The sequence below is a fragment of the Mesobacillus harenae genome, from assembly GCF_013343715.1.
Classification (GTDB): Bacteria; Bacillota; Bacilli; order Bacillales; family Cytobacillaceae; genus Mesobacillus_A; species Mesobacillus_A harenae.
Genome location: NZ_JABUNR010000008.1, coordinates 113,644 through 210,800, shown reverse-complemented (window position 1 = coordinate 210,800; position 97,157 = coordinate 113,644). Strand labels below are relative to the sequence as shown.

The window sequence follows — 97,157 nt, the reverse complement described above, 5'->3', positions numbered from 1 at the left end:
ATTATAACTGTCAACGGTATCAATGGGGATTAAAGAAAATGACCCCGGTACAATACCGGGATCATTTATTAGCAGCATAGGCACTTTTTATTAAAGTGTCCGAAATATGGGGCCTAGTTCACATTCCGAACCCCTTTTATCTGCAGACTGAAAGCCCTATCTAGGATTAGGGGCTTTTTTCGTTTTTTAATTAATACTTTTATGCAGGATTGATAGAATATTGCGCAGTTCACCGGCATCGATCTGGCCTGGTGCAGAGGCTTTAGCGGCGGCTGAGCCAAAGGTAACCGCAGAGCCGAAAGCTTCTCCTGCTAACCTGCTGATCACTCCTGTACCGGCCATTGACATGGTTATAATTGGCCTGTCTGCATACTGCTCCTTCATCGTTTGCGTTGCATCGAGCAGCGTGATAACATCTGAACTGTTTGATGGCATAACCGCAATTTTAGGCAAGTCCCCCTCCAAACTCTGTGCTTTTCTAAGTCTTTTGATGATTTCATCTTTAGATGGTGTTTGCTGAAAATCATGATTGGAGAGAATTACATATACATTAAAAGAGTGTGCATATTCGATCAATTCTTTTACAACGGACTCATCGCTTAATAGCTCAACATCTATGATATCCGCCATCCCACTACGGACTGCAGCTTTGTTTAAAGCAGAATAAAAGTCGGAACTTACTTCTGTCTGTCCACCTTCTCTGGCACTGCGAAAAGTAAAGATTAACGGCTTTTCTTTTAAAATGTCATGCAGTTGAGCTAAAGCAGAAATGACCTTTTCGATATTTCTAACCTCTTTAAAAAAATCAACACGCCACTCAACGAGGTCTGCATCGATAGTTTTTAACAGCTTCGCTTCTTCAAGCAATTGCTGAACTGTTTCCCCGACAATAGGTACACAAATTTTCGGAATTCCTTTACCTATTGCAACGCCTTTAACGAGTACTATTTTCATTTTACCAATCCCTCAATATCAAGTTTTCTTACTGATCAAACTGATCTAAGAAACAAGGTTTCCTTCTGTTAGTGCTTTGGATAAATTTGATTTAATCGTTATTCCTGAAAAATCGATACCCAGTTCTTATATACGTGTAGATTCGTAATTAGGCCAGGCACAAAAGAGTTGTTTCTATTGTATAAAAGAAAGGGTGATATTGCCAATCATAAATTGGCAGTCTTAAATGGAAAAACTCCGGTTTTCAAACCGGAGCTGAAGGTATTAACTATTAATAAGTTTTAGTCTCCTCGGCATAATGCTCTGAATCTTTTGTATGGCGGTGATAAATAGCATTCACTTCTCCGCCAAGCACAAGGATCAGTCCAGTCAAAAATAACCAAAGCATCAGGATAATAACCCCTCCTAAGCTGCCATAGGTAGCCGAATAATTACCGAAATTACTTACATAATAAGAAAATCCTAGTGAAACTAATTGCCATAATATCGTTGCAGTAATGGCCCCAGGAAAAACATGCTTAAACGGGAAGTCCTTGTTTGGTGCCATCTTGTATAAGACAGATAAAACTAACACCATCACTGTCACTGCAAGCAGCCACCTTAATATCTGGAAAATGATCTGCATATTATCTGGTACATGAAGAATACCCTTTATAAATTCAAGAATGACCCCACCAAATACGGGGAGAACTAAAGCAACAATTAATGAAACGATCAGTCCAAAAGTAAGCAGTATGGATACAAGGCGGGCTTTTATAAATGACCTTGATTCTTCCACCCCATAAGCTATATTCATTGCTCTCATAAAGGCATTAACCCCATTAGAAGCAGACCATATTGTCCCTAAAATACCAAAGGTTAATAATCCGCCATTCCGTTCACTAACAATATTGACAATTATATCAGAAAACATCTCTGCGGACTCTGAAGGCATATATTCTTCTACAAACCCTACTGCTCTGCTCGGATCAATCGAAAAATAAGGTATGATTGATAACACGAGGATTAGCAGCGGGAAAATTGCAAGCATGTAATAGTATGCCTGTTGGGCAGCAAGTCCAGTTGCCCTGTCTTCTTTCATTTCTTTCATTAGCCTTTTACCATAAAATACCAATTTGTTCATGTCCACAACTCCCAGCCTCTGTCTTAACGTTTTACCTATCTCTCCTTTTCCCAAGTTTCTAGCTCCTTAATCTTTTTCCAAGGCGGTTTTCTTAGACATTGGTTTAATTTAACCTGAGGGGGTGATTTCCTTCCAAGGAGCTCGCTTTTTCCTAGGGATGAGGTACTATCACAGGCATTAAGTTGGCTCCTAAAATATTCCCCAACGAAGAAAATAGGAATAGATTGTTGGGGGCTCGCAATTTGGACTCCTGTTTAATTTTTAACATCAGCAATCAATCCTAATTTTCTTTAAAATAAAAAACCCATAAACAGGGTTTTTAGCTAGGATCATTTTCATCAAAGTTCCTTTCCTACTTCTTGTTGGGTAGCTTTTTTTTTCAAGCTGCGAAGAGGTATCCGTTCCGGGTTCGATTGATGGGTTCGCTGCTTGCAGGTTTACTTTTCTTGTCATAGTTTCAGCCTTCTTCAAATCATGCCTTTCCCTTTCAAGCTAACTTCATTCTGGTTAACTTATGATAATTTCGTCCTCGCTGGTTGTATTAACAGCTTGAGGAATTCCCAAGCTCGTTCTAAGAAAGGTTTTCAGATTACCCTTTGTTATCGGATGATTTGCTGAAAGTGGTATTTGAATAGGTATAGACCGTTGCTCTCCAGGATGGATTGTTCCAATATTTCCAAGTTCAACATGGCGGCATTCTTCATCAATAAACGAAAAGTCACTGTCATCTCTCGTTTCCTCCAATGATGTATATAGACTTAACGTAATTTTATTTATGGTCTGCTCTGTGTTCCCTCCATGGATCTTTACCACGCCCTTAATTGTATCTCCAGGCTTGTAAACTTCCTTTGCAATCACCGTTTCCACTTTCGCACTGCCGAAACCAATACTTGATAAAAATTCTTTCCACATTTTCACCACTCCCGATACGTTCTTTTGGGGTTATTTTAGCATTTATAATAAAAAAAAGACAACGCCTTACTGCGGCATTGTCCTTCGAAGTATTAATCCTTTTTCTCTACATAAGGGTCATGCTCAAAGGCAGGGAGGTCGCCAAAGGAAGTCATAATGTCTTCCTCATCCAGCTCTTCCTCATATTTCTCATGTTGCCTATGCGGGTAAACGGTAACTTCTTTTCCTTCTATATCTGTGCCAATGTAATTTTCATAATCCTCAACGTAGCCGATGCTTTCCTCAGATTCATTATACATATCATTATAGTGATCAGGAGGATATGCAAAATCCGAAGGTGTCTCAGAAGTTCCATATGAAGCAACCTCCTGCCAACTATCTTCAGAATCAAGACCAACATTTTCATCCTGTTCATCTTTGTCGAACTTCCCAAACGGCGGCATTAATACGCCTTCCTCAATAGGCCTGTTAGTGGAAATGGTCCGGTCAGGTGTATGGTCAAGACAAAAGCTGGTTTGCGGGATGGCTTCCAAACGTTCAAAAGGTATTTCTTTTCCACATGTTTCACATATCCCATATGAGCCATTTTTAATTGCTTCTAGTGCATGATTTATGTTAGATAATTCATATTCTGCATGTTCATTTAAAGCCAAGTCTTTTTCCCGTTCATAAAGTGCAGTACCTTCATCTGCCGGATGGTTATCATAACTTGAAAGTTCTCCTAATGATTCATGGTAATGTCCCATTTCCATATCAAAGTTATCATTATGCTTAAAGTGCTCTTCCAGTTCTTGTTTAGCATGGGATAACTGTGAACGCAATTTGCCAAGCTGTTCGTTTGTTAACAAGTCAACCTGCTCCCTTCCTAAAGGTTTTATTGTATTATTCGCCAGATGCTGCCTTCTCATGAAAGGTAAAAAGTGTCTTTCAGATTGTTTGGGCTTGTAGCCGGGGACCAAAACGGCTAGCCCGTTCATAATATAATTTATTATCTTGTGAAGGAGGTGTAAGCATTGCCGTTATTCGTAAACAATAAACAAACACCTGGTGTCTATAAGTCTTCAGTTAATGAACGGGATCTTTCCAATCAACAAAAAGTCTTTCGGCTCAGCTATTTAAATGAAATTTTGAATGACCAGCAGGTCCTTAATAAAAAACTTTCAAACTCCGTTGAATCCTTCCAGGCTTCACTTAAGGATAACCATTACAATCAAAATCAACATTTTAGCCGTTTACTTTCTAAGTTAGGTACACAGGAGGATTATTCAACTAAGGTTTTGGACAATATGAAGGTACAAGAGCTAACATCAGTTACTTTAATAAATAAACTAACTGATCTGGAAAGTAATAATAAAACTCTTCTTACTAACTTTGAACAAGGGGAACTGGCCAATACAGCAATCCTAAACCAGCTGAATATTCAGGAGAACTTTATAAGGGATATATTTCGTAAGCTTCAGGATCATGAGCATGTTTCAGCTTCTCTGCTTGACCAGCTGAAAAAGCAAGAAGAAATGAACGAACAAATTTCCAGACAGCTAAGTCTTCAGGACGTTTACCATCAGACGATAATGGAAAGGTTCGATCAACATGATGCAGAAGGAGAAAAAATATCCAGGCAGCTTGACAGCTTGAGGTCCATTTTGTATGAGCGAGCCTCTTATATTACAGCAGTCATAGAAGAAAATTTTAAAAATATAACTAATTACGTTGTTCATTTGCTAAAAAAGCCTTTACCATCAAAAGAGAATGAGAAAAGCCCGACTGAAAAAGAGCAGGAAACAATAAATAAATAAAAAATCTTTTTTTAACAAGTTTTAAATATTCGTTTTATCTCTTTCTGAGACGGGAATTGTAAAGCATACCTTCAGAAAGGGGTGCTTATCAATGAATCTTTATAGTGTTGTACCAGACAAAGACATCACAGGCTGGTATGTCAAATTGGAGGATGTGGCTCCCACTGAATTACATTCAAGCCGATCCGTAGCAATTAATGAAGCGGTTGATTTGGCGAATAAAAATCGGCCAAGCAAAGTGGTTATTCTCGACAAAGATCATAACGTTGATGATGAGCGAACATTTGAATGACAACATTTAGGCACTTCCTACCGGGAGTGCTTTTTATTTTCCTTTACATAACGGGATAGCTTTGAAAGTAGAAATATCTTGAGAAAATAAAACAAGCTGCCTCTAAGGAGGCAGCTTGTCCAATGTTTTTATATTAATTTATAATTGTTACATTAACTTGTTTTCTTCCCCAATCAAGAGCTGAATCTTGGTTCGGAATAAAAACGTCTATTTTATTGCCACGAATTGCGCCGCCTGTGTCAGCAGCGGTTGCATATCCATAACCCTCGACATATAGTTTCGTGCCTAGTGGAATAACAGTAGGATCAACTGCAACAACTTTGGCATCTGGGTTAGCTCTTAGATCGACGCCAGTTGCTGTAGTCCCTGAGCATCCTTCACAGAATGCAGTGTAAGCTGTAGCTTGTACACTCAGTTTTTGTGCAGCTTCTTCCTGAACTGGTGCCTCTGCTGCGGGCGCAGGTGATGATACTGCTGGCTTGGCTTCGACAAGCGGTGCAGTTTCAACATCTAGTTTTTCAATCTTGTTTGCTACTAGAGAATCCTTATAGACAACCAGGTGCGTACCCGGAATAATAATATCTGAATTTAGGTTGTTCCATTCCTGCAGGTCACTTACTGTAACACCATAATTTTTAGAAATGCCCCAAAGTGTGTCCCCTTTAACTACTTTATAATGTTCAACCGGGGAAACCTCCAAGCGATCATTTGGATAAATGATATCACTTGTTAGACCATTCCATTTTTTTAATGCACCTACTGTAACATCATGTTGTTTTGAGATCCCCCAAAGAGTATCCCCTTTTTTTACTGTAACTTCTTCTGCCTGTGCACCGGCAACTGTAGTACCTGAAATTGCCGTTGCAGCAACCAATGATAACAATGACTTTTTCATATGTTTGCCTCCTATCGGCTAATTTTTTTATCACATTGATTATCGTAACATAATTTAAGTGTACAAAAAGAACAGGCACATATTAAATGGATTACGACTATAACGACAGTATAACAATAACATTTCAAATGAACTTACTATTCTGAAAATAGGCTTTATATTTTCCATTATTATAATCCATTTACATATTTAACCTCCATTTATGGAAATAAATTCATTTGCTGGTTTAACTTGGTTGTAATATTAGCTGTAATTAAATATTTGTTATTTATTAACGCTCTGTGAGGTATTGATAAACTCTAAATCACTAGTCAACCACCTAGTATCTGTTTTGACTTTTTATAGGGAAGAGTAATTCGGGTAATTATGTACTTCTAAGGTTATAATCAAATTACAACAACGCTGAACACCATAAAACTTTTGAAACTGTGAGGTTCGTAGTATCATATATAGTAGAGAAATAAACGGAGGATAAGAACAATAATGATAGATGTAGAAATAACAAAAAGTTTGAGCAGTTCTTTGAATGATGACATTACTATAGTGGCCGAAGGGATTCTTGATCTCCTTAAAGACACTTACCCGATTGATAATGAGATCAAGAATGAATCATTGCCTTACTTAATAGAGCTTGTCCAGATGGTAAGTGTGTGCCTTCATAATGTTGAAGTCGGTAAAACCGAAGCCCAAACTTGGGGGAAAAAAATGGGTAGATTATCAGTTGAAAGAGGAACAGCAACACTGGATTCAACCTTGGAAGGAATAACTCTTTACAAAAAAGTTATTTGGACTTATATCTCAAACATGTTAAGTTCACAGGGGCGGTCAAATGACCTTCTAGACGTTTTGTTGGACATTGATGCTATTTTCAACAATATGGTATCTGGTTTTAGTTCAGCATTTACAGAGCAATCTGTTAAAGAAATGAAACTAACCGAGGAAAAATACCTATCTATCTCAGCTCCTATCGTTCCTATTCTTCCCGGTGTCGGGGTACTCCCGCTGATTGGTGATATTGACGAGCGACGAGCGAGAGTGCTACTGGACAAAACACTCATAACTTCAAAGGAACTTAGAATAGAAAAGCTGGTTATTGATTTGTCAGGAACCTTCACAGTCGACGAAATCGTCATTGATAGTATTAATAAGCTAGTTAACAGCCTAAAAATAATTGGGATTGAACCAGTACTTACAGGGATTAGGTCAGAGATCAGCCAGCAGTTTATCCAAAACGGAAAAAGATTCCTCAACATTCCAGTTTACAGGAATATTATGCAGGTTATTCAGACGATTCAACGATAATTCAACTATTGAAACAGCCCGCCTAGTTTAAAAAGGCGGGCTGTTTTTTTCTATTCAAGGTGCTTAGCGCTCAGCAACTTAAGAGTACTTCACCCTAATTGTTTCTGCTCTAAATGTGACCTTTATCTCAGCAGGTTCGCTTCACATCATTTGGTCTACCGTCCCCCCCGCCGGTTTTATATGTACTGCACATGCTTTGAATTCTGCTGTTCCTGAAATGGGATCATATTCGTTTAACGTCAAAACATTCGTAGGCGCTTCAGACCAGTGGAAACTCATGAACACTAACCCAGGGACCACCTGTTCCGTTAATTTAACCTTGACAGTCAAAGTTCCTCTCCTTGAACTCACTTCAACTAAATCTCCTTCGTTTATTCCCAGGGATACTGCATCTTTTGGATGAAGATCAAGAGTTTCTTCAGTTTGCTTAATTTTTACACCTTCAGCATAAAAACGCGTCTGAGTATGCGTATTATAGGCCTCATATCTCCTGCCGGTTGTTAAGATAAAAGGGTAATTGCTATCGGCAATTTCTAATGGAGGTGTATACTTAACTGGTACAAACGGTGATTTGATCTCTCCTTCCGATCCATTATGGAACCTTTCGTGAAGAATCTTTGTTCCAGGATGGGTCACCTCTGGGCATGGATAATGGATTCCATATTCTGCTTCCAGTCTAGAATATGAAATTCCTCCAAACAGTTCCCAAGCCAATTCCCTTACCTCCTCCCAGATTTCTTCACTGTGCTTGTAGGACATTCTATAGCCAAGCCTTGCAGATAGCTCGCATAAAATTTCCCAGTCTTCTTTTGTACCAGGCTGTGCTTCAACCGCTTTCCTTACGCGCTGAACTCTTCTGTCCGTGTTTGTAAAAGTACCATCAACCTCGCCCCAGGACCTGGCAGGCAGTACAACATCAGCAAGTTCAGCAGTATCAGTTAGAAAAATATCCTGTACTATTAAAAAATCCAGTTTCTTAAGTATTGCTTTTGTATGATTCATATGAACATCTGCTAATAGTGGGTTTTCTCCTATAACATAAAGGACCTTCACTTCCCCCTGTTCTATACGTTCCAAGGTTCGTGTTTGTGTATCCCCAGCCTTTTCGCTGATTTTAGTGTTCCATGCTTTTTCATATCTTAATCTGTAGTTTTCATCAGCAATGCTTACAGCACCAGTAAGCTGGTTAGGCAAGCAGCCCATATCACCTGCTCCCTGAACATTGTTCTGACCTCTTAATGGCATAATACCGCTGCCTTTTTTCCCTATTTGTCCGGTTAAGAGGGCTAGATTAGCAATGTCTAAAACATTATTTACACCACAGTGATGTTCGGTAATTCCTAGTGTATAGGCAATCATAGCCCTCTCTGCTCCTGCATATTCCCGTGCAGTTGTCCTTATTTCTTCCGCTGAGATTCCAGTTATTTCTGATGCATATTCTGGAGTATAGATTTCCACACTCCTTTTCAGCTTCATAAACTCAGCAGTATGCTTTTCGATGAAATTTTCTTTATACAACCCTTCACCAATAATTACATTGATCATTGCATTAATTAAAGCAATATCTGACCCAATATTAAGCTGTAAATGGCGCTTGGCGGATTTAACTATATCGATCTTCCGTGGATCAACAACAGTTATTATCAAACCTGACTTAGCCGCTTTCTTTATCTTATTTCCTATTATGGGATGCGCTTCCGTTGTATTAGAACCCATTAACAACAGAAAGTTCGCTTCCTCGATATCATCCAATGTATTGGTTGGAAAGCCACTCCCAAATACAGTCGCCAGACCGGCGACGCTCGATGCGTGTCAAGTTCGGTTACACCCGTCAATGTTATTGCTTCCGATGGCTGTTCTCATAAATTTTTGGGTTATATAATTAGACTCATTCGTTGTACGAGCACAGGCAAACATGGAAATGGCATCTGAACCCCAATTAGTCTTAATCTTGTTAAGCCTAGTAGCGATTAGTTCATAAGCCTCCTCCCAGGTTGACTCCATTAATATTCCAGCCTTTCGTATTAGCGGAACTGATAACCTTTGGGGGGCTTGGACATATTTATAAGCAAAAGCTCCTTTTATGCATGTTTGGCCTTTATTAACAGGGGCATCTTTATCACCTCTAATTTTAATAATCTCATTATCCTTTACTTCAAGGATCAATCCGCAGCCGGTGCCGCAATAACCACAGACTGTTCTTACCTGAACCGCTTCTCCCAACTTCTACGCCTCCCGTAATAGCTATAATGGTACACATGATTTTCATGTCTTCATTATTTTAGTTGATCAAACGAGCGAATTGTTATTGTATTTTTAAAAATATTTGTCTATTTTTAAACATAAAAAATAAACACCATTGAAAGTCCTTCCAATGGTGTTTAAGCTTATGCAGTCTTTGCAGGCAATAGAATCTTAAAGGTTGTTCCCTTGTTTAACTCACTTTCAATATAAACCTTCCCATTATGACTTTCTATGATTTTGAAGCTAACCAGCAGGCCAAGCCCATTGCCATTCTTTTTAGTCGTATAGAAAGGTTCACCGATTTTCGTCAGTGTATCAGGTGGTATACCGACGCCTGTGTCCTGTATCGTGATTTCAACGTTGCCTTCATGAATGAACATTTTAACATCCAGATCTCCACCCTCCGGCATCGCTTCTATACCATTTTTAATAAAGTTCAGGAATACCTGTTTTAAGCGATTTTCGTCACATTCAACTTGAATAATATCGTCATCCGCATCGAAGCTCAGTCTGACATTTCGCTTTCTTGCCTCAAAGTCCAATAGAGAGACTACATTTCTGACGATCGGGATTATGTTTCTCTCCTCTAGCTCTACGGCCTTTGGCTTGGCAAGTACCATAAACTCTTCAACAATATTATTTACTCGGTCAATTTCATCAAGAATGATGTCAAGAAACTCTTTCCTCTGCTCATCTGTTTCATCTAGTTGAAGAAACTCTGCATATCCCTTCATTGACGTAAGCGGGTTACGTATTTCATGGGCTACACCTGCAGCAAGCTGACCGACAGCGGCAAGCTTATCCTGCCGGTGCAGGAGTTCCTCCGTCTGTTTTCGTTCTGTTATATCATTACGGATAGAGAGGTATTGGTACGGTTTACCTTTTTCATTAAGAAACGGAATAATTGTAGTGTCGACCCAATAATAAGATCCATCCTTCGCCTTATTACGAATCTCTCCTTTCCATACCTCACCAGATCCAATAGTCTTCCAAAGCCCCTTAAAGAAGCCCTTAGTGTGGAATCCAGAATTTAACATTCTATGATCTTGCCCAATTAATTCCTCACGGCTATACTTAGAGATTTCGCAAAACTTATCATTGACACTTTTAATGAGTCCCTTTTCATCTGTAAACGCAACAATCGAAGCCTGGTCAATCGCGAACTTATAATCACTGACTTCCTTCATTTTCTCTTTAAGGTCAGCTTTAGCTGTTTTCAGATTTGTGATATCAGAACGAATCGCTACATATTGATATGGTCTGCCTTTTTGATTTAAGAACGGTACGATGGTGGTATCAACCCAATAAAGATCGCCATTCTTTGCTTTATTTCGTACCTCGCCCTTCCAGACATTCCCGGAACCGATCGTTCGCCACATTTCCTTAAAGAATTCCTTTGGATGGAATCCCGAGTTTAAGATAGAATGATTTTGGCCGATCAGTTCATCTTTTGTATATCCGGATATTTGCACAAACTTTTCATTTACGAAAGAAATAATGCCTTTGGGATCCGTAATTGCCACAATCGATGACTCATCGAGAGCAGATGTAATGTCTTTAAGATTTGTGTCAGTTACCGCAAGCCGCTTGCTTATTAATGCACTCGATCCAATTAAACCGCCAAGAATCAGTACAGCGACTAATAAAACGAGCCATGTTATAAAATTTTCCTGAATTCGAATTTGATCAATCGTTCCTGTTTCAAGGGTAAAGATTGTAGCTGCCCTGTTTAATAGGAAGTGTCCTTCCACAATTGCACCCGTAATAATTAGAGCGCTAAGCGGCTTAGTCCACATATAATTTCTCTGCTGGAATCCTCTTGATATATATATGATCCAAAAAGAAAAAAAGAAAGAGCCATAAATAATCAACAGCGAGATTACCAATATAGCTGGCTGGTAACTAAACCCAAGGTTCATTGAATACATGCCGAATACCTGAACCGACAAGACCGCTAGAGTCATAAAAAAGCTGCTAATTAAAATTGCTGAATAATCAATTGCTTTCCCCGCTACCGAATAGAAAGCCATTCCCGTGAACATGATCCCAAGAATAACAGAAAGAATGCTGATAGGGATTTGATAAGTTACTGATGTGTTGATATTCGCAGAGGCCATTCCAAAAAAGTTCATTACCCAAATTCCGATGCCTAATGAAAAAGTTCCACCCAAGAAAAAGAGTCTTTTGTTTCGGTCAGAGCCTTTTATAAGTGTAAATAAATCAATTGCCGTATAAGCTGACATCATCGTTAATATGATCGCAACAATGATTAATACAGGGTTATCCGACATGCCATAGCTTCCCATTTTTCATATCAATCTCCCTATATAGTAGTTCCACTATCTTTTGATTTTAAATGAAAAGAATCCAGATTGAAAGAACATTTGGTGTATCTCTTGTAATAAGTTTGACACATTTCACTAACTTTTTTCAAGATGATTACTAAAAGTAGCTGAAAATTTATCAAATTATAAAAAAACAAAGAAAAATTAAAAAAATTTAAAAAAAGTCTACACAAAATACCTCTTTATGGTTTATACTGTACTACAACAGGTAAAACAAAATATAAACTGTATTATAAAAAGGAGGAATTACTAATGATCAAGAGTCCAGTTGAGTTTTTCAGAAATTTGCCAAAGAAGGTTTGTCCTGAGTGCGGTGAAGGGGTTCATGAACAGGCAGAGTCCTACCTAATGGAATGTGAGCGCTGCCTTGCAAAACGTGAGGAATAACAGTTCCCAGCGTACTAATATAAAAAACAGACCCAGCAGTTAAATCCGCTGGGTCTGTTTTATTTTTTGATTTGAATTCCCAATTAGCTTTAGATACCAGGGGGAATGGGGACCAATTGATTTTGGACGGCATAGATGACCACTTGAGAGCGGCTTTTGACAGAAAGTTTTCTAAAAATTTTACTTACATGGATTTTTACCGTTTTATCGCTAATAAAGAGCCTTTCTGCAATTTCCTTATTACTTAAACCATCAACCAAACAAACTAGAACCTCTTTTTCTCTCTCTGTCAAAACAGCTTCTCTCAGATCATTCGTTTTGTGCTGATGAAAGGAGAGAAGCTTTTTTGTCATGGCTGGGTGTACCACTGATTCTCCTTTTGAAATCATCCTGATTGCATCAATAACCTGTGAAGATGGAACATCCTTTAGAAGGTAACCATCAGCGCCCTCTCTGATGGCAGACATAAAGTACTCATCATGATTGTGCATCGTTAATATAAGAATTTTTATTTCAGGGTGTGTTTTTTTTACGATCCCCGTTACCTCTACACCGTTTTTATCAGGCATATTTATATCCATCAAAATGACATCAGGTTTACATGTTTTCAGTTTAACTAATGCGTCATCTCCTGAAACAGCCTCACCTACAACAACAATATCCTCCTCTGTTTCAAGTATATTTTTAAGTCCGTCTCTCAAGACGGCATGATCATCCACTAGCATGAGCCTGATCATATAATTCTCTCCCTTCCAGTCCCATCTTTGGCACTGTCAGTACTATTTCTGTACCTATTCCTGCTTTGCTGTCAATTTGTAAAGATGCATTGATCTTTTCTGCTGCATCATTCATTTGCAGAATCCCGAAATGAGGTTGGTTCCTCGCCTTGATCATGGCTTGATAAAGGGAAAATCCCTTACCGTAATCTTTTATTTTCAACAATATCTGTTCGGCCTGATAGCTTATGAGCACATCAATACGTGAACCTCCGGAATGCTTAATACTGTTTTGAACGCTTTCCTTAAAAGTATCAAACATTATTTTTTCCACCATCGAGCTCAATTCAATCTCATTTCCTCTAATTATAAAATCAATTTCCACATTATATTCTTTCATTAGTTCTTCTATCTTGGAATAGATGGCTGCAGTTAGACCCACCTTATCTGTCGGATATGGACGCAGAGCATAAATTGAGTCTCTGACCTCCCTAAGACTATATCTAAGTTTAATTTCACTATCTTTTAAGAGCTTTAAAGCTTCAGAAGGATTTTTCAAGAACTTCTTTTCCGCTGATTCTAGATTCATAATTGCACCAGCAAGGGTTTGGGCAACTCCGTCATGAATATCACGAGCAATTCTGTTTCGTTCTTCAAGAATTATGCGTCTCTCCCGTTCCGTAAAGAGCACTCTTGTTTTGAAAATCACTGCCAGTTGATTGGATAATGTCGAAATAGAGCGAATATCATCTTTCCGAAAGCTATTTGTCCGGGACCTTGCAACGATAAACATTCCGACTGTTTCATCTTCAATAACCAACGGGGAATAGACAAAAGATGTCAAGCTATAGTGAAATAGGGGGTGAGCAGGCCCATAATCATGTATGTCTTCAAATTTGACTGGCTTGACTATCTTTTCTAGTCTATGAAATGCCTCTTCAGAAAGAGTTACACTTTCATGGACAAGCCCTTCATAAAACCTAAGCTTCCAACTATCATTTTCCTTCATCCATAACACACTTGCATCACTGCTAAAGAAATCAGCAAATTTACTTTTTAATGTATCTACCCATTCGTTAGTTGGCTGGAGGTGATTCAATTTTCTAGTAATCGAAGATAGCGTCTTAAGCCTTTGTTTCTCAATGCGTAGTCTTGATATTGTTGAACTAATGATAGCTATGCCTACCAGAGGTGAGAAGAAGAAGAAAAATGAAAAAACATCAATCTCTCCGCGGTTCGTGTTCCCGATAATATAAAATAAAATTCCATATGCCAGCGATATACCAGCACTGCTTATCTCTGTATATAACTTTTGAATCCATTTACTGATTGTGTAAGGCCGAGGGTTTAGCAGATTTACTGCATCATCGATAATATTATTGACTAAGTAAAAAATCACGAGAGTTACACAATAATGGAATATACCATATAGGACTGAACTTTGATTATTTACTTCCGCTAACGTTACTGAGGCAAGTGTAAAAGCGATTCCAAAGCTTATTAAAATTTTTCCTGGCCGAAAAAAAAGAATTCGCAGCGGTCTTTGCCGTAGAGCATTTATGAATAAAAGAACAGACCCATATGCTGCTAGCGCATAAGGTAACCCATAAAGTAAACAAAGCACATAGACAATTGGAATAGTTATCGTGGTTTGCCCTTTCCATACAGGCATAGGAAAATATTCATTTATCCCTAGAAACAAAACAAGTAAACAAAGGATTGTAGGTTCCTTAGGAAATTCTAAACTCCCTGCAGAATGGATAAAAACAAGACCGCCGGACAGCGCAACAGCCCATTGCAATACCTCAGAAAGCGTCTCTCTATTTTGTATATTGACAGCTTTAAACACGAGATCCCCCTCATTTTAGAATATTCAGTTTTTTATATTGTACACATAAATATTGGTTAAAACAACCAAAAGCCTTGGCTAACTTTTAAGATAGCTGTTCCTAGGTATCTTATTTCCCCCTAGAGAACGATTGTATGGTACGATATTTAGAGTTTTTGAAACTGAGGAGGGAAAGTTTGAACCGTTTACCATTTATTGTGTTTTTAAATCTTTTGATTGTTTTTACTACTTTAAATTCGTTTTTTATAGAAGTTCAAGCACATAGCGGCAGTAGAGACGAATTAGGAGGACATTTCAGAAATAAGGACTGCGTCTATATACTGCATGAACCAACCTCTTTAGCCCTGTCTGCTAAAACTAAACAGGACTTGCTTTTGCTAATTAAAAAACATAACCAAAGCGCTTGTTCATATAATCTAATCGAAGAGAAGATCGATTTGGACGGCACAGAACTAAGCGGGTCTTCTTATTCCATACATTCTGCTGCTGGAAATGCTTCTGCAGCTGTCCCGCCAGCTGTAACTTCTAAACCTGCCGATCTCCAGCTAGAGAATACATATAAAGCTGATCTTCATGAATGTACTGACGGTGATACAGCTTCTTTTAACATTAATGGGCAATTGTATAAAACTAGATTTCTGTACATTGATACACCTGAAAGTACGTCTCAAATGGAACCTTATGGAAAAGAAGCAAGTCAATTCACTTGTTCTTTTTTAAAAACCGGACAAATTATGATTGAAACAGACGGTCCCAGTTTGTTTGATAAATATGATCGTTTGCTGGCGTGGGTTTGGGTGGATAATAGGCTACTTCAGGAGGAAATCACTAATGCCGGACTCGTTGAAGACTTCTATGATTATGGGGATTATAAATATGAAGGCAGAATCAATCAGGCCATGGCTGAAGCAAAGTCCAGTAATAAAGGCATTTATTCCAATACCACTGCTGGTAAACAGCCTTTACCTCCAAAAACAGGCCCCTCAGAGATTCCTGTTTTCATTGGTCTCGCATTGTTAATATTTATTGCATTGTTTTATTTAAGAAAACAATAACTGGCGCGAATATAATAGTGGGAGCTGCTAGATGGTGCTGTGTAAAGTACACCACCGCTTAGCCCGTGAACTAGAAGCAGATCGAATTGGAATTTTATTTCTAAACAATAATAAAGAAACTCTCTGGCCATTTCCAGAGAGTCTCTTTATTAACAACTTAGGGGACCCAACCATTACACCGGCAAAATCTTTTTGGCTTCTAAAAAGAAATCCTTTTAGGTGAGCAAGAGCTCTATTTCTGCCAATGGTGTTTGAACCGCTGTGCTATCCAGATACGATTGCATAAGAATTGCCCCAATTCGATCAGCGGACCCATAATATTCGGTTTCTAACCGAGGACACATATCCCTGCATTATTGATGGTTACACATTTCACCAAATCCCTTTTGGGGATTTGACTTGCTTCCACTATTAACAAGTAACAAGTATTTTAGTCACAGATATCCAACCTGGAATTAAATGATGACTCCTCCCTGTCCCATAAACCAAACTTTGTATTGTTTTAGAAACAGGTTTTTGGATAAGACCTTCTGCTTTACGTACAAATCGAAATTTAATAGATAAAGCTTTTTTTCTCATCCAGTTGAATCATTCTTTATCATCAGGCTGAAAAACGACTTCAGAAATGATACTTGAAAATTGGATGGCTCCCCCTACTGGAGTTTGTAACCGTTTACAATTATTGCTAAGGAATTCCAATGTCGTTCACTGCGGAACGAACACTATGGTTGAGTCTCCTAAATTGTTAATGTTAATGTTACTTTGGTTATCCTTTACACCTAAATATTACCACAATCTCGGTAAGTATATTGCTGCAATTATGACGAATATTTGAACTTTGAGACTCCCGCTAACAGAGCCAATTAGGCCCCTATTAAGGAGCCTGATTGTAAGTTGCAGACATTAAGTATATGCGTTCGCAACAGATAAAGGGTTTAAAGCTGTCGTCTTGTCCAAATAAACAAAGGCATCATATCTTTGCGCCATTCGTGATGGAACATAATTCCCAAGCAGTTCAACCTCTGGATTGTATACGACTCCTATAGCACGGTGCCCAAAGGTATGATTGAAGACAGTGTCCTTTTTAGGGTTAAACATCAGAATTTTGTTATATGCTCCCGCTCTGTTCATTAAATCTTCCCAGCTTCCTTTAGCTGCTTTAGGAACCTCCATAATTTTTAATGGATCCCCCCATCGGCTCGATGCAATTACACTTCCATGATGGGTGCCAAACCCTACCGCAAACACCGCTTGCTGTCCGTATTTTTCCCTTAACAACTGACCTACATTTACAAGACCTTCCGCTTTCATGTCAGTAGCACGTGCATCACCAATATGTGTGTTATGTTCCCAGACGATAACTTTTGAGCTATTCCCGTAAGATTTTTTAACAGCTTCAATGGCGCTGACCATATGGGTATCTCTAATATTCCAATCATCAGGTCCGCCCTCAACCATAGCCCGGTAATATCTTTCAGCATTAAGGGTAACCATTCCGTTAACCTCTAAATTTAAAGCTGTTTCGTCCCCTAACTTGTCCAACTTGTGCTTCTTTGTACGAATTTCTGTCAAAAGGGCAATTATTTCTTCAACACAATCTTCCTCATAAAAGGCAGCAGAAATCCCATAGTTTTCAGGCCTTCTATCAAATGGTTCAAAACACTCAAATGCCTGTCTGGCCTTTTCTGCACTTCGCGGGGAAATTTTTTGCAGCTGCCTCACCATTTCCTCCATTGACTCCCATAAACTATATACATCAATCCCATAAAAGCCCACATTACCGTTTGATTGGTCGTTGTACTCTTTCAACCAGCTGATTAGGGACTCAACTTCTTTATTAGCCCACATCCACGTAGGCCAGCGGTTAAAATCCTGCAAAGCATTTGCTGCCGTTCCGTTCCTTTCGCCTTTTATAAAACGATTGATTGTAAAACAGGAAGGCCAGTCTCCTTCTACTCCTATAATAGAAAATCCCTTTTCCTTTATAAGCCTTTTGGTGATCTCTGCTCGGAAAGAATAAAATTCAGACGTTCCGTGAGAAGCTTCTCCGAGCAAGACAAATTCCGCCTCACCCGCTGCTTCCACTAATGAATTAAGGTCATCATTTGAGTTCAGTTTTATTGAATGCTTCTTTATCTCATCGATTACGAGACTCTCTTTCACCATTTCGTCTCCTCCTTTTATGTGTTACTTATTTTAACCATTACCTCTAAAGCTAGTGTGGAAAAAATTTGCTACGTAGAAATACGAGAATTAGGAAAACCTGAGGTAACAGCATGCAAATTAGTAAACTGGGGGTGATTCCAATGAAAAAGGAAAAAGAATATTTGACGCAAGCACCAGAAGAAAATGCAATATCAATTGAAACGGATGGAAGAGGACCCAATCTGAGAAATTATCCGGGTGATTCTGTTAATGAACATAAGAATCTTGAAACAGCTAATATCCTCATTACAGGTGATGAGATTCGACAGCAAAATGAAAATTTATAACAGCTAATCCAAGAAAGGAATGATAAATGTGGAAAGTGTTGATCCTAAGGATCTTAAGAACGGCGACCAGGTTTATGTTATATACCGAAACCCCCACGTCCCGTCTGTCGCGAATGTGAAAGAAGCCGAAATTGTACCACACCCAAGGGACCCTAATGCACTGGCACTATTTATTAACGAGACTTTCCATGTTATTGAAGATGACGATGCATTATTTGCTACCAAGGATTCTGCTGAGCGGGCCTATCATACGGCCTATGAAGACCAGCTTGATCAATATCACTAGGCCTACTGTCTATCTCAACTGGGTGATAACACCACAAGCCAGCCTTTTTCCTGCATCACCTGAAGGCTGAGACTCGAAATCATCTGGATTTTCATGGATAATAATGGCTTTTCCAATGCTTTCTCTTACTGAAAATTTATTGGTAAAAAACGACATTCTTGAGTATCCATTATTCGAAAATAAGACTGGAAAGTCGCCAGCATGGTTGCCATGGGGCTGATTCCTTGGATTCCAATGTCCTCCCGCATCCTGAAATGGATTATTTTGCTCACCGATATCACATGATCCATTTTCATGGATATGGAAACCATGCGGACCGACTGGTGCTTTACTTTCATTTCTTGGCCTATACTCCGGAAGACCTGTTACCTCGGCAAAAACTTCAGTTCCATGTGGAGTTTCAAATAGAATGACGGTACCGCGGATTTCAGGTGCGAGCGGGCCGCCTTTTATTTCTGCATAGGCTACAGCCCCATTCTGCTGGGTTTCCCGTGAGTAATACCTTTGACTATATGGGTAGGAGTAACTAGTTACTGGCGGTGCATAACTGCTCCGATAACCAGGATGATAGTAATGATAATAATTCATAATCGTCCTCCTTGATTAAAGTTTACAAAGCAGTTTATGTGAAAAGTAGGCAAATGTGAAAACTGGAGGGTGAAATTTTGCAAAAAAGACCAAGAGTAACAATTGTAGGAACAAATATAGATGAAGTAAAAATACAGAACGCTAACTCTGGGCTTTCATATAATCAGGCGAAACAACTACTCGCAAGAAAATGCACAAAAAATAATAGCGCAATCAACCTGCAACGTATAGACTAGAGCCAGCAAAAAGACCCGAAGCAATTCCTTTACTGTGAAAAAACTCTTCCGATCCCTGGTATTATTCTAAAATAGACGAACCGACTTTTGACCCGGCCGGGTTTAATTTCTAAAAACCCTCTTCCGTTCGTACGTCTTTAAACGTGCTCAGGGATTAATGGCCAGAAAAAAGCTCTTTTATATTTGCAATAGTGAAAAACAGGCTGGGAGGCAAAAAGATTCGAGGAAAGACCTGCACCAATGGTATTTTTCAAGACCTCTGCCTCGGCTTTCTGCAGCTCCCATTTCGTATGATGGATATCAGCCCTAAAAAGCTTGTTTCCCCTCTTAGTCCATAAACAATAGCGCTCAGTCAGAAATTCTTCCATGCTTCCCACTTCTGATAAAAAAATACTTGAACTTGGCCTATAAGATCCCTGGAATTCAAACAAGCCCTTCTTGTTGTTGCGTCCACTCTTTATTACGAGAAAATCCTTTTCGTTCTGTATTGTAAGTTCAGCATTATTATAAGGTAGTCCATAGAAAACTCGAGCTAGTCCTGCTACTACAGGATGATTTGCATCAAGAGTAAAAAAATAAACTCCTGGAACTCCCTTAAAAGTGACGTATGTTCTAAGATTTAATTCGTTAAATGAATTCATAAAAGGTATTTTAGGCAGAAATCGAACCCTCATTTCAGATACTCGAAAAGGAACAATTCCAATCCATGCGTTCCCATTAAAGGAATCAATCTCTAGTTCATGCGGTACATTATCTCTTATCGTTTTCTTTGGAATAGGCCAATGAAAAAAGGCTGTATTCTCCCATACCTGTGTCATAATCCACGGGATGCTTGGGAGAGGATGGGTACGGTGATTAGTATTCAAAAGTTCTTCATACATATTAATCAGTCCTTCAACAATAATTTCTAAGCACAGCAGGTCATAAGCTTTGATTTCCTCTGACTTTTATTCCGTTAGTATAGTTTGCCATTTCCCGCTTACCCTTATAAATTTTTACTGTTCCTTTATCCCCTAATCGGATAACAAAACAAAAAAACCGAAAGCAATTATGCTTTCGGCACCTTTTTAAAAGTTTAAGAGATTTGATGGAACGTGATTTCAGGACGGCTGCCAACTCGGATATTAACTCCAGTTTGGCCTAGTCCTTCACTGATATAAAATGGTTTACCTTGGTGATGGTGCAGCCCCTTCACCATGTTCATACTTACAAGTTTCCCCATTTTCGCAAGATGATATGGTTTAGGCCAATGGATTTGTCCACCATGGAAATGTCCTGACAACAAGTAGTCGTATTCTCTATCTTCCATTTCAAGCACTATATTCGGATCGTGGGTCAAAACAAGATTATAACCCTCAGGCAAATTACTGTACGATTTTTTAATATCACTGCGGTTCGTGCTGTAATCATCAATTCCAATTATATTAAGGTTTGCACCGTTAACTTCTAATGTTAAATGCTCATTTTGCAACGTAGTTACACCATTATCCTCAAGGGTACTCTTTAACAGATCAAAGTTTTCACCCTTCAAAACGTAATCGTGGTTTCCAAATACAGCAAACATCCCTAAACGAGGCTTTAAAGTCTGAAGAGCCTTTAGGTAAGGAATAAGCCTTGGAATACTCCGTTTGCGATCAAGAAAATCGCCTGTTAGAGCAATTAAGTCAACTGGCTTCTCGGAAACGATCTCTAAGAGTTCATCCGGGCTGACCGATATATTTTCAAGGTGTAAATCAGAAAGATGGAGTATCGTAAAATCCTGCTGAGTGAGCAATTTTTGATGGGGTAAAGCAATGGAATTAATGACAACATCTTTAGTGTTTTTATTAGCTTTATAGATTAAGAATATAAGATAAAGAATTACAATCATAAATAGTGCTTTCTCCATAAAAAATCCCCTCCCTCTATAAAGTATAGTAGGGATAGGGAAAAAGTCCTAGTGGGAGTTGCTGGCAGCTTTAGCGAACTTGTTTTTCAGGTGAATAGCGGTCAATGAGCTGCTCCTTTGACATAAGTAAATAAATTGGACGTTGCTTACTTAAATTTGTTAATGATGAATTAGAAGATGATAAAAATAAGATGGGAAGCTGGGTCAGCCACTTTACGGTTTTATACAAGCTATTCGCTGGCTCGAATGTTTCAAAACCAAGCCTTTTCACTCCCTTGTTGATCATTGTGATCCCAATCACACCTTTAATGTTCTGCTCTTTAGGATGACTCGTTATGTAGTCAGCCAGTAAGGGCATTGACTCTAATACCTGTTTAATAATGATTTTTCCTTTTGTAAGTGAGTTTTCAGTCTTCATCAATTCACTCAAAAGCCTTACATTGTGCAAATGAACTTTAACAAGCACATCATTTTTAGCTATAGATGTTCCATCTGACAGGATTATATCTCTTCCCTTATATTTTGTCAGTCTTACCCGAAAAACCGCTTTTTTCTTATTAGAAGCTTCAATATACTGAAGTCGGGTGAACCAGTAATACAAAGGATCAATAAGGTGCCAGACTGATAAAATGGACAAGCGGATTAACATTTGTGCCTTGCTCCTTTCAAAACGGTTACATGTATAGGATAATCAATCTTCGCGTTTTTAAATTGGAAATGAAAGGTTTTTAAAAATAAGAATGAAAACGCCAGCTGCCCTTCATACTAAATTAAAAAGGGTGTTTTTTGATGCAAAAGGTCCTTTTTTTGCCTTTCTTGCAAATTGCTTCGGGACATCATCAGGTTGCTGATGCATTATCCGAATACTTAACAGAAGACGGCGGAAAGTATGATATTAAAAAGGTAGACATTCTCCAGTATTCTTATGGAGCTTGTGAAAGACTGATTTCTAAAATTTACTTATCAATGATTAAAAACATTCCCTCTTTTTACAGTATTCTTTACAAAAGCAATGCTTGCCGGTCCAGGTCTCATAAAAACCTGTTATATGATTTACTTTTTCATAAAAGTATTTCTGCTCTAATTAAGGAGGAAAACCCTGATTTAATCATTTGTACACATGCTCTTCCGTCCTATCTTTTGAATCAAATGAAGCGCAAAAAAATGCTTAATGTGCCAGTAGTGAACTCCTATACTGACTTTTTCATAAACTCAGTTTGGGGAATTACCGATGTCGATTACCACTTTGTTCCAAGTGAGGAAACAAAACTATTTTTGTTAGAGCGTGGCATTAGCCAGGAAAAAATATTTGTTACAGGAATACCTGTCCATCCTAAAATTTCTACAGGAAGGCAGGAGGCCCAAAAGAAAAGCTCCTATAAAGTCATTGTGTCAGGGGGAAATCTTGGGGTTGGTCCCATTGAAAAAATGATCACACATGCTGGGAAAACGGGGCGAATCACCTACACAATATTGTGTGGACAAAACCGCACTCTTTTTGAGAAAATAACTGATCTGCAACATCCCAATATTGTAGCAGCGGATTATATTTCATGCCGAGATGAAATGAACCGGCTGTATGAAGAAGCGGATTTAATCTTAACAAAGCCAGGCGGGGTAACGATTAGTGAATGCTTGCTAAAGCAGCTGCCTATTTGCTTGCTTAAGCCTCTCCCTGGTCAGGAAGAGATGAACCAAAAGTTCCTATTGAATCAAAACCTGATTATAAACAAAGACTTTGCCATTGACTTTAATAATCTCGATGAGTCACTGCTTCTTTTCTTGGAAAGATCCTCCCCCGAAAAGGAGAAACATTTGAAGGCTGTTTCTTCTTTTATAAACTCACAATCAAACATTAGGGAACTGATGAAGAAGTTGACAGGTTAAACGCTTTACCTTTAAGTAAAGGCTCTGTTAAATTTGGCTTTCCGTTCCAGGCGCTCGTTTTCCCCGGGAAGGTCTGGAGGGCCCCCTCGGTACTAAAGCAGCATAGAGGGTCTCCCCTTTCACCGCTTATTGATTTGCAGAGTCGCAACGCACGAGGGAAAGGTCCTGTGCATATTCCGTTAGATCGCCTTCAATCGAATTATCACTGTTAAGAATTAACAATTTTAATAAGTAAAAAAGGAAATCAATGTTGTCTCAGTTTTACTGCTCCTAATTCGGGTATAAAAAAACGCAAGGCCAATAGTAAAGAGGAGGACTGGTAAGCAATGAAAGTCTTAACAGCATCTTCAAGATTCGTCATTGGCTCTGCACTAGAAGGTGGATTTGTCTATATAAAGAAAGGCACCCTTGTTCCATCTCGCTCGATATCTCGGGGGAAGCTTTAAAAAGGCAAATCTCCTTATAGGTGAGAAAAAGCACAACTCTTGGTTGTGCTTTTTCTCATTTTTGTAGGATCCATTGTCAGTCATTTACCTTAAGCAAATATGCCTGCAAATTTCTATGCATATACTGGTTGTCACAGATTAAACCTTATCTTTCTTTATTATTTTTTGAATTTTTAGATAAATAATGTATAATCACGTTAATAAGTCCGTTACAGGGAGATGATAACATGCTTGAAGTGGAAAGGAATACAATTACCGAATTTTCCGAAACTGAACTTACCCCAAGTTTTCGAATTGATTTAAGAGAATACAATGAAAAAGAATATAATAAGTTTGTAAAATTAAATACGGTTAGTGATTGGTCTCAGCTCAGTTGGTCTCAAATTGGGAAGCCCTATGAGGTGACTTCATTCGCACGGGAAAAGAAGGAGTGGGAAAAGGAGAATCAGCAGGACCTTCCTGCCCATACATCTTGGACGATGTTTAACCGGTCATTCCATGAATGGTTTGTGAAAGATGTCCCAGCCGAAATAGATCAAAAGAAGAAAGCATTTTTTAACAGCTTGACCCGGTTTAAACCAACGGAAACTAAGGCGGCTCTTGGCGATTTTGTGCGGATCCAACTGTGGAATTATGCCCACCGAGTGGAAGATGGGATATGGGATCCTCGCGGGAAAAGAGCTCTTTTTGAGGGTCTTGACGTCCAGAAGCCAAGGATATTATTTTTAGGAGCAGCCGAAGGATACGAAGCAATGCAGCTCAGTGCCATGTATCCCGGAGGTGAAACTGTTTTTGTTGATTACGACCCCTACTGTAAGGATACACGTTTTGCGGAATTCCCTGAAAGCTACCCTTTTCTTGGAGTTAACCAGTTAACTGGCGGCAAAAAGGTTTATCGGAAGTCTGATTTTGAAATTCATTACATTGTAGATGACATCCGAAATCTAACGTTTGGCCAGGAATTTGATATCATTCTAAGTGTTGGAATGCTGGAGCATTTTCCCGACAGCCATAAAGCTGAAGTAGTTGAATGGCATAGGAAATTTTTGAAGCCTGGCGGGTACATCATTATGACAACTCCTCGCGTACAGCTTAAATCAAAGCTCTACTACGAAATTATGGCTGACGTGATGAATCATACTTATCGTGAATTAATGAGTATTGAGCAGATGGGATTGTACCTCTATGATAATGGCCTTGATATCCTCAGGTCCGGCTATATTAAGGTCCATAATGGAATAGTAGCTAAAGCAAAATAAGAGGCTGCAGTATGGCAGCCTTTTATTTCAGTTTTCCCAATCAGATCTTTTGCCGGGCTCAGATTTGTTTCCTGTTTCATTCCCTGTGCTTGCAGTATAGCCTACTCGATAAGAGGAGGTCCTTTTCTTTCTCAGGCTTGGAGGCATTTTATATTGACCCTCATTGCTTTGAAATTCACCACGTTCTGACATTTTATTCACTCCCTGTTAACAGTCTGCCGGGGGTATATGGAAAGGCGAAGGAATGAGCTATCCATTTTCTTCCAATAACTTAAGGCACCTTATTGCATACTGGGCTTTTTTCTTATGGAACTGCCCGTACATGGATGCAATACCTTCCCTTGGGACTCTGACCCAAAACACCGCTGTAACTGACCAGTCCGGCTGCTAAATCCTTTGAAAGGGTGTTGGCAAGCACAAGCGAGCTCCATGAGGAACTTGCTCTAGCCCTGCATTCGCTCGCCAGGGGGGTAGGCGGCAGTTAACTCGATGTTCTTATAACAGTTTTTCCAATTCTTCAATTTCTGGCTTCGCATTTTTAACTACATCCTCAATCAAAGTACGAGGATCTACATCTCCAGTATAATTAACTAAAGTTTGAAACTCAGCTACAAAGTAACCCTTGCAAGTTCAGCAAAATCCTATAAACCCCATAATGGGGCGACTCCTCCTCCTGAATCAAGCTAAAACAAACATTCTTATTATCTGTCAAAAAAAAAAGATTATGATAAAAAAAGCAAAGACGACCGTTTAGAAACGAAGCAAACTGGAGGCTCCGACAAAGAAGCGTCCTTTGCTTCTGAAGGAGGAGTTGAAGTTTGCCGAGTTTCTGGGAGGCGGAGCTGGACAACGAAAAGCAAAGACGACCGTTTAGATACGAGCAAACTGGAGGCTCCGACAAAGAAGCGGCTTGTCCATCCTGACTTTATATTTTAAAATTGACACGTAAAAGAGCATAGCCTATCAAACCTAGCTTTAACGAATTTTTTATTATTTGATAGTCATACCGAGAGAACTAGCCTCTGCCTCTCGTGATTCCATTTTCAGAAGCCATAATGTGGATAATACTCCTAGAAATGCTAAGAAAGCGAAAAATAAATAAACAGCATAAATATTGATCTCTTCAAAGATGATGCCGCCAACAAACGTACTGAACCAGTTACCAAGACCATTCCCGATTGCAGAGTATAGCGTAATAGCGGTTGCCGTCATTTTAATAGGCGTTATATCCCTAATATACTGAAGTCCAGCAGGGATAAAAAGACCTAAAGAAAAACCTTGGATAACTGCTGATCCATAAATCAATGCAATACTAGGCTCTGTGAAATAAAACAGCCACCGTAACAGGGATACTACACCGGCAATTGCAGCAACTTGCAAAAGACCAAGGCGCCGTATCCAGGCCCCAGCAACACGCATAAAAGGCACCTCAGAAAGAACAGCTATAAGAAAAGCAATTCCTATACCCGTATATGTACCCCCTCTATCTTCAACAAACAATCCAAAATAAACATTATTAGCTAGATTTGGGCCAAATATCAAAAATGTTATAACAAGAAAAACAAGAAATTTCTTAATACGTAAAATCTCCTTTATTCCCGATAACAGCTGTGCCTTTTCTACAGCCAATTCTTGCGGAAGCCAGAATGCCAAAAGGGAGGCTAAAGTTAATGTTATAAAGAACCCATAGAAAATAACGGATGGATTCTGCTCTGACAGCCTTCCCATAATAAACACTGCCATTCCAAATCCGAGCGAACCAAAAAGTCTGATGTTGCCATAATTCACACCTACCCTGCTAGTATATCTTAGTGAAATACTGTCTGACAGCGGGATAATAGCACTTTGAAAAATAGCAACAAGAATTGCTATTGCAATAAACCAATAATAATCACCAAAAAACAAAAAGCCCAGGCCAAATATCCCTGTTAAAAATGTTGCGAGCGTAAGCAGTTTTTTTGGTGAATTGGTGACATCTGCCAATATTCCCCATATTGGCTGAAAAAAAATCATTATTATAGGACTTATTGACATTACAACGCCAATTTGATAGCCGTTTAGATTCTCAACATCGCTTAAATAAACACTTAATAGAGGGAACAAACCACCGAATCCAAAAAATGCAAATAGGTAAAATCCCTGAAGCCCGATAATACGTTTTCTTTCAAGCTGTTCCATCTAAAGAACCTCCGACCGTATTTTTCCTGAATTCCTATTTTAACATTATTTAAACACAGAGGATTAATCTTTAAAAATTAATTCCCATGAAAGTAGTTGAATCATGATTAAAAATTAAGCACGTATACCAATAGTAGCCGACTCGAATACTACTCCAATAAAAAACTCCTTTATTAGGTTGATGCTTTCATGCTAAAATAAATATCTGCTTCAGGTCGTCTGACGTCTGTTGACCTGGCCAGCTGTGTAGAGGGAATAAAAAAGAATACATAGGACACAAATATAGTGTCACCCAATTAATTTAAAGGCGGTGTACTTGTACTTATGAGAGAGTTAATTCTAGCAGTAATTGCTGGTTTAATGGTCGGCATATTGTTTAAATTTTTCAGACTGCCTCTTCCAGCTCCACCTGTGTTAGCTGGTGTTTTAGGTATTGTCGGCGTGTATCTAGGCGGGGTAGTTGGGGACTGGATTTTAAGTAAATTTTAAAACGAAGACTTCAGGATTTATCAACTATATCCTTCTAAAAGCTATTTTTTAAATAACCTATGCATCTTTTAATAGATGATCTCTGATTATACAGGGGTCATCTTTTTATCCCTAATCTAAGAAATGGTTTGATTAGACCACACAACGTATAGGATTTCCCAATAATAATCAATCTTTCTGGAATATAAAAAACACCCATCCAAATTAATTGAATAGGCGTTATTATGATGACGCACCTGTAAAATGTTTTCTCTTGCAAACAAACTTAAGGCAAAGTTATAAAAATCCCTTTATCTTCTGATATACAGTGAGCTACACAAATCCCACACCCATTACATAGATTCTCACTGATAACTGGTTTACCCTTTTGAAAAACCAAAGCCCCTTCGATGGGACAAGATTGCTCACAATAATCACATATTACACCTTTAAGGGCAATACAACTGTTGTTGTTGATCCTTGCATGACCAATAGCATAATTGAATTTAAGCCCTATTTTGCTCAAGGCTTCTGTTGGACAAACGTCCCTACATTTTCCACAATACGTACAAGGAGACAAGTTCGGTTCCAGAAAGGGTGTGTTCATCAGTTTTGTCCCATTGCTACTTGTAAATAAGGAAATACTTTTTTCCGGACAAGCCTCCACACAAGAATTGCATCTTGTACAGGATGTTAGAAACTCCAATTCATCTAAAGCACCTGGGGGCCTAAAAAAGTTCCTTTCCATCTGGAGCTGAGGGGCGATAAGATTTCCTAGAAATCCAACAGCTGCACTCAAATTCAAAGAGAGGTACGCTCTGCGGGTAAGCTCTTCAGTCATTGGGTTATTGTCCCATTCTGATAAGCCGGTTCGTCTTCGAAATTGGTATAAACAAGACATATCGCAAGTATTCCACTGATATCCTTGAAGCCTTCTGCTGTCCGATAGCTTCTGTCAACTGTGTCAGTTTCCAGTGTAATGACAATTTTATTTTCAGAGGGTTCAATAAAATGAACTTCAACTCCATTAACCTGTCCGAGCTCCTCTGCAGCCAAATTGGCAGCACCGGGGATAGTCTTAATATATATTCCAGAAATAACCATTTTTACCCCTCCTAACACAGAATCGTTCTGCCTTTTTACTTGAGATCAGATCAATCAACCTCTTCTAGTTCTTCCATGTCGTCTTTACAGCACTTTGCTCTGCATGACATTGAATGCAATTGTCTCTAAAAACGTTTCCTTTTACATCTTCATCATAATAATGGTCGGCCGGCGGGGAAGGAGCACCTGTTGAAACATCAGCATGACAAGTCAAGCAACTTTCATGGCGCAATTCAGGATTCCAGCGGTCAATATGACTCACATGTTGTAATGGCGGTGCCCCAATAAGGCCCATTGTTGAGGCATCTTCCCTTCCCTCTTCCGTCAATTGAACGAGAACTTCCTGTTCAGTAGCCTCAGCTGCAGGAGGTTTTTCAGTTGTCGTTTGATCAGATTGAAAATCATTGGACACCAGTATAGCCGCTGCAAGTACAATAATAAATCCAGCCAGAAATAAATATTCCTTCTTCATTACCTAACCCCCCATTTATACTCTTTCAACTTTTACAGCGCATTTTTTAAAGTCTGGCTGTTTAGATATTGGACAATATGCGTCCAGAGTCACTAGGTTAATTAACGTTTCTTCTGCGAAAAAAGGTACATATACCATACCTTTCGGAGGGTTCCCCCGCCCTTTTGTAGTAGCCTTTACCGTGACTTCCCCTCGTCTTGAAACTACCTTAACCATGTTGCCTGTTACAACTCCCAATGCCATTGCGTCATCTGGATGGATTTCACATAAAGCTTCTGGTACAGCTTTGTGAAGTTCTGGAACTCTTCTTGTCATAGTACCGCTATGCCAATGTTCAAGGACCCGCCCTGTATTCAGCCAGAATGGATATTCTTTATCAGGAATTTCAGCTGCGTCCTCGAAAGGCCTGAAAAAGACGGTCGGACGGTGGTCGGTAGACTTGTAAAAATCGATATTGTCGTACTTTCCAGCTTTACCAAACTCTTCTACCCCAATTTGGTCAAATCCATCAGCTTGCTTTCCATTGGCGTAGCGCCAGCTTGTTTCTACCCAAGCGCCGTTTACATTGCGGACAGGCCAACAAATGCCATGCTGCTTTATATATTCTTCATATGGAGCCATTTGCTTCGCTTTCAGCTTAAGTTTAAATCCTAACTCCTGCACTTCTTGATTAGGATGCTCATGAGGATTTGTAAAGGAACGATATTCATCCCACAGTATTTTATTAACCTGACGCTGATCCTCAATCATGTCATTCTTCGTTTTATCCCATATACTTCCAAATAAAACTTCAAATGCTGGTTTGTCACCAATCGTTTTTCCTTCAAGTACACGTTTGGCAACTTGCACGATCACCCATAGGTCCCATTTTGCCTCTCCGGGTGCGTCTACACATTTTTCAAATATGCTAGTCCTACGCTCTGCATTACCAAATTGCCCTTCGCGCTCTACCCACATTGCTGCTGGAAATACAACATCAGCCAGTTCCGTCGAACGGGTTGGATAAACCTCAGAAACGACAATAAAGCCGTCAATAACACCCTTTCCATCTTTATCATTGCCCCTGAACCGGTTTAATTTAGGCATGGTCTGTCCCCAGTTATTGGACATGCTCCATAGGAATTTAACATTGCCATTTCCTAATTCACGGAACATTTTGACTGTATGATAGCCTGGGTTTTCTATTGGATCCAGGTAGCCCTTTGGCAGATTCCATATTAGTTCTGTATAACGCCGATGTTCCGGATTTTTAACAACCAAATCTGACGGAAGCCTATGAGAGAAAACTCCAACCTCCCTTGCAGTCCCACAGGCACTAGGCTGTCCAGTCAGCGAAAACGGTCCATTACCAGGCTTGCTGATTTTCCCGGTTAGTAAATGAAGATTATAAACTAGATTGTTGATCCAGGTACCTCTGGTATGCTGATTCATTCCCATAGTCCATAAAGACATGATTTTGCGGTTTGGATCGGCAAATTCTTTTGCCAGTGCCTCTATATCCTTTGCAGCAACTCCCGAGATCTCTGCTGCTTTTTCCAATGTGTAAAAGCTGACCATCTTCTTATATTCATCAAAAGATATATTCCAATCCAAGTCTGCTGTTTTACCTATCTCAGTTGCCTCGTAGTTATCTTCATAGGTATGCCCCAGATTTTCCGTTCCCGCTTTAAATTGGACATGTTCATTTACAAATTTTTTATCATATAACTCATTTTGAATCAGGAAATTAGCTATTGCATTTGCAATTGCCAGGTCAGTTTGTGGCCTGAATTCCATTATTACATCAGCGGTTTCGGAAGTTCTTGAACGCCTTGTAGTAAGATCATAATGAACAGTCCCTACTGCAGAGAGCTTTCTTGCGGTTAGACGGGAATACAATACAGGATGCATTTCTGCCATATTCGCTCCCCATGTGACAAATACATCAGCCTCATCAAGATCACGGTATGATCCCATAGGTTCATCCGACTGGAACGTAGTCATAAACCCTGCAACTGCACTTGCCATACAGAGACGGGCATTAGGATCAATATTGTTATTTAAGAGTCCTGCTTTCCATAGCTTAACGGATGCATACCCTTCCATAATCGTCTGCTGCCCCGAGCCCCAGAATGCAATCGATTTTGGATCTGTTTCATGTGCTTCCTTCAGCTTGCTTGCTACAAGTGTAAGAGCTTCATCCCAGGTTGCCTCACGAAATCCGTCCATTGTTCCCTTTTTGCTTTTATCCTCGCGTATAAGGGGTTTTGTCAGCCTGTCCTTTCCGAATAAAATTTTTCCTATGTAGTAGCCCTTAATACAATTTAGCCCCTTGTTCGAACGATTTTCAGGATCACCTTTAGTTGCTACAACTTTGCCGTCTTTAATTCCAACAAGCACCCCACATCCTGTACCGCAAAAACGGCAAACTGAAGCCTTCCACTCATCTGGTTCAACAGCAGCCATCGTGTTTGCATTAACGGCTCCCTGTACTGCATCCTTCGACTTGCAGCCTGCCATCGCCATTGCCGCTGAAACAGCCGTTGCTTTTAGCAAAGTTCTTCTTGATAATTCCATTTTTAATTTTCCTCCCTTAATGTGAGAAATAAATAGTGCCAGTACAAAAGCCTTTTTAAAATTAAACTTGTATTAAAGTTCACGGCTGAATTAGCGGCTGCGTTGATTGGAAAGCTAGAGACTGAGTTCCAGCCGAAATACAACACTTTTCCCCCTGCTACGGTTAATTTGAGACTAAAAGATTCTATACTTCTATCCTAGAACTTTGGAGTCGATTTAGGCAGTGACTTTTCCCACAGGAAACTAAAGTTCATCACTCCTACATATTTAATTGTCCTTAAAGGGAAAAACGTTCACATTATCTCTATTGACCTAGTGATAAGATTTCTTTTAAATAGAAATAAACGAGAAAATTACGTAGAAAGGGCGGAGACTAAATGGCATTGCAGGAATACAAAAACTCTCTTACTCAAGAATTGAGTGAGCTTTTGCGGTCCGCAGAACGAACAGTCAGCTTCAAAAAAGGATCCTACCTTTTTCAGGAAGGACAGCCTGCGAAGGAAATGTTCATTATCCTGTCAGGGAAAGTCCAGGTCTCTAAAATGAATGCAGAAGGTAAAGAATTGTTCCTTCGATTATGCAGCGGTAATGATATTGTAGGAGAACTAACGTTATTCACCGCCGATCCAAAATACATGTTCAATGCAAAAGCAATAGAGAGCGGAGAAGCTGCTGCTGTAAATATAGATGATCTGGAGCGCCTGATCTTTAATAATAGCCAGCTGGCATATGAATTTTTCAAATGGATGAATGACCATATCCGAAAAACCATTACAAAGTTCAGGGACCTTGTCCTGCATGGGAAAAAAGGCGCCTTATATTCCACATTAATCCGGCTTAGCAACAGCTATGGGGTCATAAGTGAGAATGGCATTTGTATAAGCACCCCTCTTACTAATCAAGATTTAGCGAATTATTGCGGGACTGCTCGGGAGAGTGTCAGCAGGATGCTTGGAGAGCTGCGTGATGAGGGTATAATTTCAATTGAAAGAAAAAAAATAGTCATCCACGATTTAACTTATTTAAAAAAGAAAATTGATTGTGAAAATTGTCCCATTGAATATTGTAATATTGAGTAAGAAAACATTAAAAAAAACGCTTTTTGTCATCTAGGGATAATAATCCATAGCAAATAAGCCGGAGGCGGACCCCCGGCTTTTATATTAGAGTTTAAAGTTTAGTAGCCGTAACCTCCAGCGTACCCGCCCCCTACATAAGCTGAGCCAACTACAATCAATAAAATAAACAGCACGACGATTAGGGCAAAACCGCCTCCATATCCAGCACTCATAGAAATACCTCCTTTAAGTGTTTACATTATATATCCTATTTATTTCATGTTAGCTGGTATAGTCACTTGTCACAGTTATTATTAATTTAGCTCTGTTAAGCTTAGCTGTTGATTTTCGTTCCAGGCGCTCGCTTTCCGCGAGGCGGTCGGGAAGCCTCCTCGGTGCTGAAGCACCTGTGGGGTCTCCCCTATACCGCTGCTCCCGCAGGAGTCGATCGCCTTCACTTCAATCAACACTGCTAAAAATCAACAATGTTCTTTAACAGAGCCATTAATTTCGGCGTAATAACAAAAGAAAATAATGGGGATTAACTTACTTTGTCACAGAATATCCATATGATTTCAATTGTTTTTTATTTATCTTATAAAAGAAGGGGGTGTAATTTTTGAAGAAAGTTTATATTATCTGCACCATTATAGTAGCAATTGGTATAGCCTCCGGGATTTCCTTTTTCATGATCCGGGATGCAAATGCAAAAATACCTGACAATATAACACTTGTAACAATGAATGAGGAAAAATACACTTTTGGGGAAACAAATAATAAAACCATCAAGCTGGTAGAATTTATTTATACTCATTGCCCTGATATCTGCCCAACAACTACATTAAAGATGAATCAACTAAAGAGAGATCTGCAAAAGGAAGGGGTTTTCGGAAGCGAAGTTGAATTTCTCACCATCACTATTGACCCTTATCGTGATACACCCGAAGTGTTACAAAACTACATGGAGACGTTTGAGATAGAAAATGATGGGAATTGGACGCTATTAACTGGCGATCCGGCAAAGATAAAGGAGGATCTCCAAAAAATTCAAACTGTAGCAGACACCTTTCAGTTTCAGTACCGCGATCCAGGTAATGGATTCTACATTCATAGTACTTTCACATACTTAATAGACGGAGATAACAGATTTTTAGAAAAGTTTCCGATGGGGGAAGAATTCGATAAAGCGAAAGTTTTTAAGGCTATTATGAAAGAAGTATAAAATATAGTGCGGAAAGCGGTGAGCGAAACTCACTGCTTTTTTTTGATTGGATGTACTGAAGGTGGTTTAACAGGCTTCATTTAAAACAAAATAAAACCGTTAAAACCTGCCTGCCGCAATATTTGCGAACAGCAGGTTTATATTAATGTGAGTTAACGGTAGGCGGGTGTTTTTCTGTCTTCTGTAAAGAGAAAAATTCTGACTTGGGCTTAGTTAAGCTGACTTTTATCCCCGATTGTCTTAAACGGTTTACCAAATCGACTATTTGCTTTGTAGCCATAAAAAAACTCCTTTGTTCGCTTCTTTGCCTACTATTTTACATTAAATTTATGAAGAAAGTATGAAAAGAGGCAAAAAATTCTTCTTTTTTCAATCTTTAAAACTAAAAGCACGCTTATTAGAGGCTTTGTTAAAATTGGCTATGGGTTTCGGCTGCAGTTCCTTGCTTTCCGGGGGCGAGTCTTTGAGTCAGTCAAGCTGAAACACCTATCTCCTCGAGTCATTTCAGTCCAAACTGCTAAAGTAATAGAACGACTTCCCACCCTTTTGCCCTCGATCTTATCGGGATTGTTAGGAGTTTACTCTTCCAAAAACTGTATATTGCACCTCCTGAGAACTTGGCAAATTTCAGTCTCTTTGGACAGAAGCAAAGAACGTTTATTTGCCTGATCCCCAGTTTGCTGGGTTCTCAACACTAAGAGGAGCTCCTAGTTTAATCCTTACCCACAGATTCTATTTAACACAGCGTTTTAAGTTTTATGTTGTGTTGAATGAATCTAAAAAAAGACTTCCTTGTATGGCCTTGGTTCAAACGCTATTTTGACTCCAATTTATGTATATAAAATAATTTAATAACTATACGGTTTACCTTCCCTTTCTCTTTCACTTAGAAACTGATTTTTAGAGGTTTTAAATTTAAAATATTTCTTTTTGTCCGTAATATAATTCTCTATCTCTGTTTATATCCCTTCATTAAATTTGAACTATTGGCAGTTAATTTTTAAAAATTAGCTAATCTTCCTGTTAAGTGGTATAATTCTTTAGATTATGTTTAGTTGGAGGCTGTAAATTAAATGATAACTGTAAATAATGTAGGATTACGATATGGTGACCGTAAACTGTTTGAAGACGTTAATATAAAGTTCACTCCCGGCAACTGCTATGGATTGATTGGAGCCAATGGAGCAGGAAAGTCCACGTTCTTAAAAATTCTCTCCGGTGAAATCGAACCTCAGGCTGGCAGTGTTAATCTATCACCAGGCGAGCGTTTAGCCGTATTGAAACAAGATCATTTCCAATTTGAAGAAGAGCAAGTCCTGAAGATTGTTATTATGGGCCATACAAGGCTTTACGAGGTAATGCAAGAGAAGGATGCCATTTATATGAAGGCTGACTTTTCTGATGAAGACGGCATGAAAGCTGCTGAATTAGAAGGTGAATTTGCTGAATTGAATGGTTGGGAAGCTGAATCTGAAGCAGCTATTCTTTTAAAAGGTCTTGGTATTGGTGAGGAACTTCACGATAAGCGTATGGCTGAACTTACCGGCGGAGACAAAGTGAAAGTTCTCCTTGCTCAAGCTTTGTTTGGTAAGCCAGATGTCCTTCTTTTAGATGAGCCGACTAACCACCTTGATATCAAAGCGATCCAATGGCTGGAAGAATTTCTAATCAACTTTGAAAATACTGTAATTGTCGTATCCCATGACCGTCACTTCTTAAATAAAGTTTGTACACATATTGCAGACCTGGATTTCGGAAAAATTCAAATCTATGTCGGAAACTACGATTTTTGGTATGAATCAAGCCAGCTAGCGCTTAGGATGTCTCAAGATACCAATCGTAAAAAAGAAGAGAAAATCAAAGAACTTCAAGCATTTATTGCCCGATTTAGTGCAAATGCCTCTAAATCAAAACAGGCAACATCGAGAAAGAAGCTGCTTGATAAAATTTCTTTGGACGATATAAGGCCGTCATCACGCCGCTATCCTTATGTAGGCTTTACCCCAGAGCGAGAAATTGGAAACGACCTGCTTATGGTAGAAGGTTTAACGAAGACCATCGATGGAGTAAAAGTCCTCGATAACATTAGTTTTGCTATGAATAAAGAAGATAAGATTGCACTTGTTGGCAGGAACGAAACTGCAAAAACAGTACTCTTTAAAATCTTAATGGGAGAGATGGACGCAGACAGCGGTACCTTTAAGTGGGGGGTTACTACGTCCCAAGCTTATTTCCCTAAAGACAACTCTGAGTATTTTACCGGGGACGAACCTTCCCTTGTTGATTGGCTGCGCCAATTTTCACCTGTTGATCAAAGTGAAAGTTTCTTAAGGGGCTTTTTAGGCAGAATGCTATTCTCTGGAGAAGAAGTTCAGAAAAAACCATCCGTTTTATCCGGTGGAGAAAAGGTTCGCTGTATGTTATCTAAAATGATGCTCAGCGGGTCAAATGTGCTCTTGCTTGATGAGCCGACAAACCATTTAGACCTAGAGTCGATTACAGCCCTTAACAACGGCTTGATTAACTTTAAAGGGTCTATGATCTTCTCTTCACATGACCACCAGTTTATTGAATCACTCGCAAACCGAATTTTGGAAATAACACCTTCTGGTTTGGTCGATAAAAAAATGACTTATGATGAATATTTAGAAGACCAAAACCTCCAAAAAACAGTAGCCGAAATGTATTAAGACAGAAAAGCGAAAACGCCTTATGGAAGCGCATGGCTTATGCCTCGAGGGGCTAGGCATTGCAGCTGGATAAAGAAAAGCGAAAGCGCCTCGTACAGCCCCGACCAGCATATGACAGGGGCTGCAAGAAGGCGTTTTTTGCCTTATGGAAGAGCATGGCTTATGCCTAAGAGCGGACCTAATAAGCATAGACTCTTTGTTTTGTCACTAATGCTTTTTTTGCTTTCTTCGTGATGAAGAAGCCCGATATTGCCCGGTCTCTTCATTCGTCGTTCCTTGCCCTTCTACCTGAGCAGATCCTAGCTCGGCTTTTGAAGGATCCTTTTTTCGTTTAGACATAATAAAACACCTCCCTGTTTACTTTTACTTAAAGCGCACCCCATTATTCAAGTTATATAAGAATAAGCTTTACTTTTAATGGAAAGCTTACTAAATGGAGGAGGTGTAATAATGGCGAAAATAGGTGTGGAACAGTCTCTTACTAACATATCCGAAGCACTTCGTGACCGGGGCCATGATGTCATTGATTTGCGCCAGGAATCTGATGCCGAGGGCTGTGATTGCTGCGTTGTCACCGGGCTTGATTCAAACGTTATGGGAATGTCTGATACGTTTACAAAAGGATCGGTTATTGAAGCAAATGGGCTGACAGCTGAAGAGGTTTGCAGCCAAGTAGATCAAAAAACCAGTTTATAATAGTGTTTCAAAACTGCCGGCTTCGTAAGGCAGTTTTTTTTGTCCTCCTTCCAGTCCGTAGTAGAAAGCGCATAAGCCTTCGATGCTCAATTCCTTTTAGCTTCTTACTCTCTCTTTTTTACTATGCTTTTGGTACTTTGTGATTTCTTTTACATAATCTATTCGATATAATTAGATATAATTTATTTTATTGATCTATTCTTTTTATTACGGAAGGATGAAACTATGAGAATGCGGCTAGCCATAGCAGGAATCATATGCTTCATTTTCACAATGACTTCCTGTTCGACAGAATTAACTTCTGAAGAAAATCAAATTACCATCTCAGCAGCTGCAAGCTTGAAAGAAGTCCTTGACCAAGTCTCTGCCGACTTTACTGCAAAACACCCAGAGATTGAAATACTGTTTAATTTTGGCGGTTCCGGGTCGCTGCAGCAGCAAATTATTCAAGGAGCACCAGTCGACATGTTTATTTCAGCAGCAGAGAGCAAGTTTAATGAGCTTGTTGATGATAACCTAATAAACAGCCATGTTCAATTGCTTGGAAATGAATTAGTGCTTGTTGTTTCTGAATCCCATTATAATGAGCACGTAACATTGGAAAACCTCCTACAGGATCAGTTTAAAAGAATTTCAATTGGAACGCCTGAATCTGTTCCAGCAGGTCTATATGCAAAGCAAGCTTTGAAGGGTTTAAACCTTTGGGATCAACTCGAGAGTAAAATAATTCAGGCAAAAGATGTTCGACAAGTATTAACATACGTAGAAACAGATAATGTCGATGCCGGTGTTGTTTATAAAACCGACGCCCTGCAATCACAGAAAGTAAAAATGGCAGCAACTTTCGACAGCTCCCTGCATGCCCCTATCATTTATCCTGCCGGAATCGTTTCATCCACGAAACAGCCTGATGAAACAAGTCTCTTCTTGAAATTCTTAGAAAGCCCAGAGGCTAGAGAAACTTTTGAAAAATATGGATTTACTGTATTGGACTGATCTTATGAATACCGACTTTTGGATCCCGATTAAATTATCTTTAGAGGTTGCATCAATCTCTGTTATAATCGTGTTTATTATTGGCCTATTTACCGCACGGCTGATGGCTAGGTCTCAATTTTTCGGGAAAACAGTTATTGAGACATTGTTAACTCTCCCTCTAGTTCTTCCACCTACAGTTGTAGGTTTCTTGTTAATTATCATTTTTGGGATTAACAGCCCTATGGGGGCGTTCATTGAGCAGCTATTTAATCAATCCGTTATGTTCACCTGGTGGGCAGCGGTTATCGCATCAACAGTTGTGGCCTTTCCCTTGATGTATCAATCGGCTAAAACGGGATTTAACAGTATTGATCAGGGGATTGAAGAAGCTGCGAAAGTGGACGGAGCTGGCGAGTGGAAGGTGTTTTTATTTGTGACCCTACCCTTATCGATTAAATCGATCATCACCGGGGTAGTATTAAGCTTTGCGCGGGCTTTGGGGGAATTTGGAGCAACCTTAATGTTTGCAGGCAATATCCCAGGAAGAACCCAAACAGCTCCCACAGCCATATATATTGCGATTGAATCCGGCAACCTTGAGATGGCTTGGTTATGGGTGCTTGTTATGATTGGAATCTCTTTTATTCTTCTCCTTGCAGTTTCTCTGTTAAAATAGAAAAGCCATGGGATTTCCCATGGCTTTTTCCTATCTATCTTCGCTTTCGCCTTGGTCTGCGTACAGCTAAAACCAAAAAGATACAAGCAGCTATAAAAGCTAGCCCAAGCACAGGATTAATGTCCAAAATGCTGCTTTTTTCTACAGTCTTTTGTGTATTTTCCTTCTTTACTTTCTTTTCCACTTCAGATGGTTCTAATTTTACTGTTTGAATCACTTCGCCATTATCATTTTCGACTGTTAGCCAGCCATCTTCACTTACGCTTTTAACACTTCCCGTTACCGGCTCCGTTATAAAGGTATCCTCCAGTAACGTAAATGAAGTTTCAGTTTCATTGAATAACGAGGATTCATAGAGCAGACCTGTCTTAAAATGAGCAAAACCAAAATCAATAAGATTCATTGTATCCTGGTATATATCTCTTTTGAAATCTGCTTTTAAAACAATTGCTGTAAGTTTTATCCCCCCATTGTCAGCTGTGGTGGCCAATGTCTGTTTTGCTTCATTAACGAAGCCTGTCTTTCCACCTGTTACTCCTTCAAAAGGTATCTCCCCTTTTAGAAGACGGTGATGTGAATGAAGGACTGTCTCCCAGGATTCACCCTTCCACTTCAAAGTTTTCTTGCCAAAGATCTCACGAAACAGAGGATCTTTCATAGCATGATTTGTGATTAAGCCTAAATCCGCTGCAGTGGTGTAATGGTGTTCATCAAAAAGCCCATTAGGATTAGTAAAATGGGTTCCTTTCGTTCCGACCGTTTCACTCAAATAGTTGTTTATATTCGCTGAAAACTGCTCGACTGATCCGTCCAAATGCTCGGCAATTGCAATTGCTGCATCATTCCCCGAATTAACAAGCATTCCTTCAATGAGTTTCCCTAAAGGTACTTTTTCTCCTTCATTCAAATAAACTCTAGTGCCGTCTGCCATAACGGCTCTTTTGCTTATTGTTACAACATCATCGATAACTCCTGTTTCAATTGCGTAAATTGCTGTAGCAATCTTTGTCAAGCTGGCGGGGTACATTCGTTTTTCTTCATTTTTCCCAAACAACAAAGTGCCTGATTGGGAATCCATAAGCACAGCTGCTTCACTTGTTAGCTTGAGCTCCTCTAAATGCTCTGCACTGGCCATCTCCCCTATTGGTGAGAAGATAAGCAGACACACCAAGCTAAATAATAATTTCTTCATGTTAACACATCCAATAAACAAAACTATTTTCCTTTTTGATTGTAGCAAAAGTACGCTTAAAATAGTTCAACCATCTGCATTTGATAATAAAATGCAAAATAAGATCCGGATTTTACCATAAAGCCTGCATATGTTCATGCTTGCCCTTTCTATACCCGTTAGCTGTACACTTAAATCCAATTTATTTAAAGTCTCACTAAGAGAAAAAGCCATCAGCATTTTCCTGATGGCCACCATTTTACTTAAATTAGTCAATTTTATCTTTTTTAACCTGTTTCTTTAAAAATTCAACAAACACATCATCACGGACAAGCCACGCTGAGTGCTGTCTTTTGATGAATGCTTCAGCTTCCTCAAAACTGGAGGTTTCTTTAATCGTTTGACCGCTTTTCTCTACAATCCATTCAGCCTGATCACCTTTGTATATGAAAAACCGTTCCTGCTGCCGGCTCTCATAAAGGCACCCTCCAACTGATCCCTTGAGGTTAAATTGATTCCGGAATGCATCTAGCCTTAAAGGCTCAATTGGGAATACCTTTTCAACGAATAATTGGAATGCTTCTTTCCCCATAGAGCAGCCTGACGCCTTTGCATGTCCTCCACCCCCAAATTCTCCCGCTACAGCAGAAACATCAACATGATCATGGATCGTTCTAAAAGAGATTTTTTTACCGCCCATATTTAAAATAGCAATATAATCCAGGTGAGGATTCCCTTTGCCAAGCTCGTTACCTAGCTCAGAATGATATGATTCAGCGTGAACGATCCCAGCGCAATAATCTCCAATAAAGGTCTGGACAATTTCTCTGTTTTTCCTTCTGATATACCGCTCAATCTTATCATCTTCCATTTCCAGCAATTTCTTTTCAAAGTCATCAAACTCAAACTGGCTTTTTGATTGAATCCGTTTGGTCATTCTTTCTTCAAAGTCATCAATCGAAAGCATAAAAAATAGATCATTTAACTGTTTTGCTCTAACATTATTATTCTGATCCCATTCCCACGTATCATACTGCCTGACTAATTCCACGAACTCGCCAAGCGCAGATGAGGGTTCCATTAATCCTTGCTGAGTCAGATATTCATACAATAGAGATGTTGCACTTGTAAGCCGATTGTCCTCATCTGAAAGTTTAACAAAGCCCCAGCTGTGCTGATTAAAATGCACGGCTGTTTTGTGGTGATCAATCAGCCTGGCTTTTCCGCCGGTGTTTACATACTCGTCTAACCTTTTGGCATTCTCTTCATTTATCGATAAATCGGTGATTAGCAATACATCTTCAGCCTTACTTTTTTCATTAACTCTTTCAAAATACTTTTCAATTTGGTAATCAAGCCCCATCACTGAATTATAGCGCACTTCCAGCTGGTCACCAAAGGCCAGCCTAGCTACAATTCCGCATCCTATGCCGTCAAGGTCGTTATGTGAATATAAATGATACATTGGAACCTCCTATAAAACCGTATTATTATAAAATTTTGATGAGACAGTCTACTCTTTTCATATTGATTTATGTACTAGCTTATATTGTGTTTTTTATGGACATTTCTATTCAGCTCAAACATTGATTAGCGAAAAGTTTAATGGATCTTAAAAATAATAGACAAGTTCTCCAATGAAGCATGCATATGTTAGTAGTGGCTATTTTAAAGGAGGTGAATATTGTTGCAGTTCATCGTTTTGAAGAAGAGATCCATCATGCTGTTTTTAATTATATGCCTATCTATAATGACGGCAGCCGCCTGGTATATGCTGAATTCCAGTTCTGTAACTGCCTTTAACCAGCAGGAAGCCAAGCCAAGAGTTATCCATCTAGTAACTGGTGAGTTTAAATCAAAGCTCCCCAACGGTAAGGAAATTGAAGCATATCGATGGGACCCAGGAACCATTTTTATTGAAAAAGATGAAAAGGCTGAATTAAGGATCCTTGGTGTTAACGGTGAAGAACATCCCTTTTACATTGAAGGTACTGACACGAAAGGCACCGTAAAAAAAGGGGAGGAAACAGTTGTCCCTCTTCAGTTCGAGAAGGAAGGCGTTTATAGGCTTATTTGCCTCACCCACCCAGATAAAAGTAGCAACGGACCAATGATTGCTTATATTGTAGTAGACTAAGGACGTTAAGACAGGAGAGCCCACTCCTGTTTTTTGTTTTATTTGTCCATGTAATGATTAAGTTTAGCATTAATCCATATATTCCTCAAAATCTTACCTGAAAAATATGATTCGCTCCCCTCAATTTCAGATTGACACAATTCCTCCATTTTCATCATGATTACATTGCTAATTCGTTTGCTATAATTCAAACATAACGCCGAAAACCTAAACCTTTTATATAACAGATCATTAAATGAACGGAGTTTTTATAATACAGTTTATTTTTTTGGGATGCAACCAAACCGAATCTACTTACAACAATCCCTTGAAATCAATAGTTCAGGAAACTGACATAATTAAAGTGACTTTTGTCACTTCACAACTGTTACAGTGAATGTATGATAAAAATATAGCAACTGTTATATAAAAAATAATATTATGAGGTGAATCTTCATGGAACAATGGAAGGGCTTTGTTACAGGTTCTTGGCAAAGAGAGATCAATGTTCGTGATTTCATATTAAAAAACTTTAAAGAATTTATTGGTGATGACAAATTCCTTGAGGGCGGGACAGAAGCAACAGCAGATCTTTGGGCTCATGTAATGGAGCTGACAAAACAGGAACGGGATAACGGCGGTGTCTTGGATATGGATACTGAGGTCGTTTCTAGTATTACCTCCCACGGCCCGGGCTATTTAAATCAGGCTAAAGAAAAAGTTGTTGGTGTTCAAACTGAAAAACCATTCAAACGCTCCATGCAGCCTTATGGGGGAATTAGGATGGCCAAAGCAGCCTGTGAAGCATTTGGATACCAGTTAAATGGTGAGGTTGAAAGAATTTTTACCGATTTCAGGAAAACACATAACCAAGGCGTATTTGATGCCTACTCAAAAGAAATGGTATTAGCCCGGAAGGCTGGAATCATAACCGGTTTGCCTGATGCATATGGAAGAGGGCGAATTATTGGAGATTACCGGCGCGTGGCCTTGTACGGCGTTGATTTCCTAATAGAAGAAAAGAAGAATGATCATACTTCAACAAGCAAAACGATGACAGAAGATACAATACGCTTACGTGAAGAAATTTCAGAACAATATAGAGCACTGGCTGAGCTAAAAAATCTTGCTCTCAGCTATGGGTATGATATATCAAAACCAGCTAAAACTGCTTCAGAAGCTTTTCAGTGGGTGTATTTTGCTTATCTTGCAGCCATTAAAGAACAAAATGGAGCAGCCATGAGCCTTGGCAGAGTATCTACTTTCCTTGATATCTATATAGACCGGGATCTTGAAAGCGGCATTTTGACAGAGCAGGAGGCACAGGAGTTAGTTGACCACTTTGTTATGAAGCTTCGCCTCGTGAAGTTCGCTCGCACACCTGATTACAATGAACTCTTTAGCGGGGATCCAACATGGGTAACCGAATCAATCGGTGGGATGGCCATTGACGGCCGTTCTCTAGTAACAAAAAACTCATTCCGGTTCCTCCATACCTTAGATAACCTCGGTCCAGCACCAGAGCCTAATTTAACTGTCTTATGGTCAACAGGACTGCCGGATAACTTCAAAAAATACTGTGCGAAGATGAGTATTAAAACAAGCTCTATTCAATATGAAAATGATGATATTATGCGTTCTGAATATGGAGATGACTACGGAATTGCCTGCTGTGTATCTGCAATGGAAATTGGAAAGCAGATGCAGTTTTTTGGAGCCAGGGCAAATCTGGCCAAGGCCCTTCTATATGCCATTAATGGCGGTGTTGATGAAAAACTTGGAATCCAAGTAGCTCCTGGCTTAAGCCCAATTACTGCTGAGATTCTCAACTATGAAGAAGTGATGGCGAAATTTGAAAACATGATGGAATGGCTGGCAGAATTATATATTAATACCCTTAACATCATCCATTATATGCATGACAAATATAGCTACGAGCGGATCGAGATGGCTCTTCATGATACAGAGGTATTAAGAACGATGGCAACGGGAATTGCCGGACTAAGTGTCGTTGCCGATTCTTTAAGTGCAATTAAATACGGTAAGGTCTCAGTTATTCGCGATGCAAACGGAATTGCGGTTGATTTTAAGACCGAGGGAGACTTCCCTAAGTACGGAAACAATGATGATCGAGTTGACAGCATTGCAGTGGAACTTGTGAAAAAGTTTATGAATATGCTTCGTAAGCATCCAACTTATCGAAACTCAGTTCATACTATGTCGATTCTTACCATTACTTCGAATGTTGTTTATGGCAAAAAGACCGGAAACACACCAGACGGACGCCGTGCAGGTGAACCGTTTGCACCGGGTGCTAATCCAATGCATGGCCGGGATACAAAAGGCACGCTCGCTTCCTTGTCATCCGTGGCGAAACTTCCATACAGCTACGCTATGGACGGGATTTCAAACACTTTTTCCATTGTTCCAAAAGCCCTTGGTAAGGAGGAAGAAAACCAGATCCACAACCTCGTATCCATCCTTGATGGCTATGCGATAAAATCAGGACATCACCTAAACGTTAACGTATTTAATAAGGAAACACTGTTAAATGCGATGGAACATCCAGAAGAATTTCCACAGTTAACCATAAGGGTCTCTGGTTATGCTGTAAACTTTATTAAGCTGACACGGGAACAGCAGCTTGATGTCATTAATAGAACTTTCCATGAGTCTATGTAATTAGCAGACTGGAAATATGTTCAAAAGCAATGCGGACGCCTCCTATTAGGAGGCTCCGCTGCCTGAAAGGAGAAATCATCATGATCGGAAACATTCATTCTATAGAAACTTTGGGAACAGTCGATGGCCCAGGAATTCGGTACGTCATCTTTACACAGGGGTGCCTTTTGCGCTGTCAATTTTGCCATAATGCAGATACCTGGGAAATCGGAACCGGAAAGAAAATGAGTGTTTCTGAGATCATTACTGATTTAAAATCATATTTACCCTTTATCCAGGCTTCTGGGGGAGGAATTACTGTCAGTGGCGGAGAGCCACTTTTGCAAATCCCCTTTCTTATTGACTTATTTAAAGAATGCAGGAAACTGGGAGTGCACACGACAATTGATTCTTCAGGAGGCTGCTATTCTACAAACTCGTTATTTCAAGAACAGCTGGTGGAGCTGTTAAACTATACTGATTTGGTCTTAATGGATTTGAAGCACATTAATCGAAAAAAACATATTAAGCTGACAGGCATGCCCAACGACCACATTCTAGAATTTGCACGCCACTTATCCCGCAGCCAAACTCCTGTTTGGGTTCGCCATGTACTCGTTCCAGGTGTGACTGATGATATTACGGACCTTAAAAGTCTCGGTGAATTTGTTGGCACGCTTAACAATGTCTCAAAACTTGAGGTATTGCCCTATCATAAACTTGGTGTTTACAAATGGGAGGCGCTCGGATTGGAATATCCGTTAAAGGATGTAGAACCTCCAAACGACCAGGAAGTGGAGCTGGCTTTCAATCTATTAACAGCGAATCTAACTCTTTTTCAATAAGCTTTCATACCCGGAGGAAGGATTTTCCTTCGGGTTTTATCTATATTCCTACTATTAAGTTAGTGGTTCACTTATAGGAGCACACTATTACGCTGCATGTTTTATTTTCTGCATCATTTCTTCATATCCTTCTGGTAAGATAGAAAAAGTTATTTAGGAGAGTTGGGGGGATTTATGTATCAACTGTTGAACGAACTTAGCCAATTTCTTAGCCGCCCCTTTTTTTCAATCATTTATGAGATAAAGGAACTGCCTCTGCTCGCCAGTTTTGTTCTAGGCTTAATTGGGGCACTAGCTCCTTGCCAGCTGACTGGAAATATAGGGGCCATTACCTATTATGGGAACAAAAGTTTGCAGGCTTCAAACCAATGGATACATGTCGGTTTTTTCATTCTTGGTAAAATTGCCGTTTTTTCTGCTCTAGGCTTAGCAGTTTGGTCACTTGGTCAAAGCTTTCAGCAAGTTTTGCCAGAATACTTTTCTGGGTTCAGAAAAGTTATCGGTCCCATGTTCATCTTAATTGGGGCAGTTCTGCTGGGATTCTTGAAGTTAAATTGGATTAATTCTGTCAGCGCTTTACTTCCTCAAGTAAGCAAAGAAGGAAAATTAGGTTCATTTCTGATGGGAGTCAGCTTTTCAATAGCGTTTTGTCCAACCATGTTCTCGCTTTTTTTCTTAACTTTGATGCCTATTGTGCTCAGCTCATCATATGGAGCCATCCTCCCTACCATTTTCGCAGTCGGGACCTCAATACCAGTTATTTTGTTAATTGGAGTAATCTGGTTTATCGGCCTTGATGGGTCGTTAATGAAAAAAAGCAAGGAAATTGGCAGTGTTATCCAAAAAACCGCAGGTATCATTCTTATTCTGATTGGTATTTTTGATATAATTACCTATTGGTGAACCAGTTTCGACCGTCTAACAGGGCGGTCTTTTTTATTGGCTCTGTTAACTTGGCTGTTGATTTACATTCAAGGCGCTCACTATCCAGGGGCTGTCGGGAAAGGTATATTCCCTATCGTGAAAAAACTACCTCCTCGGCGCTGAAGCACCTGTGGAGTCTTCCCTGTACCGCTGCTTCCACTGGAATCGATCGCCACCATCCCAATATACACAGCTAAAAATCAACAGTGTTCTTTAACAGAGCCTTTTTATTAAAGAGCCTGTCTAGCTCGTACTTCGCCGCAAAGTCTTAAGTCCGTTTTGATACAAAACGCAGGCTCATTCTCAACAGACGATGGCGGTTTTTTCAAAGAGTACCAAGCGTTTGTTACATTCAACAACATCGTTAACACGCTTTTATTATGTTCTCAGAAAACATTGTTAACTAACTAAGAATTTTTGTTGACAAAAATTCCTGTTAATATTAAAGTTGTATATATGTCAACTTAATTACATAATTAGTTAACAAAGGAGAGAAACGATTAATGAATAAAGAACAGCTTAAGTTAAGAATGATGATCGTTACGGCACTTTTCGCAGCTATTATCGGGGTATTAGCTCAAATTACAATTCCTTTGCCGCTAGTGCCAATAACAGGACAGACATTAGCCATCGGCCTGGCAGCTACCATCCTTGGTGCACGTTATGGAACGCTCTCAGTACTGCTTTACCTTGCAATTGGGGCAGCAGGTGTTCCTGTCTTTGCAGAAATGAAGGCAGGCGTATCGATTCTTTTCGGACCGACTGGGGGATATCTGGTGGGCTTTATTCCATCCGCGTTCTTCATCGGCTGGCTTATGGAAAAAACAGCCTTTACTTTTAAAATTGCGATGGCTGCCAATACTGTTGGCATGTTCATAACCCTCGCCTTCGGAACAGCCTGGTTAAAATTAGCGGCAGATCTTTCATGGACTGCTGCCATGGCAGGCGGTTTTTACCCCTTTATCATTGTCGGTCTTCTTAAGGCAGCGATTGCATCATATGTAGGAGTTCTGGTACGTCAGCGCTTAATTTCCGCAAATTTATTAGTTTCGGTAAAACCGCAAATAACGAAATCGGCATAAAAACTTAAAGGGCCTGTGGAGAGAAATCCTTCGGCCCTTTTTTAGTAGATCAGATTAGTTTTAAAAAGATAATTATCTGCACTAGACTTGTTGACCATTGAGCCTTAGGGATGCTCTATATTCTGGTTCGCAATTTATGCAAATAACTGTACCCTCATACTCATCCTTATTCACATCTGCTTCGTTGTACATTATCCCGCAAAGTGTACAAGCCACCATTTCGTCTCCTACTTGAACAGCCTGTGTTATTGAATCGTTTACCTTTAATTCTCCTACCCAAGTTCCGCCCACATTTTTGAGTTCGTTTTCCAAATAGTCCTTTGCTGCCTCCTCCGTTTCCCAAACTCCAAGATCCCACAGCATCTCTGTTGCACTACCTGCGTTAATCATTAAACCGTATACAGTTTTCATAGTTGTTCCCCTTTCTGGTGGAGGTTTCTCCTTTTGCGCAGTGTTATAACAAGTAAACGCTAGTTATTTGTTTTGCTGCCACATGGAGAAATTACTCCCGGATATGTTGTTTTATTCCTCAAAGAAGTCCAAAGCATTTGGTCTATACTTAGCCGCTTTCTGTCTTTTTAAAACCTTGCCAATACTACTAAGATACAATCAAGCTGTCTCAAAAAGGTTTATTGTATTCTTTAAAATTCTTTTCAACACAATAAAAACAAGAAAATAATTTAATTCTGATCTCAAATTAACTAAAAATGCCCGCATAATATTTTAGTGCGGGCTTTTAAACAGTTTAAGTGTTTAGTTTCTTTAAAAGATTTTGTTTAACAGCAGGCCACTCCTCATCTAAAACACTATAAAGGACTGTGTTTCTGACGTAGCCATCAGAAAGGACTCTGTCTTTCCTCATTACCCCTTCCCTTAAAGCGCCAAGCCTTTCAATTGCCTGTTGGGATCTAGTATTTCGAAGATCTGTTTTTAGTTGAATACGCCTAATTCCCATGCTCTCAAAAGCAAGCTCAAATAGTAAATATTTGCATTCAGTGTTCACCTTTGTCCTCCACACTGCCGGGTTATACCAGGTCCAACCGATCTCCAAGCTTTTATTTGTCAGGGAAATATCAATGAACCTGGTGCTTCCAATAACTTCTTTTGTATCTTTATGTATAACGGTAAACGGCATCTGCAGGCCCTTGTCAGCTTCTAGTATAGCTGTATGCATACTAACTGCCAATTCATCCTTAGAGCCTATCTTAGTAGCCATAAAAGTCCATATCGCACTGCTGTTAGCAGCATTCCATAAATCTTCTAAGTGGTCCATATTCATTGGTATTAAAATTACACTTTTTCCTTCAAGCCGCATGATTTTCTCTCCCCCTGTCTTACAATTAAACCTATAATAAACTAAAAACAGGCTGCCTTTGACTCTGACAGCCTGTTTCCTGTTTATGTCTCCTGAAAATATTCCTTGTAGTACCCGCCTACTTTGCCCGTATTATCAATAATAAAATAAAATTCCTCAGTTTCATTTTTCACATCGTAAGTAGTACCAGCTGTCAACGCACGGTTGACCACATATTTTTTTGCATCGGTATGGACACACTTCACTTTCTTAATTACGTTGCTGTCCTGCCATGTTTGATGGATCATCCGAGCCACTCCTTCTTTCTCATTCCATATTAGTATAAAGAAAATTGGTACTAGTTTTCAACTATTATAAAGAGTGACTACTAAAATTTTGTAATAGGACTATACAAAAGTAAACTCCTGTCGAAAATGAATATCATTTATTTTGGATTTATCAAAAGAAAACATTTCACCTGTAACAGGATTCTTTAATGTTACATAACAAATATCACAAATAGTATCCATCCTGACAAATTGTAAAAAGGTAAAGTTTCGTTTCTCATAAATAATCTCATAAAGGCCATTATCTCTAAATGTATTCATCTTATCCCTCTTTCCCAGATGTTTTTCTAGACGATGGCTCTGTTTATTTACCACGAGATATGCTCGGTTAAAACATCGCCCAATCTCAACTTCGGAAAAAAGGGAATAATGGCCTATGAAAAGGATAAACACAGGTGATATTTCAAAAATTCAGTGATTGCTACGAATCTTTCCTATTTACTGTTTAAGGGTTCAATCAGCTGGATTCCCTCATTTTTTGCACTGTTTAATTCTGAAGATACCTCAAATAACTCCATCTGCACAGATGAATAGGGACATAGTAAAGATTTTAGCTGTTCTGGATCTTCTATAGATTTGCTGAGCCACACCTGCTGTGCTTCTTTTGTAAGGACAACAGGCATCCGATCATGTACTTCTTTGGTTACAGCATTGGCTTCCGTTGTGATAATTGTACAAGTGAAAATGTTAGATCCGTTTTTGTTCCACCGCTCCCAAAGTCCAGCCATTGCGAATGGTTTACGGTCCTTCATAACAAATCTGTATGGTTTTTTCAGTTTTCCTTCTCGTTTCCATTCATAAAATCCATCAGATAAAATGATACAGCGCTTTTGTTTAAACGAATTTTTGAAGCTTATTTTTTCACTCAGCGTTTCGGCTCTTGCGTTTATCATCTTATATCCTATTGCTTCATCCTGAGCCCATGCTGGGATGAAGCCCCAGCGAAGGTAAGCGCCTCCTCTTCCTGTTCCTTTTGGAAGAACAGCAAGTATGTCCTGGCCAGGAGCAATATTATATCTGGGGGCGAATTCCTTTGAAAACTCAAAGTCAAATTTTTCCTGCAAGGTTTCAATAGGTTCAAACAAAGAAAATCTTCCACACATTAAGTTACCTCCTATCAAACATTCCATCTTCCCGCATCTTAAGTCTATCGTTTTTTCATAAAATAAAAAACCAGAAAGCTTACTTTAGCTCCTGGCTTAATCAACATTATTAAGTTTTTTTCCAAAACGATTTCGTACAAATAAGTTAATAGCTAAAAGAACGGGAATTGCAGATGCGACAGAAAAGCCAAGCGCGTATATTGGCAGGCTGTCTCTTAAAACAGGGCCGCCAATTTTGATGCCTATGAATTTAACCCCGATCCCGCCGTTTTCTATTTGGCCGGCAATAGACCAAAGCTCAATTCCCTTGCTAAGAAAAAGGATGCTTATCGCAGTCAGAATTATGATAAAAAACCACCGCATGCCGGACTACCCCCAAAATACTGAAAGTCACTTTAGACTTGTGAATATAGTTTATTATATTTATTCTTTAAGCAAAATCATATAGTTGTAACAAAATGTACAAATTAATTCCAAATTTTTTGTGACAATTATTTAAATAACAACCTTTATATATATATATCTGCTGCAGTTTTTTCTGTTTGCTTAAACAAGGCCATATCAAAAGAGAAGAGCATTAACCATCAATCGAAAGAAATTTTAATACCAAATCCTTCGATTGATTTCTCCAGCTTACTATAATACTCCTCACTTAGCCTTCCTCTCGCCCCGCGCAGGATTTCTGCTGCATAATGATTTGGAGGAGCAAGCTCTCCTCTCTTATTGTAAACATGGAAGGTAAGGACATTGGTCAAACGCTTTTTTTCTACAACGACATCAACAAAGGTAGGTCTGTACCATCCTCCTAAGAAACCCTCTCTTTCAAATAAATATTCAACCCCTTCGTAAGGAATTTCATATACAATCCCTTCAGTACCTCCTCCATCTTCAATGATATCTGCCCGCCCCCCGTCACTCCTTGCAAACAAATATTTCATTGAATATCCGTTAAGGAAACCGGGTTTGACGTTTGTTTTAAAAAGATGGTCGACTCCTGCTTTTACGAACCTCTCAGTATCCATACATGAGCCATAGGCAAAGTAAAGAACTTTTTCTGGCCTTTCTTCCATCAAATGGTACAGCTTCCAATCACCATGTAAGATTGGTTCACCCAAAAGCTCGTTCCGATCTGTTACATATACCTCGGCTTCCATTTCACCGCTATCCGTATAAATAGTTTGTAAGACACGTTCGTACAAATTCGAGTTACGATTCGGAATGTAATCTTCCAGTTCATCGAGCAAACCTAAGTTTTGCTTATCAACTTCAAAAACTTCCCCATAGGTTTTATGATGCAGGGAGGCTTTCATAGCCGGATAGCCCAATCCTGTATCATACAATTCACCATAAATCCAAGCTTGCTCTGCAAGACACTTAGTGTTTTCCAAGAGGGAATGGTTCTTTTCATGCTTTCTTAAGGTTCCATAGACAAAGATTCGATGTTTTTCCACTTATGATCCTCCTTGCACATATAAAATGGCTAGTTTTTTTGTCCATATTAATCTTACAAGAATATAAAGAAAAGGCGAGCTTTGGCATCGCCTTTTCTTTGTTCTGTCATAGCAAGTTCACTAAAAATTAGCTTTTTACTTTTTCTGGTATTATAGTAGCCGATTTAGAATTTTTGTTAGATTCTTTCTGCGCGAGTGTATAAAGTGTTTCAATAATATAAGTTTCTTCATACATAGGTATCAATCCCCTTCCGTTTCCTTATCCTTATTCTAAAACGGATTATGACTTGTTACATTGGCTATTTGGCTGAACTTATCTAAGACTTTAGCAGGTAAAGGAAGGGGGGTACTATGTTGCCTATGACAATACGAATCAGATTATTTTCACATAAAAAGTTCTGTTCCTGGGGCCATCAAATTCACAAAAATAGACTCCTTGCCATGTTCCAAGCAAAGGTGTGCCTTCGTGAATGATAACTTTGGCTGAAGAGCCAACTGTACTGGCTTTCATATGTGCAGCGGTATTCCCTTCTCCATGAAGATCTTTGGGATCTTCCCATGGATACAATTCGTCTAACCGGCGAAGCATGTCTGCTTTTACATCGGGATCAGCATTTTCATTTATGGTAATTCCAGCAGTTGTGTGCGGACAATATACCAATGCGATTCCACTCTCAACACCGGCTTCTAAAACTGTAACTTTTATTTTATCTGTAATTTCGAAGAACTGGTCTCTTGAATCCGTTGTTATCGTCCATTTTTTTATCATGTTAAACCCCTTTCTTTATTTATATTTTCCTCCAAATAGGCTGAATCCTCCATTTTCAAGAGGCGGGTCAAAGCTGATACTGATTGGGCCTTCTCCTCTGCTGTCCAAATTTTCATGCAGGCTGCTTTGTCTTGAGATTGGACTTGCAAAAACAAGCTCACAACCTCCAGCCTCTACCGCAGCTGTAGCTGCACCAGACTCTGGGATTTCGAAGGAATATGAGAGCGGCACACCAAATAGCCTTCCCCAGCTTAAAGCCGTTTTTTCTGCATCCCGAACCGCAAACCATACAGACTGAATGACCCTGTCTCTTTGTCTTCCCATTTCCTCGTCAATTAGATTTGCTGATCGTACTGGTTTCTCCCATTCTATAAAAAAAGGAAACGGAACGGTACCTTCAGAGTCTATAAAAAGCATTTTCCATCGGAGAACCTCTCCATTTTTGGCTTCCCTGCTCCCAGTATAAATCCCATTGACTTTCAGTCCGGATGCTTGAACTGCAGCTTTTAATTTTTCAATATCTATTGTACGAAAACAGAGTTGAAAAGGCCCTTCAGCATTTTGTTTAACAAGCTGATTAATTAATGGATTGCTAGAACTTCTAGCAACCGTTCGATTTTCGACCGCCAGAAATTCCACATAGGAGTTTCCCACGTCAAATAAGCTATTTGCAGTCCCCCACTCCTTATGCTGGCCTCCAAAAACTGTAGTAAAACCCAAATCGGTCACTTTTTTAACAGCTTCCATTGGATTACGATCTATAAAATGGACAATATGGTCCATTCGAATGTTTAGCATCTAGTTTCCCCCCTCGTTAAAAACATCTATTATCTATGGTTTACCCAATTTCAAAACATATCCATCATCAATTAAGACTCAAAAATAGACTCGTACTAAAGTCCCTTTTTTCAAAAAATTGCTGTTTAGGGGTTCTCAAATAGCTCTAGAAACTTTATAATGTATGGAAACATAGAAAATTGAATATTCAATCATCCATTCTACCGAGGAGGAATGCAAATGAAAATTATGAGTAATGAACAGTTGGTGTTCTCGTATCGTGATGCATTAAAGTCGGAACAAGATAAGGAATGGATAAAAATACTTAAGGATGAAATTCATCGCCGTGGCTTAAGGCCCTTTAAGAACCGCTAAACCAATAACTAATAATTTTCAAACCGCCATTGATATGGCGGTTTTTTTCGTGCTTCCTCTAACCTGCATACTTCCTTTTCCGCAACAGAAAGCACAGTTAAACTTGGCAGTTGACTTCCACAACAGTGGCTCGAATTCTCCAGCAAGTCTGGGTGGCATCCTCGAATTAATCCATACACAAACACATTCTCTATAATGCAAAAAAACAGAGAGCTGTTTCCTCTCTGTTTTAAGCCAGGAAAAGCACTTCCTGTTCTGCTTTAAATTTATCCTTGAAGTAAAAGGGATTCTGGATCTTCGATTAAATCTTTGATTGTCTTTAAGAATGTTACTGCTTCTTTGCCATCGACAATTCTATGGTCATATGAAAGAGCAATATACATCATTGGACGGTTTTCCATTCTTTCTTTATCGATTGCTACAGGCCTTAGCTGAATGGTGTGCATCCCTAGTATGCCCACCTGAGGGCCGTTTAAGATTGGCGTTGACATTAATGAGCCAAATACGCCGCCATTTGTTATAGTAAATGTCCCGCCTTGCAAGTCATTTAGGGCTAGTTTGTTGGTTTTGGCTTTTTCGGCGAGACCATTAATATCTCTTTCTATTTCAGCGAAATTTTTTCGATCCGCATCGCGAACAACCGGAACAACAAGTCCTTCAGCAGCTGAGACGGCAATACCGATATCATAAAACTTCTTAAGGACAATCTCACCGTCTTGAATTTCTGCGTTTAGGAAAGGGTTCTTCTTAAGGGCAGCAACTGCAGCCTTAGTAAAGAAAGACATAAACCCAAGTCTTACATCATTATCTTCATAGAATTTATCCTTCCATTTCTTTCTCAAGTCCATAACAGCGCTCATATCAACCTCGTTAAAGGTTGTAAGCATCGCAGCATTCTGTTGAACTTCAACCAAACGATTCGCAATTGTTTGACGGCGGCGTGACATTTTAATCCTTTCGACAGGCTTCCCCGACTCACTTACTTGGCTTTGCTTACCTGCAGGTGTTTCCGGTGTCTTTTGGCTTGAGCTCGCAGATTTTTCAGGTTGGTTTTCCTGTTGTTTTTCAGGATTGTACGTAGAAACATCCTGTTTGCGAAGCCGTCCAAGCGGATCTGGAGTTGGAACAGAGCTTAAATCAATCCCTTTTTCTCTAGCGAGTTTACGGGCCGCAGGTGAAGCGATAATCCGTCCGTTGTCTCCGCCTTTTTCACTTGCACTCTTCGTCTCGGTTTGAGGGCTAGCCATTTCCTTTTGTGTTTGCTCAGAATCAGCTTGTGTAGACCCGGCAGTTTCAGATGCTTGACCTCCACCCTGATCTCCAACAGTAGCGATCGTCTCTCCAACCTTCACAATATCGCCTTCCTGGGCCAATAGATCAGTTAAAACACCTTCATGTTCTGAGATGATTTCTACATTTACTTTATCAGTTTCCAGTTCGACTATGAATTCACCCTTTTGAACATGATCACCCGGTTTTTTGAGCCACTGGGCTATTGTTCCTTCTGTTATAGTCTCTGCCAGCTCTGGCACTTTAATTTCCGCCACCATAAATCCTCCTCTTAATGCTTTGTTAATGCTTCATTAATAATTCTAGACTGGTCATGTTTATGGACGTTTGGATCTCCTTCAGCAGGGCTAGAGCGTCTGCGTCTGCCAATATACGAAACATACAATCCATCCGGAGTCGCTTCATTTATACGCGGTTCAACAAATGTCCAGGCTCCCATATTTTTAGGCTCTTCTTGAACCCATACAATTTCTTTCAAGTTAGGGTATTGATTCAGTTTTTCTTTTAGCTGCTTCAATGGGAACGGATAAATTTCTTCTATTCTTAGAATATGAAGCCAATCGTGCTTTGCTGTGTCTACAGCCTCATCCAAATCAACAGCCATTTTCCCAGTACAAAGAACCACTCGCTCAATCTTTTCAGTCTCTTTACCCAAGCCTGGCTGCTCAATAATCGAATTAAAACGGCCTTCACTAAACTCAGCTGCTTCAGAAGCCACACTCGGATTTCTTAGCAGGCTTTTAGGAGTCATTAAGACTAGTGGTCTTACTTCATCTCGTTTTAAAATAGCAGCCTGCCTGCGCAGTATGTGAAAATACTGAGCGGCCGTGGACAAATTAGCTACCGTCCAGTTATTTTCTGCCGCAAGTGTAAGGAACCTTTCCACTCTGCCGCTAGAATGCTCAGGTCCTTGGCCTTCATAGGCGTGAGGCAGCAGCATAACTAACCCGGATTTCTGACCCCATTTTGCTCTTCCAGCTGCGATAAATTGGTCAAAAATGACTTGAGCTGCATTAGCAAAGTCACCATATTGCGCTTCCCACAGAACAAGCGTTTCAGGAGAAAACACATTGTATCCATATTCAAATCCAAGCACAGACCCTTCCGATAATGGACTGTTATGCACAGCGAAGGATGACTTGGCAGATGGGAATGTGTGAAGTGGTGAAAAACTCCTGCCTGTTTCGCTATCGTGAAGTACAAGATTCCGTTGAGCAAAGGTGCCTCGCTCTGAGTCCTGTCCGCTTAGCCTCAATGGAGTTCCATCCGAAATAATGGTTGCAAAAGCAAGGGCTTCGGCTAACGCCCAATCAACTTTCCCTCCATCGGACAATGAACTTTCTCTTCTCTTTAGGATCCGCTCCAACTTCCCAAAAACCTTGAAATTGTCTGGCCATTGTAAAAGCTCGGTATTGATGCCTTTAAGCTTCTCAAGAGAAACGGCTGTATCAAGGACTGGAAATCCTTTCTCAATCACTTCAGGAGGATCAGTTTCTCTCAATTCCTGATTCTTCTTGGATGGCACTTTCTCATGTGCTGCTTGGAGACGGCCTCCCACCTCGTTAGTAATTTCAGAAATGTCCTGCTCTGACAATACCCCTGTTGCTTCAAGCTTTTCACCGTATAGTGTTTTTACAGTAGGATGGTTGTGAACAAGGCGATACATCAATGGATTAGTTGTCATTGGTTCGTCCATTTCGTTATGGCCAAAGCGGCGATAACCAATCAAATCTATCAGAAAATCTTTTTGAAACTTGGCACGGTACTCGGCTGCCAAACGGGCGGCGGATACACAGGCCTCAGGATCATCTGCATTTACATGTAAAATTGGTATTTCATAACCTTTTGCCAAATCACTTGAGTACCTTGTGGACCGAGAGTCGATCGGATCTGTTGTGAACCCAATTGTGTTATTCGCAATAATATGGATTGTTCCGCCTGTTCTATAACCTTCAAGCTTGCTTAAGTTTAAGGTTTCCGCAACAATGCCTTGTCCGGGAAAGGCGGCATCTCCGTGAATCAGAATCGCTAGAGCTCGTGATGGGTCATATTTAGGAAAGCCAGGTTCTGTCCTGTCATCCTGGACAGCACGTGTGAATCCTTCAACTACTGCCCCTACAAATTCCAAATGGCTTGGATTGTTTGCTAATGTTAAGCGGGCATTTGCAGTGCTGTCAGACTTAATTTGCTTATCAAGTCCAAGATGATATTTCACGTCACCTGTCCATCCGAAACTAATGCCTATAGACCCTTCTGATGGAACCAATTCTTTATTTGGTGCGTGCTGAAACTCAGCAAAAATCATTTCGTAAGGCTTTCCTAGGACGTGAGCAAGCACATTCAGGCGGCCACGATGTGCCATCCCAATATTTATAGTTTTAGCCCCATCCTGAACAGCGTCCGAAATCATTTCATCTAAAAGAGGGACCATGGTATCAAGACCCTCAATCGAGAACCTCTTTTGTCCAACAAACGTACGATGCAGAAATTTCTCAAATTCAGCAACTTCTGTCAATCTCTTAAGCAGAGAAGTCCGCTTTTCTTTATTCAATGAGGGGATAAGGCTACCTGATTCTACCTTTTGATTAAGCCATGCATGTTCTTCCATGTTATGAACATGCTGGAATTCGAAAGCGATCGTATCAGTGTACACCTTTTTCAAATGCTGCACAGCGTCCCAGCCATTTTCTACTCCTTCTGGTGCATCACTGCACAAGAGTTTAGCGGGAAGTTTTTGAAGATCTTGAACTGAAAGCTTATAATATTCAGGTTCAAGGAACTCTAGATCTTTTTTGTTTTTCTCTAAAGGATGGATATTTGCTGCAAGATGCCCGCTAGATCGAATGTTTTCTGCAAACCTTAATGCGGCTGCTACAATTTCAGCATCAGCAAATGATTTTCCAGAAGGAGAAGCTGCTTCCACAGTTTCGGCCTTAGGCACATCAATAGAAAACTCATTTTCCTCAAAAAACAGTCTCAGTTCTTCATCTACCGACTGAGGATTCTCTAAAAACTTTTCATACTGTTCCTCAACATACCCAAGGTTTGGCCCTAGAAACTGTGGCCATTTGGCTTGAGTTGCATTAGGTTTCTTCATTTCGAAATTCCCCCACTGCGTTATAGTTAAATAGTCGTGTATCATCTTTACATTTTTACCCCATTAGTTTGAACGCTAACTTGAATTTGATGAATAATATTATTATTCAGATGATAAACCGTTTACAATATTATTTTAACATTGTAAACGCCTTTCTACAAAGAATTTCACTTTCAATAAGTTGATAATAGTGTAAAAGAGTTAATTAAGTAATTAAGTTAATTTAGCAAGGTTTGTTTACCTTCGGTAAAAGCTGGCTGGTATTCTGTTTTGATTTAATTATCGGAAAGCTATACAACTATTTCGAATTTCCTAATTTTATTTTATATAGTAAAGACTTTATTTTAAAAAAATATTTTAGCCTTAAAAAAGTTTTATGTATTTAGAAATTTATTGAAACTGAGGGATCCCTTTCCCTACGCATTTTACTTTGCCAAGGAAAAGGGATACAGGAATTAATAGGCTGGTAAGAGTACAGTGCGAGGGCTACTGGATTATTATTTATTAATGATTCAATGACTATACTTATTCAGGTATGGTAACTTAAGTTGTTTTCTACCCAATAAAGAGGATTCAATCATATCTTGGGTATCGACAGGAAAGTCACCATGTCCATAGCTAATGTTATTCTGAAATCGTGCTCCTAGTACGAAAATATCTACTCCGTCATCTGAGGTGAACGCCGCCTTTTCTTCAAGTGCAGTAAATCGCTGATGACAATTCTTTGATTCCAACATTTTAGTAACCTCCTGAAAGATCATAATTCAGCATTATTGCATCCTTGAATTTCAGAATATTGCGTTAACATTCCGTGTAAAAAAAAGAAAGTCCAAGCTTCCTTTTTTAAAATTACCACATTATTATTTTTTTAAACTTAATTTCATTGTCTCGTTCAGCATTTGTAATTCCTTTTCAATCCTTTTAATAGCTTCACCCATATCGTCGCTGTTAATCGGTGTGAAACTGCCCTTGTATTCGAGAAAAGAGTGTTTGTATCTTGGGTCATAGTAGTGCTCTAGCAATATTCTTATAACAGCTTTATAGTCTTGGTCAATTACCGACTGGTTCAACAAAGAGGATTGCTCCTGGTCCTTTAACCGTTTTTGAAGCCGATTCGTTTTTTCTGAAACCTGTTCTCTAAACCAAGCTTCTTCTTTAAAGGGAGATACATACTCATCATAAATTCTATCTATTCTATTTTCTATAGTTCCGCTGACCAGAAAGTGAAACCCATCTAACTTTCTGCTAATCATTTCCTCGGGCTGCATCACTCTGCCAATTCTCCTGCTTTCAGCTTCAACTATATAGTACGGTGAATCTTTAATTTCCCGCAGTCTACTAAACAATAAAGCATCAAAAGTTTTTTGATTATGGCCGTCTCCTATGCCGATAGTACCGAAAATTGAACCACGGTGGTTCGCATACCGTTCTAAGTCAATAACAGGATAGCCTTTTGCTTCGAGCACTTTTAACAAATCAGTTTTCCCTGTACCAGTATGGCCATGAAGAATAACAGCCTTCTGAGGGAGCATTTTTGGAATTTGGTCAAGAATATATTGTCTGTAAGCCCGATAACCTCCATCAAGCCTTACAGCCGGCAATCCAGAAAACTCAGTAAATGATGCGACAGACTTACTGCGCATCCCTCCCCTCCAACAATGGACAACTGGCTGAAGTCCTTCTTCGGTTAAGGATTTAATTTGGTTTAGAATTAATGGGATTTTGGGAGAGACAATTTCCATCGCTCTCCATTTTGCTGAATCGGTTCCTTTTTGCTTATATAGAGTGCCAATTTCTTTCCGTTCCTCATTAGAAAATAGAGGAATGTTAATGGAACCTGGTATGGATGCTTCTTCATACTCACCCGGAGATCTGACATCAACGGGTACATAGGAATGATTATTTACCAACTCTTCAACTGTAATGTCCTGCATGATTAACTCCTTGCCAAAATGCTAGTATTTTTTGATTGACTCTGTAAGGTTTATTATTGATAAAAAAGTAGTCAAAATCGCTCACTGTTTGTGGACAAACATTAAAGCTTCCATGGTGGTTCTCCAGCCACTGAAAAGGCATTTCTGAGAAAAACTCATGAGTGAAATGAATTTTCAAGCAGTCTCGCAATTTTGATTCCTTTTTATAACTCAAATCAACAATATAATCTAACACAGCTTTCTATTTATTCCTAAACTCTATTCTATATAAAAAAGTGTTAAGTTTCACCTTCCATTCTCTTGTTATTGTTCTTTCCAGTTTATTCTCACTTAAGACATTCTTGTTAGAATAAGAAAAAACGAAGGTTTATAGAAATCCTCCGTTTTTTTATTCACCCTAATGACTTTCCAGTTAACCTGCGAATGGCCCGTAAAAAAGCTTTCCATTCATGCGGGAAACTATCTAATCCTTGCTTGATGTAGATTTTTTCTTTTGTAACGAGCTTAAGGTTCCAGCTGATTCCATCTAATATAATGCCCTCTCCTTGATAGTCTTCACTCCAGTCCCAGATATTGAGATTATAAAGTGTCTTTTTAAAATCTTTCATATTTCCTGCTGTTTTTGTTGTTTCACTATTTAGCGTAGCTATTGAATCAAGGTGCCATTCAAAATACGTGAAGCTATTATAGGTAAAGTTCACATTTACTCTTATCTCTGGACCAGGGTATCCGCTGATTGCAACGACCAACGATACAGGATCTTTAGTTGGGTTAATGAAAACAAAGTCATTTTTCATTAAAAACAATTCCTTTTTGCTGCTAATGGCAAACTCTAGGCTAGAAGTGTCAATTCGTCTACCATTACCACCACTTACCTCCGTTAACTCATTCATTTTCTGACACAGGAATGAGATTGGAACCGATCCGCGTTTGTCTAAAATATCTAAAATGACCTCATACATATTCATCTGTCCATCTTCCTTTTAATTTTATACGGCTCCCCAGCCTGGTTATTTCAGGAGTTCTTTTTTGAAGATACTCTTTACTTCAGAAGGAAAAGATCAGTCCGCTTTTCTTAAATTATATAAAAATTTTTTTTCTAATACTGTAACAAATAGCACGGGGTTATCTTAAATCTTTCAAATAATTTCCAACTACATTTGCAGAATTTAGTTATTTCGCTCGACTTCCTTGTACCACTTCTCTTTTTTCTCTAAATTTCGACTTGGTTTTGCTGTTTCTGTCTAATCATGCGGTTTCCCGAGAAATAATTATTAGGTTCTAAATTTATATTTTTATATCACTACACGTTTAACAGCTAAGGAATTTGGTTAATAAAAACTAACGAGGTGCAATCATATGACTAATAACACACTTGCACGCCAATTCGAAAAACCCAAAGGATTTTTGGGGAAAATCGTCGGACTGGTGATGTATTTTGAGAACAGAAAAATTAATAGGTGGACAATAAATAAATTAAAGGTTCGAAAATGCACGGATATTCTTGAGATCGGTTACGGGCCAGGCTACGCTATTCATTCAATTATGTCCCGATACCGGACAGTTTCAGTTGATGGTATTGATTTATCAGGCAAGATGAAAACCCAGGCTGAAAAGGTCAATCGTGATTGGGTTGAAATGGGTAAGGTACAATTATTCAAAGGAGATATACAGAATTATAATCCTGGTAAGCAGTATGAACATGTTTTTTCAGTCAATAATTATCCGCTCTGGGATAAACAGGAGCAATCATTAAAAAGAATCTATCGCATAATGAAAACAGGTGGAAAACTCGCTCTTACGGTCCAGCCAAGGGAAGAAGGATCTGACGACCAGACGGCCCGTGATTTAGGAGATAAAATGCAAGCTGATTTAGAAAATGCTGGATTTAAGGATGTCCACGTATCCTTCCTTAAGGCTAGGCCTGTGTTAACCGTTTGTGCAACTGCCACTAAAATCAATTAACAGCTAAATGCTGCCGCCAGTGATGCAGAAGTGTTCCCGAGCTCCCTGAAATGAAACCCATCAGCTCCTTGCGAGATACGTTAGGAAGTTTAAACATCGATAAATACTGGGTACATGCTGGAGCTAGACAGTAGTCAATTTTAAAATTTTTTTCTTTCTTACCGATCAAAAAACAAGCCGCTTTCAAAAGAGAGCGGCTCCTGTTTTATGCTTGAATGGCTATGGATGCAGAAATTAACTTTTTTATTTCATCAAGTTCGTTTTGCTCAAATAAGTCAATAATTCTGCTGCCCACAATTACTCCGTCACAATACTTACTAACATCTCTAACGTGATCCGGGGTTGAGATTCCAAATCCCGCCAAAACCGGGATGGGGCTTAATTCTTTTACTTTTTGCAGAAATGCTCCAAGGTCTGGGTTAAACCCTGATCTTGTACCTGTAATTCCCGCAACCGTTACAGCATATATGTAACCGTTGCCTCGGCTGACGATTGCTTTGATCCGCTCAGGAGGACTGGTAATGGTAACTAGCCGGATTAGTTCAATCGCTTTCCCTTCAAGAGCTCCAGAGATTAGATGTTCCTCCTCAATAGGGAGATCTGGGATAATACAGCCATCTATCCCCGCTGCAGCAGCAGCTTCGGCAAAGGCATCTATTCCAAAGGACAAAACGGGGTTGATATATGTCATTACAATAAGAGGAATCGAAACCTCATTCCTGCATTCTGAAATTGCTTTTAACGTTTTTCGCAAAGTTGTTCCTGCCTTAAGCGCCCTGATACCGGCCTGCTGAATCGTTGGTCCGTCCGCAACGGGGTCTGAAAATGGAATCCCGAGTTCAACTGCTGTTGCTCCACTTTTTTCAAGAAATAAAAGTCTGTCTTTAAGAGTATCAAGTCCTCCGTCACCTGCCATTATATAAGGGACGAATGATTTTCTTTCTGTCTGATGAAATGCTTTTTCTATTCTATTCATGGTTCCTACCTCCCAATTTCTCTTTCACGGAGTGGACATCCTTGTCACCCCGGCCGGAAAGACAGACAATAATCCCTTCTTCTCTATTCATCCCAGCAGCCAGTTTGATAGCATACGCCACTGCATGTGCACTCTCAAGTGCAGGGATAATGCCTTCTGTTTTAGCAAGTAATTGAAAGGCATCTAGTGCTTCATCATCAGTAATTGACTCATAGCTAACTCTTCCGATATCCTGAAGATGGCTATGTTCCGGGCCTACCCCAGGATAATCAAGACCAGCCGAAATAGAGTGGGCCTCCTGAACCTGACCATCTTCATCCTGAAGAAGGTACATCATGGCTCCATGAAGAATCCCTGGTTTTCCCTTTGTCAGGGAAGCAGCATGGAATTGTGTTTCAACCCCTTGTCCAGCAGCTTCAACTCCGAACATTTTTACGGATTTGTCCTCTATAAAAGGGTGGAACATTCCGATGGAGTTGCTGCCGCCACCAATGCAGGCCACTACAGCATTTGGTGCCTTCCCCTCTTTTTCAAGGTACTGTGCTTTTGATTCTTGTCCGATCACACTTTGAAAATCACGAACCATTTTCGGGAAGGGATGCGGTCCCATAACAGAACCTAAAATGTAGTGGGTATCATGAACATTTGCAACCCAATAGCGCAGAGCTTCGTTAACTGCATCCTTTAGAGTAGCACTTCCTGATTTAACACTGATAACCTTGGCTCCTAGGAGTTCCATTCGAAATACATTCAGTTCTTGTCTTCTAACGTCTTCTTCCCCCATAAATATAACGCAATCAAGATTTAGAAGCGCACATACAGTTGCCGTTGCCACACCATGCTGGCCAGCACCAGTTTCTGCCACCACTTTACGCTTGCCCATTCTTGCCGTAAGAAGGGCCTGCCCAATCGTATTGTTGATTTTATGAGCACCCGTATGGTTTAAATCTTCCCGTTTTAAATAAATTTTGGCTCCGTTTGCATGTTTCGTTAAATTTTCGGCAAAATAGAGAGGGGTTTCCCGGCCAACGTACTCCTTCAGCAAATAGTTTAACTCACGGGAAAATTCAGGATCTTTCAGAGCCCTTTGATACTCCTCTTCGAGTTCTATTACTGCTGTCATTAAGGTCTCAGGAACATATCTGCCTCCATAAATACCGAAATGGCCTTTTTCATCGGGCATTGCATAAACTTTCTGTGTCATTAAATTCCCCTCCAAAACTCTCTATAAATTATTGTCAAGACTCTTTTTTTCTGTTGCAGTTTACCTTTTCGCCTGTTCGAGGAAAGCACTTATTTTTCCCCTATCTTTAATTCCATTCGTCTCCACACCGCTGCTAACATCAACCATATAAGGCTTTACCGCTCGAATTGCTTCATTTACATTCTCGGGATTCAACCCACCTGCAAGTATAATCCTTTTCTCCCCTATTCCAAGATTTAAAGCCAGCTGCCAGTCAAAAGAAGTCCCATTTCCTCCCCTAAATTGACCAGCAGGGCTATCAAGCAGCACAATCTCTTCAGGTCTTGCCGAAATTTTTTCTAAATCTTCTTCAGACTGGACACCAATTGACTTTATAACAGGAAGCCCCAGGCTGCTGCTAAACTCAGCTGATTCGTCACCATGAAGCTGAACATGAGTTAATCCAGCTGTTTCAAATATGTGATGGATATTCTCAGCCGTTTCGTTCACAAAAACACCTACCTTCCAAATCTCCTCTGGCAACTTACCTATAATTTTTTTAGCTACCTGAGGGGCAATCCTTCGCCTGCTTTCCGCAAAAACAAATCCAAGCGCATCTGCCCCTGCTTTTACAGTGAAATCTGCAGTTTCCGGATCCATAATTCCGCATATTTTCACTTTCATTAAACCGTTCCCTCCTTAATAGGGATTCGAAAGGCATTAAAAGTCTCTTGAAGCTTGGCTGCTTTCATAAATGTTTCCCCTACTAAGATTCCGTTTGCACCGGCATTTCTTGCTTTTGCAACATCTTCCTTCGCCTTCATACCACTCTCACTTATCAAAAGCGAACCTGCCTGTTTAACAAGCGGACCTAGCTGCTCTGTACGATCAAGACTTACTTCAAAGGTTTTTAAATTCCGGTTGTTAATCCCAATAAGTGGTGCTTTCGTAACAAAAGCTTTCTCCAGTTCCTGCTCGTTATGAATTTCGATGAGTACTTCCAGCCCTATATGGTCTGCATACTCATAAAGATCTTTTAACTGTTGTGTTTCTAAAGCAGAGGCTATCAGAAGAATGATGTCTGCTCCTGCATGTTTAGCAAAATCGATTTGAATTTGGTCAATAATAAAGTCCTTGCATAATAACGGAAGATCCACCGCAGAACGGATGGCTGTCAAGTCTGCAAATGTTCCTTTAAAGAAATTTTCATCTGTTAAAACAGAAATAGCATCAGCACCACAGCTTTCATAAAGCTTTGCCTGGGCAACAGGGTCGAGGTTTGGGTTGATGTCACCCTTCGATGGTGATGCCCGTTTAAATTCTGAAATAATAGCCATATTTTTATTTGTATTCAGCTTACTAATCAGTGACCTTTCCTTTTGTTGAAACTCTGTTTGATGGGGTAACCCAAGCTTTTTTAAATTCTTTATCTCAGTAGCTTTGTGTTCAATGATACGATCCAAGATAGTTTTCATTTATATCACCGCCTTCGCAGATTTACGGCATGCTTCTACTAAACGGTTTAATTTTTCTAATGCGGCTCCAGAGTCAATGCTTTCAGCAGCAAGCTGAACTCCTTCAGCGATAGATGCTGCCTTGCCGCCAGTGTATATCCCAATTCCGGCATTAAGTAGCACAGTGTCCCGATGTGCTCCCTTATCTGCCTTAAGGATACTCAAAAGGATTTCCGCATTTTCCCTTGAGTCACCTCCCCTTATTTCCTCAATATCATAGACAGGGAGATTCACTTGATGAGGATGAAGCATTACTTTAGAAATGTGTCCGTTATCTAGGATGACAAGTTGATTTTCTCCAGCCAGACACGCTTCATCCATATAGCCTGCTCCATTAAGGACAACTGCTTTTTTTCTGCCCAGATTCTTTAACACTTCTGCAAACTTTTCAGTTAAGTCTCTTCTATATATTCCAAGAACTTGATAATCTAGCTCAATAGGATTTGTTAATGGTCCAATCAAATTAAAAACAGTCGGTATCCTAAGATCCTTCCTAACCTTCATGATTCTTTTAATTTTGGGATGAACATGGGGTGCAAATAAAAAGGCAATACCGGTCTCTGCTAAAATATTTTCTGTTGCTTCAACCTCAAGGTCAAGCCTCACCCCGAGATGTTCAAGAACATCCGCACTTCCTGTTTTACTAGACACACTTCTATTTCCGTGCTTTGCCACTGGAATCCCTGCACCGGCGATTACAAAAGCTGATGCTGTGCTGATATTAAAACTTTTTGACCCGTCTCCGCCTGTTCCACAATTATCTATGGCGTTTGGAACCTTAGCAGTGAACCTCAAAGAATGTTTGCGCAGTGTTTTCACTAATCCTGATAATTCTTCTACGGTTTCCCCTTTTGCTTTTAAACTCACCAGGAAGGCAGCAATTTCACTATCCGACACAGATTCACTGAAAAGTTTTCCCGAAGCCTCTTCCATTTCCTGTTCCGTTAAAGATTTCCCCTCTGTTAGCCTCTCAAGATATGTTTTCATTTTTCAGCTGCTCCTTTCTGATTTCAGATAAAAAGTTGCTCAGTATCTGCTTTCCTGTAGCCGTACCTACAGACTCAGGATGAAATTGCAGGCCAAGCACCGGGTATTGCTGATGCTTCATTGCCATAATCTCTTGATCTTCCAAAGCGTAGGCAATAACCTCAAATTGACTCGACAGTGTCATTTTTTCAACGACAAGTGAATGATATCTCATCACATCGAGAGACTGGGGCAAATACTGAAAGACTCCTGTACCAGTATGCGTCAGCTTTGAAACCTTTCCGTGCATGATCGTTTTTGCCCTTACAATTTCGGCTCCAAAGGCGTAGCCAATAGCTTGATGCCCCAAACAAATCCCAAGGATTGGAACTTTTTTGTAAAACTGTTTAACTAATTCAACACAAATGCCTGCGTTTTCTGGCCTTCCTGGTCCTGGGGACAGAATAACCGCCTCTGGCTGCAGCTGATTAAGTTTACCCAAGCTAATTTGGTCATTGCGTATTACTACAGGGTTTTCACCGAGCTCCCCTAAGTACTGATAGAGATTAAAGGTGAAGCTGTCATAATTGTCGATAATCAGTATCATTTTTGCGCCTCCCTTAATGATCTCAGCTTGTGGCTCGTTTCCTCGTATTCTTTTGAGGGAACTGAATCGTACACAATCCCCGCTCCCGCCTGTATATACGCTTTTCCTCCTTTAACGACCATTGTTCTGATTGCAAGTGCAAAATCCATACTTCCATTCGCTGACAGGTAGCCAACTGCACCTGAATAGACGCCCCGTTTCATTCCTTCAAGCTCACTGATAATTTGCATCGCTCTAATTTTTGGGGCTCCAGAGACAGTCCCTGCTGGGAGGCAGGCAATTAATCCATCCATTGGGGTGTATTCATCCCTTAACTGTCCGCTCACTTCTGACACGAGGTGCATAACATGCTTATACCGCTCTGTTTTCATATATTTTTCAAGGCTTACAGAACCAAATTCACACACACGGCCCAAATCATTTCTCCCTAAATCGACAAGCATTTTGTGTTCTGCCAGCTCCTTCTCGTCTGATTCAAGCTCTTTTTGAAGAAGAGAATCTTCATTTTCGGTGCTGCCTCTAGGCCTAGTGCCTGCAATTGGATTCGTTGTGATTTTCCCATCCCGTGCCTTTACAAGACTTTCCGGAGAAGCACCAGCTATCACATAGTTTTCGAACTCTAAGTAATACATATAGGGGGAAGGATTTTGGACTCTTAGTTTCCGATAAAAAGAAAAAGGATCGCCCTCTGCTTCTGCTTCCAGCCTGCGGGAGAGAACTACTTGAAAGATATCTCCCTGCTCAATATAATCTTTTGCTTTTTTCACCATTTCCTCGTATTCATGCTGTGTAACGGATGACCGATAGGCTGAAATCGAAAAGGGATCAACTTTAACTGTGTTTGCAATAGATTCAAGTTCTTTCTTTCGTTTTGCAAGTTTAGCCTGTAAATGTTCAGGAGTATGCTCCTCTGATAAAGGAACGGCTATCAAGTAAGCTTTTTGATTTAGATGATCAAAGACAACTGCTTCCTCAAAAAACATTAGATGGGCATCTGGCATATCTAATTGGTCCTCTACAGCTGGACCTATATTCTCGAAATCCCGAATCATATCATAGCCAATATATCCGACTGCACCCCCAATGAACGGAAACTCTGAGTCTCTATCCAAAATAGGCATCAGATTATTTAGAACATCAAGAAATTGCCCCTCCATGTTCTGCTCACCATTATCATTGCTAAGGACAACTTGACCGTTAAATGCCTTTAGTTCAAAAGCGGGATCCGCCCCAATAAATGAATAACGTCCTGAATTCTCATACTTCAACGAACTTTCTAATAAAAATTTCTTTTTCCCGCTGATTTTCTGGAATATCGAAATGGGGGTTAACACATCCCCTTCAATTTCTTCAATCAGCACTTCAGCCTCTGCTCGTCTCGTCTCCACTATGCTCTCCCCTTTCAGTAAAATAAAAAAGTCCCCTATACAGACATAAAAAATGCTGTATAGAGGACGATAAAAACCGCGGTGCCACCTCGATTGGAACAAGAAAATAGACTGTTCCCTCTTTTCAGGTACGAAAAAAGCTAATGCTAACCGGCTTCGCTTTTCTTTGTCCAGCTCCGCCTTCTAGAAACTTGTGAAACTTCAGTTCCTCCTTCAGAAGCACAGTACGCTTCTTTGGCGGACCTTCCAGTTTCCCTGTTTCTGGACAGTCGGCTTCGCTTTTCTTTGTACCCTTTCCTTTTAACGGTGGAAATCCGTGCACCCCTACTTTATTTCAGGGTGCCTCTTGTAAGCCCATTCGAAGGTTCCTGCGTACCGGTTTTCAGCATTTCCGGCTCTCTGTAACGCACCAAAACCATCTACTCTTCTTACGCAACAATTTACTATTATCCAGTTTTTAATTTTGGGCTTCGAGGAGTCGATCGCCTTAACTCCAATCAACACTGCTATAAAAATCAACAATGTTCTATAACAGAGCTTAATTTTCATTCTTGAATACAAAAAGGCCTCACATCCAAATAAGGACGAGAGACCCGTGGTACCACCTTGATTAGCCGAATTCGGCTCACTTTAAAGGAATCAAGCCTGCAGCTTTAATTCCCGACTCTTGTAACGATGAGACATGTCGCCAAATCCTACACCCGAAAAAAGGTTCGGTTTGGTAGCTCAGAAGTCCATTCGCTCTATCTTCCACACTGATTTGCACCAACCATCAGCTCTCTGGGGTTTCTGATAAAGTTACTCTTCTCCTTCAACGCCGGAATATTAATATTATAAACAATGATATGAAGATTTTCCCCGTTTGTCAATAAAATATTTAGAAAATAACAATAATATTATTTGCTTTGCTTACTGATTTTTTTATTTAGCTGACTCTTCCATTCAGAGGAAAGGCTGGAAATCTCCATCAGCTTTTTCATATCGGTAATGTTATCTTGCTCATGAAGGTAAATCTGATTTGCCCTAAGCACGGAAAATGATCCATTTTCACGGTCTTTTAGGATCATGTCCGCATCTGAAGAGACCTTGCCTTCTTCAAGCACCCTAAAAAAATAACCCGTGTAACCTGTATGGAACACCCGCTCAAGCAAGTTTTCTATACCATTGAATTTTGATATTTTCGAACAAGGAACACGCCCCTGACAAATTTGAACAACCGCCTCATCAAGCTGAAAAACATCGCCGATGTAGACCTCATTCTCAAGCATGCCATTAATAGTTATATTCTCTCCAAATGCGGGAATTTCCAGTTTCACGCTAAACTCTTTTCCCCAAAGATTATAATGCTCATAAGGATATAGACAAACAGCACGTTCCGGACCGCCATGATGCTCCAAATTCGCTACTCCATCCTCGTTAAACCCCATTTTTGTTAGGAAAGCTTCTTTTACTTGATCTTTACCTATTGCTGAAGATATCTGCTTGCCTTTCCAGTTGTATACAATCGGCTTACCAGTATTCAATTGCAATACTTTGTTTTTCATTCGCCACCCCGTATATTTTTCCTTTATTTTATCTTTGATTCTGTTTTATTGCCATCAAAAAATTTCCATAAATAAACACTCCTTTATTTCAAGGAACTGTAAAAGATAAGAGTAGTATGAAAAAAGGCGGGTTATGGCATATGAACCATGTAGAAAAGTTGCTTTCAAAAAAAGAAAAAGGCACCTCTAAACATAAAAAAAAGGCTAGCGGCGGTGGCAACAAAACATGGGCCATTTTATCGATTTCTTCTATCCCATTGGTCATGACACTCGGAAATTCCATGCTCATCCCTGTTTTACCGGTTATGGAGAGGGAATTAAAAATATCTTCTTTTCAATCCAGCATGATTATAACCGTCTATTCCTTAGTGGCGATCATTCTTATCCCTCTTGCTGGATATCTATCTGATCATATCGGCAGAAAAAAAGTGATTATTCCAAGCCTGATTATCACTGGAATTGGCGGGATTATATCTGGCTGGGCTTCCTGGAAGCTTGCAGATGCATACTGGCTAATCCTTGTTGGCAGAGCACTACAGGGAGTAGGAGCGGCCGGTGCAGCACCTATTGTTCTGCCACTTGTTGGGGACATGTTTAAAAAAGAAGATGAAGTCAGCAGCACTCTTGGTATTATTGAGACCTCGAACACATTCGGCAAAGTTTTAAGTCCTATTTTAGGTGCTTTTTTAGCAGGCTTTTTATGGTATTTGCCTTTCTTTTCAATCCCAATTTTTTGTGCTCTGTCAACTATCTTAATGTTAGTTCTCGTCAAGACCCCTAAAACCGAAGAGAAAGGAATTCCTTTTAAAGAATTTCTGATAAAGATTAAACAAATTTTCACTGATAATGGCAGGTGGCTTTATGCCATTTTCATTGTAGGAGTCATATTAATGTTTGTTCTGTTTGGAGTCCTTTTTTACCTGTCTTCCATGCTAGAAAATAACTATGGCATTAAGGATGTGAAAAAAGGTTTTTTCTTAGCGGTACCTCTTGGGGCTTTGTGCCTTGCTTCCTTTTTTACGGGGAAGAAAATAAAAGAGAACAAAGTGTTAATGAAGTGGATCACGTTTGCTGGGATTGTTTTGCTTGGAGGCTCAATCGTGCTGTTAAGCTTCACAAAGGAGCTATGGTTTATGATTGGCCTCTTCTTAATAAGCGGAATTGGAATTGGAGCTAGCCTTCCTTGTCTTGATGCCTTAATCACCGAAGGAATTAAAAAAGAACAGAGAGGAACAATTACGTCTATCTATAGTTCAATGAGGTTTATAGGAGTAGCGGCAGGACCTCCGGTTATAGCACTCCTTATGAGAGGGACAGGCAAGACAATATTTTACATTTTAAGCGGGATATGTTTATTAGCAGCGATTCTTGTGTTCTTTTTGATAAAACCAGATAAAGAATCTCACGCTTAACAACGGTTACGTGACTTTTCATATTGCCTGTGTTACGATTTAACTATATAAATAAAGGTGAAAACCATAGGTGTTAGCGCACCCATGGTTTTGCAATAGCCGTATCCCAAGAAAGGCTCGGCCTTTTGCCAAAAATAGACCTCTCCCTCAATTGCTGTCAAGGGAGGTCTATTTTTTATGGTTAAATGTCAGGACAGCGATAATAATAGAGGTAAATGACATTGCTACCATAAGTGACTCGAACACTGTCAAAGGCATCACCCCCTTTCCTCGGGGCTAGCCAACCATTCTTAAGGACTATTGCCATTTTAGTATATCATAACCTTGTCTAAATAGAGAACGTTTGTTCTGTATTTATATTAAATTAGTCCTTAGTAACTATTTTTGCTAAAAGAAACCAACTGCATCTTTTTAAAATTATGTTTTTAGTCTTGGTTTAGCAGGGTCACACTGAGGACCGGAAGTACCAGTGGATTGAGCTACCTTGGTCAAATAATAACATTCCTCCCGATACATATGGTCTGCCATTAAAGGGGCAAATGTACCAAGAGCCTGATCCGTCAGCTCCATCTCCTCAAGTTCTTCTAAAAAGTTCATAAACAATTTAATTTCAAGTGAAACCTCTTTATTCATTCTCGCCAAGCCTGGAAACTCAGCCATGTTAGTACGCAAATAGCCTGTCATTTCCACTGCTTTGATATAAAAAGCCTCAAAATTTTTCATGTAAGCTTTGCTTTTTGCCTTTATTTGTTTTTCAACTTGGTCAAGATTGTCCTCGATAGCCCCTGCATGGCCCGCAGCATCTAGCAGCCAAATTAAATGGTGATGAAGCTCATGGAAAATAGGCGGAACTTCTCCTTGTTTCAAATATCCCAGAACCCTTATATATTCCTCAACCTCATTTACCATATGATTAACAAAAGTAGGACCTAAATGAATTTTTATTTTACCTGTTAACAGCCGTTCGATAATAGAAAGTTTAAATTTTCTAATCCTTGCTGCTTCTTCCTCTGCTTTCTCACTCAATCCAATTAAGTCTGCACTTTTCGTGTTTTCAAGCAGCTGATCGAAGGTTTGAATGAAATAAACTGCCATCTCAATATCTTCATTCTCTGTTGGTGCCAAGGAATCATGAATAAACCTGGCATGATCCCCAAGAACCTGCAGCCAAAAGCCATGTTCAAAACGAGCTGCTGTTTGAAAGTCATTTGCCATTCTAATCTCTCCTTTCTGTTCCATCATAAAATTTTATTGAGATAGCATGTATTTTATACCTGAGCAATAAAAAAGGTGACAGGCACTATCCATAATTTGGATGGTGCCTGTTACCTTTTCTCCTTATATCTTTATGCTTTAAATACGGTGCGGGTAATGAATACTGCATCCTTTGTCAGCTAGTGTTACAGTCACATTCTTTGGGTCTTTTCCAACCAAGTACGACCACAAATGACGACATTCCTTGTTAAATAATTGTTACTCTTATTTTAAGAAAGAACCGCGATGACTACGTCTCTTCCTGAAGACTCGATCCCTCTAATACTAGATATAAATTAAGCAAAAGACAGATTTTAACGTAAAAATATAATATATGAAAACCATGTACTAGATCAGAGTAAAAAATTCTTTTGAAGAATACCGATTGATTTTTCAGAATAATTGCTATATATTTAAACAAATAGTAGAAAAATGACCTAAAATTCAAACAGGACTAGCCAGTATATAAATAAAAACGGAATAATAGGAGGGGTCGACGATGTCGTCTTTTAGGGTAAAAAAAACTGCTAAGAAAAAGCTAGATATTCTAAGATCAGCTGCAGCAGTGCTTGCTGAGAAAGGATACCAGGGCACCACTATGGAAGAAATTGCAGCAAGACTCCTCATGACAAAAGGGTCAATGTATTATTATTTTAAAAATAAAGATGATCTTCTTTACCATTGCCATCAAATGATTATGGAAATCAGCCTTGAACGAATTGAACAAGTTGTTAACAGTGATTTAAATCCGGTTGAAAAACTACGCAGTGCTATCAAAGGACATATTTTACTTGCAACTAGCGAAAAGTCAATGTTCATGGTAGTGGGGATACCAAAACAGAATTTTTCTGACACTGAATTTCAAGAAATGCTCAAACTGAGAAAAAGTTACTCTCAGTTTATTGACCGAATAATAGTTGAAGGCATCGATAATCAGGTTTTTGATAGTGTGGATGTAAGAATGGTAAGAATGATTATATTAGGTGCTCTTAACTCAATTCAAGAATGGTATGACCAAGGCGGTCCCCAATCTGCAGATGAAATATCAGAAGCCTACGCTGATTACTTATTAAAGATAGTCGTTAAAGAAGAGATACTGTCAAAGCTTAAAGTGGATAAATAAGCGTTAAAATCGCTGTTTATCTCGTACTAAGGTTGGACCAAAGAAACCCTCTCCAGAGGAATTCAGGAATTATGTTATATTACTTCGAGAATGCCAAATCAATGTCCTGCGGGTTCAGCTGAAAGGGAATAGTCTCATGCGCTATAGCGGGGAGAAGGCTAGTTGTACGCCCGCGGAAAAAGAGCAAAGTTGGCCAGATATAAGGGATTCCTTTTGTTAATCGCTCTCTTACTAAAACCACAAAAGAAAAACAGGCTGTCGGGAGGTTCTGACAGCCTGCACAGGTTTTGGTTGAACTTTTTTCCATTTATCGGGGCCTTCCAGCATCTAATCGGACTCTAAGATCTCCTCTTTACCGATGCTTAAATACTGGTGATCGCTTTTCAATAAATGCTTGAACCCCTTCTCTTACATCCTCTGTTGCAAAAACTTCTGCAAATAGCTCTGCCTCAATCTCAATGCCTTGGTCAAATGAGGTATCCATTCCCTCATTCACAGCCTGTTTTATCCTGCTTAACGCCTGGCAAGAATAGCCTGCCATTTTTTTCGCCATTTTGAGGGCAGCTTGCATTCCTTCTCCTCTTGCTGCTACTGAATTCACCAAGCCAAGGTTTAATGCCTCCTCAGCTGTAATCGGTTCACCTAAGAACATTAATTCCTTCGCTTTCGGGGGACCAATCAATCGTGGTAAACGCTGCGTCCCTCCGCCTCCTGGAAATAGACCGAGTTTCACTTCCGGCAAGCCAATTTTAACGTGGTCTTCCGCAATTCGAATGTCACAGGTTAAAGCAAGTTCGCACCCTCCCCCAAAAGCGATTCCATTTAACATGGCTATGGTTGGTTTTGGAAGATCAGCAATTAAATTCAATACACGATGAGTTTCCATGTTATTTTTCTTAAGATCTTCTTTCTCTTTACCCAAAGAAGATGGGAACTCTTTAATATCAGCCCCAGCCATAAATGCTCTGTTTCCAGCCCCTGTTAAAATTGCGACAACAACATTTGAGTCTTCAGCAATACGCGTAAAAATTTCCCCAAGTTCTCTGGTTACTTGTCCGCTTAATACATTCATTGGCGGATTATCGATTGTTACAAAGGCAATTCCTTCTGTAATTTCAATCTTCACTAGTTGTGTCATTAGTATCCTCCTATTCACTTTAACGCAAAATTTCTTTTTGTTGCGCCCTGGCTGCCTGTTCAAGCAGATTGATAATCCCGGCATTCAGTTTTCCAAAGCGCTCATCTTTTGCTTCTCCAATTTTCCAGCGATAATAGATTTGTTGAAGAATGACGGCAATTTTATAAAAAGCAAAGGTGAGATAATAATCTATTTGCGATATATCTCGTCCACTCTTGTTTGCATACAGTTCGAGCATTTCTCTTCTAGTTAAAAATCCAGGAGCCGTCGTGACAGATGTTAAACCAGTATCTGCTTCATCAGCTTCCGTCCAATAAGCGATAGCCGCTGCCAAATCAGTTAGCGGATCACCAATTGTACTCAGTTCCCAATCAAATACACCAACCACAGTACCAGGGTCTGATGACGAAAGCATCATGTTGTTTAGCTTAAAGTCATTATGGACGATAGTAGGAGGAGGTGAGGAAGGAATGTTCTCAACCAGCCATTTTTCAATATTTTCAGCCCCTGGGATGTCGTCTGTTTTTGAATTATGAAACCGTTTAATCCAACCATGGACTTGACGGCTTAAATAGCCTTCCGGATAGCCAAAACTGCTTAAACCTGCTGCTTTATAATCGACAGCATGCAATTTCACCATTGTCTCCATGACTGCATTTGAGACAAGAACACCTGTGTCAGCTCGGTTTTCAAGTCCTTGTGGAAGGTAATCATCGAGCACCACGCCATCCTTCTTTTCCATCAAATAAAAATGCCGTTCCATAATGGCAGGATCCTCAGAATAAAGGATAGGCTTAGGCGCTAGCTGAAAAATAGGATTTAGTTTTTCCAAAATCTCATATTCCCGTTTCATGTCATGGGCTTTTGGAGGAATAGGACCAAATGGAGGTCTCCTTAAGACGGCCTGCCAGCTTCCAATCGAAATAAAATACGTTAAATTCGAATATCCCGCTGAAAACTGTTTTACTTTGATAGGTTCGTTAGGAAGCCCTGTTATTGACCGGTGCAAATAATCCTCAATCAATTGCCAATTTATCTCATGGACTTTGTTTTGCTGCTGGTTCATGCAATCTCTCCTTTGCTTGAAACACCTTCCAGACCACTTTCCTTATAAATACTGTTATCACAGCTTTACAATGACTTTGCCCCATGTTTTTCTTGACCCTAATAAGTTTAAGGCTTCCGGTACATCTTCAAATTCGTATTCTTTATAAATCAGCGGTTTGATTTTCCCTTGTTCATAAAGGCTCATCAAATCTTCGTGTTCTTTAATAACTTTTTCTGGCGATAATCGATTAAAAAGGCCCCAATGGACTCCAACGACAGAGTAGTTTTTGATTAACACATGGTTGGCAGGGATGGACGGGATTTCTCCCCCAGCAAAACCAATTACGAGGATTCGCCCATCAAATGCAATGCATTTTCTTGAACGGTCAAAAACATTTCCCCCAACAGGATCATAAATAACATCTGCTCCTTTTCCACCTGTTTCCTTTTTAACTTTTTCAACAAAATCTTCCTCTAAATAATCAATAACCAGGTCAGCTCCGAGTTCCTTACAAATCTGAGTTTTTTCTGATCCCCCAGCAGTTGCTATTACATAGGCTCCAGCTGCTTTTCCCAGTTGGATGGCTGCAGAACCAACTCCGCCTGCACCTGCGTGGACAAGCAGCACTTCTCCCGTTTTAAGGCCAGCCCTAGAAAATAACGCATAGTAAGAGGTATGATAGGTAATAAATAAAGCTGCTGCTTCTTTCCAGCTCATTGAATCAGGTATAGGATAGACAGAGCTTTCTTCAAGCGAGACATATTCGGCCAACCCGCCCTTAGGTGCCTTTGGCAGCCCTAAAACCCGCTGGCCTACTTTGAAACGGCTTCCTTCCGCTGCTTCTTCAACTACACCAGAAATTTCCGACCCGATCGTAAATGGCAAAGGCGGTTTTTCTTGATACTTTCCTTGGCATAAAAGAATATCAAAAAAGTTCAGCGCCACGGCCTTAACTTTTATTAACACTTCTTTATCATGACGCACAGGGCTTTCCAGTTTTTCAATCTGCAAGACTTCTTCAGGTTCTCCAAGTTCTTTAACAAGCCAGCTTTTCATATTAACAGCTCCTCTTTTACTATATTTATTAGGAATAGGATCCTGTAAAGTTTGGTTTGGTTTTTTCCAAAAAGGCTCTTACCCCTTCTTTATGGTCTGCCGTGGTAAAGGCAATTCCCTGTACCATTGATTCCTCTCGGAGCATATCGTCTAAGGAAGACTCGAAGCTGCGATTTAATAAAGATTTAGCGAGACCAATGGCAATGGTCGGACTTGATGCAAAAGTTTCGGCAATTTCTTGGGTACGGTCTAACAGTTGTTCAACTTCGACAACCTCCAGGCAAATACCATATTCTTTTGCTTCAGCGGCTGATAGAGTCCTGTCTGAAAAGGCTAATTCTTTAGCCCTAGCCATTCCAACAATCCGTGGCAAATGATAAAGTCCCCCTAAGTCTGGGACGAGGCCAATTTTATGAAAACCTAATGCGAATTTAGATCTTTCCGATGCTATTATAAAGTCACAGGCAAGAGCAATACTGAAGCCTGCACCAACGGCATGGCCATTGACTGCTGCAATAACCGGCTTTTCCATTTGAGCCAAATCTTTTAAAAAGTGAGTATGATCTTCCATACGTTTTCTTCCTGCTGCTGCTGAAGAAATACTCGAAAATCCTTTAATATTTCCACCAGCACAAAACGCTCTTCCGTTACCGGTTAAGATAACTGCACGAATATCCGGATCATTTTTAATAGAACCTATTGTCTCATTCAACCCTTCAATAATAGCAGTTGAGAGCGCGTTCAAAGAGTCCGGTTCATTTAATGTAATTCGGGCAACACCATTTTTCACTTCTGTAAGCACGGCTTGACTACTCATCCTTTTACCTCCTTAGTCTTCTGAAAGCGATTGCATTATTAAAAAAATTTAAAAATTTTTACAGTTTCAGTAGGTGCAAAGCTGACATTTGAATTACCAATGTTATTCTAAACAGTGATTCTCTAGATTCCTTCTGACTTCCTCTGTTATGCCGAATTCCTTTTTAATATAGGTATCAAAATCACCATATGTACTGCAAATGGCATTCAACGCTGCTTGCAGATAATCTTCCCTTACAGGGAAAGAATGCTTAAACCTTGCCAACTCTGACGCAGAAAAAAGCTTAGCTGCCCTTTCAAAAAGTTCATTATGATAGTCTGCTAAGGTCTGATTTGACAATAAATAATCCTCTAAGACGGTTTTATATGGAACCCCAAGTGTCATCAAGATAATCATCGAGCCAACGCCAGTCCGGTCTCGCCCAGCTGTACAATGATGAACTAAAGGCAAATTTTCTTGAAGACCTATAAACAGTCCCATTAGTCTTTTATAAGATTTGTTTTGTATAGGCATGTCACTATATATTTTCGTGAATCCATCTACCGTGAATCTGCGAAAGTACTCTCTCTTAATCTCATCTTCATTTGTTAACATATTGGTAGTGATATTTTCTTCATTTGAAACAGACACTCGTTCATTTATTGCAAGGCCAATTGGAGGATCAGGATTTCTGTCGGCCTCTTCTTGTCTGCGATAATCAAAAACACGCTTTATTTGCAGGTTTTCCAGGTATCTTTTATCTTCTTCCGTTAACCCAGTCAACGAAGCAGCCCGAAATAAGATCCCTTTCTTAACTCGCCTTCCATCTGCTGTCTCTAGTCCGCCCATATCTCTAAAATTAATAGCACCTGTTAAGGGTAATAAGCATTCTGGCATGCTGACCTTTTTCATTTAATCACCCTTTCACCATTCACAGAGTATATTTTCCACCCTATTATAAGATAAAGCTGACTCTAAAAATCCTTGAGTCAGCTATTATCGAGCTTATTTCGGCTGCATTCTAATAGCCCCATCGAGACGAATAGTTTCTCCATTTAACATGGGGTTTTCGATGATAGCCTTTGCTAAATGCGCATATTCAGACGAGTATCCCAATCTAGGAGGGAATGGCACCATTGCACCTAAGGCTTGACGGACTTTTTCAGGAGCTCCTGCTAGTAATGGAGTATCCATAAGCCCCGGAGCGATTGTCAAAACTCTGATTCCATGCCTTGAAAGATCTCGAGCAATAGGCAAGGTCATTCCAACTATTCCGCCTTTTGAAGCACTGTAAGCTGCCTGACCCATTTGACCATCAAACGCTGCGACAGAAGCAGTGTTAATAATAACTCCTCTTTCTCCTTCTTCATTTGGATCGTTTAATGTCATTTTTTCAGCAGCCAAACGAAGAACATTAAATGTGCCGATCAAATTGATTTGGATAACCCTTGTAAAACTCCCAAGGTCATGAGGCTTATCTTTTCCTACTGTTTTTTCTGCAGTTCCGATGCCCGCACAGTTTACAGTTACATGGATTGCTCCAAACTTTTCTACGGTTTGATTAATAGCACTGCTAACTTCTTCCTCACTTGTAACATTTGTTTTTACAAATAAAACTCGTTCTGATCCATATTTTTCAACTAAGGCAGCTCCTCTATCTTCTTGAAGGTCAAAAATTGCTGCACGTCCGCCATTTTCAATGATCGTTGCTACTGTCGCTTCACCTAAACCAGAAGCTCCTCCTGTTACAACCGCTACACTGTCTTTAATGTTCATATCCATTCTCCTCCCTATTTTAAGGACCCTTACAAAATAATGATGTCGCCGACTTTATATGAATCTATTCGTTAATTCTTTCGATGATTGTCGCATTGGCCATGCCGCCGCCTTCACATATTGCTTGCAGACCAAAACGGCCGCCGGATCTTTCCAATTCATTCATCATTGTAATCATGAGTCGGCCTGCTGAAGCTCCAAGCGGGTGTCCTAATGCAATCGCTCCTCCGTTTGGATTAAGCTTTTTTGGATCTGCTTTCATTTCATCTAGCCATAGCATAGGAACAGGAGCAAAAGCTTCATTAACCTCATATGTGTCCATATCTTCAATAGTCAGTCCTGCTTTTTCAAGAACCTTTCTTGAAGCGGCAGCTGGTCCTGTCAGCATTAATGTTGGGTCGGAACCAATAACAGATCGTGCAATAATCCGGAACCTAGGTTTTAGTCCTAATTCCTCTGCTTTTTCTCTTGACATTAACAAAAGAGCTGAAGCACCATCACTCATTTGGCTTGAGTTTCCTGCGTGAATCCTTCCGTCTTCTTTAAAAGCAGGCTTAAGTGCTGCCAACTTTTCAATTGACGTACCTTTTCTCGGACCTTCATCCTGTGTAACAGTCACAGTCGTTCCATCCTCAAGAGTTACCTCTAAAGGCATAATCTCTTTGTCAAACCAGCCTTGTTCTTGAGCATGAAGTGCCCTTCGCTGACTTTCTAATGAAAATTCATCTAACTGACCGCGTGTATATCCCCACTTATCGGCAATCCGCTCAGCAGATAATCCTTGATGAATCATTTCATACTTCGATGTTAATGTTTCGCTCCAGGTAGATTCCCTGCGAGTAGCTCCCATTGGAATTCTGGACATGCTTTCTACACCGCCAGCGATGACAATATCCATATCCCCACTCAAAATAGCCTGTGCGGCAAAATGAATAGCCTGCTGGCTTGATCCACATTGACGATCGATCGTAGTACCCGGGACATGAATCGGAAAATCGGCCATCAGAGCAGCTGTACGGGCGATATTTAATCCTTGTTCCTCCACTTGGGCCACACAACCCAAAATGACATCCTCGACAAGTCCTGGAGAGATTCCAGCACGGTTAATTAATTCTTTAAGCACTTTAGAAGCCAAATCGTCTGGACGTACAGAACTTAGTACCCCTTTACGCTTTCCTACCGGTGTTCTGACTCCTTCAACAATAACTACTTCTCTCATCTTATTTCCTCCTCTGATTTAGTTGAATTTATACCTTAGAATGTGGTGACATACTTTTTTGAATAAAATTGATCGACTTATTAGCTTCTGCAGCCATCTGGGCGAACAAATCTTTAATCGAGAGTATTTCTTTGATAAGGCCAACTGATTGTCCACAGGACCAAATACCCCCATTTAAGTCCCCTTCGAAATAGACTTGTTTTGCCCGCTGTCCCGTAATCAAAGGAAGCAGCTGTTCAATGGTGGCTCCTTCATTTTCAAGCCGGTCTACTTCTTTGCTTATTTCATTCAAGGCAACACGAGAAGGGCTGCCTATGTTTCGCTGAATAACTATGGTATTCGTTTCATCAGCTTCCACCATCCACTGTTTAACATTCTCGTGGATGGGGGCTTCTTCAGTCGCCATAAAACGAGTTCCCATGACGATTCCCTCAGCTCCAAAGGCTAAAGCGCTTACCAGGCCTCTCCCATCTGCATATCCTCCTCCAGCAATAACAGGAATTTTCACAGAATCTACAATTCTTGGCAGCATGACCAATGTACCAACATCACTCATTCCAGGGTGTCCACCTGTCTCATTTCCGACAATAATGACAGCATCAACCCCAAGCTTCTCTGCTGATACCGCGTACTTTACGCCTGCTACTTTATGGAGAACGATAAACCCATTTTCTTTAAGCTTTGGCATCAATTCTTTTGGACTTCTGCCGCTTGTTTCAACAATTTTGACTCCTTCATCAATTAATACATCGATAAAATCCTCGTTTGGAGTAGCCGTCTGGCTCGGAAAAAGGTTAAGGTTAACTGCAAAAGGTTTTTTTGTTAAGGACTTTACTTTATGTATTTCACTCCGAAGTCCTTCTGGGCTTACTTGTGTTTTTGAAGTAATAATCCCTAACCCGCCAGCTTCCGAAACTGCTGCAGCTAATTCAGCCCTGCCAACCTGGAACATTCCTCCGCATATAATTGGGTATTCGATTCCTAACAGCTTAGTAATTCTAGTTTTCACTGATTTCCCCCTTATCAGAAAGTTAGTTTTTTAACTGCTGGGAGTATCCTAATTCTTTTAAAATCTCCTCATTATGTTCTCCGAGACCAGGAGCCTGGCGGACAGTCTCAGCCTTTGTTCTTGATAGTTTAATAGGATTAGCTATTTGCCTGGTGATTCCAGCAGAAGGGTTATATCCTTCTTCAATCATTTTGCGGTCCTTGATTTGCGGATCATTGACCATTTCTTCAACGGTTAATACAGGAGCAACACAAGCATCAATCCCATCAAAAAGAGCTATCCATTCTTGTAATGTTTTTGTAGAGATAACAGCTTGAATCTCTTGTTTAAGTGCATTCTGCTGATCGCTAGGAGCATCGAGCTTGGAAATTATTTCTTCCTTCCCAATCACTAGGCAAAAATTCTTCCAAAACTTAAACTCCAGAGCCCCAACCGATAAATATCGCTGGTCTTTTGTTTCATATGTTTCATAACATGCTTTGGCTCCGTTTAGGACAAGTTCTCCTCTTTTTGGTGCTTGATTATCAGTTAGGAAGGCTGGGAGTATCGTCTGCATCCAGGAAACGGCTCCATCCAGCATTGAAATATCAATAAACTGGCCTTTGCCTGATTTTCTTGCTTCAATAATGGAGACCAGGATGCCAATAACAGCCATTAAGGAACCTCCGCCAATATCGCCAATCTGAACAGAAGAGCTTACAGGTTTCCTGTTTTGTTCTCCCTGCAGATCCAATAACCCGGAATAACTTAAAAAGTTTATATCATGGCCCGGCTGATCCTTATAGGGACCTGTTTGGCCAAAACTCGTAATTGCACAATAGATTAACTTAGGATTATGTTTTTTCAGCTCCTCATACCCTAAGCCTAATCGGTCCATAACCCCAGGACGAAAAGATTCGACGAGAACGTCTGCCGTCTTAACAAGTTCAAGAAAAATCCCCCTGCTTTCTTCTAATTTAAGATCAAGGCTCATACTGCGTTTATTACGATTTAAAGAATAAAACATTGCGCTGAACTCACCTGTTTTTGGCTCGGTCCATCGTGCATAATCACCCAATTTTGTATCCTCAATTTTTATCACATCAGCACCGAAGTCTGCGAGCATCAACGAACAATATGGACCCGGCAGAAGCCTTGTCAGATCCAGGACACGAATTCCCTCTAAGGGCATAGTCAAACGATCAACTCCTAAAAATATAATGGAAGGGTTTTCATAATAATATCAATCTTCGAAATATTTTACAAATTATTTATTTTTTAAACCATAATTTAAAAGACTTGAATTGAACTTAAATATGCTATTTAACAGCCGCTTCTCTGTACCGCTCTCTCAACTGATATTTTAATATCTTTCCTGAAGTGTTACGAGGAAGCTGATCTATTTCATAAAAAACCTTTGGAATTTTATACCCAGCAAGTTCTTCACGGCAAAATTGCTGCAATTCTTCATGCTTTATTTGTTTTCCTTCCTTTGGAACAATTACGGCGGCTACTGTTTCTCCCCATATTTCATGCGGAATACCGATCACGGCAGCTTCCAGTAAATCAGGATGTTTGTATAAAATGTGTTCCACTTCTGTAGAGTAAACATTTTCCCCACCTGAAATAATCATGTCTTTTTTCCTGTCAACGAGTGTGATGTAGCCTTCTTCATCAATTGTGGCAAGATCCCCTGTATGAAGCCACCCATTTTTAAGAACCTTTGCCGTTTCTTCCGGTTTTTTATAGTATCCTTTCATCATGCTTTCACATTGAATGATAAATTCTCCAACTTCTCCAGAATTAACATCTTCTCCGTTTTCATCTACTATCCTCGCATTAACTCCATAAGAAGCTCTTCCAGATGCTCCGAGTTTATGTTTATGATCCTCAGGCAGCAGCTGGACTCCCCCAGGGCCCCCCTCTGTCTGTCCGCACATATTAAAGAATTGATCTGTACTAAACAACTCCATTGCCTGTTTCAATAAGGCAGTTGGCATAGGTGCTGCTCCGTACCCGCATCGCTTAACGCTTGACAGATCGTACTGTTCACGATTTGGAACCTGCAGCAAAAAGTTATACATGGTTGGAACACCAAAGAATAAACTGATTTTATATTGATCGATATCCTTTAAGGTCTGCTGCGGATTAAATTCTTGGCGTATCACATTTGTGCAGCCAAGCATTGTTCCAGTCACTAAAAATAAGTTCAGCTGGGCACAGTGGAATAATGGAGCAAGATGCAGCAGTTGATCTTCCGTACCCATCTTAAATTCAATAATAATTCCAAGCCCAACATGCAGAACTCTGTGATGATCAAGGACTACCCCTTTTGGCAGGCCTGTTGTTCCTGATGTATACAAGATTTCAGCATCGTCCGATTCTAAAACGCCGATTTCAGGATTACTGACTAACGAGCTCTTGAATTCAGATAAAAGGACTTGATTGTCTTTTTTGTTCGAGCCTGAAATAATTTGGAGACGCAGTTTGTTTGACCCTTCTGCTGCTTTTTGAACTGTTTCTGCCAGATCCTCATCTGCAAATACTATGACTGAATCAGAATCATCCAAAATATAGCTTGTTTCTTTTGCTGTCAGCCTGAAATTAACCGGAACTGCAACTCCGCCGGCTTTCAATATTCCATAATAAACAAAGCAGAATTGATCGGAGTTTTTCATCATTAAAGCAACTTTGTCGCCTCTTTCTATGCCGTGGCTGATTAATGCGTTGGCAATTCGGTTCACCTGCTCATTGTATTCCTTATATGAATATTCTTTCTCATTAAAAATAATGGCTGTCTTTTCCTGGTTATTACGAGCATTCTTTTCTAATCCATCAAATAGATTCATAAAATCAACCTCCAATAATATTTTTTCTAAGAAAAACATAAATAAAAGGAATGTACTCATTCAGCTATATGAACTACTTAGTTAGTTAGAACTATAACCCCATATTTTTCGCAATAATGGTTTTCATAATTTCATTTGTCCCCGCATAAATCGACCCCACAGCCACATCCCGGTATCTTCTAGCAATCTCGTATTCTTCCATATATCCGTATCCGCCATGGAGCTGCATACACTCACTGGCTACATTCTTGGCAAGGTCGGTTAACCACCATTTAGCCATGGACACTTCATTAACAACATTCTTCTTTGCAATATGATCGCAAATTAACTGATCGACAAATGTTTCGCCAATTTTAATCTTTGTAGCCATTTCAGCCATCTTAAATTGGGTATTTTGAAATTTCCCTATTGGTTTACCAAACGCTGTCCGCTGTTTAACATAATCAAGGGTAAGCTCCAGCATATTTTGACAGGAAGCAATGCTCCCAATCGCCAGCATAAGACGCTCTTGCTGCAGCTTCTGCATTAAATAATAAAAGCCCATTCCTTCCTCTCCAATTAAATTTTCCTTTGGAACAATCGCGTCTTCAAAGATCAGCTCTGATGTGTCATTGGCATGCTGCCCCATCTTCCGTAATTTTTTTCCTTTCTTAAACCCAGGAGTGCCTTCTTCTACTACAATTAGGCTGATTCCTTTGTGCCTTGGGTTAGCACTCGGATTTGTACTGCATACAACGATGACAAAATTCGCAGAATAACCGTTGGTGATAAACGTTTTTTCACCATTAATAATATAATTATCACCATCACTGACAGCAGTCGTCTGAACTGCAGCAAGATCTGAGCCGGTGCCAGGTTCCGTCATCGCAATCGCTGAAATCATCTCGCCGCTAACTGCTTTTGGCAGCCATTTTTCCTTTTGTTCCTCAGAAGCAAATTCTGCAATATAAGGAATCACGATATCATTATGAAGTCCTATTCCAATCCCGGATCCTACCTTATCCAATTCTTCAGCCATCACAACTGAATAGGCAAAATCCGCATTTGATCCGCCGTACTTTTCATCTAGCCATGGACATAAGTACCCTTGTTCACCGGCTTTCTCCCAAAAAGATTTTGGAACTTGCTTTTCTTGTTCCCATTCTTCAAAATATGGAACGGCTTCCTTTTCAAGAAACTTCCTGAAAGACCTTCTAAATATTTCATGTTCTTCTGCTAAATATGATTTAGACATCTAAAAACTCCTTTTCGAATAATATTTTTTAATTCCGCTACTTCCTGTTTAACCGGGCTGCCCACGAAGTCCAAGTTTATCCTAGTCCCACCATGGGTAAAACGGCGGCATATCAGAACTGACTTTCATTGGGAAGTTTGGCTTTCTTTTTTCGAAAAAGGCCGAAATCCCTTCATGTACATCAGCTTGCTTTCCAGTCCAATGAATCATTTGCGATTCAATTTTATGAGACTCTCTAGGGTGATCAGCCCCTAGCATTTTCCATAGCAATTGACGAGACAATGCGACAGATATTGCTGATGTATTTTGCACAATTTCACTTGCAATTGTTCTGGCTCTCGGGAGGAGCTCTTCAGGAGAAACAATTTCGCTAACCAAGTCAATTTCCAATGCCTCAGGTGCCTTAAGGATTCTTCCTGTTAATACTAATTCACTTGCCCTGCTAATCCCTATCACTCTTGGCAAGAACCAGCCGCTGCATGCTTCCGGAGTAATACCGCGCCTGGAAAACACGAACCCCATTTTCGCGTTCGATGAAGCAATACGAATATCCATTGGAAGTGTCATGGTAATCCCCACGCCAACCGCGGGACCGTTAATGGCAGCAATGATCGGCTTTTTCAGTTCGAAAATCCGTAAGCTTAAGATGCCGCCTCCGTCCCGATACTCATCAGCTTCAGTCTCGCTATCTTCAAATGTGCTCGTCCCGCCACTCAAATCTGCGCCCGCACAGAACGCTTTCCCATCACCAGTTATAATAATGGCTCGAACCTCATCATTAGCATCTGCTTCATCAAATACATGAATGAGTTCATTTAACATTTTCGTATTAAAAGCATTTAAATTTTCCCGGCACAGAGTAATCGTCAAAATATGATCTTTCACATCAGTTTTTAGTGTTTCATAATGAACCTTTTGCATAAATCCATCACCTCTATTTTCAAAATGCTAATAAGCTAATTCTTAAAAATCTTGAGATTCTCCGGAAATTATTTACTTTGAGTTTTCAGGAACTATTCCTTTAGAAATTCGCAGGATCCCAGCTCTCTCCTTGTTGATAGCTTTTTAAAATGCGCCGGGCAATAGTAGAAGTATGTACTTCGTCAGGACCATCATAAAGTCGGGCGTATCTTGCCTCTCGGTACATTTTTTCCAGCGGAGTATCTGAGCTGACACCCATCGCACCATGTACCTGAATAGCACGGTCAATAACATCATGAAGAACTTTTGCTCCGAAGACTTTAATCATCGCAATATCAATACGCGCTTCCTCTCCTACATCTATTTTCTTCGCTGCTTCAAGAGTCATTAAACGGGCTGCTTGGATTTCAGTTGCAGAATCAGCAATGAATTTTTGAATCATTTGTTTATCTGACAATAACGATCCATGAGCATGTCTGTTTAATGCTCGGCTGCACATTAGATCGAAAGCCCTTTGAGCCTGCCCTAACCACCTCATACAATGATAGATTCTGCCTGGCCCCAGTCTTTTTTGAGCAATTAAAAAACCCGCTCCACGTTCACCAAGTAAGTTTTCCTTTGGCACCCTAACATTTGTTAAGCGGATTTCGCAGTGACATCCTGATGTATGCCCCATTGTTGGAATAACTCTAACAATCTCGTATCCTGGTGTATTCGTAGGGACGATTATCATAGAGGACCTTTTATGTCTGCTAGGTTCCTCAGGTTCAGTGACACAAAACATCGTTGTAAACGCTGCCAAATTAGCTCCTGTAGTAAACCATTTATGAGCGTTAATAACCCATTCGTCTCCATCTAAGTAAGCCATAGATTGGATTAGCGTAGGGTCAGATCCAGCAACATTCGGTTCAGTTAACCCTACTGATGGACTAATCTCGCCATTAACCATCGGATATAACCATGTTTCCTTTTGTTCTTTTGTTCCAAAAAGGTTCAGCATTGCTCCATCTTGGGCTGTATGAGTGCCAAGAACAGACATTGCTGCTTCAGAACGGCCAACAACCTCATTTACATAGACGTAATCCATAAATTTCAGACCTCCGCCGCCTATATCTTTAGGGAGGCCCAGAGCCCAAATTCCTTCTTGTTTTGCCTGTGCTTGCAACTCTTTAAGTATTCGCCGCCCATCATCATCTCTTTCTTCAAGAACACTCTCAACAGGAATCACTTTTTCATCAATAAACTTACGGACCTTCTGCCGCAGATTAACAACTTCTTCACTTATGCCAAATTTTTGTTCTATATCATTCATAAATACCAATCCCCTCCTGTTTAAATAGTTTACTAATTAACGAACAAGTGCGATTTCAATGTTTAACTGCTCCCTTATCTGTTTTCTTAAAGGAGCTATATACTTCTGTTCAATCGTTGGATTGTTCAAACTTTCTTTGTATAAAAAATAAAGGAGCTGACATTGCAAATCATTGTAGTTTTTCCACTTTTCCGTAACACCCTCAATGATTTCTGTTTGCTTTATTGCTTCTTCAAGCTGATCAGCCCAGACAGCATCTCTGAAAACGTTAGGATTTTTCTTTATTTGACCAGCATAATCTAGTAATGTTCGCTCCATCAGATTGATTATCTGTTCTTTTGGTTTGGTATTTTCACTGGTATTCTTTTCTAAGTTCTTTAATACAGAGATAAGGGCTATTGCCTGTTCCTTTGCAACACCATCCGTAAGATTTGGAATGATTACATCTTTCAAAACCTGATTAGCAGTTTTAACGGTAAACGCCTTATCGTACATTGGAAACCTCCCTAATAACCTAATAAATCAGCTACCATGCTCCGCATCAACGGCCACCTGTAGCCTTGCCTTGCCATTCGAAGATCATTTGTCTGAGACTTTGCAAAAGCTGTTCCGGCTGACTGGGAAATCAAAACAAACCGAACTTGATGAAAAACCTCATAATAATGGAGTATATCTTCTTCTATTTTTAATCCTGTTAACTCACTATAAGTCTTGATAAACATTTGTTTTTCCAATAAATAACACATAAGTGGAGAATCCATTCGATTCGACTTTGCACAAACATAAGCAACATCCGCCATAGGATCACCAATTTCAGCTGCTTCCCAGTCTAGTATTCCTGTGATTTCATTTCTGTTGTATAAAAGATTACCTGTCCGATAATCATTATGTATGATGGAATACTTCTGGGCTGCAGGCTTGTTTAATTTTAGCCATTCCAGTGCATCTGCCATTACAGGATCTGGACTGATTTGGTAATGAAGATACATAGCTTCAAGGTTCTTTAACTTATTGTCTATATATCCATATTTTCCGCCCGGTTCGTCAAAGTCATCTGGGAAACCAGACTGTTTATAGTCATGAAGATGCAGCTTTGCTAAGTATTGTATAAATTGTAAGGGGATGTGTCCTTCAGCATGTGCACGCTCAAAAAATTTCTGACCTTCTTTAGACCAAGGAACATAACTATCGCCTTGTATTCTATCCATGACAAAAAATGGGCTTCCTAAAATAGAGTCTTCACCTTCATACCAATGCACAGCAGGAACAGGTATATCACAATTCTTACTTAAGCGATCCAGAAACTTAAATTGCTGGTGAAAATTTTTCCCTTCGCTCATTAAACCGCCTTTATTTTGTTTGCGAATTGCAAATCCTTTTTCATGACTCCCACCCAAAGTATCCCAGCAGACCGTAAAGATAAAGGATTCATCTGACCAGCCAGCAGACGGTTGGTAAAAATCTCGAATCTCTAGATTTTTTGACCCAACGAGCTTTTCCATAAAGTACGCTTCCAAGACCTGTATAACTTCTTCTGCCATAATCCCCGCCTCCTTTATCATGTATCCTCCTATTGGTCTTTTGCGTTAAATCAAGGAGATAGCTATCGGTGGGGCCGATTAACGTCCCCACCTTTTAATAACGGAACTCTCTTAATTGACTTTTACTTCGTTATCCCTAAGGACACGCTTTAATATTTTCCCAGAAGGGTTTCTTGGCAATTCATCAAGAAACTCAACGATTTTCGGTTTCTTATAGGAGGCTAAATGGGTAAGGCAATGTTGTATTACTTCCTGCTCTGATAGAATTTTGTCCTTTTTAAGTACAATGAAGGCCTTGACGCTTTCTCCCCACTCTTGATCAGGAATGCCAACAACTGCAGCTTCTAGTATTGCATCATGTTTATGAAGAGCCGCTTCTACTTCTGCCGGATAGATATTTTCTCCACCGCTTATGATCATATCTTTTCGTCTGTCAACGACATAAATAAAGCCTTCATCATCCTGACGAACTAAATCTCCACTATGAAACCATCCACCCTGAAAAGCTTCTTCTGTTGCTTCAGGGTTCTTATAATATTCTTTCATTACTGTGGGTCCTCGATAGACAATTTCCCCTATTTCACCTATCGGAACATCATTCATATTTTCATCTACGATTCTCGCCTCTACATTAAGTACAGGTTTTCCTACAGAATTTGCTTTTCGGATATTGTCCTGGGGCAGCAAACAAGTTGTAGTCGGGCTCATTTCCGTTTGTCCAAAAGCATCAAATAACCCTGCATTTGGAAAATACTGCATCAGTTTTTCCTTTATGCCGACTGGACATATAGCTGCACCGGTCGAACATCTTTTTACAGAGCTAAGGTCATAATCCCCGATATTAGGAACTTGTAAGATGAAATTCCACATCGCCGGAACCATAAATAGACCATTTAGTTGCTCTTCTTGTATCGCATTTAAGACTCCAACAGGATTAAACTCTCGATGAATAACAGTTAGACCTCCAACAGAACAACTGATAAGGAGATTTCCTACACCCGCTATATGAAATAATGGAGTGACGATCAATTGTTTTGATCCTGATTCTATTTTTGAATCAACAACACTATTGAGAGCACTAAGCAGAACATTTTTATGTGTAAGAACAGCTCCCTTTGGTTTCCCTGTCGTGCCCGATGTATAACAAATCATGCACGGATCATTCTCTTGAACGAGATTATCTATAGGTTTGTACTCACTGTTTGATTGAAAAATAGCTTCATAAGGAATCATATCTAAAGCATTTACTTTGCCTACAACAACCACTAGCTCAACATTTGGGATCTGATGCCTGATTGATTGAATAGTTTCCTGGTATTCTTCTTCTATAAATAATATCTTTGTGTCGGACTGGTTAATGATATAACTATATTCTTCAGGAGCTAGCCGAAAGTTAATCGGAACGCTTACATACCCGGCTGCCGCTGTACCAAACATTACTTCAACGAACTCTAGGTTGTTTTTAAAAATCATCCCTGCCTTGTCACCGATTTTTAGACCCTGGTCTTGTAGCCAGCCTGCTAGGTGAAGCGTTCTTTTTTCAAGTTCAAGATAAGTGATTTTCTTATTTTCATAAATAAATGCCAATTGGTTTGGTGTTTTATGTGCAGCCCTTCTAATCAATTCCCCTACTAATAACTGACGTGACATTTGTAAACTTGAACTTGTCATATCCTCACTCCTTTTAATTTATAGGTGGGCGAACTTTTTAGGTAGCCTCAGCCCTTTTCCTAATCTATTTCTATGAAGAATGGCAAACAAACATACCTCATATGAAAGCCCTTTCATTTTTGCGTTTTTACCTACAGCAAGAGTCAGTATAAAAGATTTAATTATGCGAAGAATGACAAATCAATGTTTTTTATTAATTCTAAAATTTCTGTTAATTATAATTATATATCTCTTTATGTTTTTTGTCTACCCGGAATTTAAAAACTGACTTTCGATTAGAATTCTGAAAATTCACCCTTAAAAGATTTACAGACAATTTTGAAAGGGTTTTCATTATTATTTACCTATATTTGTTCGTGATTTCATAGTTTTTTGTTCCAATTATGCTAATAATCATTTATAATCACATCTATACACAAACAATTTCATAAAAAACTCGTATAATAGTGGGGATATGGCCCACAAGTTTCTACCAGGTTACCGTAAATAACTTGACTACGAGTGATACTCTAGCATTGTGCCATGGGACCATTCTTTTTTTACTTTTGGTACATGGGCTTTAATTTTGCATTCTTTAATTAAACCCGGATGTCAGAGCGTCACTTTAGTCAAAAGTGGTGCTTTGGGATTCGGGTTTTTTATGTTAAATTCCAGTCTGCAGGAGGAAGCAAATTGAAATCATTGGAACAAGCGATAAAAAAAAGAGGGACTGTTTTGTCAGACGGCGTACTGAAAGTGGATAGTTTTTTGAATCATCAAATCGATACAGAATTGATGTTTTCAATTGGGAAGGAATTTGCAAATCGCTTTCAGACTGACAAGATTACTAGAATCCTAACGATTGAGACTTCAGGAATTGCACCAAGTTTTATTACAGCCCATGAACTCAGGGTTCCACTCGTCTTTGCCCGTAAAAAGAAGTCTTTAACGATGACAAGCAATGTGTATTCAAGCAGTGTTCACTCGTTTACTAAAGGAGAGACAAATCAGATCACCGTTTCAAAGGAATTCCTTTGTGCAGATGACCGAGTCCTAATCATTGACGACTTTCTAGCAAATGGGCAGGCGGCCTTTGGTTTAGTTGAAATTGTTGAACAATCAGGCGCATCTGTTGCGGGAATAGGGATAGTCATTGAGAAGTCCTTCCAGCCGGGAAGGGATAAACTTGAAGAAGCAGGTTATCGAGTTGAGTCATTAGCCCGGATTCAATCTTTAAAGAATGGAAGTATAACCTTTTTGCCTGAACCTGTTTTACTAACGAACTAAATAACTAAGAAAAGAGGAACTATAATGAATAAAGCAATCAACTATCCTTGGTATAAAAAAGAAGATACAGATGCATTTTTTGCTCTATTTCAGAATAATTTGGCTAACTTTGTTATTATCGCTGTTACTATGCTTGGGATGGGATTCCCTGCTAGTATTGTCTTTGGAAAGGTTATTCCTGGGGCTGCAGTAGCTGTTATGGCTGGAAACTTATATTATGCTTACATGGCTAATCGACTTGCAAAAAAAGAGGGCCGTACAGATGTTACAGCCTTAGCTTATGGAATTAGTACTCCGGTTATGTTCGTATTTCTGTTTGGAGTGCTTGCACCCGCATATGCCTTAACTAGCAATCATGAACTAGCCTGGAAAATTGCCATTGCAGCTGCATTTTTAAGTGGGTTGATTGAGGCACTAGTTAGTGTATCAGGCAACTGGGTTCGAGATCACCTTCCTCGCGCAGCGATGCTTGGGGCTTTGGCTGGGGTTGCATTAACCTTCATTGCTGGTGAAATGCTATTTAATACTTTTTCAATTCCAGTTGTCGGCCTAGTTTCCCTCATCATTATCATTGTTGGGGTAGTTGGGAAAATGGCCATGCCATTTAAAATTCCTGCATCACTTTTCGCAGTATTAATTGGTACTATTTTAGCTTTCGCACTGGGTTACCAGTCTCCTGGAAAAATTTCTGAGGGTTTGGCTCATGTTGGATTTTATCCAATTCTCCCCACTCTTGCTGCTTTTGATGGAATGACTTATTTATTTGGAAGTTTGGTTGGCTTGCTAGCCATTATTTTACCCATCACAATCTACAACGCTATTGAAACGATGAATAACGTTGATGCAATGGCAGCTGCCGGAGATTCATATGATGTCCGTGAATCACAAGCTGTCGATGGAGTCGGAACTATGCTTGGCGCCCTATTCGGCGGACTTTTCCCAACTACTGTTTACATTGCGGCTGTAGGTTCTAAAGCAATGGGAGCTGGACGTGGGTATAGTATCTTAAACGCAATTGTGTTTGGCATTGCTGCCATGACTGGAGTCATCGCCGCGCTATCTGCAATTATCCCGCTTGCTGCCGTTGCCCCGATCTTAGTATTTGTTGGAATCTCTATGGTTGCTACAGCATTCCACTCTAATGAAACAAAGTATTTTCCGGCAGTAGCTCTTGCTATGCTTCCATATTTCGCAAACTACATCATGACTCGATTTAACAATTCCGCTGGAGAAGTTGTTGGAAATATTTCTGCTGGTATCGTCCCTCTAGGCCAAGGTGCCATGTTTACAGGAATTATATTGGGAGCGATTACCGTCGGGATCATCGATAAACAGTACGGAAAAGCCAGCCTTTTCTCTTTAATCGGCGCGTTCTTATCTTTCACTGGATTCATGCATGCGCCTAAATTGGCGATCAATGCTGCTCCTGACTTCGTCGCTGGTTACATTTTAGTCTCCGTCTTTTTAGTTTACTGTGCTTACCAGCAAGCATCGAGTACAGTAAAGGAAAGCAGCCTTCATGCAGCCCACTCCCAGGTGGCGTCCACACGCAATTAAATAATAGTTGATAGAGCCCCTTAACCGTATTGGCCTTACATGATACGCGGGGCTTTTTTAATTGCTTATGGGATATGCAACTGAATCTGTCAACTCTTTAAATTCTGAAATGGTTCCGCAAGTCAGGAGCCATTTCTCGCTATCCGCGCGTTTTTCGTTATGTAAGCAGCTGCTTCTCTTATACAAAACTTTGAGACTCGCTTTTAGTAATGCCTGGTATCTATATAAAAGTGTAACGGTTTAGTCCTTAAAACATGTATACTAGTATTGTATGTTTATAGAGAATGAGGTGCATCTATGCTATATCATCAAGTTTATATGAATAATGAAAGCAACGAATGGCTTGTATTGCTGCATGGTTTGGGCGGCAACTCAAAAATATGGTATAAACAAAAAAGAGAGTTAACCGATAAATTTAATGTTATCTTTGTTGATTTGCATGGCCATGGCAATTCTAAGTGGGCGATTTCAGAATTTAAAAATCATACTTTCAAAGAAATCGCCAACGATGTAGTGAAAATTCTTGATGCTAATGGAATTGATAAAGCTGCTTTTATGGGGGTCTCATTAGGTACCGCTGTAGCCCGCGCTATCACCCTTGTCGCACCTGAAAGGGTACATTTCCTTGTGCTTGCCGGAGCAATAGTGAAATTTAACCTAAGATCCTCCTTATTGATTCACCTTGGACATGCTTTAAAGGGGATCATGCCCTATATGAATTTATATAAGCTATTTGCATGGATTATGATGCCTAAACAGAACCATAAAAGCTCGCGATTGATTTTCGTACGGGAAGCAGCTAAGCTTGGACAGGAAGAATTTCTTTTTTGGTTCGGTTTATCCAAGCAACTAGGGGTTTTATATTCTCAGCTGAAATTAAAGAACCTCTCTATCCCAACCAAATATATCATGGGCAGTGAGGACCATATGTTTATTGAAGCAGCCAGGCAGGAGGCTTCCTTTTGCAGCAAAGCACTTATCACAATCATTGGAAAAAGCGGCCACTTATGCAACCTTGAAAAAGCCAAGGAATTTAATTCAGTTGCTGTTCAATATATCGAAACACAATTCAAAACCCTTCGAGGCGAAGCCCTCTCTTTTTCGAAAGAGTAGGCTTTTCGCCTTTTTTGATTCGTAAACTTTGTTACTATTCAAACTATAGCAGTCGTTGATTTCCATTCAGGTTGCCCGCTGTCTACGGGGCGGACGGTGGTATACCTCTTCCTTCTTGCATCTGCGTCTGTGGAGTCTTACTGCCCCTCTGCAATGTTTATACATCTCAAGCTAACCCACGGACTCCTCAAAAATGCTAATGCTTTTCTGAGGTGTCTCCTGCGTTCCGTTTCGATCATCTTCTAAAGCAACAATATTTTAGAAATCATCTTTTGATTAAGTGCAACTATTCATGTGTTCCCCTAAACTATCCTTTCCCTTAACTCTATTATATTCAGCCTCCAGTTCATATAACGATAGTTCAAACAGCTGCAGGTTTCTTTTTTTATAGATACCTAATTCTAAAAGCTCAGAAATAATAACATCCTTTCTATTTAGATCCTCCATTTTTCTCTCTCCTTGAAAACTCATTTTTAAAACACAAAAAGCCTCCTCTTATCGTTTAATTCCATACAATAAGAAGAGGCTGTACATTTTAGTTGACCCTTCTTATCTTCCAAGCGCAGTCGGCTTGCTGGAATTGGCACAGTGCTCTTTAGAGTCTGCTGCCGAGGTTTCGCAGGGCCAAGTCCCTCCACCTCTCTTGATAAGAAACATATTTTATTAGCTTAAATATAATTCACTTCCTAGATATTGTCAAACGCCAGAATGACTTATCGTTGGAAAAATTCAATCCATTCACCTTCTGGGCCATGAAAAAAGAAATAGCGATATCCATTTGGCAGAATCGTGATTTCGGAGTCAATTAAAGTAACCTCAAGGCTTTTAATCCGTTCAAACTCGGTTTCAATATCTTCTACAGTAAATGCTATGTGATGGACCCTGCCTTCCGCCGGCAAATCTCCATTATATCCTTGAATTAATTCAAGTTCAGTCTCCTCTGACCCATTAAACCCTAAAAAAGCCAGCTGAATCTCACCATTTGTATGAGGGACACGATCTTTTAACTCCATTCCGACTATATTTTGATAAAACTTGATTGATGTTTCGATATCTCTGACCATTATTCCGACATGATCCAATTTAACTCTCGCCATAATTAATCACTCTCCTATGAAAAGCTTATGGAATAAGTAAAAGGCACTCATCAAGAGTGCCGAATCTCTATGTGTTTTCTGGTTTATTGTTCATCAGCTGTTCAAGCAGTTTTTTCTTTCGGTAGCTTGTTTTTAGCTCGATTTCAATACAGTCTTCAACTTCAATTCTGTCCAGGATTCGGTCAGAAATCCGGCGTGAGTATGTTTTATCCAGTTCAAGCGGGCTAAGATTAGATGTGAATATTGTATTTCTTCCCATACGACTGTTCAGAATAGAAAACAGTTTCTCCTGGACCCACTGGCTATTATGCTCAGCACCTAAATCATCAATGACCAGCAAGTCTACTTCCTGGAGTA

95 protein-coding genes, 1 pseudogene, 2 riboswitches and 2 other annotated features (1 of these 100 running past the window's edge) are annotated in these 97,157 nt (G+C 39.8%); of the genes and pseudogenes, 28 read left to right on the top strand and 68 right to left on the bottom strand.

Features of this window, described 5'->3' with window-relative positions; genetic code table 11:
• Positions 1-186 precede the first annotated feature (186 nt).
• From aroD to HRJ06_RS11860, 5 genes are all read right to left on the bottom strand, one after another.
• Complete coding sequence (gene aroD, locus HRJ06_RS11880; RefSeq protein ID WP_174733138.1) at positions 187-954, bottom strand: type I 3-dehydroquinate dehydratase; 768 nt, start codon at positions 952-954, stop codon at positions 187-189.
• A 271-nt stretch (positions 955-1,225) separates the two neighbouring features.
• Entirely contained in the window at positions 1,226-2,077 is an 852-nt protein-coding gene (locus HRJ06_RS11875) for a YihY/virulence factor BrkB family protein (RefSeq protein WP_174733137.1), read from the bottom strand.
• Positions 2,078-2,344: 267 nt separating this feature from the next.
• The gene (locus HRJ06_RS11870) at positions 2,345-2,530 is read right to left on the bottom strand and encodes a hypothetical protein (protein ID WP_174733136.1); all 186 of its coding nucleotides are present in this window, start codon (positions 2,528-2,530) and stop codon (positions 2,345-2,347) included.
• Between the two features lie 54 nt (positions 2,531-2,584).
• Positions 2,585-2,989: a sporulation protein gene (locus tag HRJ06_RS11865; protein WP_174733135.1), complete on the bottom strand. Its 405-nt coding sequence runs from the start codon at positions 2,987-2,989 to the stop codon at positions 2,585-2,587.
• A gap of 92 nt (positions 2,990-3,081) precedes the next feature.
• On the bottom strand, positions 3,082-3,837 hold the full coding sequence (locus HRJ06_RS11860; RefSeq protein ID WP_174733134.1) for a TraR/DksA C4-type zinc finger protein: 756 nt from the start codon (positions 3,835-3,837) through the stop codon (positions 3,082-3,084).
• Positions 3,838-4,002: 165 nt separating this feature from the next.
• Here HRJ06_RS11860 and HRJ06_RS11855 point away from each other — a divergent pair, with 165 nt between their 5' ends.
• Positions 4,003-4,785 (top strand): hypothetical protein, encoded by a 783-nt coding sequence (locus HRJ06_RS11855; protein ID WP_174733133.1) that lies wholly within the window; start codon positions 4,003-4,005, stop codon positions 4,783-4,785.
• A gap of 91 nt (positions 4,786-4,876) precedes the next feature.
• Entirely contained in the window at positions 4,877-5,077 is a 201-nt protein-coding gene (locus tag HRJ06_RS11850; protein ID WP_174733132.1) for a DUF2188 domain-containing protein, read from the top strand.
• Positions 5,078-5,210: 133 nt separating this feature from the next.
• Here HRJ06_RS11850 and HRJ06_RS11845 read toward each other — a convergent pair whose 3' ends face one another.
• Entirely contained in the window at positions 5,211-5,972 is a 762-nt protein-coding gene (locus HRJ06_RS11845; protein ID WP_174733131.1) for a LysM peptidoglycan-binding and 3D domain-containing protein, read from the bottom strand.
• Positions 5,973-6,455: 483 nt separating this feature from the next.
• Here HRJ06_RS11845 and HRJ06_RS11840 point away from each other — a divergent pair, with 483 nt between their 5' ends.
• Entirely contained in the window at positions 6,456-7,274 is an 819-nt protein-coding gene (locus HRJ06_RS11840) for an STAS domain-containing protein (protein WP_174733130.1), read from the top strand.
• Between the two features lie 141 nt (positions 7,275-7,415).
• Here HRJ06_RS11840 and fdhF read toward each other — a convergent pair whose 3' ends face one another.
• The 3 genes and pseudogenes from fdhF to HRJ06_RS11825 all read right to left on the bottom strand — a co-directional run bounded on the left by fdhF (position 7,416) and on the right by HRJ06_RS11825 (position 11,824).
• Positions 7,416-9,359 carry a formate dehydrogenase subunit alpha gene (gene fdhF / locus HRJ06_RS23595; RefSeq protein ID WP_338421086.1) on the bottom strand — a complete coding sequence of 648 codons (1,944 nt, stop codon included), beginning with the start codon at positions 9,357-9,359 and terminating at the stop codon, positions 7,416-7,418.
• Positions 9,339-9,497 (bottom strand): annotated as a pseudogene (locus HRJ06_RS23590) (hypothetical protein); the annotation flags it as partial. The gene fdhF and the pseudogene HRJ06_RS23590, both read right to left, overlap by 21 nt.
• 164 nt (positions 9,498-9,661) lie before the next feature.
• Positions 9,662-11,824, bottom strand: a complete 2,163-nt coding sequence (locus HRJ06_RS11825) for a PAS domain-containing protein (protein WP_174733127.1) — start codon at positions 11,822-11,824, stop codon at positions 9,662-9,664.
• Between the two features lie 291 nt (positions 11,825-12,115).
• Between HRJ06_RS11825 and yhfH the strand changes: the two genes are divergently transcribed.
• A complete protein-coding gene (gene yhfH, locus HRJ06_RS11820) occupies positions 12,116-12,250 on the top strand; it encodes a protein YhfH (protein WP_174733126.1) in 135 nt (44 codons plus the stop codon).
• Positions 12,251-12,339: 89 nt separating this feature from the next.
• Here yhfH and HRJ06_RS11815 read toward each other — a convergent pair whose 3' ends face one another.
• On the bottom strand, positions 12,340-12,987 hold the full coding sequence (locus tag HRJ06_RS11815) for a response regulator (protein WP_174733125.1): 648 nt from the start codon (positions 12,985-12,987) through the stop codon (positions 12,340-12,342).
• Entirely contained in the window at positions 12,962-14,815 is a 1,854-nt protein-coding gene (locus tag HRJ06_RS11810) for a histidine kinase (RefSeq protein ID WP_174733124.1), read from the bottom strand. The genes HRJ06_RS11815 and HRJ06_RS11810 overlap by 26 nt, the downstream gene beginning before the upstream one ends.
• Positions 14,816-14,991: 176 nt before the next feature.
• Here HRJ06_RS11810 and HRJ06_RS11805 point away from each other — a divergent pair, with 176 nt between their 5' ends.
• Complete coding sequence (locus HRJ06_RS11805) at positions 14,992-15,870, top strand: thermonuclease family protein (protein ID WP_422392729.1); 879 nt, start codon at positions 14,992-14,994, stop codon at positions 15,868-15,870.
• Between the two features lie 903 nt (positions 15,871-16,773).
• Here HRJ06_RS11805 and HRJ06_RS11800 read toward each other — a convergent pair.
• Complete coding sequence (locus HRJ06_RS11800) at positions 16,774-18,036, bottom strand: erythromycin esterase family protein (RefSeq protein WP_174733122.1); 1,263 nt, start codon at positions 18,034-18,036, stop codon at positions 16,774-16,776.
• A gap of 140 nt (positions 18,037-18,176) precedes the next feature.
• On the opposite strand from HRJ06_RS11800, the gene HRJ06_RS11795 reads away from it, so the two are divergent.
• Together HRJ06_RS11795 and HRJ06_RS11790 are read left to right on the top strand one after the other, a co-directional pair.
• Entirely contained in the window at positions 18,177-18,362 is a 186-nt protein-coding gene (locus HRJ06_RS11795) for a hypothetical protein (RefSeq protein WP_174733121.1), read from the top strand.
• A 19-nt stretch (positions 18,363-18,381) separates the two neighbouring features.
• On the top strand, positions 18,382-18,648 hold the full coding sequence (locus HRJ06_RS11790; RefSeq protein ID WP_174733120.1) for a transcriptional regulator SplA domain-containing protein: 267 nt from the start codon (positions 18,382-18,384) through the stop codon (positions 18,646-18,648).
• A gap of 9 nt (positions 18,649-18,657) precedes the next feature.
• Here HRJ06_RS11790 and HRJ06_RS11785 read toward each other — a convergent pair whose 3' ends face one another.
• The 4 genes from HRJ06_RS11785 to HRJ06_RS11770 form a co-directional block, all read right to left on the bottom strand.
• A complete protein-coding gene (locus HRJ06_RS11785; protein ID WP_174733119.1) occupies positions 18,658-19,236 on the bottom strand; it encodes a superoxide dismutase family protein in 579 nt (192 codons plus the stop codon).
• A gap of 373 nt (positions 19,237-19,609) precedes the next feature.
• Complete coding sequence (locus HRJ06_RS11780) at positions 19,610-20,353, bottom strand: YqjF family protein (RefSeq protein WP_174733118.1); 744 nt, start codon at positions 20,351-20,353, stop codon at positions 19,610-19,612.
• Between the two features lie 194 nt (positions 20,354-20,547).
• Positions 20,548-21,360 (bottom strand): metallophosphoesterase, encoded by an 813-nt coding sequence (locus HRJ06_RS11775; protein ID WP_174733117.1) that lies wholly within the window; start codon positions 21,358-21,360, stop codon positions 20,548-20,550.
• A gap of 70 nt (positions 21,361-21,430) precedes the next feature.
• On the bottom strand, positions 21,431-22,003 hold the full coding sequence (locus HRJ06_RS11770) for a YkoP family protein (RefSeq protein ID WP_174733157.1): 573 nt from the start codon (positions 22,001-22,003) through the stop codon (positions 21,431-21,433).
• A 146-nt stretch (positions 22,004-22,149) separates the two neighbouring features.
• Between HRJ06_RS11770 and HRJ06_RS11765 the strand changes: the two genes are divergently transcribed.
• Together HRJ06_RS11765 and HRJ06_RS11760 are read left to right on the top strand one after the other, a co-directional pair.
• Positions 22,150-23,247, top strand: a complete 1,098-nt coding sequence (locus HRJ06_RS11765; RefSeq protein ID WP_174733116.1) for an MGDG synthase family glycosyltransferase — start codon at positions 22,150-22,152, stop codon at positions 23,245-23,247.
• A gap of 673 nt (positions 23,248-23,920) precedes the next feature.
• Positions 23,921-24,952 (top strand): class I SAM-dependent methyltransferase, encoded by a 1,032-nt coding sequence (locus HRJ06_RS11760; RefSeq protein WP_174733115.1) that lies wholly within the window; start codon positions 23,921-23,923, stop codon positions 24,950-24,952.
• 27 nt (positions 24,953-24,979) lie between these two features.
• Here the strand turns inward: HRJ06_RS11760 and HRJ06_RS11755 are convergent, their stop codons facing one another.
• Both HRJ06_RS11755 and HRJ06_RS11750 read right to left on the bottom strand, forming a co-directional pair.
• Positions 24,980-25,144: a hypothetical protein gene (locus HRJ06_RS11755; protein WP_174733114.1), complete on the bottom strand. Its 165-nt coding sequence runs from the start codon at positions 25,142-25,144 to the stop codon at positions 24,980-24,982.
• 798 nt (positions 25,145-25,942) lie between these two features.
• The gene (locus tag HRJ06_RS11750; protein WP_174733113.1) at positions 25,943-27,130 is read right to left on the bottom strand and encodes an MFS transporter; all 1,188 of its coding nucleotides are present in this window, start codon (positions 27,128-27,130) and stop codon (positions 25,943-25,945) included.
• A gap of 324 nt (positions 27,131-27,454) precedes the next feature.
• Here HRJ06_RS11750 and HRJ06_RS11745 point away from each other — a divergent pair, with 324 nt between their 5' ends.
• A complete protein-coding gene (locus tag HRJ06_RS11745; protein WP_174733112.1) occupies positions 27,455-27,619 on the top strand; it encodes a XapX domain-containing protein in 165 nt (54 codons plus the stop codon).
• 265 nt (positions 27,620-27,884) lie between these two features.
• Here HRJ06_RS11745 and HRJ06_RS23700 read toward each other — a convergent pair whose 3' ends face one another.
• The 4 genes from HRJ06_RS23700 to napA all read right to left on the bottom strand — a co-directional run bounded on the left by HRJ06_RS23700 (position 27,885) and on the right by napA (position 31,730).
• Positions 27,885-28,346 (bottom strand): 4Fe-4S dicluster domain-containing protein, encoded by a 462-nt coding sequence (locus tag HRJ06_RS23700; RefSeq protein ID WP_422392730.1) that lies wholly within the window; start codon positions 28,344-28,346, stop codon positions 27,885-27,887.
• 89 nt (positions 28,347-28,435) lie between these two features.
• The gene (locus HRJ06_RS11735; RefSeq protein WP_174733110.1) at positions 28,436-28,702 is read right to left on the bottom strand and encodes a chaperone NapD; all 267 of its coding nucleotides are present in this window, start codon (positions 28,700-28,702) and stop codon (positions 28,436-28,438) included.
• 64 nt (positions 28,703-28,766) lie between these two features.
• On the bottom strand, positions 28,767-29,174 hold the full coding sequence (locus HRJ06_RS11730; protein WP_174733109.1) for a nitrate reductase cytochrome c-type subunit: 408 nt from the start codon (positions 29,172-29,174) through the stop codon (positions 28,767-28,769).
• Between the two features lie 15 nt (positions 29,175-29,189).
• The gene (napA, locus tag HRJ06_RS11725) at positions 29,190-31,730 is read right to left on the bottom strand and encodes a nitrate reductase catalytic subunit NapA (RefSeq protein ID WP_174733108.1); all 2,541 of its coding nucleotides are present in this window, start codon (positions 31,728-31,730) and stop codon (positions 29,190-29,192) included.
• Between the two features lie 377 nt (positions 31,731-32,107).
• Between napA and HRJ06_RS11720 the strand changes: the two genes are divergently transcribed.
• Complete coding sequence (locus tag HRJ06_RS11720; protein ID WP_174733107.1) at positions 32,108-32,809, top strand: Crp/Fnr family transcriptional regulator; 702 nt, start codon at positions 32,108-32,110, stop codon at positions 32,807-32,809.
• Between the two features lie 98 nt (positions 32,810-32,907).
• On the opposite strand, the gene HRJ06_RS11715 is transcribed toward HRJ06_RS11720, so the two are convergent.
• Positions 32,908-33,021, bottom strand: coding sequence for a YjcZ family sporulation protein (locus HRJ06_RS11715; protein WP_174733106.1), 114 nt, complete (start codon positions 33,019-33,021; stop codon positions 32,908-32,910).
• A gap of 386 nt (positions 33,022-33,407) precedes the next feature.
• Here HRJ06_RS11715 and HRJ06_RS11710 point away from each other — a divergent pair, with 386 nt between their 5' ends.
• On the top strand, positions 33,408-34,010 hold the full coding sequence (locus HRJ06_RS11710; RefSeq protein WP_174733105.1) for an SCO family protein: 603 nt from the start codon (positions 33,408-33,410) through the stop codon (positions 34,008-34,010).
• A 142-nt stretch (positions 34,011-34,152) separates the two neighbouring features.
• Here the strand turns inward: HRJ06_RS11710 and HRJ06_RS11705 are convergent, their stop codons facing one another.
• The gene (locus HRJ06_RS11705; RefSeq protein ID WP_174733104.1) at positions 34,153-34,290 is read right to left on the bottom strand and encodes a hypothetical protein; all 138 of its coding nucleotides are present in this window, start codon (positions 34,288-34,290) and stop codon (positions 34,153-34,155) included.
• Between the two features lie 793 nt (positions 34,291-35,083).
• On the opposite strand from HRJ06_RS11705, the gene HRJ06_RS11700 reads away from it, so the two are divergent.
• Positions 35,084-36,700 carry an ABC-F family ATP-binding cassette domain-containing protein gene (locus HRJ06_RS11700; RefSeq protein ID WP_174733103.1) on the top strand — a complete coding sequence of 539 codons (1,617 nt, stop codon included), beginning with the start codon at positions 35,084-35,086 and terminating at the stop codon, positions 36,698-36,700.
• Between the two features lie 207 nt (positions 36,701-36,907).
• On the opposite strand, the gene HRJ06_RS11695 is transcribed toward HRJ06_RS11700, so the two are convergent.
• A complete protein-coding gene (locus HRJ06_RS11695; RefSeq protein WP_174733102.1) occupies positions 36,908-37,039 on the bottom strand; it encodes a YuzL family protein in 132 nt (43 codons plus the stop codon).
• A 111-nt stretch (positions 37,040-37,150) separates the two neighbouring features.
• Here HRJ06_RS11695 and HRJ06_RS11690 point away from each other — a divergent pair, with 111 nt between their 5' ends.
• The 3 genes from HRJ06_RS11690 to modB all read left to right on the top strand — a co-directional run bounded on the left by HRJ06_RS11690 (position 37,151) and on the right by modB (position 39,050).
• Positions 37,151-37,396, top strand: coding sequence for a YkuS family protein (locus tag HRJ06_RS11690; RefSeq protein ID WP_174733101.1), 246 nt, complete (start codon positions 37,151-37,153; stop codon positions 37,394-37,396).
• A 225-nt stretch (positions 37,397-37,621) separates the two neighbouring features.
• Positions 37,622-38,392 carry a molybdate ABC transporter substrate-binding protein gene (gene modA, locus HRJ06_RS11685; RefSeq protein ID WP_174733100.1) on the top strand — a complete coding sequence of 257 codons (771 nt, stop codon included), beginning with the start codon at positions 37,622-37,624 and terminating at the stop codon, positions 38,390-38,392.
• Between the two features lie 4 nt (positions 38,393-38,396).
• Complete coding sequence (gene modB / locus HRJ06_RS11680) at positions 38,397-39,050, top strand: molybdate ABC transporter permease subunit (protein ID WP_174733099.1); 654 nt, start codon at positions 38,397-38,399, stop codon at positions 39,048-39,050.
• 34 nt (positions 39,051-39,084) lie between these two features.
• On the opposite strand, the gene HRJ06_RS11675 is transcribed toward modB, so the two are convergent.
• Both HRJ06_RS11675 and HRJ06_RS11670 read right to left on the bottom strand, forming a co-directional pair.
• Positions 39,085-40,242, bottom strand: coding sequence for a D-alanyl-D-alanine carboxypeptidase family protein (locus tag HRJ06_RS11675; protein ID WP_174733098.1), 1,158 nt, complete (start codon positions 40,240-40,242; stop codon positions 39,085-39,087).
• Positions 40,243-40,489: 247 nt separating this feature from the next.
• Entirely contained in the window at positions 40,490-41,686 is a 1,197-nt protein-coding gene (locus HRJ06_RS11670; RefSeq protein WP_174733097.1) for a DHH family phosphoesterase, read from the bottom strand.
• 222 nt (positions 41,687-41,908) lie between these two features.
• Between HRJ06_RS11670 and HRJ06_RS11665 the strand changes: the two genes are divergently transcribed.
• From HRJ06_RS11665 to HRJ06_RS11645, 5 genes are all read left to right on the top strand, one after another.
• Positions 41,909-42,358 (top strand): cupredoxin domain-containing protein, encoded by a 450-nt coding sequence (locus tag HRJ06_RS11665; RefSeq protein ID WP_174733156.1) that lies wholly within the window; start codon positions 41,909-41,911, stop codon positions 42,356-42,358.
• 435 nt (positions 42,359-42,793) lie between these two features.
• Positions 42,794-45,019 (top strand): formate C-acetyltransferase, encoded by a 2,226-nt coding sequence (gene pflB / locus HRJ06_RS11660; RefSeq protein WP_174733096.1) that lies wholly within the window; start codon positions 42,794-42,796, stop codon positions 45,017-45,019.
• Positions 45,020-45,099: 80 nt separating this feature from the next.
• On the top strand, positions 45,100-45,843 hold the full coding sequence (gene pflA / locus HRJ06_RS11655; protein WP_174733095.1) for a pyruvate formate-lyase-activating protein: 744 nt from the start codon (positions 45,100-45,102) through the stop codon (positions 45,841-45,843).
• Positions 45,844-46,017: 174 nt separating this feature from the next.
• Positions 46,018-46,746 carry an urease accessory protein UreH domain-containing protein gene (locus tag HRJ06_RS11650; RefSeq protein WP_174733094.1) on the top strand — a complete coding sequence of 243 codons (729 nt, stop codon included), beginning with the start codon at positions 46,018-46,020 and terminating at the stop codon, positions 46,744-46,746.
• A 524-nt stretch (positions 46,747-47,270) separates the two neighbouring features.
• Positions 47,271-47,849, top strand: a complete 579-nt coding sequence (locus HRJ06_RS11645) for a biotin transporter BioY (RefSeq protein WP_174733093.1) — start codon at positions 47,271-47,273, stop codon at positions 47,847-47,849.
• An 81-nt stretch (positions 47,850-47,930) separates the two neighbouring features.
• Here the strand turns inward: HRJ06_RS11645 and HRJ06_RS11640 are convergent, their stop codons facing one another.
• The 8 genes from HRJ06_RS11640 to HRJ06_RS11605 form a co-directional block, all read right to left on the bottom strand.
• A complete protein-coding gene (locus tag HRJ06_RS11640) occupies positions 47,931-48,260 on the bottom strand; it encodes a hypothetical protein (RefSeq protein WP_174733092.1) in 330 nt (109 codons plus the stop codon).
• Between the two features lie 334 nt (positions 48,261-48,594).
• The gene (locus HRJ06_RS11635) at positions 48,595-49,164 is read right to left on the bottom strand and encodes a GNAT family N-acetyltransferase (protein WP_174733091.1); all 570 of its coding nucleotides are present in this window, start codon (positions 49,162-49,164) and stop codon (positions 48,595-48,597) included.
• Positions 49,165-49,247: 83 nt separating this feature from the next.
• Entirely contained in the window at positions 49,248-49,451 is a 204-nt protein-coding gene (locus tag HRJ06_RS11630; RefSeq protein WP_174733090.1) for a DUF6501 family protein, read from the bottom strand.
• Between the two features lie 473 nt (positions 49,452-49,924).
• Positions 49,925-50,593, bottom strand: coding sequence for an SOS response-associated peptidase (locus HRJ06_RS11625; RefSeq protein WP_174733089.1), 669 nt, complete (start codon positions 50,591-50,593; stop codon positions 49,925-49,927).
• Positions 50,594-50,689: 96 nt separating this feature from the next.
• Positions 50,690-50,956: a hypothetical protein gene (locus HRJ06_RS11620; RefSeq protein WP_174733088.1), complete on the bottom strand. Its 267-nt coding sequence runs from the start codon at positions 50,954-50,956 to the stop codon at positions 50,690-50,692.
• A gap of 221 nt (positions 50,957-51,177) precedes the next feature.
• Complete coding sequence (locus HRJ06_RS23585; RefSeq protein WP_174733087.1) at positions 51,178-52,044, bottom strand: gamma-glutamylcyclotransferase; 867 nt, start codon at positions 52,042-52,044, stop codon at positions 51,178-51,180.
• A 373-nt stretch (positions 52,045-52,417) separates the two neighbouring features.
• Positions 52,418-52,813 carry a secondary thiamine-phosphate synthase enzyme YjbQ gene (locus HRJ06_RS11610; protein WP_174733086.1) on the bottom strand — a complete coding sequence of 132 codons (396 nt, stop codon included), beginning with the start codon at positions 52,811-52,813 and terminating at the stop codon, positions 52,418-52,420.
• A gap of 15 nt (positions 52,814-52,828) precedes the next feature.
• Complete coding sequence (locus tag HRJ06_RS11605) at positions 52,829-53,611, bottom strand: VOC family protein (RefSeq protein ID WP_174733085.1); 783 nt, start codon at positions 53,609-53,611, stop codon at positions 52,829-52,831.
• 219 nt (positions 53,612-53,830) lie between these two features.
• Here HRJ06_RS11605 and sda point away from each other — a divergent pair, with 219 nt between their 5' ends.
• The gene (gene sda, locus HRJ06_RS11600; RefSeq protein WP_174733084.1) at positions 53,831-53,965 is read left to right on the top strand and encodes a sporulation histidine kinase inhibitor Sda; all 135 of its coding nucleotides are present in this window, start codon (positions 53,831-53,833) and stop codon (positions 53,963-53,965) included.
• A 266-nt stretch (positions 53,966-54,231) separates the two neighbouring features.
• Here sda and odhB read toward each other — a convergent pair whose 3' ends face one another.
• The 5 genes from odhB to HRJ06_RS11575 form a co-directional block, all read right to left on the bottom strand.
• Entirely contained in the window at positions 54,232-55,512 is a 1,281-nt protein-coding gene (gene odhB, locus HRJ06_RS11595) for a 2-oxoglutarate dehydrogenase complex dihydrolipoyllysine-residue succinyltransferase (protein WP_174733155.1), read from the bottom strand.
• Between the two features lie 14 nt (positions 55,513-55,526).
• A complete protein-coding gene (gene sucA, locus HRJ06_RS11590) occupies positions 55,527-58,352 on the bottom strand; it encodes a 2-oxoglutarate dehydrogenase E1 component (protein ID WP_174733083.1) in 2,826 nt (941 codons plus the stop codon).
• A 512-nt stretch (positions 58,353-58,864) separates the two neighbouring features.
• Positions 58,865-59,089, bottom strand: coding sequence for a hypothetical protein (locus HRJ06_RS11585; protein ID WP_174733082.1), 225 nt, complete (start codon positions 59,087-59,089; stop codon positions 58,865-58,867).
• A gap of 123 nt (positions 59,090-59,212) precedes the next feature.
• Positions 59,213-60,286: a tRNA 2-selenouridine(34) synthase MnmH gene (gene mnmH, locus HRJ06_RS11580; protein ID WP_174733081.1), complete on the bottom strand. Its 1,074-nt coding sequence runs from the start codon at positions 60,284-60,286 to the stop codon at positions 59,213-59,215.
• A gap of 392 nt (positions 60,287-60,678) precedes the next feature.
• Positions 60,679-61,254: a hypothetical protein gene (locus HRJ06_RS11575; protein ID WP_174733080.1), complete on the bottom strand. Its 576-nt coding sequence runs from the start codon at positions 61,252-61,254 to the stop codon at positions 60,679-60,681.
• 391 nt (positions 61,255-61,645) lie between these two features.
• Here HRJ06_RS11575 and HRJ06_RS11570 point away from each other — a divergent pair, with 391 nt between their 5' ends.
• Positions 61,646-62,251: a class I SAM-dependent methyltransferase gene (locus HRJ06_RS11570; protein ID WP_174733079.1), complete on the top strand. Its 606-nt coding sequence runs from the start codon at positions 61,646-61,648 to the stop codon at positions 62,249-62,251.
• Positions 62,252-62,456: 205 nt separating this feature from the next.
• Here HRJ06_RS11570 and trpA read toward each other — a convergent pair whose 3' ends face one another.
• The 8 genes from trpA to HRJ06_RS11530 all read right to left on the bottom strand — a co-directional run bounded on the left by trpA (position 62,457) and on the right by HRJ06_RS11530 (position 70,429).
• Positions 62,457-63,227 carry a tryptophan synthase subunit alpha gene (gene trpA / locus HRJ06_RS11565; RefSeq protein WP_174733078.1) on the bottom strand — a complete coding sequence of 257 codons (771 nt, stop codon included), beginning with the start codon at positions 63,225-63,227 and terminating at the stop codon, positions 62,457-62,459.
• Positions 63,220-64,431, bottom strand: a complete 1,212-nt coding sequence (trpB, locus tag HRJ06_RS11560; RefSeq protein WP_174733077.1) for a tryptophan synthase subunit beta — start codon at positions 64,429-64,431, stop codon at positions 63,220-63,222. The genes trpA and trpB overlap by 8 nt, the downstream gene beginning before the upstream one ends.
• 60 nt (positions 64,432-64,491) lie before the next feature.
• Positions 64,492-65,094, bottom strand: a complete 603-nt coding sequence (locus HRJ06_RS11555) for a phosphoribosylanthranilate isomerase (protein ID WP_174733076.1) — start codon at positions 65,092-65,094, stop codon at positions 64,492-64,494.
• Complete coding sequence (gene trpC / locus HRJ06_RS11550) at positions 65,094-65,885, bottom strand: indole-3-glycerol phosphate synthase TrpC (protein ID WP_174733075.1); 792 nt, start codon at positions 65,883-65,885, stop codon at positions 65,094-65,096. The genes HRJ06_RS11555 and trpC overlap by 1 nt, the downstream gene beginning before the upstream one ends.
• Positions 65,886-66,911, bottom strand: a complete 1,026-nt coding sequence (gene trpD / locus HRJ06_RS11545; RefSeq protein WP_174733074.1) for an anthranilate phosphoribosyltransferase — start codon at positions 66,909-66,911, stop codon at positions 65,886-65,888. It abuts the gene before it with no gap.
• The gene (locus tag HRJ06_RS11540; RefSeq protein ID WP_174733073.1) at positions 66,895-67,497 is read right to left on the bottom strand and encodes an anthranilate synthase component II; all 603 of its coding nucleotides are present in this window, start codon (positions 67,495-67,497) and stop codon (positions 66,895-66,897) included. Before HRJ06_RS11540 ends, trpD begins: the two co-directional genes overlap by 17 nt.
• Positions 67,494-68,885 (bottom strand): anthranilate synthase component I, encoded by a 1,392-nt coding sequence (gene trpE / locus HRJ06_RS11535; protein ID WP_338421083.1) that lies wholly within the window; start codon positions 68,883-68,885, stop codon positions 67,494-67,496. The genes HRJ06_RS11540 and trpE overlap by 4 nt, the downstream gene beginning before the upstream one ends.
• Positions 68,886-68,944: 59 nt before the next feature.
• Positions 68,945-69,330, bottom strand: a binding site (T-box leader).
• A 132-nt stretch (positions 69,331-69,462) separates the two neighbouring features.
• Positions 69,463-69,709 (bottom strand) — a binding site (T-box leader).
• Between the two features lie 72 nt (positions 69,710-69,781).
• Entirely contained in the window at positions 69,782-70,429 is a 648-nt protein-coding gene (locus tag HRJ06_RS11530; RefSeq protein WP_174733072.1) for an MOSC domain-containing protein, read from the bottom strand.
• A gap of 140 nt (positions 70,430-70,569) precedes the next feature.
• On the opposite strand from HRJ06_RS11530, the gene HRJ06_RS11525 reads away from it, so the two are divergent.
• A complete protein-coding gene (locus HRJ06_RS11525; protein WP_174733071.1) occupies positions 70,570-71,841 on the top strand; it encodes a bacillibactin exporter BcbE in 1,272 nt (423 codons plus the stop codon).
• Between the two features lie 417 nt (positions 71,842-72,258).
• Here HRJ06_RS11525 and HRJ06_RS11520 read toward each other — a convergent pair whose 3' ends face one another.
• Complete coding sequence (locus HRJ06_RS11520) at positions 72,259-73,056, bottom strand: DUF2935 domain-containing protein (protein WP_174733070.1); 798 nt, start codon at positions 73,054-73,056, stop codon at positions 72,259-72,261.
• Between the two features lie 538 nt (positions 73,057-73,594).
• On the opposite strand from HRJ06_RS11520, the gene HRJ06_RS11515 reads away from it, so the two are divergent.
• Positions 73,595-74,218, top strand: a complete 624-nt coding sequence (locus HRJ06_RS11515) for a TetR/AcrR family transcriptional regulator (RefSeq protein ID WP_174733069.1) — start codon at positions 73,595-73,597, stop codon at positions 74,216-74,218.
• Positions 74,219-74,570: 352 nt separating this feature from the next.
• On the opposite strand, the gene HRJ06_RS11510 is transcribed toward HRJ06_RS11515, so the two are convergent.
• The 16 genes from HRJ06_RS11510 to HRJ06_RS11435 all read right to left on the bottom strand — a co-directional run bounded on the left by HRJ06_RS11510 (position 74,571) and on the right by HRJ06_RS11435 (position 91,767).
• Positions 74,571-75,356, bottom strand: coding sequence for an enoyl-CoA hydratase (locus HRJ06_RS11510; RefSeq protein WP_174733068.1), 786 nt, complete (start codon positions 75,354-75,356; stop codon positions 74,571-74,573).
• A 19-nt stretch (positions 75,357-75,375) separates the two neighbouring features.
• Positions 75,376-76,422 (bottom strand): phosphotransferase family protein, encoded by a 1,047-nt coding sequence (locus HRJ06_RS11505; RefSeq protein WP_174733067.1) that lies wholly within the window; start codon positions 76,420-76,422, stop codon positions 75,376-75,378.
• A 57-nt stretch (positions 76,423-76,479) separates the two neighbouring features.
• On the bottom strand, positions 76,480-77,460 hold the full coding sequence (locus HRJ06_RS11500) for an NADPH:quinone oxidoreductase family protein (RefSeq protein ID WP_174733066.1): 981 nt from the start codon (positions 77,458-77,460) through the stop codon (positions 76,480-76,482).
• Positions 77,461-77,488: 28 nt separating this feature from the next.
• Positions 77,489-78,277: an enoyl-CoA hydratase/isomerase family protein gene (locus HRJ06_RS11495; RefSeq protein WP_174733065.1), complete on the bottom strand. Its 789-nt coding sequence runs from the start codon at positions 78,275-78,277 to the stop codon at positions 77,489-77,491.
• 102 nt (positions 78,278-78,379) lie between these two features.
• A complete protein-coding gene (locus HRJ06_RS11490) occupies positions 78,380-79,168 on the bottom strand; it encodes a tyrosine-protein phosphatase (RefSeq protein WP_174733064.1) in 789 nt (262 codons plus the stop codon).
• Between the two features lie 93 nt (positions 79,169-79,261).
• The gene (locus HRJ06_RS11485; protein WP_174733063.1) at positions 79,262-80,032 is read right to left on the bottom strand and encodes a 3-hydroxyacyl-CoA dehydrogenase; all 771 of its coding nucleotides are present in this window, start codon (positions 80,030-80,032) and stop codon (positions 79,262-79,264) included.
• Between the two features lie 64 nt (positions 80,033-80,096).
• Positions 80,097-81,251: a thiolase family protein gene (locus HRJ06_RS11480; RefSeq protein ID WP_174733062.1), complete on the bottom strand. Its 1,155-nt coding sequence runs from the start codon at positions 81,249-81,251 to the stop codon at positions 80,097-80,099.
• Positions 81,252-81,279: 28 nt separating this feature from the next.
• Positions 81,280-82,275 carry an NAD(P)H-dependent flavin oxidoreductase gene (locus HRJ06_RS11475; RefSeq protein WP_338421084.1) on the bottom strand — a complete coding sequence of 332 codons (996 nt, stop codon included), beginning with the start codon at positions 82,273-82,275 and terminating at the stop codon, positions 81,280-81,282.
• Positions 82,276-82,282: 7 nt separating this feature from the next.
• The gene (locus HRJ06_RS11470; protein WP_174733153.1) at positions 82,283-83,431 is read right to left on the bottom strand and encodes a CaiB/BaiF CoA transferase family protein; all 1,149 of its coding nucleotides are present in this window, start codon (positions 83,429-83,431) and stop codon (positions 82,283-82,285) included.
• 127 nt (positions 83,432-83,558) lie between these two features.
• Positions 83,559-85,088 carry a class I adenylate-forming enzyme family protein gene (locus tag HRJ06_RS11465; RefSeq protein WP_174733060.1) on the bottom strand — a complete coding sequence of 510 codons (1,530 nt, stop codon included), beginning with the start codon at positions 85,086-85,088 and terminating at the stop codon, positions 83,559-83,561.
• Between the two features lie 91 nt (positions 85,089-85,179).
• Positions 85,180-86,322 carry an acyl-CoA dehydrogenase family protein gene (locus HRJ06_RS11460; RefSeq protein ID WP_174733059.1) on the bottom strand — a complete coding sequence of 381 codons (1,143 nt, stop codon included), beginning with the start codon at positions 86,320-86,322 and terminating at the stop codon, positions 85,180-85,182.
• An 81-nt stretch (positions 86,323-86,403) separates the two neighbouring features.
• Positions 86,404-87,243 (bottom strand): crotonase/enoyl-CoA hydratase family protein, encoded by an 840-nt coding sequence (locus HRJ06_RS11455; protein WP_174733058.1) that lies wholly within the window; start codon positions 87,241-87,243, stop codon positions 86,404-86,406.
• 100 nt (positions 87,244-87,343) lie between these two features.
• Entirely contained in the window at positions 87,344-88,555 is a 1,212-nt protein-coding gene (locus HRJ06_RS11450; RefSeq protein WP_174733057.1) for an acyl-CoA dehydrogenase family protein, read from the bottom strand.
• A 36-nt stretch (positions 88,556-88,591) separates the two neighbouring features.
• Positions 88,592-89,050 carry a hypothetical protein gene (locus tag HRJ06_RS11445; protein ID WP_174733056.1) on the bottom strand — a complete coding sequence of 153 codons (459 nt, stop codon included), beginning with the start codon at positions 89,048-89,050 and terminating at the stop codon, positions 88,592-88,594.
• Positions 89,051-89,061: 11 nt separating this feature from the next.
• Positions 89,062-90,096, bottom strand: a complete 1,035-nt coding sequence (locus HRJ06_RS11440; protein WP_174733055.1) for a phosphotransferase family protein — start codon at positions 90,094-90,096, stop codon at positions 89,062-89,064.
• 111 nt (positions 90,097-90,207) lie between these two features.
• On the bottom strand, positions 90,208-91,767 hold the full coding sequence (locus HRJ06_RS11435) for an acyl-CoA synthetase (RefSeq protein WP_174733054.1): 1,560 nt from the start codon (positions 91,765-91,767) through the stop codon (positions 90,208-90,210).
• Between the two features lie 416 nt (positions 91,768-92,183).
• A riboswitch (purine riboswitch) is annotated at positions 92,184-92,285 on the top strand.
• A gap of 154 nt (positions 92,286-92,439) precedes the next feature.
• On the opposite strand from HRJ06_RS11435, the gene HRJ06_RS11430 reads away from it, so the two are divergent.
• The 3 genes from HRJ06_RS11430 (at position 92,440) to HRJ06_RS11420 (ending at position 95,703) form a co-directional block, all read left to right on the top strand.
• Entirely contained in the window at positions 92,440-93,033 is a 594-nt protein-coding gene (locus tag HRJ06_RS11430) for a xanthine phosphoribosyltransferase (protein WP_174733053.1), read from the top strand.
• Between the two features lie 24 nt (positions 93,034-93,057).
• Complete coding sequence (locus tag HRJ06_RS11425) at positions 93,058-94,590, top strand: NCS2 family permease (protein ID WP_197969934.1); 1,533 nt, start codon at positions 93,058-93,060, stop codon at positions 94,588-94,590.
• 297 nt (positions 94,591-94,887) lie between these two features.
• Positions 94,888-95,703: an alpha/beta fold hydrolase gene (locus HRJ06_RS11420; protein WP_174733052.1), complete on the top strand. Its 816-nt coding sequence runs from the start codon at positions 94,888-94,890 to the stop codon at positions 95,701-95,703.
• A 276-nt stretch (positions 95,704-95,979) separates the two neighbouring features.
• Here the strand turns inward: HRJ06_RS11420 and HRJ06_RS11415 are convergent, their stop codons facing one another.
• From HRJ06_RS11415 to HRJ06_RS11405, 3 genes are all read right to left on the bottom strand, one after another.
• On the bottom strand, positions 95,980-96,150 hold the full coding sequence (locus HRJ06_RS11415; protein ID WP_242035211.1) for a Fur-regulated basic protein FbpA: 171 nt from the start codon (positions 96,148-96,150) through the stop codon (positions 95,980-95,982).
• Positions 96,151-96,249: 99 nt separating this feature from the next.
• Positions 96,250-96,356, bottom strand: a riboswitch (SAM riboswitch).
• A gap of 60 nt (positions 96,357-96,416) precedes the next feature.
• Positions 96,417-96,800, bottom strand: a complete 384-nt coding sequence (locus HRJ06_RS11410) for a VOC family protein (protein WP_174733050.1) — start codon at positions 96,798-96,800, stop codon at positions 96,417-96,419.
• Between the two features lie 67 nt (positions 96,801-96,867).
• A protein-coding gene (locus HRJ06_RS11405; RefSeq protein ID WP_174733049.1) for an ATP-binding protein crosses the window boundary here: on the bottom strand, positions 96,868-97,157 show its final stretch. The gene runs 544 nt beyond the window's last position; only the last 290 of its 834 coding nucleotides appear in the window; the start codon falls outside the window, past its right edge; its stop codon occupies positions 96,868-96,870.

What these genes read in the sequence shown, in the direction of transcription:
- aroD (WP_174733138.1), bottom strand. Translation starts at nt 954, where the DNA reads ATGAAAATAGTACTCGTTAAAGGCGTTGCAATAGGTAAAGGAATTCCG.
- HRJ06_RS11875 (WP_174733137.1), bottom strand. Translation starts at nt 2,077, where the DNA reads ATGAACAAATTGGTATTTTATGGTAAAAGGCTAATGAAAGAAATGAAA.
- HRJ06_RS11870 (WP_174733136.1), bottom strand. Translation starts at nt 2,530, where the DNA reads ATGACAAGAAAAGTAAACCTGCAAGCAGCGAACCCATCAATCGAACCC.
- HRJ06_RS11865 (WP_174733135.1), bottom strand. Translation starts at nt 2,989, where the DNA reads ATGTGGAAAGAATTTTTATCAAGTATTGGTTTCGGCAGTGCGAAAGTG.
- HRJ06_RS11850 (WP_174733132.1), top strand. Translation starts at nt 4,877, where the DNA reads ATGAATCTTTATAGTGTTGTACCAGACAAAGACATCACAGGCTGGTAT.
- HRJ06_RS11845 (WP_174733131.1), bottom strand. Translation starts at nt 5,972, where the DNA reads ATGAAAAAGTCATTGTTATCATTGGTTGCTGCAACGGCAATTTCAGGT.
- HRJ06_RS11840 (WP_174733130.1), top strand. Translation starts at nt 6,456, where the DNA reads ATGATAGATGTAGAAATAACAAAAAGTTTGAGCAGTTCTTTGAATGAT.
- HRJ06_RS11825 (WP_174733127.1), bottom strand. Translation starts at nt 11,824, where the DNA reads ATGGGAAGCTATGGCATGTCGGATAACCCTGTATTAATCATTGTTGCG.
- yhfH (WP_174733126.1), top strand. Translation starts at nt 12,116, where the DNA reads ATGATCAAGAGTCCAGTTGAGTTTTTCAGAAATTTGCCAAAGAAGGTT.
- HRJ06_RS11815 (WP_174733125.1), bottom strand. Translation starts at nt 12,987, where the DNA reads ATGATCAGGCTCATGCTAGTGGATGATCATGCCGTCTTGAGAGACGGA.
- HRJ06_RS11800 (WP_174733122.1), bottom strand. Translation starts at nt 18,036, where the DNA reads ATGGTGAAAGAGAGTCTCGTAATCGATGAGATAAAGAAGCATTCAATA.
- HRJ06_RS11795 (WP_174733121.1), top strand. Translation starts at nt 18,177, where the DNA reads ATGAAAAAGGAAAAAGAATATTTGACGCAAGCACCAGAAGAAAATGCA.
- HRJ06_RS11790 (WP_174733120.1), top strand. Translation starts at nt 18,382, where the DNA reads ATGATAAATGTGGAAAGTGTTGATCCTAAGGATCTTAAGAACGGCGAC.
- HRJ06_RS11785 (WP_174733119.1), bottom strand. Translation starts at nt 19,236, where the DNA reads ATGAATTATTATCATTACTATCATCCTGGTTATCGGAGCAGTTATGCA.
- HRJ06_RS11780 (WP_174733118.1), bottom strand. Translation starts at nt 20,353, where the DNA reads ATGTATGAAGAACTTTTGAATACTAATCACCGTACCCATCCTCTCCCA.
- HRJ06_RS11775 (WP_174733117.1), bottom strand. Translation starts at nt 21,360, where the DNA reads ATGGAGAAAGCACTATTTATGATTGTAATTCTTTATCTTATATTCTTA.
- HRJ06_RS11765 (WP_174733116.1), top strand. Translation starts at nt 22,150, where the DNA reads ATGCAAAAGGTCCTTTTTTTGCCTTTCTTGCAAATTGCTTCGGGACAT.
- HRJ06_RS11760 (WP_174733115.1), top strand. Translation starts at nt 23,921, where the DNA reads ATGCTTGAAGTGGAAAGGAATACAATTACCGAATTTTCCGAAACTGAA.
- HRJ06_RS11755 (WP_174733114.1), bottom strand. Translation starts at nt 25,144, where the DNA reads ATGTCAGAACGTGGTGAATTTCAAAGCAATGAGGGTCAATATAAAATG.
- HRJ06_RS11750 (WP_174733113.1), bottom strand. Translation starts at nt 27,130, where the DNA reads ATGGAACAGCTTGAAAGAAAACGTATTATCGGGCTTCAGGGATTTTAC.
- HRJ06_RS11745 (WP_174733112.1), top strand. Translation starts at nt 27,455, where the DNA reads ATGAGAGAGTTAATTCTAGCAGTAATTGCTGGTTTAATGGTCGGCATA.
- HRJ06_RS23700 (WP_422392730.1), bottom strand. Translation starts at nt 28,346, where the DNA reads ATGGAAAGGAACTTTTTTAGGCCCCCAGGTGCTTTAGATGAATTGGAG.
- HRJ06_RS11735 (WP_174733110.1), bottom strand. Translation starts at nt 28,702, where the DNA reads ATGGTTATTTCTGGAATATATATTAAGACTATCCCCGGTGCTGCCAAT.
- HRJ06_RS11730 (WP_174733109.1), bottom strand. Translation starts at nt 29,174, where the DNA reads ATGAAGAAGGAATATTTATTTCTGGCTGGATTTATTATTGTACTTGCA.
- napA (WP_174733108.1), bottom strand. Translation starts at nt 31,730, where the DNA reads ATGGAATTATCAAGAAGAACTTTGCTAAAAGCAACGGCTGTTTCAGCG.
- HRJ06_RS11720 (WP_174733107.1), top strand. Translation starts at nt 32,108, where the DNA reads ATGGCATTGCAGGAATACAAAAACTCTCTTACTCAAGAATTGAGTGAG.
- HRJ06_RS11715 (WP_174733106.1), bottom strand. Translation starts at nt 33,021, where the DNA reads ATGAGTGCTGGATATGGAGGCGGTTTTGCCCTAATCGTCGTGCTGTTT.
- HRJ06_RS11705 (WP_174733104.1), bottom strand. Translation starts at nt 34,290, where the DNA reads ATGGCTACAAAGCAAATAGTCGATTTGGTAAACCGTTTAAGACAATCG.
- HRJ06_RS11700 (WP_174733103.1), top strand. Translation starts at nt 35,084, where the DNA reads ATGATAACTGTAAATAATGTAGGATTACGATATGGTGACCGTAAACTG.
- HRJ06_RS11695 (WP_174733102.1), bottom strand. Translation starts at nt 37,039, where the DNA reads ATGTCTAAACGAAAAAAGGATCCTTCAAAAGCCGAGCTAGGATCTGCT.
- HRJ06_RS11690 (WP_174733101.1), top strand. Translation starts at nt 37,151, where the DNA reads ATGGCGAAAATAGGTGTGGAACAGTCTCTTACTAACATATCCGAAGCA.
- modA (WP_174733100.1), top strand. Translation starts at nt 37,622, where the DNA reads ATGAGAATGCGGCTAGCCATAGCAGGAATCATATGCTTCATTTTCACA.
- modB (WP_174733099.1), top strand. Translation starts at nt 38,397, where the DNA reads ATGAATACCGACTTTTGGATCCCGATTAAATTATCTTTAGAGGTTGCA.
- HRJ06_RS11675 (WP_174733098.1), bottom strand. Translation starts at nt 40,242, where the DNA reads ATGAAGAAATTATTATTTAGCTTGGTGTGTCTGCTTATCTTCTCACCA.
- HRJ06_RS11670 (WP_174733097.1), bottom strand. Translation starts at nt 41,686, where the DNA reads ATGTATCATTTATATTCACATAACGACCTTGACGGCATAGGATGCGGA.
- pflB (WP_174733096.1), top strand. Translation starts at nt 42,794, where the DNA reads ATGGAACAATGGAAGGGCTTTGTTACAGGTTCTTGGCAAAGAGAGATC.
- pflA (WP_174733095.1), top strand. Translation starts at nt 45,100, where the DNA reads ATGATCGGAAACATTCATTCTATAGAAACTTTGGGAACAGTCGATGGC.
- HRJ06_RS11650 (WP_174733094.1), top strand. Translation starts at nt 46,018, where the DNA reads ATGTATCAACTGTTGAACGAACTTAGCCAATTTCTTAGCCGCCCCTTT.
- HRJ06_RS11645 (WP_174733093.1), top strand. Translation starts at nt 47,271, where the DNA reads ATGAATAAAGAACAGCTTAAGTTAAGAATGATGATCGTTACGGCACTT.
- HRJ06_RS11640 (WP_174733092.1), bottom strand. Translation starts at nt 48,260, where the DNA reads ATGAAAACTGTATACGGTTTAATGATTAACGCAGGTAGTGCAACAGAG.
- HRJ06_RS11635 (WP_174733091.1), bottom strand. Translation starts at nt 49,164, where the DNA reads ATGCGGCTTGAAGGAAAAAGTGTAATTTTAATACCAATGAATATGGAC.
- HRJ06_RS11630 (WP_174733090.1), bottom strand. Translation starts at nt 49,451, where the DNA reads ATGATCCATCAAACATGGCAGGACAGCAACGTAATTAAGAAAGTGAAG.
- HRJ06_RS11625 (WP_174733089.1), bottom strand. Translation starts at nt 50,593, where the DNA reads ATGTGTGGAAGATTTTCTTTGTTTGAACCTATTGAAACCTTGCAGGAA.
- HRJ06_RS11620 (WP_174733088.1), bottom strand. Translation starts at nt 50,956, where the DNA reads ATGCGGTGGTTTTTTATCATAATTCTGACTGCGATAAGCATCCTTTTT.
- HRJ06_RS11610 (WP_174733086.1), bottom strand. Translation starts at nt 52,813, where the DNA reads ATGATAAAAAAATGGACGATAACAACGGATTCAAGAGACCAGTTCTTC.
- HRJ06_RS11605 (WP_174733085.1), bottom strand. Translation starts at nt 53,611, where the DNA reads ATGCTAAACATTCGAATGGACCATATTGTCCATTTTATAGATCGTAAT.
- sda (WP_174733084.1), top strand. Translation starts at nt 53,831, where the DNA reads ATGAAAATTATGAGTAATGAACAGTTGGTGTTCTCGTATCGTGATGCA.
- sucA (WP_174733083.1), bottom strand. Translation starts at nt 58,352, where the DNA reads ATGAAGAAACCTAATGCAACTCAAGCCAAATGGCCACAGTTTCTAGGG.
- HRJ06_RS11585 (WP_174733082.1), bottom strand. Translation starts at nt 59,089, where the DNA reads ATGTTGGAATCAAAGAATTGTCATCAGCGATTTACTGCACTTGAAGAA.
- mnmH (WP_174733081.1), bottom strand. Translation starts at nt 60,286, where the DNA reads ATGCAGGACATTACAGTTGAAGAGTTGGTAAATAATCATTCCTATGTA.
- HRJ06_RS11575 (WP_174733080.1), bottom strand. Translation starts at nt 61,254, where the DNA reads ATGAATATGTATGAGGTCATTTTAGATATTTTAGACAAACGCGGATCG.
- HRJ06_RS11570 (WP_174733079.1), top strand. Translation starts at nt 61,646, where the DNA reads ATGACTAATAACACACTTGCACGCCAATTCGAAAAACCCAAAGGATTT.
- trpA (WP_174733078.1), bottom strand. Translation starts at nt 63,227, where the DNA reads ATGAATAGAATAGAAAAAGCATTTCATCAGACAGAAAGAAAATCATTC.
- trpB (WP_174733077.1), bottom strand. Translation starts at nt 64,431, where the DNA reads ATGACACAGAAAGTTTATGCAATGCCCGATGAAAAAGGCCATTTCGGT.
- HRJ06_RS11555 (WP_174733076.1), bottom strand. Translation starts at nt 65,094, where the DNA reads ATGAAAGTGAAAATATGCGGAATTATGGATCCGGAAACTGCAGATTTC.
- trpC (WP_174733075.1), bottom strand. Translation starts at nt 65,885, where the DNA reads ATGAAAACTATCTTGGATCGTATCATTGAACACAAAGCTACTGAGATA.
- trpD (WP_174733074.1), bottom strand. Translation starts at nt 66,911, where the DNA reads ATGAAAACATATCTTGAGAGGCTAACAGAGGGGAAATCTTTAACGGAA.
- HRJ06_RS11540 (WP_174733073.1), bottom strand. Translation starts at nt 67,497, where the DNA reads ATGATACTGATTATCGACAATTATGACAGCTTCACCTTTAATCTCTAT.
- HRJ06_RS11530 (WP_174733072.1), bottom strand. Translation starts at nt 70,429, where the DNA reads ATGAAAAACAAAGTATTGCAATTGAATACTGGTAAGCCGATTGTATAC.
- HRJ06_RS11525 (WP_174733071.1), top strand. Translation starts at nt 70,570, where the DNA reads ATGAACCATGTAGAAAAGTTGCTTTCAAAAAAAGAAAAAGGCACCTCT.
- HRJ06_RS11520 (WP_174733070.1), bottom strand. Translation starts at nt 73,056, where the DNA reads ATGGCAAATGACTTTCAAACAGCAGCTCGTTTTGAACATGGCTTTTGG.
- HRJ06_RS11515 (WP_174733069.1), top strand. Translation starts at nt 73,595, where the DNA reads ATGTCGTCTTTTAGGGTAAAAAAAACTGCTAAGAAAAAGCTAGATATT.
- HRJ06_RS11510 (WP_174733068.1), bottom strand. Translation starts at nt 75,356, where the DNA reads ATGACACAACTAGTGAAGATTGAAATTACAGAAGGAATTGCCTTTGTA.
- HRJ06_RS11505 (WP_174733067.1), bottom strand. Translation starts at nt 76,422, where the DNA reads ATGAACCAGCAGCAAAACAAAGTCCATGAGATAAATTGGCAATTGATT.
- HRJ06_RS11500 (WP_174733066.1), bottom strand. Translation starts at nt 77,460, where the DNA reads ATGAAAAGCTGGCTTGTTAAAGAACTTGGAGAACCTGAAGAAGTCTTG.
- HRJ06_RS11495 (WP_174733065.1), bottom strand. Translation starts at nt 78,277, where the DNA reads ATGAGTAGTCAAGCCGTGCTTACAGAAGTGAAAAATGGTGTTGCCCGA.
- HRJ06_RS11490 (WP_174733064.1), bottom strand. Translation starts at nt 79,168, where the DNA reads ATGAAAAAGGTCAGCATGCCAGAATGCTTATTACCCTTAACAGGTGCT.
- HRJ06_RS11485 (WP_174733063.1), bottom strand. Translation starts at nt 80,032, where the DNA reads ATGAACATTAAAGACAGTGTAGCGGTTGTAACAGGAGGAGCTTCTGGT.
- HRJ06_RS11480 (WP_174733062.1), bottom strand. Translation starts at nt 81,251, where the DNA reads ATGAGAGAAGTAGTTATTGTTGAAGGAGTCAGAACACCGGTAGGAAAG.
- HRJ06_RS11470 (WP_174733153.1), bottom strand. Translation starts at nt 83,431, where the DNA reads ATGCCCTTAGAGGGAATTCGTGTCCTGGATCTGACAAGGCTTCTGCCG.
- HRJ06_RS11465 (WP_174733060.1), bottom strand. Translation starts at nt 85,088, where the DNA reads ATGAATCTATTTGATGGATTAGAAAAGAATGCTCGTAATAACCAGGAA.
- HRJ06_RS11460 (WP_174733059.1), bottom strand. Translation starts at nt 86,322, where the DNA reads ATGTCTAAATCATATTTAGCAGAAGAACATGAAATATTTAGAAGGTCT.
- HRJ06_RS11455 (WP_174733058.1), bottom strand. Translation starts at nt 87,243, where the DNA reads ATGCAAAAGGTTCATTATGAAACACTAAAAACTGATGTGAAAGATCAT.
- HRJ06_RS11450 (WP_174733057.1), bottom strand. Translation starts at nt 88,555, where the DNA reads ATGAATGATATAGAACAAAAATTTGGCATAAGTGAAGAAGTTGTTAAT.
- HRJ06_RS11445 (WP_174733056.1), bottom strand. Translation starts at nt 89,050, where the DNA reads ATGTACGATAAGGCGTTTACCGTTAAAACTGCTAATCAGGTTTTGAAA.
- HRJ06_RS11440 (WP_174733055.1), bottom strand. Translation starts at nt 90,096, where the DNA reads ATGGCAGAAGAAGTTATACAGGTCTTGGAAGCGTACTTTATGGAAAAG.
- HRJ06_RS11435 (WP_174733054.1), bottom strand. Translation starts at nt 91,767, where the DNA reads ATGACAAGTTCAAGTTTACAAATGTCACGTCAGTTATTAGTAGGGGAA.
- HRJ06_RS11425 (WP_197969934.1), top strand. Translation starts at nt 93,058, where the DNA reads ATGAATAAAGCAATCAACTATCCTTGGTATAAAAAAGAAGATACAGAT.
- HRJ06_RS11420 (WP_174733052.1), top strand. Translation starts at nt 94,888, where the DNA reads ATGCTATATCATCAAGTTTATATGAATAATGAAAGCAACGAATGGCTT.
- HRJ06_RS11415 (WP_242035211.1), bottom strand. Translation starts at nt 96,150, where the DNA reads ATGGAGGATCTAAATAGAAAGGATGTTATTATTTCTGAGCTTTTAGAA.
- HRJ06_RS11410 (WP_174733050.1), bottom strand. Translation starts at nt 96,800, where the DNA reads ATGGCGAGAGTTAAATTGGATCATGTCGGAATAATGGTCAGAGATATC.